Origin of the sequence: Arthrobacter sp. UYEF21, from assembly GCF_040546085.1 — a bacterium.
Lineage (GTDB): Bacteria > Actinomycetota > Actinomycetes > Actinomycetales > Micrococcaceae > Arthrobacter.
In genome coordinates, this window is the sequence record NZ_JBEPNF010000015.1 from 1 (window position 1) to 106430 (window position 106430).

At 65.0% G+C, this 106430-nt stretch carries 102 protein-coding genes, 3 tRNA genes and 9 pseudogenes; 73 read left to right on the top strand and 41 right to left on the bottom strand.

Annotated features, from left to right (window positions below; all coding sequences use genetic code 11):
- Positions 1-203: 203 nt before the first annotated feature.
- A complete protein-coding gene (locus ABIB27_RS14820) occupies positions 204-1043 on the bottom strand; it encodes a DUF1295 domain-containing protein (protein WP_354215253.1) in 840 nt (279 codons plus the stop codon).
- Positions 1040-1804, bottom strand: a complete 765-nt coding sequence (locus tag ABIB27_RS14825) for an alpha/beta hydrolase (RefSeq protein WP_354215254.1) — start codon at positions 1802-1804, stop codon at positions 1040-1042. The genes ABIB27_RS14820 and ABIB27_RS14825 overlap by 4 nt, the downstream gene beginning before the upstream one ends.
- A gap of 81 nt (positions 1805-1885) precedes the next feature.
- Here ABIB27_RS14825 and ABIB27_RS14830 point away from each other — a divergent pair, with 81 nt between their 5' ends.
- The 6 genes from ABIB27_RS14830 to ABIB27_RS14855 all read left to right on the top strand — a co-directional run bounded on the left by ABIB27_RS14830 (position 1886) and on the right by ABIB27_RS14855 (position 8196).
- Positions 1886-3355, top strand: coding sequence for a YibE/F family protein (locus ABIB27_RS14830; protein WP_354215255.1), 1470 nt, complete (start codon positions 1886-1888; stop codon positions 3353-3355).
- 52 nt (positions 3356-3407) lie between these two features.
- Entirely contained in the window at positions 3408-4586 is a 1179-nt protein-coding gene (dusB, locus tag ABIB27_RS14835) for a tRNA dihydrouridine synthase DusB (protein WP_354215256.1), read from the top strand.
- Positions 4570-5868: a deoxyguanosinetriphosphate triphosphohydrolase gene (locus ABIB27_RS14840; RefSeq protein WP_354215257.1), complete on the top strand. Its 1299-nt coding sequence runs from the start codon at positions 4570-4572 to the stop codon at positions 5866-5868. The genes dusB and ABIB27_RS14840 overlap by 17 nt, the downstream gene beginning before the upstream one ends.
- Positions 5869-5920: 52 nt before the next feature.
- Positions 5921-7855 (top strand): DNA primase, encoded by a 1935-nt coding sequence (dnaG, locus tag ABIB27_RS14845; RefSeq protein ID WP_354215258.1) that lies wholly within the window; start codon positions 5921-5923, stop codon positions 7853-7855.
- Positions 7856-7921: 66 nt separating this feature from the next.
- Positions 7922-7994, top strand: a tRNA-Asn gene (locus ABIB27_RS14850).
- A 126-nt stretch (positions 7995-8120) separates the two neighbouring features.
- Positions 8121-8196, top strand: a tRNA-Asn gene (locus ABIB27_RS14855).
- Between the two features lie 88 nt (positions 8197-8284).
- Here the strand turns inward: ABIB27_RS14855 and ABIB27_RS14860 are convergent.
- The 3 genes from ABIB27_RS14860 to ABIB27_RS14870 form a co-directional block, all read right to left on the bottom strand.
- A complete protein-coding gene (locus ABIB27_RS14860) occupies positions 8285-8692 on the bottom strand; it encodes a hypothetical protein (protein ID WP_354215259.1) in 408 nt (135 codons plus the stop codon).
- A gap of 159 nt (positions 8693-8851) precedes the next feature.
- Positions 8852-9031, bottom strand: a complete 180-nt coding sequence (locus ABIB27_RS14865) for a hypothetical protein (protein WP_354215260.1) — start codon at positions 9029-9031, stop codon at positions 8852-8854.
- 133 nt (positions 9032-9164) lie between these two features.
- Positions 9165-10388 carry a multidrug effflux MFS transporter gene (locus ABIB27_RS14870; RefSeq protein ID WP_354215261.1) on the bottom strand — a complete coding sequence of 408 codons (1224 nt, stop codon included), beginning with the start codon at positions 10386-10388 and terminating at the stop codon, positions 9165-9167.
- Between the two features lie 188 nt (positions 10389-10576).
- Here ABIB27_RS14870 and ABIB27_RS14875 point away from each other — a divergent pair, with 188 nt between their 5' ends.
- The 5 genes from ABIB27_RS14875 to ABIB27_RS14895 all read left to right on the top strand — a co-directional run bounded on the left by ABIB27_RS14875 (position 10577) and on the right by ABIB27_RS14895 (position 14607).
- Positions 10577-11431 (top strand): phage holin family protein, encoded by an 855-nt coding sequence (locus tag ABIB27_RS14875; protein WP_354215262.1) that lies wholly within the window; start codon positions 10577-10579, stop codon positions 11429-11431.
- A gap of 42 nt (positions 11432-11473) precedes the next feature.
- Positions 11474-12157, top strand: coding sequence for a CDP-alcohol phosphatidyltransferase family protein (locus ABIB27_RS14880; protein WP_354215263.1), 684 nt, complete (start codon positions 11474-11476; stop codon positions 12155-12157).
- The gene (locus tag ABIB27_RS14885; protein WP_354215264.1) at positions 12157-13065 is read left to right on the top strand and encodes a DMT family transporter; all 909 of its coding nucleotides are present in this window, start codon (positions 12157-12159) and stop codon (positions 13063-13065) included. The genes ABIB27_RS14880 and ABIB27_RS14885 overlap by 1 nt, the downstream gene beginning before the upstream one ends.
- Positions 13066-13192: 127 nt before the next feature.
- The gene (locus tag ABIB27_RS14890; RefSeq protein WP_354215265.1) at positions 13193-14389 is read left to right on the top strand and encodes a glycosyltransferase; all 1197 of its coding nucleotides are present in this window, start codon (positions 13193-13195) and stop codon (positions 14387-14389) included.
- 144 nt (positions 14390-14533) lie between these two features.
- A tRNA-Ile gene (locus ABIB27_RS14895) sits at positions 14534-14607 on the top strand.
- A gap of 92 nt (positions 14608-14699) precedes the next feature.
- On the opposite strand, the gene ABIB27_RS14900 is transcribed toward ABIB27_RS14895, so the two are convergent.
- From ABIB27_RS14900 to ABIB27_RS14925, 7 genes and pseudogenes are all read right to left on the bottom strand, one after another.
- Positions 14700-14978: a tyrosine-type recombinase/integrase gene (locus tag ABIB27_RS14900; RefSeq protein ID WP_354215266.1), complete on the bottom strand. Its 279-nt coding sequence runs from the start codon at positions 14976-14978 to the stop codon at positions 14700-14702.
- Positions 14882-15394, bottom strand: a complete 513-nt coding sequence (locus ABIB27_RS14905; protein WP_354215370.1) for a hypothetical protein — start codon at positions 15392-15394, stop codon at positions 14882-14884. The genes ABIB27_RS14900 and ABIB27_RS14905 overlap by 97 nt, the downstream gene beginning before the upstream one ends.
- Positions 15372-15659, bottom strand: a complete 288-nt coding sequence (locus tag ABIB27_RS14910; RefSeq protein WP_354215267.1) for a hypothetical protein — start codon at positions 15657-15659, stop codon at positions 15372-15374. The genes ABIB27_RS14905 and ABIB27_RS14910 overlap by 23 nt, the downstream gene beginning before the upstream one ends.
- A gap of 111 nt (positions 15660-15770) precedes the next feature.
- A pseudogene (locus tag ABIB27_RS14915) lies at positions 15771-17028 on the bottom strand (IS110 family RNA-guided transposase).
- A 437-nt stretch (positions 17029-17465) separates the two neighbouring features.
- Positions 17466-17600, bottom strand: a pseudogene (locus ABIB27_RS19475) (SCO1664 family protein); the annotation flags it as partial.
- A gap of 24 nt (positions 17601-17624) precedes the next feature.
- Entirely contained in the window at positions 17625-18179 is a 555-nt protein-coding gene (locus ABIB27_RS14920; RefSeq protein ID WP_354254179.1) for a DUF3090 domain-containing protein, read from the bottom strand.
- Positions 18180-18203: 24 nt separating this feature from the next.
- Positions 18204-18583 (bottom strand): annotated as a pseudogene (locus ABIB27_RS14925) (histidine phosphatase family protein); the annotation flags it as partial.
- 116 nt (positions 18584-18699) lie between these two features.
- Here ABIB27_RS14925 and ABIB27_RS14930 point away from each other — a divergent pair.
- The 4 genes and pseudogenes from ABIB27_RS14930 to ABIB27_RS14945 form a co-directional block, all read left to right on the top strand.
- Positions 18700-19448, top strand: a pseudogene (locus tag ABIB27_RS14930) (ISL3 family transposase); the annotation flags it as partial.
- A 350-nt stretch (positions 19449-19798) separates the two neighbouring features.
- Positions 19799-20230 (top strand): annotated as a pseudogene (locus tag ABIB27_RS14935) (glycogen debranching N-terminal domain-containing protein); the annotation flags it as partial.
- A gap of 174 nt (positions 20231-20404) precedes the next feature.
- Positions 20405-21844 carry an amylo-alpha-1,6-glucosidase gene (locus ABIB27_RS14940; protein WP_354215361.1) on the top strand — a complete coding sequence of 480 codons (1440 nt, stop codon included), beginning with the start codon at positions 20405-20407 and terminating at the stop codon, positions 21842-21844.
- Positions 21845-21988: 144 nt separating this feature from the next.
- Positions 21989-22516 (top strand): annotated as a pseudogene (locus ABIB27_RS14945) (recombinase family protein).
- A 132-nt stretch (positions 22517-22648) separates the two neighbouring features.
- Here ABIB27_RS14945 and ABIB27_RS14950 read toward each other — a convergent pair.
- Positions 22649-22900 carry a hypothetical protein gene (locus tag ABIB27_RS14950; protein ID WP_354215269.1) on the bottom strand — a complete coding sequence of 84 codons (252 nt, stop codon included), beginning with the start codon at positions 22898-22900 and terminating at the stop codon, positions 22649-22651.
- Between the two features lie 136 nt (positions 22901-23036).
- On the opposite strand from ABIB27_RS14950, the gene ABIB27_RS14955 reads away from it, so the two are divergent.
- The 6 genes and pseudogenes from ABIB27_RS14955 (at position 23037) to ABIB27_RS14980 (ending at position 28637) form a co-directional block, all read left to right on the top strand.
- Entirely contained in the window at positions 23037-23852 is an 816-nt protein-coding gene (locus ABIB27_RS14955) for an aldehyde dehydrogenase family protein (protein WP_354215270.1), read from the top strand.
- Between the two features lie 30 nt (positions 23853-23882).
- On the top strand, positions 23883-24176 hold the full coding sequence (locus ABIB27_RS14960; protein WP_354215271.1) for an MBL fold metallo-hydrolase: 294 nt from the start codon (positions 23883-23885) through the stop codon (positions 24174-24176).
- A gap of 227 nt (positions 24177-24403) precedes the next feature.
- Positions 24404-24835: pseudogene (locus ABIB27_RS14965) on the top strand (MFS transporter); the annotation flags it as partial.
- Positions 24836-25076: 241 nt separating this feature from the next.
- Positions 25077-25520, top strand: coding sequence for a hypothetical protein (locus ABIB27_RS14970; RefSeq protein WP_354215371.1), 444 nt, complete (start codon positions 25077-25079; stop codon positions 25518-25520).
- A 79-nt stretch (positions 25521-25599) separates the two neighbouring features.
- Positions 25600-27033 carry an MFS transporter gene (locus ABIB27_RS14975; protein ID WP_354215272.1) on the top strand — a complete coding sequence of 478 codons (1434 nt, stop codon included), beginning with the start codon at positions 25600-25602 and terminating at the stop codon, positions 27031-27033.
- Between the two features lie 413 nt (positions 27034-27446).
- Positions 27447-28637: an acyl-CoA dehydrogenase family protein gene (locus tag ABIB27_RS14980; protein WP_354215273.1), complete on the top strand. Its 1191-nt coding sequence runs from the start codon at positions 27447-27449 to the stop codon at positions 28635-28637.
- Here ABIB27_RS14980 and ABIB27_RS14985 read toward each other — a convergent pair.
- Positions 28623-29192: a M23 family metallopeptidase gene (locus ABIB27_RS14985; RefSeq protein WP_354215274.1), complete on the bottom strand. Its 570-nt coding sequence runs from the start codon at positions 29190-29192 to the stop codon at positions 28623-28625. The genes ABIB27_RS14980 and ABIB27_RS14985 overlap by 15 nt on opposite strands.
- Before the next feature lie 224 nt (positions 29193-29416).
- On the opposite strand from ABIB27_RS14985, the pseudogene ABIB27_RS14990 reads away from it, so the two are divergent.
- From ABIB27_RS14990 to ABIB27_RS15000, 3 genes and pseudogenes are all read left to right on the top strand, one after another.
- A pseudogene (locus ABIB27_RS14990) lies at positions 29417-30448 on the top strand (IS110 family RNA-guided transposase).
- 309 nt (positions 30449-30757) lie between these two features.
- Positions 30758-31945 (top strand): FAD-dependent monooxygenase, encoded by a 1188-nt coding sequence (locus ABIB27_RS14995; protein ID WP_354254181.1) that lies wholly within the window; start codon positions 30758-30760, stop codon positions 31943-31945.
- Between the two features lie 221 nt (positions 31946-32166).
- Positions 32167-32469 (top strand): DUF4193 domain-containing protein, encoded by a 303-nt coding sequence (locus ABIB27_RS15000; RefSeq protein ID WP_211882386.1) that lies wholly within the window; start codon positions 32167-32169, stop codon positions 32467-32469.
- A 233-nt stretch (positions 32470-32702) separates the two neighbouring features.
- Here the strand turns inward: ABIB27_RS15000 and ABIB27_RS15005 are convergent, their stop codons facing one another.
- Positions 32703-33215 carry a DUF421 domain-containing protein gene (locus tag ABIB27_RS15005; protein WP_354215277.1) on the bottom strand — a complete coding sequence of 171 codons (513 nt, stop codon included), beginning with the start codon at positions 33213-33215 and terminating at the stop codon, positions 32703-32705.
- A 208-nt stretch (positions 33216-33423) separates the two neighbouring features.
- On the opposite strand from ABIB27_RS15005, the gene ABIB27_RS15010 reads away from it, so the two are divergent.
- From ABIB27_RS15010 to ABIB27_RS15030, 5 genes and pseudogenes are all read left to right on the top strand, one after another.
- Entirely contained in the window at positions 33424-34746 is a 1323-nt protein-coding gene (locus ABIB27_RS15010; protein WP_354215278.1) for a DUF2254 domain-containing protein, read from the top strand.
- A 650-nt stretch (positions 34747-35396) separates the two neighbouring features.
- Positions 35397-35522, top strand: a pseudogene (locus tag ABIB27_RS15015) (four-helix bundle copper-binding protein); the annotation flags it as partial.
- Positions 35513-35641, top strand: coding sequence for a hypothetical protein (locus tag ABIB27_RS15020; protein WP_354254182.1), 129 nt, complete (start codon positions 35513-35515; stop codon positions 35639-35641). The pseudogene ABIB27_RS15015 and the gene ABIB27_RS15020, both read left to right, overlap by 10 nt.
- 18 nt (positions 35642-35659) lie before the next feature.
- On the top strand, positions 35660-36130 hold the full coding sequence (locus ABIB27_RS15025; RefSeq protein ID WP_354215279.1) for a Rossmann-fold NAD(P)-binding domain-containing protein: 471 nt from the start codon (positions 35660-35662) through the stop codon (positions 36128-36130).
- Between the two features lie 283 nt (positions 36131-36413).
- Positions 36414-36716 (top strand): LapA family protein, encoded by a 303-nt coding sequence (locus ABIB27_RS15030; protein ID WP_502909227.1) that lies wholly within the window; start codon positions 36414-36416, stop codon positions 36714-36716.
- Positions 36717-37280: 564 nt separating this feature from the next.
- On the opposite strand, the gene ABIB27_RS15035 is transcribed toward ABIB27_RS15030, so the two are convergent.
- Together ABIB27_RS15035 and ABIB27_RS15040 are read right to left on the bottom strand one after the other, a co-directional pair.
- Complete coding sequence (locus ABIB27_RS15035) at positions 37281-38243, bottom strand: FAD-dependent oxidoreductase (RefSeq protein WP_354215281.1); 963 nt, start codon at positions 38241-38243, stop codon at positions 37281-37283.
- A 6-nt stretch (positions 38244-38249) separates the two neighbouring features.
- Positions 38250-38495 (bottom strand): FAD-dependent oxidoreductase, encoded by a 246-nt coding sequence (locus ABIB27_RS15040; protein ID WP_354215282.1) that lies wholly within the window; start codon positions 38493-38495, stop codon positions 38250-38252.
- 146 nt (positions 38496-38641) lie between these two features.
- On the opposite strand from ABIB27_RS15040, the gene ABIB27_RS15045 reads away from it, so the two are divergent.
- Positions 38642-39493, top strand: a complete 852-nt coding sequence (locus ABIB27_RS15045) for a methyltransferase domain-containing protein (RefSeq protein ID WP_354254221.1) — start codon at positions 38642-38644, stop codon at positions 39491-39493.
- Here the strand turns inward: ABIB27_RS15045 and ABIB27_RS15050 are convergent.
- Positions 39401-40741, bottom strand: coding sequence for an APC family permease (locus tag ABIB27_RS15050; protein WP_354254184.1), 1341 nt, complete (start codon positions 40739-40741; stop codon positions 39401-39403). The two genes, ABIB27_RS15045 and ABIB27_RS15050, sit on opposite strands and share 93 nt — an antisense overlap.
- Before the next feature lie 132 nt (positions 40742-40873).
- Here ABIB27_RS15050 and ABIB27_RS15055 point away from each other — a divergent pair, with 132 nt between their 5' ends.
- The gene (locus ABIB27_RS15055) at positions 40874-41332 is read left to right on the top strand and encodes a universal stress protein (RefSeq protein WP_354215285.1); all 459 of its coding nucleotides are present in this window, start codon (positions 40874-40876) and stop codon (positions 41330-41332) included.
- A 131-nt stretch (positions 41333-41463) separates the two neighbouring features.
- Here ABIB27_RS15055 and ABIB27_RS15060 read toward each other — a convergent pair whose 3' ends face one another.
- The 6 genes from ABIB27_RS15060 to ABIB27_RS15085 all read right to left on the bottom strand — a co-directional run bounded on the left by ABIB27_RS15060 (position 41464) and on the right by ABIB27_RS15085 (position 46602).
- A complete protein-coding gene (locus ABIB27_RS15060; protein WP_354254186.1) occupies positions 41464-42648 on the bottom strand; it encodes a cation:proton antiporter domain-containing protein in 1185 nt (394 codons plus the stop codon).
- 57 nt (positions 42649-42705) lie between these two features.
- Positions 42706-43026, bottom strand: a complete 321-nt coding sequence (locus ABIB27_RS15065) for a universal stress protein (protein WP_354215287.1) — start codon at positions 43024-43026, stop codon at positions 42706-42708.
- A gap of 546 nt (positions 43027-43572) precedes the next feature.
- Positions 43573-43836 (bottom strand): hypothetical protein, encoded by a 264-nt coding sequence (locus tag ABIB27_RS15070; protein ID WP_354215288.1) that lies wholly within the window; start codon positions 43834-43836, stop codon positions 43573-43575.
- 252 nt (positions 43837-44088) lie between these two features.
- Positions 44089-45378, bottom strand: a complete 1290-nt coding sequence (locus ABIB27_RS15075) for an ArsB/NhaD family transporter (RefSeq protein WP_354215289.1) — start codon at positions 45376-45378, stop codon at positions 44089-44091.
- Positions 45375-45863 (bottom strand): CBS domain-containing protein, encoded by a 489-nt coding sequence (locus ABIB27_RS15080; RefSeq protein ID WP_354215290.1) that lies wholly within the window; start codon positions 45861-45863, stop codon positions 45375-45377. The genes ABIB27_RS15075 and ABIB27_RS15080 overlap by 4 nt, the downstream gene beginning before the upstream one ends.
- A gap of 346 nt (positions 45864-46209) precedes the next feature.
- Positions 46210-46602: a hypothetical protein gene (locus tag ABIB27_RS15085; protein ID WP_354215291.1), complete on the bottom strand. Its 393-nt coding sequence runs from the start codon at positions 46600-46602 to the stop codon at positions 46210-46212.
- A gap of 698 nt (positions 46603-47300) precedes the next feature.
- On the opposite strand from ABIB27_RS15085, the gene ABIB27_RS15090 reads away from it, so the two are divergent.
- The 7 genes from ABIB27_RS15090 to ABIB27_RS15120 all read left to right on the top strand — a co-directional run bounded on the left by ABIB27_RS15090 (position 47301) and on the right by ABIB27_RS15120 (position 53056).
- Complete coding sequence (locus ABIB27_RS15090) at positions 47301-47624, top strand: hypothetical protein (RefSeq protein WP_354215292.1); 324 nt, start codon at positions 47301-47303, stop codon at positions 47622-47624.
- Between the two features lie 402 nt (positions 47625-48026).
- Positions 48027-48932 carry a 30S ribosomal protein S2 gene (gene rpsB, locus ABIB27_RS15095; RefSeq protein WP_354215293.1) on the top strand — a complete coding sequence of 302 codons (906 nt, stop codon included), beginning with the start codon at positions 48027-48029 and terminating at the stop codon, positions 48930-48932.
- Between the two features lie 128 nt (positions 48933-49060).
- Positions 49061-49897, top strand: a complete 837-nt coding sequence (gene tsf / locus ABIB27_RS15100; RefSeq protein WP_354215294.1) for a translation elongation factor Ts — start codon at positions 49061-49063, stop codon at positions 49895-49897.
- A 128-nt stretch (positions 49898-50025) separates the two neighbouring features.
- Positions 50026-50763 carry a UMP kinase gene (pyrH, locus tag ABIB27_RS15105; RefSeq protein ID WP_354215295.1) on the top strand — a complete coding sequence of 246 codons (738 nt, stop codon included), beginning with the start codon at positions 50026-50028 and terminating at the stop codon, positions 50761-50763.
- A gap of 128 nt (positions 50764-50891) precedes the next feature.
- Positions 50892-51449 (top strand): ribosome recycling factor, encoded by a 558-nt coding sequence (frr, locus tag ABIB27_RS15110; protein ID WP_354215296.1) that lies wholly within the window; start codon positions 50892-50894, stop codon positions 51447-51449.
- Positions 51449-52372: a phosphatidate cytidylyltransferase gene (locus ABIB27_RS15115; protein ID WP_354215297.1), complete on the top strand. Its 924-nt coding sequence runs from the start codon at positions 51449-51451 to the stop codon at positions 52370-52372. The genes frr and ABIB27_RS15115 overlap by 1 nt, the downstream gene beginning before the upstream one ends.
- A gap of 99 nt (positions 52373-52471) precedes the next feature.
- Positions 52472-53056: a DivIVA domain-containing protein gene (locus tag ABIB27_RS15120; protein WP_354254188.1), complete on the top strand. Its 585-nt coding sequence runs from the start codon at positions 52472-52474 to the stop codon at positions 53054-53056.
- Between the two features lie 273 nt (positions 53057-53329).
- Here the strand turns inward: ABIB27_RS15120 and ABIB27_RS15125 are convergent, their stop codons facing one another.
- The 4 genes from ABIB27_RS15125 to ABIB27_RS15140 are packed head-to-tail and all read right to left on the bottom strand — an operon-like array spanning position 53330 to position 57093.
- Complete coding sequence (locus ABIB27_RS15125; protein WP_354254190.1) at positions 53330-54796, bottom strand: sodium/solute symporter; 1467 nt, start codon at positions 54794-54796, stop codon at positions 53330-53332.
- Positions 54797-54803: 7 nt separating this feature from the next.
- Positions 54804-55154, bottom strand: a complete 351-nt coding sequence (locus ABIB27_RS15130; protein ID WP_354254192.1) for a DUF485 domain-containing protein — start codon at positions 55152-55154, stop codon at positions 54804-54806.
- Entirely contained in the window at positions 55151-55870 is a 720-nt protein-coding gene (locus ABIB27_RS15135) for a LytR/AlgR family response regulator transcription factor (protein WP_354254194.1), read from the bottom strand. Before ABIB27_RS15135 ends, ABIB27_RS15130 begins: the two co-directional genes overlap by 4 nt.
- Before the next feature lie 32 nt (positions 55871-55902).
- On the bottom strand, positions 55903-57093 hold the full coding sequence (locus ABIB27_RS15140; RefSeq protein WP_354215363.1) for a sensor histidine kinase: 1191 nt from the start codon (positions 57091-57093) through the stop codon (positions 55903-55905).
- 183 nt (positions 57094-57276) lie between these two features.
- Here ABIB27_RS15140 and ABIB27_RS15145 point away from each other — a divergent pair, with 183 nt between their 5' ends.
- Positions 57277-57657, top strand: coding sequence for a DUF485 domain-containing protein (locus ABIB27_RS15145; protein WP_354254195.1), 381 nt, complete (start codon positions 57277-57279; stop codon positions 57655-57657).
- A complete protein-coding gene (locus ABIB27_RS15150; protein WP_354215303.1) occupies positions 57654-59270 on the top strand; it encodes a monocarboxylic acid transporter in 1617 nt (538 codons plus the stop codon). Before ABIB27_RS15145 ends, ABIB27_RS15150 begins: the two co-directional genes overlap by 4 nt.
- Positions 59271-59407: 137 nt before the next feature.
- On the opposite strand, the gene ABIB27_RS15155 is transcribed toward ABIB27_RS15150, so the two are convergent.
- A complete protein-coding gene (locus tag ABIB27_RS15155; RefSeq protein ID WP_354215304.1) occupies positions 59408-60013 on the bottom strand; it encodes a hypothetical protein in 606 nt (201 codons plus the stop codon).
- A 148-nt stretch (positions 60014-60161) separates the two neighbouring features.
- Entirely contained in the window at positions 60162-60656 is a 495-nt protein-coding gene (locus ABIB27_RS15160) for an Lrp/AsnC family transcriptional regulator (protein ID WP_354215305.1), read from the bottom strand.
- A gap of 195 nt (positions 60657-60851) precedes the next feature.
- On the opposite strand from ABIB27_RS15160, the gene pdhA reads away from it, so the two are divergent.
- From pdhA to ABIB27_RS15175, 3 genes are read left to right on the top strand one after another with little or no spacing between them, the layout of a single operon-like run.
- A complete protein-coding gene (pdhA, locus tag ABIB27_RS15165; protein ID WP_354215306.1) occupies positions 60852-62030 on the top strand; it encodes a pyruvate dehydrogenase (acetyl-transferring) E1 component subunit alpha in 1179 nt (392 codons plus the stop codon).
- Positions 62030-63040, top strand: coding sequence for an alpha-ketoacid dehydrogenase subunit beta (locus tag ABIB27_RS15170; RefSeq protein WP_354215307.1), 1011 nt, complete (start codon positions 62030-62032; stop codon positions 63038-63040). The genes pdhA and ABIB27_RS15170 overlap by 1 nt, the downstream gene beginning before the upstream one ends.
- A gap of 8 nt (positions 63041-63048) precedes the next feature.
- Complete coding sequence (locus tag ABIB27_RS15175; RefSeq protein WP_354215308.1) at positions 63049-64434, top strand: dihydrolipoamide acetyltransferase family protein; 1386 nt, start codon at positions 63049-63051, stop codon at positions 64432-64434.
- An 83-nt stretch (positions 64435-64517) separates the two neighbouring features.
- Here the strand turns inward: ABIB27_RS15175 and ABIB27_RS15180 are convergent, their stop codons facing one another.
- A complete protein-coding gene (locus ABIB27_RS15180; protein WP_502909230.1) occupies positions 64518-65189 on the bottom strand; it encodes an SACE_7040 family transcriptional regulator in 672 nt (223 codons plus the stop codon).
- A gap of 172 nt (positions 65190-65361) precedes the next feature.
- Between ABIB27_RS15180 and ABIB27_RS15185 the strand changes: the two genes are divergently transcribed.
- From ABIB27_RS15185 to ABIB27_RS15215, 7 genes are read left to right on the top strand one after another with little or no spacing between them, the layout of a single operon-like run.
- Complete coding sequence (locus ABIB27_RS15185) at positions 65362-66969, top strand: carboxyl transferase domain-containing protein (RefSeq protein ID WP_354215309.1); 1608 nt, start codon at positions 65362-65364, stop codon at positions 66967-66969.
- A 13-nt stretch (positions 66970-66982) separates the two neighbouring features.
- Positions 66983-69193 carry an acetyl/propionyl/methylcrotonyl-CoA carboxylase subunit alpha gene (locus tag ABIB27_RS15190; protein WP_354254197.1) on the top strand — a complete coding sequence of 737 codons (2211 nt, stop codon included), beginning with the start codon at positions 66983-66985 and terminating at the stop codon, positions 69191-69193.
- Between the two features lie 2 nt (positions 69194-69195).
- Complete coding sequence (locus tag ABIB27_RS15195) at positions 69196-70359, top strand: acyl-CoA dehydrogenase family protein (RefSeq protein ID WP_354254199.1); 1164 nt, start codon at positions 69196-69198, stop codon at positions 70357-70359.
- A 20-nt stretch (positions 70360-70379) separates the two neighbouring features.
- Positions 70380-71189, top strand: coding sequence for a CoA transferase subunit A (locus tag ABIB27_RS15200; protein ID WP_354215311.1), 810 nt, complete (start codon positions 70380-70382; stop codon positions 71187-71189).
- A gap of 2 nt (positions 71190-71191) precedes the next feature.
- Positions 71192-71959 (top strand): CoA transferase subunit B, encoded by a 768-nt coding sequence (locus ABIB27_RS15205; RefSeq protein ID WP_354215312.1) that lies wholly within the window; start codon positions 71192-71194, stop codon positions 71957-71959.
- On the top strand, positions 71956-72549 hold the full coding sequence (locus tag ABIB27_RS15210; protein ID WP_354215313.1) for a MaoC family dehydratase: 594 nt from the start codon (positions 71956-71958) through the stop codon (positions 72547-72549). The genes ABIB27_RS15205 and ABIB27_RS15210 overlap by 4 nt, the downstream gene beginning before the upstream one ends.
- Positions 72546-73385 (top strand): HpcH/HpaI aldolase/citrate lyase family protein, encoded by an 840-nt coding sequence (locus ABIB27_RS15215; protein WP_354215314.1) that lies wholly within the window; start codon positions 72546-72548, stop codon positions 73383-73385. Before ABIB27_RS15210 ends, ABIB27_RS15215 begins: the two co-directional genes overlap by 4 nt.
- An 83-nt stretch (positions 73386-73468) precedes the next feature.
- Here ABIB27_RS15215 and ABIB27_RS15220 read toward each other — a convergent pair whose 3' ends face one another.
- Positions 73469-74935 (bottom strand): lipase maturation factor family protein, encoded by a 1467-nt coding sequence (locus ABIB27_RS15220; RefSeq protein ID WP_354254201.1) that lies wholly within the window; start codon positions 74933-74935, stop codon positions 73469-73471.
- A gap of 73 nt (positions 74936-75008) precedes the next feature.
- On the opposite strand from ABIB27_RS15220, the gene dxr reads away from it, so the two are divergent.
- From dxr to ABIB27_RS15260, 8 genes are all read left to right on the top strand, one after another.
- A complete protein-coding gene (gene dxr, locus ABIB27_RS15225; RefSeq protein WP_354254203.1) occupies positions 75009-76193 on the top strand; it encodes a 1-deoxy-D-xylulose-5-phosphate reductoisomerase in 1185 nt (394 codons plus the stop codon).
- Positions 76194-76211: 18 nt separating this feature from the next.
- Positions 76212-77543, top strand: a complete 1332-nt coding sequence (locus tag ABIB27_RS15230) for a M50 family metallopeptidase (RefSeq protein WP_354254205.1) — start codon at positions 76212-76214, stop codon at positions 77541-77543.
- A 386-nt stretch (positions 77544-77929) separates the two neighbouring features.
- Entirely contained in the window at positions 77930-78181 is a 252-nt protein-coding gene (locus ABIB27_RS15235) for a hypothetical protein (protein ID WP_354254207.1), read from the top strand.
- A gap of 59 nt (positions 78182-78240) precedes the next feature.
- Entirely contained in the window at positions 78241-78993 is a 753-nt protein-coding gene (locus tag ABIB27_RS15240) for a MarR family transcriptional regulator (RefSeq protein ID WP_354254209.1), read from the top strand.
- A complete protein-coding gene (locus ABIB27_RS15245; protein WP_354254211.1) occupies positions 78990-79619 on the top strand; it encodes a hypothetical protein in 630 nt (209 codons plus the stop codon). The genes ABIB27_RS15240 and ABIB27_RS15245 overlap by 4 nt, the downstream gene beginning before the upstream one ends.
- A gap of 128 nt (positions 79620-79747) precedes the next feature.
- Positions 79748-80041: a YciI family protein gene (locus ABIB27_RS15250; protein ID WP_354215321.1), complete on the top strand. Its 294-nt coding sequence runs from the start codon at positions 79748-79750 to the stop codon at positions 80039-80041.
- A 47-nt stretch (positions 80042-80088) separates the two neighbouring features.
- Positions 80089-81255, top strand: a complete 1167-nt coding sequence (ispG, locus tag ABIB27_RS15255; RefSeq protein WP_354215322.1) for a flavodoxin-dependent (E)-4-hydroxy-3-methylbut-2-enyl-diphosphate synthase — start codon at positions 80089-80091, stop codon at positions 81253-81255.
- Entirely contained in the window at positions 81218-82108 is an 891-nt protein-coding gene (locus ABIB27_RS15260) for a GNAT family N-acetyltransferase (RefSeq protein WP_354215323.1), read from the top strand. Before ispG ends, ABIB27_RS15260 begins: the two co-directional genes overlap by 38 nt.
- Before the next feature lie 46 nt (positions 82109-82154).
- Here ABIB27_RS15260 and ABIB27_RS15265 read toward each other — a convergent pair whose 3' ends face one another.
- Genes ABIB27_RS15265 through ABIB27_RS15275 form a run of 3 tightly spaced genes read right to left on the bottom strand, consistent with a single transcriptional unit; the run spans position 82155 to position 84555 of the window.
- Entirely contained in the window at positions 82155-82997 is an 843-nt protein-coding gene (locus ABIB27_RS15265; protein ID WP_354215324.1) for a TetR/AcrR family transcriptional regulator, read from the bottom strand.
- The gene (locus ABIB27_RS15270; RefSeq protein WP_354215366.1) at positions 82913-83656 is read right to left on the bottom strand and encodes an ABC transporter permease; all 744 of its coding nucleotides are present in this window, start codon (positions 83654-83656) and stop codon (positions 82913-82915) included. The genes ABIB27_RS15265 and ABIB27_RS15270 overlap by 85 nt, the downstream gene beginning before the upstream one ends.
- An 8-nt stretch (positions 83657-83664) precedes the next feature.
- The gene (locus ABIB27_RS15275; protein WP_354215325.1) at positions 83665-84555 is read right to left on the bottom strand and encodes an ABC transporter ATP-binding protein; all 891 of its coding nucleotides are present in this window, start codon (positions 84553-84555) and stop codon (positions 83665-83667) included.
- A gap of 434 nt (positions 84556-84989) precedes the next feature.
- Here ABIB27_RS15275 and ABIB27_RS15280 point away from each other — a divergent pair, with 434 nt between their 5' ends.
- Both ABIB27_RS15280 and ABIB27_RS15285 read left to right on the top strand, forming a co-directional pair.
- Complete coding sequence (locus tag ABIB27_RS15280) at positions 84990-86798, top strand: proline--tRNA ligase (protein ID WP_354215326.1); 1809 nt, start codon at positions 84990-84992, stop codon at positions 86796-86798.
- A 19-nt stretch (positions 86799-86817) separates the two neighbouring features.
- Positions 86818-87612, top strand: coding sequence for a sulfite exporter TauE/SafE family protein (locus ABIB27_RS15285; protein ID WP_354215367.1), 795 nt, complete (start codon positions 86818-86820; stop codon positions 87610-87612).
- A gap of 172 nt (positions 87613-87784) precedes the next feature.
- Here the strand turns inward: ABIB27_RS15285 and ABIB27_RS15290 are convergent, their stop codons facing one another.
- The 3 genes from ABIB27_RS15290 to ABIB27_RS15300 all read right to left on the bottom strand — a co-directional run bounded on the left by ABIB27_RS15290 (position 87785) and on the right by ABIB27_RS15300 (position 90815).
- Entirely contained in the window at positions 87785-88858 is a 1074-nt protein-coding gene (locus ABIB27_RS15290) for an aminoglycoside phosphotransferase family protein (protein ID WP_502909232.1), read from the bottom strand.
- Positions 88859-88872: 14 nt separating this feature from the next.
- A complete protein-coding gene (locus tag ABIB27_RS15295; RefSeq protein ID WP_354215327.1) occupies positions 88873-89601 on the bottom strand; it encodes a VIT1/CCC1 transporter family protein in 729 nt (242 codons plus the stop codon).
- 77 nt (positions 89602-89678) lie between these two features.
- Complete coding sequence (locus ABIB27_RS15300; protein ID WP_354254215.1) at positions 89679-90815, bottom strand: DUF4439 domain-containing protein; 1137 nt, start codon at positions 90813-90815, stop codon at positions 89679-89681.
- A gap of 105 nt (positions 90816-90920) precedes the next feature.
- Here ABIB27_RS15300 and rimP point away from each other — a divergent pair, with 105 nt between their 5' ends.
- From rimP to rbfA, 5 genes are all read left to right on the top strand, one after another.
- Positions 90921-91535 (top strand): ribosome maturation factor RimP, encoded by a 615-nt coding sequence (gene rimP, locus ABIB27_RS15305; RefSeq protein ID WP_354254217.1) that lies wholly within the window; start codon positions 90921-90923, stop codon positions 91533-91535.
- Complete coding sequence (gene nusA / locus ABIB27_RS15310; protein ID WP_354215330.1) at positions 91535-92512, top strand: transcription termination factor NusA; 978 nt, start codon at positions 91535-91537, stop codon at positions 92510-92512. The genes rimP and nusA overlap by 1 nt, the downstream gene beginning before the upstream one ends.
- 190 nt (positions 92513-92702) lie before the next feature.
- Entirely contained in the window at positions 92703-93080 is a 378-nt protein-coding gene (locus tag ABIB27_RS15315) for a YlxR family protein (RefSeq protein WP_354215368.1), read from the top strand.
- Between the two features lie 152 nt (positions 93081-93232).
- Positions 93233-96172 carry a translation initiation factor IF-2 gene (gene infB / locus ABIB27_RS15320; RefSeq protein WP_354215331.1) on the top strand — a complete coding sequence of 980 codons (2940 nt, stop codon included), beginning with the start codon at positions 93233-93235 and terminating at the stop codon, positions 96170-96172.
- Between the two features lie 242 nt (positions 96173-96414).
- Entirely contained in the window at positions 96415-96924 is a 510-nt protein-coding gene (gene rbfA, locus ABIB27_RS15325; protein ID WP_354215332.1) for a 30S ribosome-binding factor RbfA, read from the top strand.
- A gap of 109 nt (positions 96925-97033) precedes the next feature.
- On the opposite strand, the gene ABIB27_RS15330 is transcribed toward rbfA, so the two are convergent.
- Entirely contained in the window at positions 97034-98152 is a 1119-nt protein-coding gene (locus ABIB27_RS15330) for a ScyD/ScyE family protein (protein WP_354215333.1), read from the bottom strand.
- 186 nt (positions 98153-98338) lie between these two features.
- Between ABIB27_RS15330 and ABIB27_RS15335 the strand changes: the two genes are divergently transcribed.
- Both ABIB27_RS15335 and trxA read left to right on the top strand, forming a co-directional pair.
- Positions 98339-98824 carry a nucleoside deaminase gene (locus ABIB27_RS15335; protein WP_354215334.1) on the top strand — a complete coding sequence of 162 codons (486 nt, stop codon included), beginning with the start codon at positions 98339-98341 and terminating at the stop codon, positions 98822-98824.
- Between the two features lie 14 nt (positions 98825-98838).
- Positions 98839-99273 (top strand): thioredoxin, encoded by a 435-nt coding sequence (trxA, locus tag ABIB27_RS15340; RefSeq protein WP_354215335.1) that lies wholly within the window; start codon positions 98839-98841, stop codon positions 99271-99273.
- A 9-nt stretch (positions 99274-99282) separates the two neighbouring features.
- On the opposite strand, the gene ABIB27_RS15345 is transcribed toward trxA, so the two are convergent.
- Complete coding sequence (locus ABIB27_RS15345; protein WP_354215336.1) at positions 99283-100446, bottom strand: pyridoxal phosphate-dependent aminotransferase; 1164 nt, start codon at positions 100444-100446, stop codon at positions 99283-99285.
- Between the two features lie 69 nt (positions 100447-100515).
- Between ABIB27_RS15345 and truB the strand changes: the two genes are divergently transcribed.
- From truB to ABIB27_RS15360, 3 genes are read left to right on the top strand one after another with little or no spacing between them, the layout of a single operon-like run.
- Entirely contained in the window at positions 100516-101454 is a 939-nt protein-coding gene (truB, locus tag ABIB27_RS15350; RefSeq protein WP_354215337.1) for a tRNA pseudouridine(55) synthase TruB, read from the top strand.
- A gap of 2 nt (positions 101455-101456) precedes the next feature.
- On the top strand, positions 101457-101810 hold the full coding sequence (locus ABIB27_RS15355) for a hypothetical protein (RefSeq protein WP_354215338.1): 354 nt from the start codon (positions 101457-101459) through the stop codon (positions 101808-101810).
- Position 101811: 1 nt separating this feature from the next.
- A complete protein-coding gene (locus tag ABIB27_RS15360; RefSeq protein ID WP_354215339.1) occupies positions 101812-102303 on the top strand; it encodes a hypothetical protein in 492 nt (163 codons plus the stop codon).
- Between the two features lie 177 nt (positions 102304-102480).
- Here the strand turns inward: ABIB27_RS15360 and ABIB27_RS15365 are convergent, their stop codons facing one another.
- A complete protein-coding gene (locus ABIB27_RS15365; protein WP_354254220.1) occupies positions 102481-102948 on the bottom strand; it encodes a DUF937 domain-containing protein in 468 nt (155 codons plus the stop codon).
- A gap of 192 nt (positions 102949-103140) precedes the next feature.
- Between ABIB27_RS15365 and ABIB27_RS15370 the strand changes: the two genes are divergently transcribed.
- The 3 genes from ABIB27_RS15370 to kynU are packed head-to-tail and all read left to right on the top strand — an operon-like array spanning position 103141 to position 106287.
- A complete protein-coding gene (locus ABIB27_RS15370; RefSeq protein ID WP_354215341.1) occupies positions 103141-104124 on the top strand; it encodes a bifunctional riboflavin kinase/FAD synthetase in 984 nt (327 codons plus the stop codon).
- 52 nt (positions 104125-104176) lie between these two features.
- Complete coding sequence (gene kynA, locus ABIB27_RS15375) at positions 104177-105031, top strand: tryptophan 2,3-dioxygenase (RefSeq protein WP_354215342.1); 855 nt, start codon at positions 104177-104179, stop codon at positions 105029-105031.
- Between the two features lie 20 nt (positions 105032-105051).
- Positions 105052-106287, top strand: coding sequence for a kynureninase (gene kynU / locus ABIB27_RS15380; RefSeq protein ID WP_354215369.1), 1236 nt, complete (start codon positions 105052-105054; stop codon positions 106285-106287).
- Positions 106288-106430: the final 143 nt, after the last annotated feature.

A 106430-nucleotide genomic window follows, 5' to 3' on the forward strand; every position in this document is an offset into this window, starting at 1 on the left:
GGTCTCGGCAAGCTCATCCGGTTTCATGCCTCGAAAATTAACAGGATCGGTCAGGGATTAAAAGCCGCCACGCCGACCTAACTAAGTACTACTAGGCGCCCGGGAATCTTCGAGGCCGCCGTTTTTCAGGACTGCGTGCCACAGGAATACCTCTCCATTGAGTTGATCAATGCCAGTGGGAGTCTAGCCAGGCGGCGGGCCGGTTATCCGCCGCCTGCTCGCCGCTGCCCGGCTCCGCCGTTGGTGCGCCGGCGTGGTGGCCACGGCAGGAACCCCGACGTCGACTCCAGGTACTCCTGATAGCCGGGCCGGCTGGACATGGCCTTCTCGGCGAGGGGTTTGCCGGTCTTGGCCGCGAGGGTCCAGATCATGAGGGCCGGTGAAAGGATGGTGAGTACACCCGGCCAGGAGTCTGCGGCAATCAGGAACAGACCCGTCCACACGGCGGCGTCGCCGAAGTAGTTGGGGTGCCTGGTGTACCGCCACAAACCGGTATTGAGCACCGTGCCGCGGCGCGAGGGGTCCTTCTTGAACTGCGCCAGCTGCCAGTCGCCCACGGTCTCAAACACGAAACCCAGGACCCAGAGCAGGACTCCAAGGACTGCCACCCATCCCACGGCGCCGGTGGCGAACATTCCCACCTGGACCGTCAGGGACACAAAGAACATCGAGGCGCCCTGCGGCAGGTAGACGCGGCGGAGCGCGTAGGTGTTTCTGGATCCAGGCGCCGATGACAGGAGGTTTTTGTAGCGCGGGTCTTCGTGCCCGTCCCGCGCCCGCCAGCCGATGTGGATTCCGAGCCGCAGCCCCCAGACCGCAGTCAGGAGGACCAGCAGCAGGCGCCGCGTGTCGTCGCCCGATCCGGCGGAAAGGAACCAGCAAACCGCCGCCACGGCGACGAACCCGGGCCCCCAGGCGACGTCCATGACCGAGTGCCTGCCCTGCCTGACGGCCACGGCAAAAGTTACCGCCAGGACCACAACTACAGCCAACGCCGTCCACGGCAGCGAAACAGCGAACTCCGGCGAGGGAAATGGGCTCACAGGTTCACCTGCGTGGCGGATGCCGGCAACAGTTCGTCCAGGGTGTGGGACGCCGGGGAATCAAAGCCGATGCGCTCGGCGAAGGCCTTCATCACAAAGCCTGTGGCCAAAGAGTGCCACAGGCGGACCCGCCGGACCATGAAATGCCCGGCACCGCTGATCGAAACGTACTGCATGGAGGCCGCTGCGTCAGCGGCACGGCGGGCAAACTGCCGCGATTGGGTGGGGCTTGTCATTCGGTCATCGGTGCCATGGACAATGAGGACCTTGCGTCCGGCAACCCGTTCGGCCGGGGTCTCCGGCCCGAGCCATGGCGCCAGGGCAACCACAGCTTCCACATTCGAAGCGTCGGCCGCGCAGACGGCGGTGAGGCCACCCATGGAATGGCCTACCAGGAAGACAGGAACACCGGGGTGCTGTGCGGTGATGTGCTGGAGGGCCCAGCGGGCATCGTGGAGCGCGGACATGTCCTTCCCATTCCAGCCGCGCACGCTGTTCCGCAGTGACCAGACTGCCAGCCCGTGACACCTGCCCGCCTGGTGCAGGTGGCGGGCAAAGGTGACCATCCGCAGCGGGCTCAATTGCAGGGCAGCCACGGGTTCGTAGCTGTGCGCCCTGCCGCCGTGCAGCACCAGGGCCACGCCCTTCGTGGCGCCGGCGGCCGGCAGGACGGTGAGGGCCGCCTGCTGCCTGCTGCCCCGCGCCTTTTCGGCGGCGTTGCCGGGGGTACTCCGGTACTCCTGGGTTTTGCGGTCCGTCATGACTGGTTCCTTCCCGCTTCCTGCCATTTATCAACCTTAAGGTGCCGGACGTAGAGTTCAAGGTATGAGGATTAGCTGCTGATGGGATCCGGTCACTCCCACGCTTCCATAGATCATTCGGAGCCGACAGCAGAAGCGATTGCTGCGCGCCGGAAGGCGAACCGCATCCTTGCCGCGGTGCTGGTTCCGCTGACGCTGCTGACCCTGGCAGGAATGGCCATGCTGTGGCCGTCCGGGTCCAAAGAGGGGATCTCGCTCGCCAGCCCCTACTCGGCCGCGCCCGGTGTCACCTTTGACACCGGCAAGATCCAAAGTGTGGTCGAAGAAAGCTGCATGCAAGGCTCAGTTGCTGGCGGCCCGTCCGCCGATGGCACCGGCCAGCCAGCCCCGCAGGGTTCGGACTGCATGTTTGCCTTCACGCAACCCGACCAGGGCGGCAGCCCCGTCAAAGTGGTGATCAACCCCGATGTCGCAAAATCACACGGGGTGCGGCCGGGGGACCAAATCAGGTACCTGAACCTCTCCAAGGCCCAGGGGGCGGCGGCGTCGCAGGGCTCGCCAGCCTACATTTTTGTTGACTTCGTCCGGACCCTGCCCATCGTGGTGCTGGCGCTCCTGTACGCCTTGGTGGTGATTGTCGTGGCACGGTGGCGGGGACTCCGCGCACTCCTTGGCCTGGTGGGCGCCTACTTTGTCCTTGCCGGGTTTATGCTGCCGGGACTGGTGGAGGGGAAGCCTCCGCTATTGCTGGCGCTGGTGGGATCCACGGTGATTATGATCGGGGTGCTGTATTTTGCCCATGGATTCTCGGCCCGGACCTCGACGGCGCTGCTGGGCACCATGTTTGGGCTGGGCATTACGGCGTTGCTGGCTGCCTGGGCCACGGACGCCGCCAACCTCGCCGGAGTGGGCAGCCACGACGCCACCACCTTGATCAATACCTCGGCCAACATCTCCATTTCTGGGGTGATCCTGTGCGGCCTGATCATCTCGGGGCTGGGTGTGCTGAATGACGTCACCATCACACAGTCCTCCGCTGTCTGGGAACTGTACGAGCTGGCACCCGGCACCAGCGCCCGCAAGCTGTTCACCTCCGCCATGCGGATCGGCCGCGACCACATCGCCTCTACCGTGTACACCATCGCCTTTGCCTACGCGGGCGCAGCCCTGCCCATCCTGATTATTGTGATGCTCTACAACCGTCCGCTGGGGGACACCCTCACCAGCGCCGAGCTGTCCGAGGAAGTCATCCGGACGCTTGTCGGTTCCATTGGGCTGGTGCTGGCCATTCCGGTGACCACCCTGATCGGCGTGCTGGTGGTCAAGGCCACCAGCATCCGGACAGCGGGCCAGCCGGTGCCGGCCAGCAGCGCAGCGGTTCAGGAAATCAACCCGGACGACGTCGGCGATACCGGTGCGCTTGCAGCGGCAGTTGTCAGCGGCCGGTCGCGTGGTACAGCGCTGGATGACGGGGTGCCAGTGGAGGCGGAGAGCGGGGCAAACCTGGGGGCGCCCGAAACCCGGCGAGGCCGCCGCGCGGACCGCGGCTGACCCGAGCGGAAGGTAATCCCGCCGATTTGCCCGCCTTTGCGACAATGGACAGGTGACTGTTACCGCAACGCCTCCTGCCCCCAAGCTGGAACTCCCGCCCCTGAAGCTGGGCAACATCACGGTGGACACCCCCGTGATCCTGGCTCCCATGGCGGGCATCACCAACTCCGCCTTTCGTCGCTTGTGCCGTGAATACGGCGGCGGCCTCTATGTGGCGGAGATGGTCACCTCGCGTGCCCTCGTTGAGCGCACGCCCGAATCGCTGCGCATCATCTCGCACGACGACGACGAAAAAGTACGGTCCGTCCAGCTGTACGGCGTGGATCCCGTGACGGTGGGCGCCGCCGTGCGGATGCTCGTGGACGAGGACCGCGCGGACCACATCGACCTGAACTTCGGCTGCCCCGTCCCCAAGGTGACGCGGCGCGGCGGCGGCTCGGCCCTGCCGTGGAAGATCGACCTGTTCACCTCCATTGTCCAGACGGCGGTCAAAGAGGCCACCAAGGGCAACATCCCGCTCACCATCAAGATGCGCAAAGGCATTGACGAGGACCACCTTACGTACCTCGACGCTGGCCGGATCGCCCGTGATTCCGGTGTTGCCGCCGTCGCACTCCACGGCAGGACAGCCGCGCAGTTCTACTCGGGCCAGGCCGACTGGACGGCCATCGCACGGCTCCGCGAAGCCCTCCCGGATGTCCCCGTCCTGGGCAACGGCGACATCTGGTCTGCCGAGGACGCTGTCCGCATGGTCCGCGAAACCGGGGTGGACGGCGTGGTGGTGGGCCGTGGCTGCCAGGGGCGCCCGTGGCTGTTCGGCGACCTGATGGCTGCTTTCGAGGGAAGCGATGTCCGCCATAAGCCGGACGCCCGGAAGGTGGCCGACAGCGTTTACCGGCACGCCGAACTAATGGTCGAAACCTTCGGCGATGAAGACAAGGCCCTGCGTGAGATCCGCAAGCACATCGCCTGGTACTTCAAGGGCTACGTGGTGGGCGGCGAACTGCGGACTAAGCTGGCGCTCGTGACCAGCCTGGAGATCTTGCGCGAGACCCTGGACCAGCTGGACCTGGATTCGCCCTACCCCGGTGTGGATGCCGAAGGACCGCGCGGCCGGGCGGGATCGGCCAAGAGGCCGGCGCTGCCCAAGGACTGGCTGGAATCCCGCGCCCTGAACGAGGCCCAGTCCAAGGACATCTCAGCCGCGGAGCTGGATGTCTCCGGTGGCTGAAACCCGTACCACGGCACCGGTGCTGCCCGGCTACGAGGCACGGGACTCGGCCCGCTGGGTGGAGGAGCCGCCCAAGAACAACTACCGCTCCGATTTTGAGCGCGACCGTGCACGGGTCTTGCACTCCTCGGCCCTGCGCCGGCTCGGTGCCAAGACGCAGGTAGTGGCGCCGGACACGGACGACTTCGTCCGCACCCGCCTGACCCACAGCCTCGAAGTGGCGCAGGTGGGCCGGGAGCTTGGCCGCGCCCTGGGCTGCGATCCGGACGTTGTGGACACCGCGTGCCTCAGCCATGATCTGGGACACCCGCCCTTCGGGCACAACGGCGAGTCTGCCCTCAACGAGGTGGCACACGCCATCGGCGGGTTCGAAGGGAACGCCCAGACCCTCCGCCTGCTCACGCGCCTCGAACCCAAAGTGCTGGCCGCCGACGGCCGCCCGGCGGGACTGAACCTCACCCGCGCCAGCCTTGACGCGGCGTCGAAATACCCGTGGTCGGCACTGGACGCGCCCGTGATCCACGGTCAGCGCACCAGCAAGTTCGGCGCCTACGAGGACGATCTCCCCATCTTCAACTGGATCCGGGAAGGCGCCCCCGCGCGCCGGTCCTGCCTTGAAGCCCAGGTCATGGACCTGGCCGACGACATTTCCTACTCGGTGCACGACGTCGAGGACGCGATTGTGGCAGGGCACTTCCAGCTGCGCTGGATGGACAACCCGGACCACCGAGCCCGGGTGGTGGGCTACGCCAAGCAGTGGTACCTCCCGCACAATGATCCGGCCGCCATCGACGCCGCCCTGGCCCGGCTCGAGGCCACCGATGTCTGGGTCCGTGAAGCCGACGGCAGCCGCCAATCCATGGCCGCCCTGAAGAACATGACCAGCCAGCTGATCGGCCGGTTCTGCCAGAGCGCCCTGGAGACCACCCGTACCCGTTACGGCCCGGAAAACCTCACCAGGTACAACGCCGAGCTGATGGTCCCGGACGAAACAGTGATGGAGATCGCGGTGATGAAAGGCCTGGCCACCACCTTTGTGATGACCACCGAACACCGCCAGCCCATTTACGAGCGCCAGCGCGAGGTCCTGCACGCCCTGGTCATCGCCCTGAACGCCGCGGGTGACCGCCACCTGGAGCCGATGTTCGCGGCGGACTGGCGGGACGCGGCCGACGACGGCGCACGGCTGAGGGTGGTCATCGACCAGGTGGCGTCGCTCACGGACGGGTCGGCGCTGGCTATGTACGAACGGCTCGTGGGTAGCCTGCCGTCGCTTTGGTGACAGAGGCCATAGGGCGCCTTTCCCTGTCGCACCCCGGGACTAGGATGGCACTGTGGTTGGCCTGATCAAACGTGAAGATATTGACGAAGTACGCCAGCGCACGGACATCAAGGAAGTGGTTGACGGGTACGTCACACTCAAGGGTGCCGGCCTGGGCACGTATAAGGGCCTGTGCCCTTTCCACGACGAGCGCTCGCCGTCGTTCACCGTCCGCCCGCAGGTGGGCCGGTACCACTGCTTCGGCTGCGGCGAAGACGGCGACGTTATTGCCTTTGTGCAGAAACAGGACCACACGTCCTTCCATGAAGCTGTGGAAAAGCTGGCCGCCCGAATCGGCTACGAACTGCGCTACGAAGACGGCGGGACCGGCCCCAGCCGCGAAGAGGTGGGCCGGCGCCAGCGGCTCCTGGATGCCCACAAAATTGCCGATGAGTTCTTCCGCGCCCAGCTGCTGACGCCGGGCGCAGCCGAAGGCCGGAACTTCCTGTACAACCGCGGCTTTGACCGGGCCGTCTCAGAGCAATTCGGCGTGGGCTACGCGCCACAGGGGTGGGACGCGCTGCTGAAGCACCTGCGCGGGCGCGGTTTCACAGATGCTGAGTTGAAATTGACGGGGATGTTTTCTGAAGGCAATCGGGGGATCTACGACCGATTCCGCGGCCGCCTGATCTGGCCCATCCGCGATATCGCCGGCGACACCATCGGCTTCGGCGCACGGAAACTCTACGAGGACGATCAGGGCCCCAAGTACCTCAACACCCCCGAAACCACGCTCTACAAAAAGTCCCAGGTGCTCTACGGGATTGACCTCGCCAAAAAACACGTCGCCAAGGACAGGCAGCTCGTGGTGGTGGAGGGCTACACGGATGTCATGGCCTGCCACCTCGCGGGAATCCCGACGGCGGTGGCCACGTGCGGTACTGCGTTCGGTACCGAGCACATCAAGATCGCCCGGCGGCTGCTGTCCGACGACGGCAGCGGGGGAGAGGTCATCTTTACCTTCGACGGCGACGCCGCCGGCCAGAAGGCCGCGTTGCGGGCCTTCGAGGAGGACCAGCGCTTCGTGGCGCAGAACTATGTGGCTGTGGACCCCACCGGCGCCGATCCCTGCGACCTGCGGCAGACCAAGGGGGACGCCGCCGTCCGGGATCTGATCAACAGCCGGCGCCCACTGTTTGAATTCGCCATCAAAGCAACATTGAAGCGCCACAACCTGGACACCGTTGAGGGCCGTGTGGCCGCGCTGCGGGAATCTGCTCCGGTGGTGGCACAGATCCGCGACGCCGGCATCAGGCCCGCCTACGCCCGTGAACTGGCAGGCTGGCTCGGCATACCGGTGGAAGAGGTTAGCAGGGCCGTGGCGGTAGCCATGAAGCGCGCCAGCGCCGGCCCGCAGGGCGGCACGGGATCCGCCGTTGGCCCGGCAGGGGGCCCGGCTCCCGTGAGGCCTGCACAAGCCGGCGGACCCGGCGTCGCTGCGGGACCGGCGTCGGGCGCTGTTCCCTCTTATCACCGCCCCGATCCCCGCGACCCGGTGGCGTCCATGGAGCGGCAGGCGCTGGAGGTGGCGCTGCAGGAGCCTGCATCCCTGGGCGGCGGCATCTGGGAGCGTTTCTCGGCTGCGCGGTTCGTCACGCCCGCATTCCAGGCCGTTCACGACGCCATGCGGGCCTCGGGACCGGGTTTCATCGGCGAACCTGTGCGCTGGGTGGAGCAGGTGATGAACGAAGTCCCGGAACCCCTGCGTCCGTTGGTGTCTGAACTGGCCGTGGTGCCGCTGCCGGCCAGCACCGCCGAAGCCGTGCAGAAATACTGCAAGGACATCCTGGCGCGCCTGTTCGAGCTCCAGATCACCCGGGTGAAGGCCGACAAGATGGGCCAGTTGCAGCGGCTGGACCCGGCAGCCAATCCCGCGGACTTCCAACGGCTCAACCGGGAACTGATGATGCTGGAAATGGAACGCAGGGCCCTGCGCTCGGACGCTTAAGGGCCCCGATTTCGCTTCCGATTTCACTTCCCCGCGGGGTCTTTGCTAGGCTGGTACCCGCTTCATTCCTCCTTAGCTCAATTGGCAGAGCATTCGACTGTTAATCGAAGGGTTGCTGGTTCAAGTCCAGCAGGAGGAGCGCACAATCCCCGTTCCGGGTCTCCGGAGCGGGGATTTTTTTCTACCCGGGGAGGGTATCCCGGCCCTTTGGTGGCACCGATTTCCCTTTGCCGGGAGACCTTTGCTAAGGTCATACCTGCTTCATTCCTCCTTAGCTCAATTGGCAGAGCATTCGACTGTTAATCGAAGGGTTGCTGGTTCAAGTCCAGCAGGAGGAGCCAACAACAAGAAATCCCCGTCCTCAGGTGAGGGCGGGGATTTCTTGTTGACTGGACCTTGCCCCCTGGATTTGCCCCCTGGATTTGCCCGTTAGACAAAGTCCATTTCCACCTGCAGGAAACGTTCGGCCTCGGCGATGGCTGCGAGGAAGGCTTCCTGCTCAGTGGGGGACTTGCGGGGTTCGCGCGGGTGCCACTCATGCGGTGCTGAGTGCACCCGGGCGAAGCCTGCGGCCGGCGGCGCGTAGAAGATACCGAAACGCTGCACCGGCCACTCGGCGGACGTCTCAGGGGCTACCAGGAGGGCCGCGCTGGAGGCGGGGTTGAACCACTGGGCGATGGGCCGGCGCCGGTCCTCCGTGAACAGGCCGGCAGCGTAGAGGGCCGCCGACTGCTGGCCCGTCTGCGCGCACAACCGATCCCACCACAGTGGCAGGATGCCGGAGTCGCAACGTTGCCAGGTGGCCGGGAGCGGCGAGGAGTACTGCCAGCTGGGCATGGATTTATTTTATCGCGCGACGGTGCGCCACGGCAGGGTCGGCGCCTCCTTTGCCGGCAGCCGCCCTGAGGGCCGGAACCATGGCCGGAATCGCGGGCAGGGCACGCGCCGGTTCACGCGCTGGCGGCTTTCACGGCCAGGGGCGTGCCGGTGGTTCACCTACTTGCGGTTCCAGGGCCCGGGGTTCAGCCGGTACAGCAACGCCGAGCCTGCCAGCGCGCCGAGGATGATCCCGATGGCCGGACTGCCGAACATCCGGCCGGCAAAATAGCCGGCGACGGCGCCCAGCACCGCCCCGAGGAACAGTCCCCTGGGGTTGCGGTGCGGTTTGCGTTTCATCAGGTCACCTTTCGGCTGGCTGCGGGGCTCGGTGTGTGGGTTGGACTCTATGTGTGGATGCGACCCAGCGCGTGGGCGGGGCTCGGCGCGTGGACGGGCTCATGGGCATTGCCGGCTCGCGGAATTTGCCCGCTCACTGGATAGACGGGACGGTGCGCGGCCGCACGATCAGCCAGAGAGCGGCTATCGCCACCAAGATGCATGCGGCCTGAACGGCTCCCATGGGCGTGGAGCTGGTGATCCCCAGCCACCCCACTACCGGTGAGATCAGGCCCGCCATGAGGAAGGTCGCGGCCCCCAGGAGGGAGGCGGCCGTGCCGGCCTGCGCCCCGTGGCTGGACAGCGCCAGGACCTGCACACAAGGGAACATGAATCCTGTGCCCATAATGTAGAGCCAAAGCGGGACGAGGACGCCCCAGAGGCCCAGGCCGGCCTGGTCGAAAATCACGATCAGCAGGGCCATGAGGAACATCCAGGCTGTGGCATAGACCAGGATCCACTGCGGCGGGACCCTCCTGATGAGCCGGGAACTGATTTGGACGCCGGCCACGATGCCCAGCGAATTGATTCCGAAGAGCAGGCCATACTCCTGCGGTGAGAATCCGAAAATGTCCTGGAACAGGAACGGTGAAGCAGACAGGTATGTGAACAGGCCAGCGAAGTTCATGCCGCCCACCACCAGCAGACCAACAAATATCCGGTCCGTAAAGAGGACTTTGTAGCGCTGGCCGGCAGTCAGGCCGGAATGGCCGCGCATCTCCGGCGGCAGGGTTTCCCGGACCAGGAAAAGCGCGCCAATGATCACCAGGGCGCCGTAACAGGCGAGGAACACGAAGATGCCGGGCCACGGCATCACCAGGAGCAGCTGCGATCCGATGACGGGAGCCAGGATCGGTGCGAGACCGTTCACCAGAGCCATCCGTGAGAACATCCGCACCATGGCGTAGCCGGAGTACAAATCGCGCACCATGGCCATGGCCACCACGCCACCGCCGGCCGCGCCCACACCCATCAGCACGCGGAAGAAACCCAGCATGGCGATATCGGTGGACAGGGCCGCCCCCACGGAAGAAGCAATGTGCAGTGCGGTGGCAAGGATCAGCGGCAACCGCCGGCCGAACCTGTCGCTGAGCGGGCCCACCACCAGCTGACCCAAGGCAAAGCCCACCGTGGTACCGGCCAGGGTCAGCTGTACCTGTGCTTCTGAGACACCCAGGCTGGCTTCGAGCGCCGGAAAGGCTGGCAGGTACAGATCGATCGTGAAGGGTCCCAATGCGGTGAGGGCGCCGAGGAGGAGGATGTACAGAAATTTCCGGCGGCGGCTCAGTGAATCGCCCGGATTGAAGGGAGTGGTCACGGAGACCAATCCTAGGCCCGGCAGGTCACTTCCTCATGGTCTTACAGGCGCGCCGTAAGGCCAGCACGGACGGTTGCCTGAAGCTGAATGATAGCTTTGGGGGCGGGACTGTGCTGTCGCACGCTCCTGCAGATCACTGACGACGGATCGACCAAACAGCAGACCAGCAACAATTAAGGCGGGAACCGATGAGCGGACGACACACCGGGCGGACCAGCCAGGGACTGCGTATCACCGCACTCCCCAGGACGCTGAAACTTCTCTTTCGCCTTGCACCCCGCCAACTCAACGACGAAATCGCCTTTGCCAAGGTAGAGCTGAAGCGCAAGGGCATTCAGGTGGGGGTGGCGGCCGCGTTTTTCGCCGTCGCGCTCCTTTTCCTGGCTTTCCTGGTAGTTGGCCTCATTGTGGCCGCCATCATGGGCCTCGCCACCATCATGCCGGCCTGGCTCGCGGCCTTGCTTGTCTGCGCCGCGTTCCTGGTCATTGGGCTCATCGGTGCGCTGATCGGTCTCCGCAAATTCAAGAAGGCTATGCCCCTGTTGCCGGAGGAGACCATCCGGGGGATCAAGTACGATCTGGGGATTGCCAAGGAAGGCTCGGACTTCAACGCTGCAATCCTTGATCCGAACAGCCCGGAGGCCAAAGCCGCCAAGGCCGCCAAGGACGAAGCCGCTGCCAAGGCCAAGGCAGAGAAGGAAGCCAAGGAAGAGGCTCACAGGGTGGAGTTCCCGCACGCGTCCGAGCCCGAGCTTCACCGCAGGCTGGAGCAGCGGCGGCGGCACATCGCCGAAGTCCGAGACGAGCTGGACGCCGAGCTCGACGTTAAGCCCCAGGTCAGTTTCCTGCTGGGTGCGGCCAAGGAAAAGCTGGGGGAGGGCAAAGCCGTTGTTGAGCATGGCAAGGCCACGGCCGGACAAAAATTCGCCGCGTTCTCGGATTCCATTGAGAATGCCGGCGTCCGGTGGAAGCCCTTTGCCGCCCTAGCGGCTTCAGCCACCATCTTCGTGGTGCTGCTGCGCAGGCTGCTCCGGAACCCATAACTGACCGACACATTTACGCTGTGCTGTGAGGAGGGGAGCGGAGTGAAGTTCATCGGCGCTGGCGCGCGTTCCGGCCGCCCCCAGATTGACCACGACCACGTCTTCACCATCCCCAACGTCCTGACTGTGCTGCGCTTTATGGGCGTGCCGTTGTTCATCTGGCTGGTCTTGGCGCAGAAAGAGTACGGCATCGCCGTCGTGGTCCTTGCGGTTATGGCGGGCACCGACTGGATTGACGGGTACGTGGCACGCCGCTTCGATCAGGCGTCCAAACTCGGCCGGGTCATGGATCCGATGGCTGACCGGCTCGCGCTCATCGCGGTGGCTGTCACCCTGGTGATCGCCGGTGTCGTGCATTGGCTCTACCTGGCCGCGCTGCTGGTGCCGGACGCCGTGCTCCTGGTCCTGACCCTGTTCTACTTCCGCGGCCATCCTGACCTGGTTGTGAGCCGGGTGGGCAAGGTCCGCACCGGCTTGCTGCTGCTCGGCACCCCCCTGCTGGTCCTGTCGCGGCTGGATACTCTCGTCAGCGGCGCCCTGTTCGTTGCCGCATGGATGGTGCTGGGACTCGGACTCGCCGGCCATTGGATCGCTGCCTACAACTATTTCTGGGCCATTCTGCGAAAAGGCAAAATGCAGTCACATCAGGCCGGCAAACAGCAGGACGGCAACCAGCACAACGGCAACGAGCACAACGGCGACCAGTACGACGGCGGCACCGCCTGATGGTGTGGGTGGCGGTTCTGCTGGCGGTGCTTGGGGCATTCTGCCTTGCCTTGGGTGCGCAAAAGCAGGGGAGCGCCGTCAAGGCCGACACGGGTGGGCTCGCCCTGAGTTCACACGGCTTCCTCCGTCTGCTTCGCAACCCGCGGTGGATGCTGGGCCTCCTCTTGTTGTGTGTCGGGATGGGCATGAATGCGGTGGCGCTGGTGTCAGCGCCCCTAACGGTGGTGCAGCCGATCGGGGCAATCGCGCTGGTCATTACCACCGTGGTGAACGCACGCGACCAGGACATCACCATCAACCGGGCCACCATGGTGTCCATCGCGGCCTGCGTGACCGGTTCCGCGCTGTTTGTCCTCCTTGCCGTGAACGTGACGCAGGAGAACCACAACGTTGGCCAGGACGAGGAACTCACCATTGTGTTGCTCCTTGCCCTGGCGGTGGGGGTCTTCGGCACCCTGACGGTGATGTTCCGGCACCGGATGAGCGCCTTCGTCTACATCCTCGGTGCCGGCGTCCTGTTCGGCTTTGTGGCGGTGCTGACCCGCATCATCGGCAAGCACCTGCTGGATCCGAACGGACTGGTCCTGCTCAACGTCCAGTGGTACTCGGTGGTGGCCATTGCGGCCGCCGGCGGACTCGGTTCCTGGTTCGTCCAGAGTGCATACTCTGGCGGCCCGCCTGACCTGGTCATTGCCGGGCTGACGGTCATTGATCCGATCGTCGGAATCGCCATCGGCATCGTGATCCTGGGAGAGTTGCGTCCTGACGTCCACGCCGTCATGGCGATTGGCATGGCTACGGCAGCTTCCCTTGCTATCGTGGGGGTGATCGCCCTTTCCAGGCACCACCCCGAGGTCACCAAGCGCAAGAAAGATGCGCGGAAGGCGGCGGGCAGGGCGTCCCACTAGCCTGTCCCACTGACCAGCCGATTCTTGACCTAGCCGATTATCACTAAGAGGCCCCGCGCCACCGTGCCGGCGGCCACCCGGTGCATCCAGCGTCAGCTGCGCATCGTGACCTTCAGGAGCTCTCCACGTGACACCGCCCTCTGACCAGCGCCCTCTGACCATCCTGATCGCCGCGGATACCTATCCGCCCCACATCAACGGGGCCGCCCAGTTCAGCTACCGGCTGGCGAAGGGCATGACCGGCCGCGGCCACAACGTGAACGTGCTGGCCTGTCGGGCGGATAACGGCGCGAGCTTCACCGAGTTCCGTTCCGAGGCAACTGTTCACCGGCTCCGCTCGCATGGCGTGTTCACCCACGAGTACTTCCGCATCTGCTTTCCCTGGGAGATCAAGAAAGAGATCAGCCTCCTGTTCGACCGGGTCAAGCCTGACGTGGTGCACATCCAGAGCCACTATATGATCGGCGAGCACGTCTTGTATGAGGCGGTGAAGCGGGGCATCAGGATTGTGGCCACCAACCACTTCATGCCGGAGAACCTGAACCCCTTCCTGCCCTTCCCGCAGTGGTTCAAGGACATCATCGGCAAGATCTCCTGGAAGGACATGGGCAAGGTCATGGGCCAGGCCGACGTCGTCACCACGCCCACGCCCCTGGCCGCCAAGGCCATGCATCAGCATGCTTTCCTGCGCAAGGTGCTGCCCCTTTCCAACGGGATCGATGCTGCGGCCTATGAGTTGCAGCCCGGTGAGGTCATCGAAGGGCATGCCAGTCCTACGGTGGTGTTTGCGGGCCGGCTGGCGGAGGAGAAGCACGTGGACGTGCTCATCAACGCTGTTGCCAAGACCCCTGCGGAACTGAACGTCCACCTGGAGGTAGTGGGCGGCGGTGAAGTCCGCCAGTCCCTGGAGGCGCAGGCGAAACGGCTTGGGCTCGAGGACAGGGTGCGGTTCCTTGGCCTGGCCAGTGATGAACAGCTCCGGGAGACCTACATCAAGGCGGACCTGTTCTGTATGCCTGGTACTGCCGAACTGCAGTCCCTGGTGACACTGGAAGCAATGTCGGCCTCGACGCCTGTCCTGCTGGCAGACGCCATGGCGCTGCCGCACCTGGTGCGCGACGGCGAGAACGGCTACCTGTTCACTCCTAACGACAGCGACGACCTCGCGGCGAAGATTACCCGCATCCTTCAGCTGCCTGCCGCCGAGCTGGCAGCGATGGGCCAGGCCAGCAGGCGGATGGTGGAACCGCACAGCATCGAGGGCACCCTGCAAACCTTTGAGGACCTCTACCGGGGGGCAAGCTTCGAAGACAAAGTGGTCTGATCGCAGGAAGCTGTCGGCCTGGCAGCCGCCGCCGCCGCGACCTGACCAGCAGCAACGGTGGTCTGAGGAAGCGTCCCGGTTTGCTAGAGTGTTTTTGCCCTGCTGAATCCGAAGTCCTCCATGGATCTCGTAAGCAGAGGGCATGGGGCTATAGCTCAGCTGGTTAGAGCGCGGGACTCATAATCCTAAGGTCCTCGGTTCAAGTCCGAGTAGCCCTACCTGAAAAGAGCCCTTGAACTGCGGAAACGTGGATCAGGGGCTCTTTAATTTTGATGTTCTCAGGTAGTAGTCCACCGCTTGCCCACCGGAATCATTCCCGGCGCTGGCCGAACGGCTCCAGCACAGTCGTGTTGTCCGGCGCCTCGTGGGTCTTTTGGACGTAGTGCTTCCGCGTGACGTTTTCGCTGGAGTGCCCGAGCTGGGCGGACGCGACGGCCATGCCGGAGGAGGCTTCCAGCAGGGTTCCGACGGTCTTTCGGAAGGTGTGCGGGGTCACCCACTGGAAGCCGAGCTCGTCGCGGGCAGAGCGCCACTGCCTGCGGAAATTGTTGGGGTCCCGGAGCGACCCGACGGCAGATGGGAACACCACGTCCCACGGTTGGCCTCCAGCTGCCCAATTTGCCGCCTCAGCAGCATTTCCCCGGCGAAGGCGGGTAGGAAGTACCTTTGACGGGAATGGGCGCTCTTAGGGTGATCCTGGATGGTCAGGCCCTGACCCGGCATGTAGACGATGGTCCCCTTCACGGTGACTGCCGGCTTGGCTGACTTCAGATCGATGTCCTTCCAGCGGATCGCGAGGGCTTCACCAATCCGCGCGCCGGTGGCGAGCATGATGTCGACGACGTCGAGCATGTCCACCGTGGGGTAGCGGCCGGCCTGCTTCTTGTTGGCCTCCCATTGGCGGAGGCCGGCGCGCAGTGCGCCGACCGCGGCGACTGTCAGGGCCCGAACCTCCTTGTGGTTGGTTGGAATCGTGGCAACGTCACGCAGAGGGTTTCCCGTCAAGGGCGCCGTGCCTGGCTGCCAGGCCCGGCATGCCCGACAGGACGGTCTTGCAGAGGTTCGCCGTGGCGTTGCCGTGCTTGGTTCGCATGGTTTTGAGGAACCTGTCCAGGGTGGAGACGGTGGCTTCCCGGATCCGGATCCGGATTCCGCCGATGCCCGGGCTGACGAAGTTGTCCATGATGTCCCGGTACCGGCGCCGGGTGTTCAGCGCCCGGTCAGTGTCCTCAAACTCGGCCCACCAGATGACCGCGAGCTTTGCAGACACCTCGATCCGGAATTGAGTAACATCACCCCCGAAACCACGGGAAGGTTTGCGCACTCAGCTTCTGAAAGTGACCGATCAGTTTCGCCAGGGGCTGCTCCGACGTGTCTACTACTAAGGAAACGAAGGTGACCTATCCTGCAGAAATGGGCGTGAGGGTGGGCTCAAACCGAGCGAGACCATTCGGCGTTGGAGCCGCTTTTTGGCGCGTTCGGGTTCGTTTTGTCGAAATGGTCAACGCCGAGTTCGTCATAGGCGACTCCGTCGTGGAGCATGTTCCAGACGATGACGAGCAGCGTGTGTTGGAGAGCGACTACGGCGCGCAGGGCGCCGGCATGGGATTGAATGCGACGGTATTTCACGGCGAGATAGGTCGTTTTTGATCGGGAAACGGCCAGTGCCGCGATTCCCAATGCGGCTTTGAGGTAATGGTCGCCGGGCCGGGTTTGGGTGGATTTTATTCGTCCAGCGGACTCGTTCCGGCTGGGACACACTCCCGCCCATGATGCGAGATGGCCCGCCGTGTCAAAGACGTTCATGTCGACGCCGGCTTCGGCGATGATGACGTTAGCGACATTCTTCGATATCCCGGGGACGGTCATCAGCAGCTCCCGGGCTAAGGAAAAAGGTTCCATCGCAGTCGATGCGGGCGTCGAGGGCCGTGAGGGTCGCCTCGATTTGGTCGATGCGGTCCAGATGCAAAGGCACCATGAATGCGTGGTGGTCGGTGAAACGGCCCGTGAGGGCTTCGACTAGCGCCGCGGATTTTGCGGCCCATCGAGGCGTGTGCCAGCGAAGCCAAGGTCTGCGGGTTACGTTCTCCGGATATGAGAGAGCATCGAGGATGCGGCGGGCTGATTGGGTGCTCAGCGTGCTGAAGACCGAGGACAACTTGATGTTGGAGTCCCTCCAGCCCTTTTTCCAGTCGTCCCTACTCGCGGGTGCGCTCATGAGTCAGGTTCGACCGCGTGCGGGTTAGATCCCGCAACTGCCGGATCGGCTCCGGCGGCACGAAACTGGCCCGCAGCAGGTTGTGAGCCGCGAGCTCCGCAAGCCATGTCGCGTCTGAGACATCCGACTTCGGCCCCGGGATATTCCGCGCAGCTTTAGCATTGACAAGTTGCACATTCAGCGACTCCGCCAGCAGGAAATAGAACGGTTTCCAGTAGTCGCCGGTGGCCTCCATCACCACCACTGTCACCGCGGCTGCCTCAAGATCACGCCGTAGGCGCACGATCTCATTCGTCGTCGCCCCATATGTGGTCACAGTCCTCCTGAAAGTTCCTACCCGCATTCCCGGTACCCGGATGCAGACCTTCGCATCACGTTTGGAGATATCCATTCCTGCGGCACGCTCGTGCACGATGTCCATCATCTACTCCTCGCATCTGGTCCAACGACACCACCGGCTGGTGGTGCCAGGTGCCGCGGGAAGGGCGGGGAAATTAATCAGGAATCTACTAAACGGGCTCATCAAACCCGATGCTTTTGGGCTTGCGGCACCAATCCACGGTTCCCGTGGAAGCCCTCCACGCCACGCTCATAAACAGGCTCTAAGCACTAAGACACATCGGCGTCGACCGCGGCACCGCCATCATCCGCCGCTACCCAACCCGGCCGCAAGAGCGTTTTCGCAGAACCACAACGCCGCGAAGCGGCTCCACCGCTCATAACTAACGGTGCATACACCGACTCAACCATGAGGTTTCGAAGCATAGTTACGAGAATCGCTGGCCGCTCACGAACTCGCACAATCACGCCAAATTTGGAGCCGTGCGGTCGTGGTGTTCGCCCGGACGGTGAGCCAGGGGTGCCGTGGGGATAATCCCACAGCGGACTTTCGCCTGCTATCGGCTTATAGACGACCACCTCCTCGCCGATGCTGCCAAGGAATGTAGCGTTTGAAGCCGTCGTGATGCGGCCGGTGAGCGTCAGCTCGGCCATCACTAACTAGGTCCGGTGCTGGCATCAGACCTCGGGAAGGGTGCAGATGTGCCCGTCGGCGTCTATGGGGTAACCGCAGAGCAAGCACATCGGACGCCCGGCGCCCACGACCTCACGGGTGCGTTTGGCGAATGCGCGGGCGGTGCCGACCGGCATTCGTACCAGCAGCATCTCGGTCTCGTTAGCGGCGTCCTCATCAAGGGATTCGTCGTTCTCATCAGCATCGACATCGGTGATGGGGTAGGCCTCTATTACGACCTGCGCCGTCGGTGGGTCCCAACCTAAGCTCATGGCGCCGGTCCGAAACTGCTCCTGAACGGCCTCGAGCTTGTCATCGTCGACAAGTTCCATGGGAGTACTCGTGGGAACGCTGAAGGGGTTGCCCTCGACGGTGATGACCTGGTCGAGAATTTCGTCGATCTTCTCGGCGAGCAGAGCCGACTGCTGCTTCTCCAGGGCAATACTCAAGATCTGCGTGCCTGCGCGCACCTGCAGGTAGAACGTGCGCGCCCCCGGAAGGCCGATGGTGCCAACGACGACCCGATCAGGCCAGGCAAACTCATGAACACGTTTAGGCATGTCAGTATTTTAGGCACATGAGGTTCATGGCGCCTTTTGCCCTGCACCGCCGCCCACCGGCGCATCGCCAGAGTGGATGCCGTTCGACAGCCACGACAGATCACCCGCGTCGGTGTTGGTCGCATGGACGCTCGGCCGACTAGCGCCGTAGCGCACGATCGATACGGAGGCGGGGCCCACGTTAATACGCTGGAACAGGTCAAGGTGCATGCCGAGCGCGTCGGCGAGGATTGACTTGATGATGTCACCGTGACTCACCGCCACCCACACGGCCCCTGGCCTGTACTCGGCTTCGAAGGCCGATCGTGGCGTCGAATCGCTGCCACCGACCGAGCCTGCATCGCGGCCATGGATTCACCGCCGGGAAAGATGACGGCGGACGGTTGCGACTGCACAACCGACCACTTCGACCCGGGAGCAGGGTGTCGCAGACTTCAATGGAGCCGCCGCGTCCATTGCTGTCCCTGAGGACCGCGATGCGGTAGGCCGGGGGCGCGGGAGGAGATCCGCTTTGAGTCGTAGCAAACTCCACGACCAGTTCGCCAGCCTGAGGCGGATCGGCATCGACGAGATCTCCTACAAGCGCGGCCACAAGTATCTGGCCGTCGTCGTCGACCACGACAGCGGCTGGCTGGTCTGGGCGGCGCCGGGCCAGGACAAGGCCACCCTGGGCAAGTTCTTCGACGCCCTCGGGGTGGAACGCTGCTCCCGGATCACGCATGTCTCCGCCGACGGGGCCGCGTGGAACGACGCCCGTAAAGCGGCCCGGGCCAGCGAGGCCAGGCGCGGCCGCTGCCGGCCCGCGAAAGACGCGGCGCCCCCCCGGACAGTGCCCGCGCAGCCGGTGTGAAGAACTCCCGTTATGCGCTCTGGACGAACCCGGAGAACCTGACCGAGAAGCAGCAGCTCGCCTGGATCGTGCAGACCGACCCCACCCTCGGCCGGGCCTACTACCTCAAGGAAGGACTCCGGGTCATTTTCAAACTGCCCCACGACGAAGCCGCTGAAGCCCTCGATAAGTGGGTTGCCCGGGCGCGCGGGTGCCGGATCCCCGCGTTCGCGAAGCTCCAACGCAGCATCGTCAACCACCGTGCCGCGATCCTCGCCGCAATAGAGCATGGGCTCTCCAAACGGCGTGTCGAATCGATCAACACGAAGATCAGACTGATCACCCGCATCGCCTTCGGCTTCAAATCACCCGAAGCACTCATCGCCGTCGCGATTTTCAGCCTCGGTGGTCACAAACCGGTGCTCCCAGATCGGAATTGACCTACGGAAGAGTCAGCTCTACACGGCCTCCCGTACCTGCGTACAAGTGAGGCTTCGCTATTGGTCGCTCGCCTGAGCTCCGGAACATCACCGGGGAGGAGCCACCATTCGGGCGTTGGAATTGATGGGGGCTTGTTTCCGCTGGGGCAAGGGACGATAGTTCTGATATGCGGGCCAGCCGGTCGCCCAGCCTTGGTCCGCATCCAGGTCTTTTTTGGTCGATTGCCTGATGCTAGGAGGATCGCGAAATGTCGGGTTGGAACGCCGACAACGCAGCCGGTCCGGCGGGCGCGGGAGCCGTCACAGTTCTTGATGGCTCCTCATTTTGTTTGACTGCGTCCGACGGTGACATGCACTCGGGGAGTCCCCATGGCGCGTTTTTTCACGACACCCGGTACATATCCGAGTGGAACGTTAGCGTTGATGACGTTCCACTCGAGGCGCTTGCCGCGACGGCTGTGGAACCCTTCCGGGCCGTGTTTATAGGCAGGTTAAGCGGCCATTCCGGCAGCGCTGATACGCCGTTGCTGATAGAGCGGGAAAGGATCATTGGTGCCGGTCTTACGGAAACCATCACGATCGAGAATCACTTGGCGGTGCCTAACACTTTACGGCTCGCCCTGAGCGTGAATGCCGATTTCGCCGATCTTTTTGAGGTTAAGGATGGCAGGCCTGCCAGCCCGGGGCAGCAGCAGATCCGGATAGAGGGCGATAGTCTCCTCCTTGAGTGTGAAGGGGAGGGCCGGCGTCATGGGCTTGTTGTCCGCGCACCAGGCGCCGCTGTAGAGGGCCACCGACTCGTGTGTACGGTCACCATTCCTGCCCATGGGAAGTGGGCTCAGACGTTCACTGCCACGCCCTATCTGAACGGGCAGGCGGTGATTTCAACGGCGGCGTATGGCACTGATGAAGTTTCCTCCGAGGCCCGGCATCGTCTCTTTTCGTGGCGGATGTCCATGCCCATCCCTAACTTGGGTGATGCCTCCGTCCGAAATACGATTTTGCGCAGCCAGGAGGATCTCGGCTCACTCCGGATCTTTGATCCGGACCACCCCGACCGCGTCGTAGCTGCGGCAGGCGCTCCATGGTTCATGGCCCTTTTCGGGCGTGACAGCCTGCTCTCGTCCCTTATGTCCCTCCTGCTGGATCCCTCCTTGGCACTAGGCACCCTCCAGACGCTGGCGGACCACCAAGGCAAGGAAGTTAACCCCGACACGGAAGAAGAGCCCGGCCGGATCCTCCATGAAGTGCGTCTGGGTACCAGCACGGAGTCCGTTCTGGGCGGCCGCAGTATCTACTACGGAACCGCGGATGCCACCCCGTTGTTCGTCGGCATCCTTAGCGAGCTGGGACGTTGGGGGCTGGAACCGGAGGCAGTCCACGCCCTGCTGCCGGCCGCAGACCGCGCGCTGGCATGGATCGAGAACTACGGCGACCGTGACGGCGACGGATTCGTCGAATACCAGCGGCAAACTGAACACGGGCTGATAAACCAGGGCTGGAAGGATTCGTGGGACGGCATCAATTTCGCCGACGGCTCACTCGCTCAGGGGCCCATAGCGCTGTGCGAAGTGCAGGCCTACACGTACGGGGCCTATGTCGGGCGTGCCCTGATGGCGCTGGACGACGGCGACACCGAAGCAGCCGATCTCTGGGCGGGCAGGGCGGTCCGGCTGAAAGAGGCGTTCAATGAACGGTTCTGGCTGCCGGACCGGGGATATTTTGCCGTCGCCCTGGATGGGGACAAGAAGCCAGTAGACGCCCTGGCCTCAAATATGGGTCATTGTCTCTGGATGGGCATCGTGGACACCGACAAAGCAGCCCAAGTAGCGGCGCACCTGATGTCCACGGAAATGTTCACCGGCTGGGGTATCCGCACTCTGGCCAGCACGATGGGGGCCTACAACCCTCTCAGTTATCACAATGGTTCCGTCTGGCCGCACGACAGCGCCCTGATAGCGCATGGGCTGATGAGATACGGATTCATCGACGAGGCCCAGAGAATCGCCTACGGACTGTTCGAAGCAGCCGAGCACTTCGGCGGCCGGCTCCCGGAGCTGTTCTGCGGACTGGACCGTGAAAGGTTCCCAAATCCGGTACCCTACCCTGCAGCGTGCTCACCCCAGGCGTGGGCGGCGGCGGCTCCGATCCATCTGATCCGCATGCTGATGCGGTTCGACCCTGCCCTTCCCTGGAACGAGCTCTGGCTCGCACCGGAACTTCCAAAAGGCTTCGGGCAGTTCCGAATCGACAACGTGCCGTTTGCCGGAAACAGGCTCACCATCAACATCACCCAGGACTCCGTTACCGTGGATGGCCTGCCGGAATCCATAAAGCTCCGGCTCGAAGCGCGTCCCGCCCTTCGGGAACTCCTGAATCTGACCCGGACGAAATGAGTGCTGCTCTACTGGGTATGGAGAAGCACGACATTATGCAATTCTCGGGTCCGATGGCTTCTTCCTCGATCGCTTCGTAGTTGTGTCGCGTGGTGTCTACCTTCGAATAAATGCATGGAATCGGAAACGGGGCGGCGGGCGCATATGGTCAGCAGCCTGGGCCAGAACGTTCAACGCCAGCTCGAGGGCGTCCAGCTGGAGGGGGTCTTTACCGACAAGGCCTCTGGCAAAGACACCCAGCGCCCCCAGCTTGATGAGCTGCTGCGCTTCATCCGCGACGGCGACACCCCTCGTGGTGCACAGTATGGACCGGCTCGCCCGGAATCTGGACGATCTCCGGTCCAGGCACTCACGAAGATACGCGTGCGGGTCAAATTCGTTAAGGAGCAGCTGGTCTTCACCGGGGAGGAATCACCCTTGGCGAATCTGATGCTGTCGGTGATGGGTGCTTTTGCCGAATTCGAGCGGGCCCTGATCGGTGAACGCCGGCGCGAAGGCATCACACTGGCAAAGGCGCGCGGTGTCTACCGCGGCCGCAAGAAAGCACTCTCGGCCGAGAAGGCCAGTGAGCTGCGGGAGCGGGCTGCGGCGGGGGAGCAGAAGACGGGCCTGGGCCGGAAATTCGGCATCAGCCGCGAAACCCTCTACCAGTACCTGAAGGTCAGGAGCTAGGTTGCCGGGCTTCGCCTCTGCAGGGTGCCATGCCGGTGTTGGGAACAGGCACAGTGATGGATGAACCGATGTGCTCACGGGGAACGCCCTTGTGCTCCGGGGCCAGGATGTCGGGGCCTTGTGTGCTGAGGGTCAGGCTGTGGGGGAGTGCCGGCAGCGCGCGGCGTGAAGGGTGATGCCCACGCTCACCGCGACGCTGAGGGCGAGTGCCAGTAGGCCGGAGTATGCGGCGAGGGAGTAACTCCCAGGATCAGCTATCGTATCCGCAACAGGTTCCATGTAGTAACAAATCGTCTGCCATGCGGTGACTCCGAGTACCGCGATGAGTGCGGCGACGGTCCACGCGGCTGCCACCAACAGGATCGCCTTCGTACGTCCTTTCATTCGTCCCGTTTCGTTGCGAGTCTAGCGTCAGCGAATTTCGCCCGGCGGAACAAATACGAGCGGAGCCCGTACCCGGACGCCCCGGCAAATCTGACAGGGGTGCAGGGTGCCTGGAAGCTGAAATCGGGTTGGGGCAATGCCTGACGTTGCCCTGGCCACCAGCCCGGGCCTTCGGAAGATCTCCTTCACCGGCTCCACCGACGTGGGGATTTCCATCGCGCAGCAGGCTGCCGCCACGGTCAAGCGCGTCACCATGGAGCTCGGCGGCAACGATCCTGCCATCGTGCTGGACGACGCGGACCTCGCGGTCACGGCCCGCGGGATCGTGGGCAGCGCGTTCCGCAACGCCGGCCAGGTATGCATGGCGGTCAAGCGCGTCTACGTCCCGCGCAGCCGCAGCAGGGAACTGGCCGAGGCCATCGCCGCCGAGGCGTCTCGCCACGTGCTGGGTCACGGCATCGCGGAGGGAACCACCATGGGCCCCATGCACAACGAATCGCAGCTCAAGCTGGTCCACGGCCTGGTCGACTCCGCCGTCGGCAGCGGCGCCCGCATCATCACCGGCGGCCGTCCCGGCTGCGACCTGCACGGCTACTTCCTCGCCCCCACGGTAGTGATCGACGCAGAGCCGGGCATGGACCTGGTGGAGCAGGAACAGTTCGGTGCGGCACTGCCGATCGTTGCCCATGACGATCTCGATGCCACCATCGCCGGGCTCAACGCCGGGGAATTCGGCCTCGGTGCTTCCGTGTGGAGCCCGGACCAGGAGCGCGCGTATTCCATCGCTTCCCGGCTCGAAGCCGGAACCCTATGGATCAACCAGCACACGCTTGTGGAGCCCGATGCCCCGTTCGGTGGCTGGAAATCCTCCGGCGTCGGCCGCGAACGCGGCCGCTGGGGGCTGGAGGAATACCTGGAAACGCGCGTCCGTAATGCCCGCCGCCATTCCTGATCCCGCACCCATACTGCAGAAGTATTCACCTTGAGCGTCGAACTGATCACCCTGGGCACCGCCGCCGGACCGGCCATCCGCGGACCGGAAAACGGCATCTCCAGCGCCCTCGTGGTGGGCGACGCCTTCTACATGGTGGACTTCGGGCTCGGCTGCTCCCGCGCCGCCCATGAAGCAGGGCTCCGGGGCAAGGACTTCAAGGCCGGCTTTGTCACCCACCTGCACTCGGACCATGTAGGGGAAACTGCCCGGCTTCCTGCTGTGGAACTGGGGCAACCCGGTGGACGGCTTCACCGGACCGGTGTCCGTCGTGGGGCCGGTTAAGGACCACACCCGCGAGGGAGGCGCGGGTCTCTCCGGCACCAGCGAACTCGTCTCTCACGCGCTGAAGGCGTTCTCCTACGACATTGACATCAGCGTCCACGACGAAGCCCGGCCCGATCTGGCCTCCCTGCTGCTCACCGTCGACCTCGACACGCCCGCCCACGGCTCGCTGGCGAAAGCTGCCGGCCGCACTGGCCGACATCCAAGCCGATCTGGGCACTACGCTGGTGCAGGCCGGGCTGCTGCTGGGCATCATCCAGGTAGCCAGCATCGTGGGCGGGTTGGCAACTGCCGTGGGCGGGGAGATGGCGGGCCTCCGCCGACCCCTGGTCTCGGGCCTGCTCCTCCTGAGCGCCGCCTCCGCGCTCGGAGCGGCCGCCCCCAGCACGGAACTGCTGATGGCCGCACGGACGCTGGAGGGCGTCGGGTTCCTGCTGGCCGTCGTCGTCGCCCCTGCCCTGATCCGCAAGGTGGCACCGCCGCGACGGCTGAACGTGGCGCTAGCAAGCTGGGCCACGTTCCAGGGCATCGCCGCGCTGATTGGCCTGACCGTGGGAGCGGTGTTCCTCCAGGCCTCCGGCTGGCGGCAGTGGTGGCTGGTAATGGCCGTAGTCACGCTGCTCCCGGTGCCGCTGCTGCTGCGCCGCGTGCCCAGGGATGTGCCACCGGCCCTCGCCGGGCTGCACCCGCGCTCCGCCGGGTGGGCCGCACTGTGGCCACCCGCCGGCCGTGGATCACCGGGGTGGTCTTCGCCTGCTATACGGCCCAGTGGATGGCCGTTCTCGGCTTCCTGCCGTCCATCTACCGGTCAGCCGGGCTGGAAGGCGCGTGGCCCGGCATCCTCAGTGCCGTCGTGGGCGGCGTCAACGCTCTCGGCGCCGTCAGCGCATCCAGCGCGGCGTGCCCGAGCGGAGAATTGTCTTCTGGACCTTCCTGGCGATGTCCGCCGCCTCCGTGGCCACGATCGCCGTCCCCTGGGCGAGCTTCGGGAATGGCTTCCTCATCCAGTTCGGCCTCATTGCTGCGTTTTCCGCCGTCGGAGGCCTGATCCCTGCCGCAATGACCAGCTACTCAGTGCGCATCGCCCCTGCCGACGGATCCGTCACGGCTGTGCTGGGGCTGACGCAGCAGATCTTCAACGTAGGAAATTTCCTGGGCCCCATGCTCTTCGCCCTGCTGGCCACCCGCACCGGTGGCTGGGGCACCACCTGGTGGCTAACCTGTGGACTGAGCGTCCTTGGGATGGGCCTGCTCGCTTTCCTGGGAGAGACCGGCTCCGGGACGATCGCCGGTGTGCCGCGCCCCGGAAAGTGTCTTTCCACCCAACGGAAAGCTAAAATGTAAGGCCCGTCACAGGAGCCTAGAGTCAAGGAAATGCCGCTGCAATCCAGCAAAGGCTCCCTCTTCAACGATTGGGCATACTGTGTCTGCAACTCCTCTTCCCGACGTGGCTCCGGGCTCCGAAAACTCCCGCGATCCCCGGACCTGGTCCCAGGCCAAACGCAACCGCTACGGCTTGATCATCACGGTCTGCCTGCTCTTCCTGATGATGCTCAGCTGGGCGGACAAGGCGGTTCTGGGCATAGCCGCCGTGCCCCTGATGAAGCAGCTGGGCATCACGCCCGAGCAGTTCGGCCTGGTGGGCAGTGCCATGTTCCTGACCTTCGGCGTGGCGCAGATCGTGGCTGCCCCCATCGCCAACAAGGTCTCCAGCAAGTGGATCCTGCTGGTGCTGTGCCTGCTGTGGTCCCTGGCTCAGGCCCCCATCCTGCTGTTCGCGTCGCTGCCCGCCCTCTGGGCCAGCCGCCTGCTGCTGGGCGCCGGCGAGGGCCCGCTGGCACCGGTGCTGATGCACGGCATCTACAAGTGGTTCCCGGAGAAGAAGGGCGCCACACCGGCCGCTCTGGCGTCCGCCGGTGTCACGCTGGGAATCGTGGCCTTCGCCCCGGTCCTGGCCTGGGTGATCGGGCAGTTCGGCTGGCAGACAGCGTTCGCCGTGCTGGCCATCCTGGGCCTCATCTGGTCCCTGTTCTGGATCATCGTGGGCAAGGAAGGCCCGTACACCAGCCGGAAGGCCGAGCAGGAGATTGACGGCATCGCCCCGGAGGAAGCTCCCGTGGTGGTGGAGGCCAAAGTCCGCGACTGGCGCACCATCCTCTCCACCAGCTGGATCTTCGCGGTACTGGCGTCCTTCTTCGGCTACTGGACCTTCACCCTGGCCATGTCCTGGGGCCCGGCCTACTTCCAGAACGTGCTGGGCTTCACCGGGCAGCAGGCCGGCACCATGATCGCGCTGCCGGCCGCCTGGGGTGCCATCGCCACAGTGGGCCTCAGCGCACTGACACAGCGCCTGCACCTCAGGGGCGTCCCCACCCGGAAGGCCCGCGGCTGGGTGCTCAGCATCGCCGCAACCTTCGCCGGCGCCTGCCTGGTGGCGGCCACGCTGACCACCTCCCCCTTCCTGTCCATCACCCTCATGGTCTTCGGCTTCGGCACCGCACCGGCGCTGTTCGCCATCACCTACCTGATCGTCGCAGAACTGACCACCATCGCCCAGCGCGGCGCCAACCTCTCCATCGCCAACGCCGTCCTCACCACCGGCGGTGTTTTCGCCCCGGCAGTCTCCGGCTTCCTGATCGGCGGCGCGGCCACCCCGGCGGAAGGCTACAAGGCAGCCTTCGCCCTGGCCGGCGGCCTTATGCTGACCTTCGGAATCCTGGCCCTGATATTCGTCAACCAGCAGCGCGACCGCCGCAGGCTTGGTCTGGACACACCCGCTGCCCCCGCCACGCCGGCTGTCTCAGCCTCGGCAGCAGGCAACGGATCCACTCCATTGGAGGCAGGCACCAGGGCCTGAACCCGAGCCTGTCGTCGGACACTGTTTAGACAAGGTGACGCCGGCGGCTACTACCACGCTGCTCAGCAACAAGGCAGGTGTCGCAAGCTTCGGCTTTGGAACTGGGTTCGCTTCCATGGATTACTTACTCGACCAGTTTAGAGTTGCCAACCGACATTGATAAGGCTGTCTTCCCAAGTCACATGGTCGTCGAGCGACCCCCAAGCAAAAAGATTGCAACATCCTTGCACCCGACGTTACCGAAGTTCGTCGCACCGTTCATCTGCCGCGACGCCGCCGGTCCAACTGCCTTCCACGGCCGGCGTTGCATCGGGGAAGGCAGTTGCGGTAAGTTACTCACCAGTAACTTCACTTGCTTCGGGGATGGTCATCCTTGGAGCCCTGCGGCCAGCACTGATCCCGAGCGAGGAACCATGTCCAGGAAATCCATTGACATCAACGACCTTCCGTATGCCGACGGTGACTTTTTCGCCTTCGAGCAACTACTCGCGGGCAAGGAGCGGGACCGCCTGGCCGAGATCCGGGGCTTCCTGTCCCGCGAGGTCCGGCCGATTGCCGTGGACTGCTGGAACCGCGGCGAATTCCCCATGGACCTCATCCCCAAGCTGGCCGAAATCGATCTGGTCAGTCCCGTAAGGCGGCAGGGCTACTCGAACCTGTTTGCCGGCCTGGTCCACGCCGAGGCCACGCGTGCCGACGCTTCCATTGCCACTTTCCTCGGCGTCCACGACGGACTCTTCACCGGCTCCATCGAGGCTCTGGCCTCGCAGGAACAGCAGGAAGCCTGGCTCACGGACATTTATTCGCTGAAGAAGATCGGCGCGTTCGGACTCACTGAACCCCTGGGCGGCTCGGACGTGGCAGGCGGTACCCGCACCACGGCGGAGCGCGACGGCGACACCTGGATTCTCAATGGCGCCAAACGGTGGATCGGCAACGCCACCTTCTCTGATTGGGTGGTGATCTACGCCCGCGACCTTGCCGACAACCAAGTCAAGGGCTTCCTCGTTGATACGGCACTGCCCGGCTACAGTGCCACCAAGATTGAAAACAAGATCTCCCTACGGACCGTCCAGAACGCGGACATCGTTCTGGACAACGTAGTGGTTCCCGACTTTTACAAACTCGCGGGCGCCAACAGCTTCCGCGACACCAACAAGGTCCTCAAAGTGACCCGGCTGTCCGTCGCCTGGCAGGCGGTCGGCCAGCAGCTCGCTGCTTTCGATGTGGCCCGCCGCTACGCCGTGGAAAGGCACCAATTCGGCCGTCAGCTGGCATCGTTCCAGCTGGTCCAGAGCCAGCTGGTGCAGATCCTTGGCAACGCAGTCAGCTCCATGGGCATGATGGTCAGGCTTTCGCAGCTGGAGGACGCGGGCGAGGCCAAGGACGAACAGTCTGCGCTGGCCAAGGCATTCACCACCGCGCGCATGCGTGAAAGCGTGGCCATCGGTCGTAGCCTCCTGGGCGGCAACGGGATCGTCACGGACTTCGAAATGGCTAAGATTTTCGCTGATGCTGAAGCCATCTATTCGTACGAAGGAACCCACGAGATCAATACGCTGGTGACCGGGCGCGCCATCACGGGGGTCTCAGCCATCGTCTAAGGCCACTGGCTCCGCCCGGCTGTCGGGGTCCGCCCTGCCCGCTGGCTCGGCGCTCGTGACTGGGTCCGCCTTTCTGACCGGCAGCAGGATGGACGGGAGGAGGTCCGTCACGAATTCCAGCGGATTGACGTAGTCATCTGCCCGCCTGACGCCCCAGTGGACGCAGGCCAGGGCGCCGCAATGACCTGCCTGCAAGGTACCGATGATTTCGCCCTGCGCCACAACGGTTCCGGCCGTTAGTCGGCTCTCAACGGGCTCAAAGCTACTCCGAAGTCCGCCCCCGTGATCGATGGTGATCACTGGGCGGTCCACCACCACGCCTACGAAGCTCACGGTGCCGGACGCTGGCGACGTGACCGGGACGCCGTCGTGGGTTGCCTTAAGGTCCACGCCGCGATGACCGCTCATCCACGGCTTGTCCGGCGGGTCGAAGGCCCGCATAACTGCGGGCCTGGGCGCAAGGGGCCAGTCCCAGGCGGGGCGGGGAGCCGTTGCCTGCGGAGCCGCAGCGGCCGGCAGCAGAAGGACGGCGGCAAGCACAAAAGTTGCTTTCATCTGCCCAGCATTCCCTCTTGGATCGGCCACCGGGAGTGCCCGGTGCTGCCATGTGGAAAACGCCCGCCGGAGGCCCGGATGCTGTCCTTGTGGTGTTGACGGGTGGTTCCGTGGCTGTCGTAGGGTCGTGGCTGCCCGGGGGAGGCGGTTATGGCTTTGGTTGCTGTGGCCCGGCGATTCACGTCGTGACGGCTTCGAAGGATTGGCCGCCCGCACTCTTCGCGATGACCCGACCGCTGATTGAGAGACGCGACATGATCGCGATGCTCGTCGCGCACGGCCAGAACATCCTCTACATCCCGGGCCGGATCGTCCACCACGCCTCCAAGCTCTACCGCGGAGAGGGCAAAACGGATGCGAAGGACGCCGCTGTGATTGCTGACCAGGCACGGATGCGCCGGGATCTGCAGCCCCTGCGGGCGGGGGATGAGATCAGTACCGGGGTGAGGATCCTCACCTCCCGCCGGGCGGACAAGTCCGCGGACCGGGTCCGGGCGATCAACCGGCTGCAGGCCCAGCTGCTCGAGTACTTCCCGGCCCTGGAGCGTGCTTTTGACTACAGCCGCTCCAAAGCCGCCCTCCTGCTGCTGACCTAACACCGGACCCCGGACGGAATCCGCCGCACCGGCCAAGCCAGGCTCCAGGCGTGGTTGAAGAAACACGGCGCCCGCTCCTCCGCCGTTGTCGCTGCCGCTGCGGTCGAGGCCGCGAAGTCCCAGCACACCACCGTTCCGGCCCAGCACCTCGGGGAACTTATCGTCGCGGCCCTGGCCCAGGAGATCGTCACCCTGAACAAAGAACTGGCCGAGCTGGACGCCCTGATCAGCGCGAAGGTCACCGAACACCGGCACACCCGGACCTTGCTCAGCATGCCCGGCTTCGGCCCCGTCCTGGCCGCGGAGTTCCTTGGCGCTACCGGCGGGGACCTGACGGTCTTTGAAACCGCGGACCGGTTCGCCGGCGTCGCCGGACTTGCCCCCGCACCCAGGGATTCCGGCCGCATCAGCGGCAACCACCACCGCCCCAGACGCTACGACCGCAGGCTCCTGCGCGTCTTCTACCTCTCTGGCCTCTCGGCGCTTAAATCCTGCCCGGCATCACGGACCTACTACGACCGCAAACGAGGCGAAGGCAAAACCCACATCCAGGCCATGCTTTCACTGGCCCGGCGCCGCCTCAACGTCCTCTGGGCCATGCTCCGCGACGGCACCACCTACACCCGGTTCTCCGCACCGGCGCCACCATTGGTCGTCTGACCGAGTCCGTCCCGCCCCGAAATCCGCGCCGCAGACTCAAGCGGCACCGTTTTTCTCCACGATTTCCGAGGTATGGCCCCCTCGAGGCGGTATTGCCGGCCTGGGTTGCTATCCCGTCCGACAAACCCGGGGTCGGACCCGTGGCGAAGCGTTATCTATGTGACCGATAGATGACACCCCTGCGGAATCCTGCGCGCTGGACATCCCGCGAGGAATGAGTCAAGAATGAGCCGGCGGGTGTCGGCGAAACTCCCTGTGCTCCCGGCCGGGCTCGTTCAGCCCGGCGGATCTGACCCTTGGAGGCGGGACATGAAGGCTGTGGTTGTCGGGGCGGGCATTGCGGGCCTCGTGGCGGCCCGCCAGCTCGGTTTGGCCGGCTGGGACGTCGAGGTCCTCGAGAAATCGGCCGCTCCGCGCCCCGATGGCTACATGATGGACTTCTTTGGTCCGGGCGTGGAGGCGGCGGAGCGGATCGGCCTCTACCCGCGGCTCGCCGCGGTGGCCTACCACGTCGAGGCCGCCGAATATGTCGATGCAACAGGACACCCCACCTCCAGCCTCGATTACGACCAGTTCGCCCGGCTTGCCGGCGGGAAGGTCCTGAGCCTGCTGCGCCCCGACATGGAACGCGCCGCCCTCGCTGCGCTCGACGACGTGGCCTCCGGCCGGGTGCGAATCCGTTACGGGGCGCCGGTTTCCCAGGTATGGAGCGGTGAGGACGGCGTGGAGGTCGCCGTCGGTGACCCGCCGGACGTGACGCTCGGCGCGGACGTCCTCGTCGGCGCCGATGGCATCCATTCCGGTGTACGAGCCCAGGTCTTCGGCCCCGAAGAGGAATACCTGCGCCCCCTGGGCATGCGGGCCGCCGCGTTCATTGTGACCGAGCCGGTCCTGAATGCCCGCTTCCGGAACCGGTTCGTCCTCACCGACAGCATCGACCGGATGGCCGGGCTCTATAGCCTCCGCTCAGACGAGGTGGCGGCATTCATGGTCTACCGGGATGCCACAGACGCGCCAGGGCACCAGCGCTCCGGGAGTCCGCGGGAGCGGCTGCGCCGCGAGTTCGCCGGCCTCGGCCACGCCGTCGACCGGCTGCTGGAGCTGTGCCCCGAGCATCCGTACGACGACGTCGTCGCACAGGTTGTCATGCCGGGCTGGCAGAGGGGGCGGACCGTTCTCGTGGGGGACGCCTGCGGGGCCGTGTCGCTGCTCGCGGGTCAGGGCGGCTCACTCGCCATCGCCGGTGCCGCGTTGCTGGGGGACTTCCTGGGACCCGTGGCTTCACCTGACGGGATCAGCGCAGCCCTCGCCGAATTCGAGCGACGCTGGCAACCGGTAGTCGAGGAGGCGCAGGCCGCCGGGAGGCGCACCGCGTCATCGTTCCTCCCCTCCAATCGGACCCAGCGCCTCCTGCGCCGCTGGATCATACGGGCCACCCATCTGCCAGGAATCGACCGGCTCGTGGCCCGCCAGATCGTGGGCAGAATCGCCAAATAGGCCGCGCGACCGGCATCGGTCGTCCAGAAGAGCGGCGGGAATCGGCCGAGAGCTGCCCTAGTTTCGACGCGGAGCTGGAATGCTCCGCGTCGCGGTGGTGGCCAGCATCGTGCCTCAGCACAACCCGCCCTGCCGTTACTGCTCCGGAACCAAGTTGGGGAACAAGCGCCACTGCGGATTCGTTGCACTCGGGACGACAACCAGGGAACGAGGAACGGATCATGACCGCTGATTACGATGAACTGCGCGCCGACGTTAAGGAAACGCAGGATAAGTCCCTTGAGGCACTAAAGTCCGCCAACGCCCCTGACGCGCTCAGCGTGGTACGGGAACTCGACGCACCCGATGATGCTGACGCTCTCGGCGTTCCGGGCGGCGAAATCGTAGCTGAGGAACTCACCGTTCAGGTCGTCCCCCAAGCCGCGGACGAGTTTACGTGCCACTCCTGCTTCCTGGTCCGGCACCGCTCCCAAATGGCCCGTGAACACGACGGTCACCAATATTGCCAGGAATGCGAAGGCTAACCGCCCCGTTTGGCGTTCGAGCACCAAACCTGACACCACGCCGGAGCCCGCCGATGGTGAAGGCGCTGACCATTGCCGGTTCTGTTGCTACCAGATAGCCGAGCACCACGAAGAAAGGATGACATTCAGGACCTTCTTCGGCCCGTCCAGCCGCCGGGCCAGTGCGTCAGCTCGGCGAAGCCGGCCGCTTCCCGCAGATGCGCCCGGGGCCTCGGCACTGGGCCCTTGTTCTGTCATGAATGTCCGGACCACGGAGCATGGTGGACACCATAGAGAGCAGACCCATCGCCGAGTTTGCTCTTGGGAATGACGCTGATTTCAAGCACCACCGCTGTAGTGTCGGCGAGGTCGCCGGATCCGGTGCCACGCACCGCCTGCAGCACCTCAGATTCGCTGAGGCGGTTTCTGCGCAGTTGGGCATGCTGAAGTTCTCCAAAAAAACGAGTGCCACGGGCTTGGACGTCACTGCAGATCTGGCCCCGGGCACATGCGAGGACGCCCACGCGACGACGAACTGCAGGCCCGCGAGCAGCGCCAACGCCGTCACCCCTCAAAAAGGCAACGTCAGAACTGAGTAGGATCCTCGCGAGCGTGGATCCCAAGGCGACCGTCACAATGAAATCGAACGCGTTGAGCTGCCCCAACGTCCTCTTGCCCGAAACCCGCAGGACCACCACCAGGGCAGCATACAAAACTGAACCGATGATCAGGACACGGAGAATATCCGCCCAGGAATCAAACCACATACTCTTCATGCTCCTTCGATACGGTAGTCGGCCGATATCAGGGACAGGGGAACGTCACTGACAGTACGCTGGGTATTTCCGGTTCGGTTAGCTGCAAACCAAAGGACAGTAGGCAGTGAAGCTGAATCGCCCGTCGAAAGCTGGCCTTCGGGTAGGAAGAGCAGGACCTTATGACTGAAGTGCCTTCACTACAGGCGGACCGCTGCTGATGAACGGCCGTGCCGCGCACTGGCTGGACGCGCTGCGGAGCCAGTTATGGCCTCTCCCGGCGTTGTCAGTTGCCCTCGCCGTGGTGCTGGGTGTGGCGGTGCCTGCTCTGGATTCCGCTGTCGACGGCCAACTGCCCGGGAATGTCGGTGTTTTTCTCTTCAGCGGAGGCCCGGGAGCGGCCAGGTCGGTCCTGCAGGCCATCTCAGGGTCCCTGATCACGGTGACGTCCCTGACCTTCTCGCTCACCGTGGTCACGCTGCAGCTGGCCAGCAGCCAATTCTCGCCGCGGCTGTTGCGGACTTTCACTTCCGACCGGTTTGTGCACGTAACGCTGGCCCTCTTTCTGGCATCTTTCGCCTTCGCGCTGACGGTCCTGCGCAGCGTCCGCGACGAAAGCAACGGAAACACCGCCTTCGTACCGGAAATTTCGGTCACCCTCTCGTTCGCGCTTGCCATAGCCAGCGTCGTGGGGCTGGTGCTCTTCCTGGCGCATCTCACCCGGGAAATCCGTGTGGAAACCATGATGCGCAACGTCAACGTGGAAACCCGGGAAACCATCGACCGGGTCTTTCCCGAGGACCGGCCCGCACGCGGGCCCGAACCCGTCCCGGCGTCCGGCGCCTTCCACATCAAATCCAGCTCCTCAGGCTTCCTGACGTCGCTGGATAAAGGCGCACTCCTGCAGGCCGCGAGAGATTCCGGTGCCGTGGTGCGGATAGACCGGGAACCGGGCAGCTCCCTCGTGGAGGACGTTCCCTTCGCTACCGCCTGGGCGGCCGAACCGGGAAGAATATTAGGACACGAGGCCCGCGAGAAGCTGGCCAAAGATGTCAATGCCGCTGTGGCAACAGGGTATGAACGCACCAACGTCCAGGACGTCGGGTTCGGGTTCCGGCAACTGGTTGATGTCGCCGCGCGGGCACTCTCGCCGGGCATCAACGACCCCACCACGGCAGTGCACGTCATCGGGCACCTCTCGGCCCTGCTGTGCCGGCTGGCGGGAAGGAACCCCGGCCCGGAGCACGTGACCGACGAGGACGCGCGCGTCAGGGTGGTGCTGTCACTTCCCACGCTCCGGGACCTGCTCGACATGGCGATGAACCAGCCCCGGCAATACGGCGCCGCGGACGCGGCCGTCGCGCGCCGCCTCCTGGGGCTCCTTCACGAACTTGCATGGTGCGATGCGAAGGGCCAGTACCGGATGGAGATCCTGGACCACCTGGGCCGCATGCGCAACGCCATCGGCGCCGGGGATTACTCAGGCCCCGAACGAAAAAACCTGCTGGACAAGGCCGACTCCATAGGAACCCAGCAGACATAGAACCGGCAACCCAACGGGGTTCAGCTGTGGCAAAAGTAATACACGTGTGACCAACCGGATGGAGATCCGAAGATAGGCTCGCAGACGTGTCCAACAGGAAGTGGGGATGGCCGCGCTGAGTTGGCCTTCGCTTGGGATGCTTCGCTACGAAGCGCTTTCTTGTGTTTCCTCGCGGCTCTTCTCCTCACGGGGGCCGCCTCGCACACCCACGGCAGCCGGTACGCCATCGTTGGACACAACCCCTTTCAGTCAGTGGTGACCCCATCACCCGGCCCTGAAGGAGTTGAGGCAGGGGCTCCTCCGGCGGCAACTTCACCCGGCCCGGGTGAGGCACGGTCGTCGGCTTCTCAGGCTGTCCGCGTGGTCCATCAGGCCGGCCCGTGTAGTGACCCCGAGCCGATGGAGCGGGACTGCTGCGAACGGAGGCAGGCTCCGCGCGGCGAACCGGCCCCGCTGAAGACAGGGGCGGTGGACCCGCCCGCTTTGCTCCAGCGGCAGCCCGGTGACGGACTTCTTTCCAGCGCTGTCCCCCCGGAGCCGGATCTTCCGGCGCTCACGGTGGTTCAGCTTTCCATCAGCAGGACGTAAAAAACGGTCTCGCCGTTGCAATGCACCACGACCTGTTGAATAGACCTGGAAAAGAGAAACCAATGACACATGTACAGTCCATGCTGGACGCCCACCCTCTGGGCACGGGAAGCATCGACAAGGCCAAACTAGTCGAATGCATCCAAGCATGCTTTGAGTGCGCCCAAACGTGCACTGCGTGCGCCGACGGTCGCTGACCATCCATCCCGTCCGCGGAACCGCCGGGGCCGGCTTCATCTTCCGCGGCCCACCCGGCCTGGACTACCGCCAGATCCAGGCCCAGCAACGGATCCTTTTCGACGCCTAAACCCCGCATGAGTGGCCGGTGCCTGAACTGCCCGACCTACGCGGCCAGGTGTGCGCCGCCGACGACCTGTACTTCGACGCCGTCAGCCAGGTCCGGCTGCCTGGCTGGTCCCGGGGACGGGTAACCCTGCTCGGCGACGCCGCGTCCTGCGTATCGTTGGTCGGAGACGGGTCCAGCCTCGCCATGACCGGGGCCACCACCCTCGCCGGAGCCCTGGCCGGCACCCCCGGTGACCCCACCACCGCGCTGCGCGGTTACGAATCGCACCACCGCAAGCTGGCCAACTCCGGCCAGCGCGGCCACGTCCTGGCCGCCGCGCTGCTCGTTCCCGCGACCCGAACCGGCCTCACCGCCGCAACCTCACCGCCCACCTACTGCCTCACTGAGCCCCGAAACCAGCGCGGGCCGCCACCAACTGGAAAACTCCCGCAAAGGCGCCCCGGCTGGCCGCTTGAGAAAGTTGTCCGCGCCGAGGCGATCAGGGACTGAATTCGTCGCCCGGACGTGACCCAGCCACAGCCTTCCGCGCGGCGCCAGCGCTGGGACTTACCCGGCAGAGGACGCGGGCTTGCGGGAGGAGTACCCTGTGAATATCCGTCCGGCACGGACGGACGCCTTCGGTGTTAGGGGATGAAAAAACGTGGCTGCTGATCCAGCGCCGGCTCCATCAACGGGGCCGCACCCCGCCTCGCGGCCGGTCAACAAACCTGCCCCTTCCAAGCCAAAACGCCCTCCAGGGAAACCGTCCCAGCACAGGGATGGGACCACGGACGTGACGCGGGCCGGGATGATCTGGGTTGCGGTCAGTGCGGGTCTCGTTCTTCTGGTGTTGCTCATCATCTTCATCCTGCAGAACCAGGATCGCGTGACCGTGTACTATTTCGGCGCCGCGGGCGAGCTTTCCCTGGGCATGGCGCTGTTTATCGCGGCAGTGGCGGGCGGGATCCTGGTCGCGATCGCCGGGGCAGCGCGGATCCTCCAGCTGAGAAGCCAACGCCGTCACCCGCCCGCCGTGCCTCCGGCCCCGTCGGGGCCCGCCGCCACCGGCCGGCCAGGCCCCACGCCCGGGCCGTGAGTCCGCGGCGCTAGTCGGGACGGCGCCCAACTTCCTGAGCCGCCGAGCGGGCCCTGGTCAGCAAGAACGCGAAGGGCCTCGCTGCGCTCGGACAGCACAAGCATTTCTTGACCTTTTTTGCTGCTGTCCGTTGGATCGTACGTGCCCGCTCCACCGGCTCAACCGTGCTGCGGCCGGCCGCGCAGCCGACGTTTCGTGTTCGGCGTTGCGCTTATTTCCTCACACAACCCGCCCGCTGGTTGCCCTTCGGGTTGCCCCGGTTCCGTCGGGCACAGCTACGCGATGCTCCGCCAGCAGGCAAAAACATGGTGGGGGAGAAGGGGTAGCCGGTACGCCAGGCGCCCCGCCCCGCCCGAGCGAAACGGAGCATCACCTCGTGAGCACAACAACCATGACCCACGCCGTCAGCGGCGACACCACAGAGCCGGTGGACGACCGGTCCTCCCCGCCGACAACCGGGCAGGAGACGGGTACGGCTGGATGGACACCCTCGAAGGCACCGCCTGGTCCGTTTCCGCTCAGGCCCCTCTAACGTGAAATCGGGTCTGCCCTTGGTCTTCCCGGTTATCGTCGTTTGCGCCGGGTGTTCAGGTCGGTCCGCCACCGGCGTAGGAACAGCAGTGTTTTGATAAGGGCTGCCGCGGCTGGTGCGCGCAGGCGGGCACGGGTGTCGGCGATAGCGGCGTGCCATACCCCGTCCGAGTAGGTGGGGTAGGGGTGTGTGACCGCGGCGATGTCGGAGGTCTTCAGCCGGCGTTCCATGGCCAGGACGACCTCGGCCAGGGATTCCCCTGCGCGGGGCCCGACGATGGTGGCGCCCAGGATCCGGCCGGCCCGGTCTACGTGCAGCCGGGTGAAGCCCGCGGTGGTGTTGTCGGTGACGGTCCGGTCCACGTGGGTGTGGGGGGTGGTCAGGACATGGGCGTCCGTCCCCGTGACGCCAGTTGTGCCGACGGCGGCGAGTTCGGGAGATGTGTAGGTGACCCGGGGCACGATGGGACTGATTTTGCTGGTCAGGCCAAGAACAGCGTTACGTGCAGCGATACTGGCGTGCACCCCGGCAACATGAGTGAACCTGGGATGGGAGGTGACATCCCCCGTGGCCCAGAAGGACGGATTAGTGGTGCGCATCCCGGGATCGGTGATGATCTGGCCGTGGGCGTCCGTGGAGATGTCCAGTTGTTCGAGTCCGTGCCCGACGGTTCGCGCCGTCCGTCCGGCCGCCAGCAGGACGGTGTCGGCGGTGAGGGCTGTGCCCTCGTCCAGTTCCAGACGGGAACCGGATCCGGTCGGGCTGATCCGTTCCACACGGGTGTGTTCCAGGATCCGGATGCCGTCCGCTTCCAGGCTGGTCTTGACTAGTGCGGCTGCTTCGCGGTCTTCTCTGGGCAGGATCGTTGACCGGATGATCAGCGTGACCTCGGATCCGCGCCGGGAGCGGAGAACCTTGCAGCGCCCCTGATGAACCGCACCCCGGCAGCCTCCAGGGCCTGAGGGGAATCCACCGGTTCGATGGCGCGATGGCATCCCGGATCATGGTGCGCACGAGGGAAAAGTCCGGGGCCTGCCCGGTGAGCATTGCCCTTGTGCGGGTCGTGGTGGCGGCGGCAGGGAGTGTCTTGGACGGGACACAGCCGGTCCACGCCAATCACCGCCCGTCCGGTCGCGTTCGACCAGCACCGTCCGGGCGCCGACGTCGGCGGCCGTCATCGCGCCGACAAGCCCGGCGGTGCCGCCGCCGAGGACCAGCAAATCGACAATCCCGTCCCTGTCCACCATGTCCGTGCCCTCCGTCGTCGGGTAAGTTTGGCACCCAATCCTGCCCCATCGTCAGCGTGCGTGGCCAACTGGAACGGGAGGGCACCGTCAAAAACAAGTACAACATCTATGCGCCGGCCTACGACGTGCTCTCCGGCGAGTTCGCCGTGTACCGGGCAGGACGTATCCTGGGCATCGATGCACTCGACCCGAGGCCCGGGGATCAGATCCTGGATATCGGCTGCGGGACCGGCCTGAACTTCCCGCTCCTGCAGGACAGGATCGGACCCGCTGGGACAATCATCGGCATCGACCGCAGCCCCGGAATGCTCCGCCAGGCACAACTCCGGGGCCACGCACCACGGCTGGGTCAACGTCATCCTGGTCCAGGCCGACATGACCAGCCTCGACGCCCGGACCGTCACGGCCCGGATCCGGGACCAGGGCGGGGCAGCCGCCTCGGACGGCGCCCTCGCCACCTAATCCCTCTCCCTGATGCCGGCCTGGCGGTGCGCCTGGACAAATATCCCCGGCCTCCTCCGCGCGGAGGCACGCGTCTGCGTCGTGGACATGCAGGCGCCGGCCGGACGGGCACCCTGGCTGGCGCCGCTCGCCCGCCTTGCCTGCAGGATTGGCGGAGCCGATATCCTAGCCCACCCCTTCCAGGCCGTGGAGGAGGACTGTGCGGGCGTCCTCAGCCGGTCTGCCCGGGGCGGGCATCTCCAAATCCGGGCCGGGACCCTGCAGCCCCGCCACGACTAGCGCGGCCGGGCTCAGGGCCCGGCGCACGTTCGGGCCGTTCGGCGGTCGCGGATCTCTGGCGTCCCGGTGACGGCGGGACCCCGGCGGGGGCGGGCAGCCTGAGTGTCCCACGAGCTGGTCACCCGTGTGGGCAGGGCCGGGCGTTCCTCAGGCGCTGGTTTGGTTCACACTGCACCGCTTGCCGGGCCGCGTTTCTGGTGCCAGACAAAGGCGAGTCGCAGGCTGGTGACGGATGCGAGGGATACGCCGATGAGTAGCAGGGTGGCCTGGTCGTGGAGGATGAGCTGGATCACCAGGACGATCAGGGCGCCGAGGCAGGCCAGAAACCCGGTACCGCTGACCAGCCGTGGCCAGAACCCCGCCAGGACCCGGGCTGCGAGAAGGTTCGTGGCTCCGAAGACGGCCAGGAAGACCGCCGATCCGAAGGTCAGCAGGGCAGTGATGTCCGGCAGCATGGCGAAGGCCGCACCGAACACTGCCAGGAACACGAGCGCGGTGACGGGCAGACCGGCCCTGCTTCTTGCGAACGCCGCCGGTAGCTCGTTTGCCAACGCTATCTCGTGCATCTGGCGTGCCGTGGAGAACAGGGTGGCGTTGATCGCAGAACTCGCCGCCAGAAGCGCCCCGAGGCTCGCGATCCAGTACCCCGCCGGCCCCAGGGCCACCTGGCCGGCCGCGGCAAACGCGACTTCCTTCTGGGCCACGATGACCTCGTCGCTGACCAGCATCTGAGAGCCGATCGTCACAGTGACGTAGATCAAGGTGACGAGCGCGACCGAGAGGTAGAGTGCCCGTGGCAGTGTCCAGCGTGGCCTGACGAGGTCATCGTAATCGTAGGAAAGCAGTTCGAACCCCTCGTAGGCGACGAAGATCGATGCCGATGCCACGATGGCCCCGGCCAGACCCTTTTCATCCAGCGGGGCAAGCCGTTCCGGGGAAAAGTGCGCGAACCCGATGACGGAGATCAGGGCCAGAACCCCGACCTTGATCAGGACCACGAGGTCCTCAGACAGCGCCGATGCCCCAACCCCGCGAAGGTTGATCCCCAAAAACACCAGCAGGATCAGGACAGCGAAAACGTTCGCGAATGCCCCCGGCAAACCAAAAGCGTGCGCCGCGTAGTGGCCGAAGGTGAACCCATAGACTCCTACGGCGATCAGATAACCGAACATCAGCAGCCACGAGATGTAGGAGCCGGTGCGCGGGAACCCGGCATTGTGCAGGTAGACGAAGAGGCCGCCGGAGCGACCGGCCCTGGCCGAGAGCGCCGCGAAGGAATGCGCGGTCACCATGGCGATCGCCCCGCCGATCACGAAGCTTCCGACAGCGAGATGTCCGGCAAGTGCGACGGTGACACCCAGGACGCTGAAGATGCCCCCGCCGATCATGCCCCCGACCGCCATCGCCACCGCATCACGCAGGCGGAGCCTGCCCACTCCCTTGTCCCGGCGCGCGGCCGTCCTGGGATGAAACGCCGCCTTGGGTGTCGGAGGTCCGCTATCCATATGCTGCGCCCAATCTGTACGACAGTGACGGCCGGATTCCGTGCCTGTGCCGACCGTAGCACTACCGACTCTGAACGGCGCGGGAACGCGGGGTCTAGGATGCTCATTGAGGCCGGTGAAAGGAAAAGACAAATGACCAGTAACAGCTCATTCACGATTGTGGTTGGTTTTGACGGTTCCGAACATTCTCAGACAGCACTGAACTGGGCGGTGGCCGAGGCCCGCCAGCGCAACGGCCAGCTCCGCCTGATCACGGCCTGGAGCAAGCCGCCGATGGCGTGGTACCCGGCGGTGCTGGAAACGGCGGCGGGTGAGATTGCCGCTGAAGAGTCTCCAGAGACAATCGCAGGGACGCTGCAGGCTGAGGCGCTGAAGTCCGCTGCAGATGAGGGCGTGGCCGCCACCGGGCAGGTTGTTCGCAGTGATTCACCGGCGTCAGCGATACTCGACGCCGCCCAGGACGCGGATCTCGTCGTCGTCGGCTCACGGGGTCACGGCGGATTTCCCGGGCTGCATCTGGGCTCGGTCTCGACCCAGGTAATCCACCACGCACCATGTCCTGTCCTGGTCGTCCGGCCCAAGGCCTCTTGAGGGATGACCGTGGCAATTGTCCTCGGATTGGTATGTTGCCAAGACCCCGGCACGGCGTGTGCCGGGCCGTCAACAGCATGACTGCCTGACTTCCACTGAACGGGCGTGCTGCGGTTCTAATCGGGGGAGTATTACGGTGTTGGGGGAGGGTGATTCTCGAATTGCCTGGCGACGATGACGTCGGTCGAGGAATGGGCGAGGATGGACAGCACAATGACCAGCGCCACGAGATGAAAGAGCTCATCGGAGCGCTGCACACCTGATTCGAGGACGAGAAGCCCATACACCACAGAGGCGAACCCTTTGGGGCCGAACCACATCGCCGCCAGTTGCTCTTTGGCCGGCAGCCGTGTGCCGAGGAACGAAACCAGCAGAGCCAGCGGGCGGGCCGCGACGATAGCCAGGATTGCGAATACCCACCCTGTCCACGCGATCTCTCCGAACAGGAACGTTGGGGTGATCAGCGCACCAAAGACCAGGATGGCGGCCAGCTTAAGCAGTTCCGACACCAGTTCCCCGAACTGTTCGAATTCCTCCCGGAAACCCGGGCCTGCGGTGGCCACGGTGATGCCGGCCGAGAACGCTGCGAGGAAGAGGTTGGCTCCGGTCACCAGGCAGATGGCAAGTACGAGCAGGCCGATGGATACCGCCACCAGCGGTTGCAGTCCTTTCGTTGCCAGCAAAAAGGGAAGCCGCTCCAGCCAAATGACTATCAGCGGCACGAGAACTCCGATAAGCAGGCCCAGAGCTATTTCTTCGGCCAGGACCCCGATCCCGACGTCCGTTCCGCCACCGAGGGCCAGCAGCACAAGGACTACGGGCAGGGCCAGCCCGTCATTGAGTCCTGACTCGACGTTGAGGAGGTGGCGTAAGCGCCCCGGAACTTCCTTGCGCCCCACAATGGCGGCCGCGAACACCGGATCGGTCGGTGCCAGCACTGCACCGAGCAAGAAGCACGGAAGCCAGGGAAGACCTGCAATGTAATGGGCCAGCAGTGCGGTGACAAGAAGTGTCAGTGGCAGCCCGAGCAGCAGTGCCCGGCCAGGCAAACGCCAGGCGCTTCGAAGGTCCGACAGTCCCACTTTCATTCCGTCGGTAAACAGGACGGAAAACAGGGCCAGCTGGGCCAGAACCCCCACCACCGGATCCCCGGGCTGTATGGGAACGAAGCCAAGCATGCCCTGGCCCAGGACAAAGCCGCCGAGAAGAAACAGTACCGCCGTGGAAAGCACCGTTCGGCTGGCGCGTTCGGAAATGAGAACGCCGAGTACCAGCAGCACCGCGAAAGCGAGCGTGAGCATCGGGATCATCCGCATCCCCCGTCTGCTTGCGTGCGCCAGAATTCAGGAGCGAAACTGCTTTGGCGCCAGGAATCAGGTGGCGCTCCTGGGCCGGACGATCAGGACGGGGCAGGGCGCATGGTGGGAGACCTGGCCGGAGATTGATCCGATCAGGAGCCCGGCGAAACCTCCGTGGCCGCGGGATCCCACGATGAGAAGGTCCGCGTCTTTCGCCGCATCCAGCAACGCAATCGCGGGGGAATCCCGAACTACTTTTCCGGCGATGTCCAGGACACGTTCAGCGGCGTGAAAGGAGTCGTCGATACCGCTGTCTTCTACCCTGGATGGCACAGGAGGATAGTGCCAGGCGGTGATGACCCGGACCTTTCCGTGGCGCAGGCGCGCTTCGTCCACGGCCAGTGAAGTGCGGCCAGCGACTGTTCGGAACCGTCGACACCGACCACGATCAGGAATGTACCGGTCCCGTTCATTCTTCTGTCCTTTCGCGTCCCAGCAGCCGACGGCCCTGGGCAGTGTCAGTCTGTGCCCGTCGTTGGCGAGTGGTCAAGGCTGTCTTCTGGGCCGCCCCTTGCAGGCCGCGGCTGAAGGCCGCTCATTCGAAGCAGCCGGACCGAGGTCCGTGCGAGTGACTCGTTCAGCCGGCGTCCACAACGCTGCAGCCTCACGGTGCCAGGCATCGCCGGGATCATGGCTGCCCCGGCAGGGATCCGGGCCGGGGGAGGGTGAAGTTCCGGGGATGGCGTCACGCACTCATGTGGTCCACCGATCCGGACTCGGAGTAAACCCATGGCCGTATAGTCTTGATCCGGCTCTTCCACCGCTCTCCACGACCAGCCCGACGGCGAGTGCGTGCCGCGAAAAGGAGTCGATCACCCTCCAAGTCCGCAGACAGGGGCTATGGGCTGGTGCTGCAACTGATGCATCTGTTGGAGTGCTTCGCTAGCTAGCCTGCCGTGACCGGGCGGCGGTTTGGTCTGTCAGTTCCTGGACGTGGAGTAGTTGGGATTGGGCGTCCGTCCGGTCGATCTGGTCCCCGAGCAGTTCGGAAATGAGTTGGCGATGCTTGCGTATCGCGTGGCGGAGCCGCTGGTCTTCGTGGCGCAGGAGCTCGCGTTCGACGCTGAGCGAGCCGCCGGTTGAGTCCGTCGCCTTGGGATGTACTCCGCTGGTCAGTCGGGCTCTGGCGTTCCTGACTTCGCGCATGAGCGGTTCCTGCCGGACGAGCCCTGGGGCTGACGCTGGCGCGTCGGGCAACCTCCGCGACCGTGATGGGCACGCGGCTGCGTTCCATGGCCTGGATAGTTGCAAGCACAGCTGGTCGTTTGCTCTTGCTCTCTCTTTTCCGCTGCCGGACCATGGAGGAGGGACGCAACCTCGCATCACTGCGACAGGCGGACCTGTCCTTATTGGGCTGGCGATAATCGTTGGCTATGCGGCCGCGGCCATAGTCATCCGTCAGAACAGGTAGTACCGCAGGAGCAGGTAGGGCACGCAGAGCCCTATGGTGACGGCGGTGACCACCAGCCCGTATTTGGTGAAGGTCCAGAACGAAATGGGGTGGTCGTAGCGCTTCGCTATCCCGATGACGACGACGTTTGCACTGGCTCCGACGGCGGTGGCGTTGCCGCCGAGGTCCGCCCCGAGGGCCAGCGCCCACCAGAGGGGCTTGGCTGCGGCGCCGCCTGCCTCCACAAGGTCATGCGTTATCGGCGCTAGTGTGGCCACGTAGGGGATGTTGTCAATAATGCCGGACGCGAAAGCCGAGCCTGCGAGCATTGCGACGGCGGCGACGTCGTAGTTGTCCCCGATGAGAGAGGCGACGGCCTCGCCCACCGCGTCGATGACTCCAAGGTTGACCAGGGAACCGATCATGATGAACAGGCCTGCAAAGAACAGCAGCGTCTCCCATTCGACGTCTCCGAACACTTTTCGCGGTTCAAGCCGGGCGAGCAGGATGAGGAGGCCTGCGCCGAGCATCGCGACCAGGGACGGTGCGAGCCCCAGCACCGGGCGGGCAACGAAACCGATCAGCACCAGGCCCACCACCACGAGCGATTTGATCAACAATGACTTCTCCCCCAGCGCCTCCTTCTCGTTCAGGGCCATGACGCGCGCGGCCCGGTCCGGATGGAAACGGAAGGCGGAGCGGAACATCCAGCGGCACAGTCCGATGAAGACGACGAGGAGCACCGCGACGATCGGCGCGAGGTTGATGATGAAGTCGTTGAAGGTCAGGCCCCCGCGGCTGGCGATGATGATGTTGGGAGGGTCGCCAATCAGAGTGGCCGTGCCGCCGATGTTGCTGGCCATCACTTCCGCGATCAGGAAGGGAACGGGCGGTGCCGCGAGCCGCTCACACACCAGGAGCGTGACGGGGGCGGTGAGCAGCACCGTGGTGACGTTGTCCAGAAGTGACGAGAGCACGGCGGTGATGACCACCAGGATCACCATGATCCGGAACGGATAACCCCGGGCCTTCTTCGCCGCCCAGATCGCGAGGAACTCGAAGAGGCCGGTCTGCCGGAGGATGCCGACAATAATCATCATGGCCAGCAGCAGGAAGATGACATTCCAGTCGATCCCGCTCTCGGCCGAAAAAAACATCCCCGTGTCATTGGTGGCACCGATCAGGACCATCGCAGCTGCGCCGCCCAGCGCGGTGGTCGTCCGCGGCAGTTTTTCGGTAGCGATCAGAACATACGCTGTGAGAAAGACACCAAGAGCAAGAATGACCTGGACCGTCACTGCTCCTCGCTCCGTGAGCCAGGGCCGCCGGCGCTGGCCAGGACGGCCTTGATGACGGCGGGAAGAGTGATAAACATCGGGGCATCCCGAGGCGAGTCGCGGACCAGGGCAATCTGGGTGCGGGCATCCACCATGCGCGCCGCGATCTCGACCAGGGTCGCGTCGGACTCGATAGTCAGGATCTTGCGGACGGCAACGCCCTCATCGTCAAGCATCTCCCCGACGGTCCGTTCTGCGAGGTATTCCCACAACTCGGCGGCCCCGGCCTCGTCGAACACGGCGGCCAGCGACACATCATCGAGAAGGTAACCGGGCACCATGAGCCGCAGAACGTCCACGGCTGAGACTATGGCTGTGGGAACTCCCAGCTTGTTTGCAATCACCAGCCCCACCAGGCCGCTATCGGCGATCAGGCGTCCGGCTTCCACCGCATTGGTCTCGCGGCGCACAACGGGTAAAGCAACTTGCAGGTCGGCTGCGCGCACAACGGCTCCTCATGCCTCGGGGGACAGAACGTAGTCCCATCCAACCACCGGTTTCCTGCGCTTGGCAGGGGTTGTCGGCGTGTTCAGCGATCCGGCCATCTGCCGCATTCCATTGTTCTGTAGGCACAGCATCTGGATGTGGTGTTGTCGCTGCCCTTCCAGAACTACTCGCAGGCCGAACAGGGACTGCGCCGCCTGCTCAAGATGGGTGGCGCATGGCCGGATAACGACCCGGGAGCGGACGCCACGGCGCGGTTTTCGGATGGTGAGGATCTCGCTTGTTGTAGCGGTTTCGCGCCGGGGATTCGAGAGAGATTTCTGTGAGTTTCCGCAGCTCACCTGCCGTTCAGAACAGGAAAGGTTCCGGGTGGTGACGGTCGAGGCTGGGGTTTCGGTGGTCAGCGAGGGAGTAGGCGGGCGGTGAGGTTGCGGGCGGTGAGGCCGGTTCGGGTCGCGGGGACGAGCAGCGCGGCGGCCAGGACGTGGCTGCGCTGGCGGGAGTTGGCCAGCTTGCGGTGGTGGGGTCACCAGGGGTGCCGGCCAGGGCTCCGGCGAGGGTGGTGGCCCCGGTCATGGCGAGGCTGGACCCGTCTCCGACCAACGATACGCAGGACGCGGCGTCGCCGAGCAGGGTTACCCGTCCCCGGGACCGGCCCGGCAGCCGGACCTGGCTGACGGCGTCGAAGTACAGGTCGTCGGCGGCGCACACCTGGCCGCGTAGGTCGGGCAGTTCAGGCACCGGCCACTCATGCGGGGTTTAGGCGTCGAGAATGATCCGTTGCTGGGCCTGGCGGTCGCGATAGTCGAGGCCGGGTGGGCCGCGGAAGATGAAGCCGGCCCCGGCTGTTCCGCGTACGGGATGGACGGTCAACGACCGGCCCGGCTGGTTGTACATCACCACCGTTCCGGCCGGGGCCCGCCGCCATCGGCCGGCCAGGCCCCACGCCCGGGCCGTGAGTCCGCGGCGCTAGTCGGGACGGCGCCCAACCCCCCGAGCCGCCGAGCGGGGCCCTGGTCAGCAACAACGCGAAGGGCCTCGCTGCGCTCGGACAGCACAAGCATTTCTTGACCTTTTTTGCTGCTGTCCGTTGGATCCTACGTGCCCGCTCCACCGGCTCAACCGTGCTGCGGCCGGCCGCGCAGCCGACGTTTCGTGTTCGGCGTTGCGCTTATTTCCTCACACAACCCGCCCGCTGTTTGCCCTTCGGGTTGCCCCGGTTCCGTCGGGCACAGCTACGCGATGCTCCGCCAGCAGGCAAAAAACATGGTGGGGGAGAAGGGGTAGCCGGTACGCCAGGCGCCCGCCCCGCCCGAGCGAAACGGAGCATCCCTCATGAGCACAACAACCATGCCCCACGCCGTCAGCGGCGACACCACAGAGCCGGTGGCCGACCGGTCCTCCCCGCCGACAACCGGGCAGGTGACGGGTACGACTGGATGGACACCATCGAAGGCACCGCCTGGTCGGTCTTGCCGAACTGGGGCAGCGAGGGATGGGACGCCGGATCCTGGCCCTACATCATCCTCGCCGTCGCCCGCACCCGCGACCGAACCGGGGAACTGTTCGGCTACGGCACCTACGTCGAAGGCGACACGTCCACGTACTGGTTCCGGGCCCAGGCGGCCTGCTACGAAGCGATCACCGCCGAGGTGTTCTTCCACTGGGCCTCCGGCCAGTCCGACGGACCGGACAGCCTCCCCGCCGCGGCGGCGGAACTCCCGGACCGGGACCGGAAGCCCTACCCCGGCTGGACCGACTAACCACCGGCCCCGTGCCCCGGCCGCCGACGGGCCGGGGCACGGGCACGGCACCGCAAAACATCCGTTGACAACATCATTGAGTGTCCTCGAATATTGGCGCCTGTAGTACACTTGGTGGAGCAGTTTGCTGTGCCCTCAACGCATTGCGTCAGCACGCCTCATTCAGGAATGCGGGGGAGCAGCAGCTGACTACGCGCATCCAGACCTCCACTTCCGAAGCCCCGGCTTTGATTGCGGAGGATTGCGTCTCTTGCGGTCAGTTCCTTCGCGGTCCTGATGAGAGTCGCAATGGATGCCAGGAGCACGGCCCGCCTTGGGCCACGCTAACCAACCGTCAACTATTGGCAGGGTAAGAGGGCTGTAAGGCTTTCTCATGAATGACCTGCCGGAAGGAGCGTCGGCATGCCCGTCGTAACTATGCGCCAGCTGCTTGACAGCGGCGTCCACTTTGGACACCAGACCCGCCGTTGGAACCCGAAGATGAAGCGATTCATCTTCACGGAGCGCAACGGCATCTACATCATCGACCTTCAGCAGTCGCTGTCCTACATCGACCGCGCCTTCGAGTTCGTGAAGGCCACCGTTGCACACGGCGGCACCGTTCTCTTCGTCGGCACCAAGAAGCAGGCCCAGGAAGCAATTGCTGAGCAGGCTACCCGCGTTGGACAGCCGTACGTGAACCAGCGCTGGCTCGGCGGTATGCTGACCAACTTCCAGACCGTTTCCAAGCGCATCCAGCGCATGAAGGAACTGGAAGAGATCGACTTCGACGACGTCGCCGGTTCCGCGTACACCAAGAAGGAACTGCTGCTCCTTCGCCGTGAACTCACCAAGCTGGAAACCAACCTTGGCGGTATCCGCAACCTGACCAAGGCACCTTCCGTGCTCTGGATCGTGGACACCAAGAAGGAACACCTGGCTGTCGACGAAGCCAAGAAGCTGAACATCCCGGTTGTGGCCATCCTGGACACCAACTGCGATCCCGACGAAGTCGACTTCCCGATCCCGGGCAACGACGACGCCATCCGCTCCGTAAACCTGCTGACCCGCGTTGTCGCCGACGCCGTCGCTGAGGGCCTCATTGCCCGCAACCAGCGTGCAACCGGCACCACCGAGGCTCCGGAAGAGCCGCTCGCTGAATGGGAGCGCGAACTCCTCGAAGGCAGCAAGACCGAAGAGGCTGCAGCCGCTGTAGCTGCTCCGGCAGCAGAAGAAGCCGCAGCTCCGGCTGCTGAAGAAGCTGCTGCTCCGGTTGACGAGGAAGCTCCGGCCGCTGCCGAGGCTCCCGCCGCCGACGCCGACAAGTAAGACAAGTAAATCCGGATTTTCCGGCGCTGCCCGCAACGCCGGAGCACTGACAGGATGGCGGCTCACCCAGTGAGCCGCTGTCCTGTCGGTCCGTACACCACATACATTTTCTAGACAGAGGGGTTCACATGGCGAACTACACTGCCGCTGACATCAAGGCTCTGCGCGAGCGCACCGGCGCCGGCATGATGGATGTCAAGAAGGCTCTCGACGAAGCCAACGGCGACGCCGAGAAGGCCATTGAGATCATCCGCATCAAGGGCCTCAAGGGCGCTACCAAGCGCGAGGGCCGCTCCACCGCTGAAGGTCTGGTGGCCGCCAAGGTCAGCAACGGCGTCGGCGTCATGATCGAGGTCAACTGCGAGACCGACTTCGTTGCCAAGGCTGACAAGTTCATCCAGCTCGCTGACAAGGTCCTGGCCGTTGCTGTGGAGTCCGGCGCTGCCGATCTCGAAGCCCTCCTGGCCACCGAGGTTGACGGCAAGCCGCTGTCCGAGGTCGTTGTCGAAGAGGGCGCAATCCTGGGCGAGAAGGTTGTTGTCCGCAGGATCTCCCGCATCGAAGGCGGCACTGTTGACGCTTACCTGCACAAGACCTCCAAGGATCTCCCGGCTCAGGTCGGCGTCCTGTTCGCTGTCGACGGTGAAGGCGAAGCCGCTGCCACCGCTGCACACGACGTTGCAGTTCACATCGCAGCGATGTCCCCGAACTACCTGACCCGCGAAGACGTTCCGTCGGACCTGGTCGAGTCTGAGCGCCGTATCGCTGAAGAGACTGCCAAGGCTGAAGGCAAGCCCGAGGCAGCCCTCACCAAGATTGTGGAAGGCCGCGTCACGGGCTTCTACAAGGGCGAAGTCCTGGTTGACCAGGCGTTCGCGAAGGACGCCAAGAAGTCTGTGGCACAGGTCCTCGAAGAGGCCGGCGTCAAGGGCACGTCCTTCGCACGCTTCCGCGTAGGCTCCTAGTCGAATCCGCAATAGGGGTGGCCACTTCGGTGGCCGCCCCTTTTGCATGCACCCGGCAAGGGCCAGATGAGACCTTTGGCCACCCAGCACGATAACCTTTTTCAGAGTTCACCAACGGGAAGGCACCCATGAAAGCCGTCAATACTTCAAGCCAGCCAGAAAAGAGCCGGCGCCGCGTCCTCCTGAAGCTCTCAGGTGAGGTCTTCGGGGGCGGAAAGCTGGGCGTTGACCCTGACACGGTCCGCGGTGTGGCCAAGCAGATCGCCGCCGCAGTTCCCGACGTCGAAGTCGCCATCGTTGTGGGTGGCGGAAACTTCTTTCGCGGGGCCGAACTGTCCCAGAGCGGCATGGACCGCTCGCGGGCAGACTACATGGGCATGCTCGGTACGGTCATGAACTGCCTGGCCCTGCAGGACTTCCTGGAGCAGGCCGGGGTTGAAACCCGCGTCCAGAGCGCCATCACCATGGGTCAGGTTGCCGAGGCCTACATCCCGCGGCGCGCCATCCGCCACATGGAAAAGGGCCGCGTGGTCATTTTCGGCGCAGGCGCCGGACTGCCGTACTTCTCCACCGACACGGTCGCCGCCCAGCGTGCCCTGGAAGTCCATGCAGACGTTGTCCTGATGGCCAAGAGCGGCGTGGACGCCGTCTACACCGCCGACCCGAAGAAGGACCCCGCTGCCGAGCGCCTCGACACCCTGAGCTACGACGACGCACTGCGCCGCGACATCCGGGTCATGGACCAGACCGCCATGACCATGTGCAAGGACAACAACCTGTCCATGGTGGTGTTCGGGATGGAAGGTGAAGGGAACGTTACCCGCGCCATCCTGGGCGAAAAGCTGGGTACCCTGGTGACGCCCTAGCTGCGGCTAGGATGATTTCAGCACGGTTCCATCCCCCGCTGGCGGGGACATTGCTGGAACCAGGAACACTGAACCAAGATTGTGCATGGAACCGGTAGCCGGACTGCACTGATTTCTGAGGAGAGACCGTGATCGAAGAAACCTTGCTCGAAGCCGAAGAGAAGATGGACAAGGCAGTAGAGGTAGCCAAGGAAGACTTCGCGTCGATCCGCACCGGCCGGGCAAACCCGGGCCTCTACAACAAGGTGCTGGTGGATTACTACGGTTCACCCACCCCGCTGCAGCAGCTCGCGTCCTTCGCTATCCCGGATGCCCGCACCATCCTCATCACGCCGTTCGACAAGACCGCCCTGCGCGACATCGAACGCGCCCTGAGCGACTCCGAGGTGGGCGCCAACCCCTCCAACGACGGCAACGTCATCAGGATCACCATCCCGGACCTGACCCAGGAACGCCGCAGGGAATACGTCAAGATCGTCAAGACCAAGGGTGAGGACGCCAAGATTTCCATCCGGAACATCCGGCGCAAGGCAAAGGAAACGCTGGACAAGCTGGTCAAGGACGGCGAAGCCGGCGAAGACGAAGGTAACCGCGCCGAAAAGGAACTCGATGCGCTCACCAAGTCCCGTGTGGACGGCATCGACGAGCTGCTCAAGCGCAAGGAAGCAGAGCTGCTCGAAGTCTGATGAGCCAGGCAGAGCAGGCCCCCGCACAGCGGGCGCGCACTAAGGGGAAGCAGCCGCGGAGCAACCCGACCCCCAAAGCCGGCCGGAATCTTCCGGCAGCCATCGTGGTGGGCCTGGCTATGCTCATCGGTGTGCTGGGTGGGCTGCTCTTCCTGCCGCTTGGATTCGTTGCTGTCACCACGGGTTTCGCCGTTTTTGGCGTTTGGGAAATTTACCGCGCCCTCGAGGCAAACGGGACCAGGATGCCTATTGTCCCGGTCATGGTGGGAACCATCGCCATGCCGTTCGCGGCGTATTTCGGCGGTCTGGAAAGCCTGCTGTTTGCCATGCTCCTGAGCTGCGTGGCGGTGCTGCTGTGGCGATCGGTGGAAAGCCCTGCCGGCTCAGCGAACAGCATTTTTGCCGGGGTGTTCGCGCTCGGCTGGGTGCCTTTTTTCATCAGCTTCGCTGCGCTGCCGCTGCACGCTCCCGGCGTTGCCACACCGGTGGGACTTTGGCCGGGCGGGACGATTCCGCCCGGGGCTTGGCAGGTGGCCGTGATGCTCCTGCTGGTGGTCTCTAACGATACCTTTGGGTACCTTGTGGGGGCTTCCTTGGGCAAGCATCCCATGGCACCCAAGATCAGCCCCAAGAAATCCTGGGAAGGGTTTGGCGGCTCAATCGCCGGGGCCATGCTGATCGGAATCCTGGCCTGCATTTTCATCCTGGACAAGCCCTGGTGGGTGGGCGTGATCCTGGCCGTGGGACTCGTCGCAGCGTCCACTGCGGGCGACCTTGCCGAGTCGATGGTCAAACGTGAACTCGGCATCAAGGACATGAGCAGCGTCCTGCCGGGTCACGGCGGTGTGATGGACCGGCTGGACTCCATCGTTTTTGCCTCACCCGTGGCGTTTGTCCTCTTCGCGATGGTCTCGGGGGTCTGAGCCCGACCACCCCTGCCTGACCACTTCGCCGGACACCGGCAGCGCCAAATAGACTGGTGCACAAACCTGACCCAGCTGAAGAGCAACAAAGGAACAACAGTGGCATTGGATTTTCAACGGAAAATTCCCGCGTCGTTTGAACGCGTGCGGGGCAACGAGTTTGGTTACAACGCCAAGCAGGTGGACCAGTTCCTCCAGCGGGCCAAGGTGGCGCTCGAGACGCCGAAGGCCGCCATCCACGCCGTCAGCAGCGCAGATGTCCGCGCCGTCTCCTTTGATCCGGTCAAGGGCGGTTACTCCGCCGCCGTGGTGGACGCAGCACTGGACCGCCTTGAAGACGCCTTTGCGCGCCGCGAACGGGATGAACTGATTGCTGCCCGCGGCGAAAATGCCTGGTTGCGGGAGATCGGCAATCTTTCCGGTATTCTCCGGGGCCGCCTCCACCGGCCTGATGGCGACCGGTTCCGGCGCCCCACCAAGAAGAAGGTCCGCAGTTACAACATCCTGGACGTGGACAATCTCTGCTGTGACCTGATCGGCTACCTGGAGGAGGACAAGCCGCTCAGCGTGGACAGTGTCCGCCGGGCCATCTTCCGCCCTGTGGTGGGCGAGGATGGGTACGAGGAAACCCAGGTTGACGCCTTCCTGGACCGCGTGGTCGAACTTATGGCTGCCATCGACTGAGCAAGCTCATTCGCCGTCCCGCGGCGTGGGGGAGATTGTCTGATGGCGGCCCCAAAGGGCCGGATACGACTTGGCGCCGTACACCGCCGTCGCAAGGAAAAGGTGAGGCCGCAAAAAGCCCCTACCGCGACGGACCCCGACATTCCGGTGACGGCCGCCGTCGTGGGCCCTTCCCGGATCGCCGCCACTCACATCGGACATGCCGCTCGTGGGCACCCTACTGAGGCAAGGCGCGAGGGCAGCGGCGCCGCCCATTGCAGCCGCGCCGGACCGTCACCGTTCGGTGACCAGCGGCCGTTCCGGCGTGTGCAGCCGCGTCATGACCCGTGGCATGGTCCTGGGGATCCTGTCTTTCGTCGCACGGGAGACCAACACCATCACTGCGAACGCGGCAGGGACTGTCCACGCCGCCGGCTGGGCCAGCCAGAACGGAATTCCCCCGGCGCCCAGGACAGCCCCGCACACCATGGCGCCCCCACAGAGCACGGCGCCTGTCACCATCCCGGCTATGGCGCCGGTGTCGGTAAGGCCGCGCCACCAGATGCCCAGCAGGAGGACGGGGCAGACGGTGGAAGCGGTGAACGCGAACACCAGGCCCACGCTGCCGGCCAAAGCCAGGGAATCGGTGGTCACGGCGAAGCCCAGGGGGACCACAGCGGAGATGACGGCCGCGAGCCGGAAGCCGCGGACGCCGCCGCCCAGGACGTCCTGGCTGATGACACCGGCCAGAGACACCACCAGACCGGAGGTGGTGGACAGGAACGCGGCAAAGGCGCCGGCCACCACCAGCGCCGAAAGCAGGTCTCCCGCAGTTCCCCCAATGAGGTGCCCCGGCAGGAGCAGGACCACCGCGTCCGCTTGTCCTGACCGGGCAAGTTCAGGCGCGAACATCCTGCCCGCCAGCCCGTAAACGGTCGGAAATAGGTAGAACACTGAGAGCAGGCCGAGCACGATCAAGGTGGTCCGCCGTGCCGAACTGCCGTCCGGGTTCGTGTAGAACCGCACCAGGACATGGGGGAGTCCCAAGGTGCCAAATAGCAGCGCCACCAACAAGGAGATGTTCTGGTAGGCGCCGGCTGGAGCCATTCCGGTGGGGTTCACGGCTGCCGGAGCCACGGCCGCCGTGCCGCTGCCGGTAAGCGTGAACACGATGAACAGGACCGGTACTGCCAGGGCAGTGAGTTTCAGCCAGAACTGGAACGCCTGGACAAAGGTAATGGATCGCATGCCGCCCGCAACCACGGTCAGGCAGACCACAATGACCACCGCCAGCGAGCCCACCCAGGCCGGAAGCCCCGTGGTGATCCGGATGGTCAGGGCCGCACCGTGGAGCTGGGGAACGATGTACAGCCAGCCCACCACCACCACCACCAGGCTGGTCACGCGGCGGACCGCACGCGAATCCAGCCTCGCCTCTGTAAAGTCCGGGATGGTGTAGGCCCCTGACCTGCGCAGCGGGGCGGCCACAAACAACAGCAACATCAGGTAGCCCGCTGTGTAGCCGACAGGGAACCACAAGGCATCAGTACCTGAGAGCAGGACCAGCCCGGCCACCCCCAGGAAACTGGCCGCGGACAGGTACTCGCCGCCAATGGCTGAGGCATTCCACCACGGCCGGACTGTGCGGGACGCTACATAGAAATCCCCGGTGGTGCGGGAAATCCGCAGGCCGTAGAAACCGATCACCGCCGTTGCTACGGAGACCACAACGACAGCCACCACAGCGACAGCGGGATTCATCGGGAAATCACTTCTCCCCGGCCAGGTCACGGTAGCGGGCCTCATTCCGGGCGGCCGTCCGGATGAACAACCAGGCGCTGAGGCCGATCACCGGGTAGATCCCGGCGCCCAGCAGCAGCCAGTCGAACGGGATGCCGGCAACTCTGGTCTCGGCAAGGCCGGGCACGGCTGCCAGCAACACCGGGAACGCGCCCAGAATCAACATGAACCCGACGGCCACCACCAGGGCAAGCCGCAGCTGGGAACGGATCAGGGACCTCACGAAGAGCTGTCCCACGTCTGATTCCTCGGCTGCTTCGCGTGTTTCGCCGGCAGGCCGGAGTGCGGAACGGGGTGCCGTGACGCGGACGCGCGTCATGGCTGCGGCCGGATGCGGGTAACCTGCAGCTTTTCCCGCACCGTGGGCAGGTGGCGGCGGCTGATGGGGAGGCTGGCGCCGGCAACGGAGACGCTGGGCTTATCCGCCGCCAGCTTCATGGAGGTGACATGCTTCAGGGCGACAAGGTAGGAGCGGTGCGTACGGATGAAACCGGCCTCTGCCCATTGCTGCTCCAGATCGGCCAGTGGCACCCGGATGAGGTAGCTCGCGTCCGCGGTATGCAGCCGGGCGTAGTCTCCTTGCGCCTGGACGTAGGTGACGTCGTCGCGCCGGATCATCCTGGTGGTGCCGCCCTGGTCCACGGTGATCATCTCAGGCGCCGCGCCGCCGTCGTGCATTAGCTCACTGATCCTGCCCACTGCACGGGCCAGCCGGTCGGCCCGGATGGGCTTGAGCAGGTAGTCCACGGCGGCCAGTTCGAAGGCTTCCAGGGCGCAGTCCTCATCGGCGGTGACAAACACCACCGCCGGAGGTTTGCTGCTGCGGGAGATGGCACGGGCAACGTCAAGGCCGGACACGGCCGGCATGTGGATGTCCAGGAAAACAGCGTCCACTGATTCGCTGGTGAGCGCCCGGAGTGCTTCGGAGCCGGAGGACGCGCGGTGGATGGTTCCGATACGGTCGTCCCTGCGCAGCAGGTACGCCAGTTCCTCTACGGCGGGCAACTCGTCGTCGGCGACGAGGACATTAATCATGGTTCTACACTAGCCGCCCGGGGAAGCCGGTCTCAGGCGTCGTGGCCGGGTTGGGACTTGGGGACGCGCATGGTGATCAGCGTCCCTTCACCCAAGGCGGTCTCAATCACCAGGCCGTGCTGCTCACCGTAGACCTGGCGAAGCCGGGCGTCAACGTTGCGCAGTCCCACGTGGTCCCCGTCCCGGTGGCCTGCCAGCATGGACTGGAGTTCGGCAGGATCCATCCCCACACCGTCGTCCTCGATGGTGACTTCCGCAAAGGCGCCCGAATCGTTGGCAGTGATGGTGATGTGGCCTGCACCTTCCTTGGCCTCCAGACCGTGCCTCACTGCGTTCTCCACCAGCGGCTGGAGGCTCAGGAAAGGAATGACCGTGCTGAGCACTTCCGGCGCGACCCGCAGGCTGACCTGCACCCGCTCCCCGAAGCGGGCCCGTTCCAGCAGGAGGTACCGGTCGATGCAGCGCAGTTCCTCCGCCAGCGTGGTGAAGTCACCGTGGCGCCGGAACGAGTACCTCGTGAAATCCGCAAACTCCACCACGAGTTCGCGGGCGCGTTGCGGGTCCGTGTTGATGAACGATGCGATGGCGTTCAGTGAGTTGTAGATAAAATGCGGGCTGATCTGTGCCCGCAAGGCCCGCACTTCAGCTTCCATCAGCAGCGTCCGGGATGCGTCCAGTTCCGCAAGTTCCACTTGGACGGCTACCCAGTCGGCCACTTCTCCGGTGGCGCGGACAAGCCCGGCACCCGCCGACGGCGCAAACGCCGCGACCACGCCCACCACCCGTGACCCGGCGCGTACCGGTGCGATGACGGCCTCGAGATTGGCGAACCTACGGTCTGCACCCAGATCCCGGGCCTGGAGTACTGCCGTGCGGCCTCCGGTCAGGACGCCGGCGGCGAGCTCCATCAGCAGCGGTTTCAGTTCCTCTGCGGCACCATCCCAGGCGAGGACCCCCGCGGTATCGGTAATCGCCAGGGCGTCACAGCCGAGAAGGTTGCGCAACTGGCGGCTTGCCTTCGCTGCCCCCGCAGGGTTCAGCCCCGTGCGCAGGTGCTGTCCTGCGCGGGATGCGGCGTGCAGCGTTTTGTATGTGGCGCGCTCGGCATCGGTGCCCAGATCTCGGAAAGACCGCAGCACCTTGATGCCCACGCCGACGACGACGGCGATCGCCAGTACGATCAGGGCGATGGCTGCTGCGGTCAGGAGCGGGGAGTCCGGCATGGTGCCCAGCGTAGCGGCGGGTGCCGTTTGCCGCAGCATCGCGACCGTTGAGCGACCACTGCGCCAGCGCCTCTGGAATGTAGCGCCCGTCACGGCGCAAAGTGATTGCAGTCACATTGACGGCATCCTGCCCCCAAGGCCGCGGCCGGTGTGAACCAGGCAAGTTCTCAATGAGGAGGAACGATGGGTAAAGAACCCCGGACTCCGGGCGCAGCGGCGTCCGTGGACTTTGAAGAGGTCCAGTCGACAGTGCGGTTCCAGGAACTGCGCAAACGCCACCGCAGCTTTGTTTTCCCCATGGCGGTAGCCTTCCTGCTGTGGTACTTCGCATACGTCCTGCTGGCTGACTATGCGGTCGGTTTTATGTCCACCAAGGTGTGGGGGAACATCAACATCGGGCTGATCCTGGGCCTGCTGCAGTTCGTCACCACGTTCGCCATCACCGGCTGGTACGTCAGCTACTCCAACCGCAAGCTGGACCCGATCGCCGCGGAAATCCGCAACGAAATCGAAGGCCATGAATTTGATACGGACGGCAACACCGTGACCGGAGTGAACAAATGATCGGGATTGCCGCGGCGGTTAACGTCGCCGACCTCAAGGAAACCACGCTCCTCAACATGGGGATCTTCGGCCTGTTCGTCGCCGTGACCATGGTGATCGTGTTGCGTGCGAGCCGGAACAACAAGACCGCGGCCGACTACTACGCAGCCGGGCGCTCCTTCACCGGGTCCCAGAACGGCACGGCCATCGCCGGCGACTACCTCTCGGCGGCCTCGTTCCTGGGCATTACCGGCGCCATTGCCATCAACGGCTACGACGGCTTTATGTACTCCATTGGGTTCCTGGTGGCGTGGCTTGTGGCACTGCTGCTGGTGGCCGAACTGCTGCGGAACACAGGCAAGTTCACCATGGCCGATGTCCTCTCCTTCCGGCTGAAGCAGCGTCCGGTCCGCATTTCCGCGGCCATCTCCACCCTTGCCGTCTGCTTCTTCTACCTGCTGGCCCAGATGGCAGGAGCCGGCAGCCTGATCTCCCTGCTTCTGGGCATCAGTGACTGGGGCGGACAGGCGCTGGTGATTATCGTCGTCGGCGGACTCATGATCACGTACGTCCTGATCGGCGGGATGAAGGGCACCACATGGGTCCAGATCATCAAGGCGATCCTGCTGATTGCCGGCGCGGCAGTCATGACCCTCTGGGTTCTGGCCATCTACGGTTTCAACCTCTCCAGCCTCCTCGGTGCGGCCGTTGAGACCTCCAACAACCCTGCGGTGCTGAACCCCGGCCTGCAGTACGGCAAGAGCGAAACCTCCAAGCTGGACTTCATGTCCCTGGGCCTCGCACTGGTCCTGGGCACGGCCGCGCTGCCCCACGTGCTGATGCGCTTCTACACCGTGCCTACGGCCAAGGAAGCCCGGAAATCCGTGGTTTGGTCCATCTGGCTGATTGGGCTCTTCTACCTCTTTACCCTGGTCCTTGGTTACGGTGCAGCAGCCCTCGTTGGCGCAGAAACCATCAAGGGCGCACCGGGCGGCGTCAATTCCGCGGCACCCCTGCTCGCGTTCTACCTCGGCGGACCGCTGCTGTTGGGCTTCATCTCTGCTGTGGCCTTCGCCACCATCCTGGCGGTGGTGGCCGGCTTGACCATCACGGCTGCGGCATCGTTCGCCCATGACATTTACGCGAACGTCATTGCCAAGGGCAAGGCCGACGCCGACACTGAGGTGAAGGTGGCGCGCCGCACCGTAGTGGTGATCGGCATCCTGGCCATCCTGGGCGGCATCTTCGCCAACGGCCAGAACGTGGCCTTCCTGGTGGCCCTGGCCTTCGCCGTGGCGGCTTCGGCCAACCTGCCCACCATTATCTACTCCCTGTTCTGGCGGCGTTTCACCACCCAAGGTGCCGTGTGGAGCATGTACGGCGGCCTGGGCTCGGCCATCATCCTGATCATCTTCTCGCCGGTGGTATCCGGCGGAGCGACCTCCATGATCAAGGACGCCCACTTCGCCCTCTTCCCGCTCAGCAACCCGGGGATCGTGTCAATCCCGCTGGCCTTCGTGCTCGGCTGGCTCGGTACAGTGCTGGACAAGAACCGCGAGGACACCGCCAAGCAGGCCGAGATGGAAGTTCGGTCGCTCACCGGCGTTGGTGCGGAGAAGGCCGTGGACCACTAACTCCTGGAAACGGACGACGGCGGCCCGCAGCCGCCGTCGTTCATTCAGGCTCGTAGTCCCGGCCCAAGGCCCGCGTCCCCTTTCGGGGCCGCGGGCCTAATCCTTGCCCCGGGGCCCTTCCCTTATACTCGGGGTCCCTAAGCCTTGGGCTTGATCTTGATGTTCATCATTTTGAGGTCATGGGTGCCCTCGAAGCGGTAGACGAGGTCGATGTTCCTGGCTCCGTCGCAGGTGATGAGACCCAACACATCGGCTGTCTTGGTACCGTTCTCCGTGTCGGCACTGACCGCACTGTAAGTGGGCTTGCAGGAGTTGTCCATCTCCAGTGTCTTGATGCCGGCGATGAACGCTTCCTTGGTCACCTGTTCCTGGAGCGCCGGGTCGAGGTATTTGTCGTATGCCGTGGAGGAGTCGCCGTCGATCACCAGTTTGGTGAAGTCGTCGGCGAGGCCCTTGGCATGGTTGGTGGGTCCAGCCACAACATTGAACAGGATGACCACACCAAGGATGACCAGCAGCAGGACGCCGCCCACTACGCCCAGGATTGTCCACAGCCGCCGGCGGCCCCGCGCAGGGGGCTCTTCCCCGGGCAGCCCGAACGGCCCGTCGGCCGGTGGTTGGCCGGGCACGCCGTACTGGCCTGGAGCACCACCGTACAGGCCTGGCGGGCCGGATTGAGTCGGCTGTTCCCGTGGCTGCGGGGGCGAGACTGCGGGCTGGTACGGTTCCTGGGGGTTGCTCACATGGAGCCTTTCCGGCAACGCGGTGGCACTGCCTTTTTGATGGGAGCCGCTGGACGGTCCCCATGGATTCACCTTCGAACAGCCTATAACCCAGTCCGCCGGCATAGGCCATGGTCAGATCACGCGGGTAACACTAATTTGCGTCAGGTTACCGGTCGGGTTCCGGATCCTGGCCGTCGCCGGAGCCCCGGTCCAGGAGTGGCTGGATGCGGAAGGGAATGAGTTCGCCCATGGCCAAAGCGGTGTCCGTCCGCTCCACGCCGTCGCAGGCCAGGATTTTCCCGTTGATCCGGAAGAGGTCTTCCGCATCCAACGCAACCACGCGCAGGAGGAGGTCGGCCGAGCCGGTCAGGCCATATCCTTCCAGGATTTCCGGAATGCCGGCGAGGTCATGGGCCAGTTGCCCCAGCTTCTGCTGCTGGACGTGGACCGAGATGAAGGCCATGAGGGGATACCCGAGCGACGCCGGGTTGATCCGCCGCTCGAAGGACAGGAAGACGTGCTTCTTCTCGAGCTGGGCCATGCGCGCCTGAACAGTGTTCCGGGACAATCCCAGCTTCTGGGCAAGCGCCACTACTGTGCGCCGGGGGTCACGGGCCAGCGCTGAGAGCAGTCGGGTATCGGTGCCATCCAAAGCGTGCATAATGCGCAAGGTTAGCACGGTGGCGGTTGTGCAAACAGGGCATGTTGCTCAGTATTTGTGGTGGTAGTTGTACCCCTTGAGCATTGTGAGTAGTGTCACAATTATCCGGGGCAACGGCGCCCGGGCGGCTGGCGGCTGGAGGGACCACAAGTCTCCAGGCCTCGGTCAAACGACGTGAGAAGGTTGCGTGCCATCGTGTCCACAGACGAAGCGGGCCAAGGCGGGACAAGGGCAGGTTCCTCTGCTGGCAGTGCAGGAAACCATGGCGGATCTGGCAGGGATCTGATCCAACTGATTACCCCGGAGGGCGAGCGGGTTAGCCATCCGGAATTCGACCCCTGGGTCAAAGACATCGGCGATCAACAGCTGTGCTCCCTGTTTGAGGACCTGACGGTCATCCGGCGCATCGACGTCGAGGCAACCGCCCTGCAGCGCCAGGGGGAGCTCGGACTCTGGCCGCCGTTGCTGGGTCAGGAAGCAGCACAGGTCGGTTCCGCCAAGGCACTGCGCCACGACGACTTTGTCTTCTCCAGCTACCGTGAAAACGGCGTGGCCTACTGCCGCGGAGTGGACCTTGCGGACATCCTGCGTGTCTGGCGCGGAAACGCCTCCTCCGGCTGGGACCCCTACACCGTCAATATGGCCACGCCACAGATCATCATTGGCGCACAGACGCTGCACGCCACCGGTTATGCGATGGGCATCCAGAACGACGGCGCCGACTCTGTGGCGGTGACCTATTTCGGCGACGGTGCCACGAGCGAAGGCGATGTTAATGAGGCACTGGTGTTTGCCGCCAGCTTTCAGGTGCCGCTGGTCTTCTTCTGCTCCAATAACCATTGGGCCATCTCGGAGCCGGTGCGGCTGCAGTCCCACGTGCAGCTCGCCGACAGGGCTGCAGGCTTTGGAATTCCGGGCCTCAGGGTGGACGGAAACGACGTTCTGGCTGTCATGGCGGCGACGCGCGTAGCCCTGGACCGTGCCCGGCACGGCGGCGGGCCGACGTTCATCGAGGCCGTTACCTACCGCATGGGGCCGCACACCACCGCGGACGATCCCACCCGCTACCGTGACGCCAACGAACTCGAAGACTGGGCCGCTAAGGACCCCATCGACCGCGTCCAGGCACTCCTGGACCGCAAAGGCCTCCTCACGGATCAGCTCCAGCAGCAGGTCAGGGACAAGGCAGACGCCGTGGCCCGCGAGCTCCGTGCAGGCTGCAGTGGCACGCCGGAGCCGGAGCCTCTGGATGTGTTCAAACATGTATACAGCGCACCCAACTCCTGGCTGGACCGGCAGCAGGACCACTACGCCCGATACCTTGCTACTTTCGGCGATCCCGCAGGAGCCACTTCCCAGGAAGGTGCACGCTGATGACCCACATGACCTTTGCCCGTGCCATCAATTCCGGCCTGCGCAAATCCCTCGAAAACGATCCCAAAGTCATCCTCATGGGCGAGGACATCGGCGCCCTCGGCGGTGTGTTCAGGGTGACCGACGGCCTGCAGAAGGACTTTGGCACCCACCGCGTGGTGGATACGCCGCTGGCCGAGTCGGCCATCATTGGAGCCGCCGTCGGCCTTGCCTACCGCGGTTACCGTCCCGTGGTGGAGATCCAGTTCGACGGCTTCATCTACCCTGCCTTTGACCAGATCGTCAGCCAGGTGGCCAAACTGCACTACCGGACGCAGGGTGCCGTAAAGATGCCCATCACCATCCGGGTCCCCTTCGGTGGTGGCATTGGTTCACCCGAGCATCACTCCGAGTCACCCGAGGCGTACTTCACCCACACCTCCGGGCTGCGGGTGGTGACCGTTTCCAATCCGCAGGACGCCTTCACTGTGATCCAACAGGCCATTCTGTCCGATGACCCCGTCCTCTACTTCGAACCCAAGCGCCGTTATCACGACAAAGGTGAGGTGGATGAAGGCACCGACGTCCGCACTTCGCTGCCTATGGATACAGCCCGTGTGCTCACCGAAGGGACGAACGTGACGCTTGTGGCATACGGACCGCTGGTGAAAACAGCCCGGGACGCCGCCACCGCAGCCGCCGACGAAGGTATCTCCATCGAGGTCATCGACCTGCGCTCGCTGGCGCCGGTGGATTACGCCACCGTTGAAGCTTCGGTGCGGAAGACGGGCCGGTTGGTGATCACCCATGAGGCCGGCCAGTCAGGGGGCCTGGGTGCCGAAGTCGCTGCCAGTATCACGGAACGGTGCTTCTACCACCTTGAGGCGGCGCCCGTCCGGGTCACCGGGTTCGATATTCCCTACCCATACTCGAAGGTGGAAATGCACCATCTGCCCAGCCTGGACAGGATCCTCGACGGCGTGGATCGTGCACTGGGGCGGCCAAACTCACTCAGCGGGCTGGAAGGTTGAGCGCCGCCATGATCAAGGAATTCAGGCTTCCGGACCTTGGTGAGGGCCTCACGGAGTCCGAAATCGTGAGCTGGAAAGTCGGCGTGGGCGATACGGTCACCCTGAACCAGGTTATTGCGGAGGTGGAAACGGCCAAAGCCGTGGTGGAGTTGCCCGCTCCGTTCGCCGGCGTGATTACCGCGCTTCACGAACAGCCCGGCACCGTGGTTGCAGTCGGCAAGCCGATCGTCTCGTTTGAAGTACCGGACGACGGCGGTGGGTCGCCGGCCGGTACCGCCCCCGCAAGGGCCGCGCAGGCTGAGGCGGCGGCACCCAAGCGGCAACCCAACCTCGTGGGGTACGGCGCCGTCGTCGAAAGTTCCGGCCGTCCGGTGCGCCGCCAGCGGAACTTTGGTGCGTCGGTGGCTGAGCCTGCCGAAACCGAGCCTGCCGCAACCGGGCCTGCCGCAACCGCGGTGGTTGAGCCTGCTCAAACCAAGCCTGTCGAGACCTACGACCGTCCCCGCTCCACGCCTCCTGTTCGGAAGCTCGCCAAGGACCTGGGTGTCGAGTTGGCCGCAGTCCCGGGCACCGGAGACCATGGACTGATCACGCGGGACGATGTCCGGAACTTCGTCGGACGTGCGGACGTCACAGCGGCGGCGCGGCATCTGTCTGCTGTGTCGGACGCCGCTGCCCCGGCTGCGCAGGGTGGGCGCGAAGTCCGCTCTCCCATCAAGGGTGTCCGGAAGTTCACGGCGGCCGCTATGGTGGCGAGCGCTTTCACGGCGCCGCATGCCACGGAGTTCCTCACGGTGGATGTCACGCCCACCATGGATCTGCTTGCCAAACTGAAGACCAGTGGGGCCTTCCGGGATCATAAGCTCACTCCGCTGACCCTCGTGGCCAAGGCTGTGCTCATCGCGCTCCGGCGGAACCCGTCACTGAACTCACGGTGGGACGACGCCAACCAGGAGATTGTGCAGTTCAATTACGTGAACCTCGGCATCGCTGCAGCCACGCCCCGCGGGCTCACCGTACCGAACGTCAAGGACGCGGACACCCTGTCCCTGCTGGCACTTTCTGAAGCCCTGACGGATCTGACGGAGACCGCCAGGGCCGGGAAGACTGCTCCGGCTGAGCTGGCTGAGGGCACCATCTCCATCACCAACATCGGGGTCTTTGGGATCGACGCCGGCACGCCCATCCTTAACCCGGGTGAAGCGGCCATCCTGGCTGTGGGCGCGGTGCGGAAGAAGCCGTGGGAGTTCCAGGATGAGGTGGCGCTGCGTCAGGTCATGACCTTGAGCCTCTCCTTTGACCATAGGCTGGTGGACGGGGCGCAGGGCTCGCGGTTCCTTGCGGACGTCGGCGCCATCCTGGCCGACCCCGGCATGGCGCTCACGATGGTCTGACCCGCGAGTTTTTGTCCAGATACTGCGACTTAGGAGCGGTTCATCTCGCAGTATCTGGACAAAAACTCCTATTCGAGGGAGGGCTAATGAGCGTCCACTGTGAGGGCCGCCAGGGCCATGCTCTCCAGCAGCGGGCGGGCCGTTCTCGGAGCGATCTTGCGGCCATGGTTCCGCACCGAGTGCGGCGTGGAGTTGATCAGGCCGAAGGTCGCGTGGGCCCGCATCCGCAGTTCTGCAGCGTCGACGGCGGGGAGCAGCCGGGCCAGGACCCCTACCCAGAGCTCCACATAGTTTCGCTGCAGGGTCCGGACCTCCGCCTGGTCCTGCTTGGAGAGATTGCTGAAGTCCCTGTCCTGTACCCGGATCACGTCGGGCTTGCCAAGCGCAAAATCCACCTGGAACCCCACCAGCCGCCGGAGGGCCGCGAGCGGATCCGAGGTTTCCGCCACCACGCGTTGTCCGCCCTCCAAAAGGTCCCGGCTGACCGTCAGCAGCAGATCACCCAGCACTGCCTGCTTTCCCGGGAAATGGCGGTACACGGCCGGGCCGCTGACGCCCGCCGCGGCCCCCAAGTCCTCCAGTGACACGCGGTTGAAGCCGTTCACTGCAAACAGCGATGCGGCGGCGGTCAGTAATGCCTGGCGCCGAATCTCTTTGGCCTGGCTGCGCTGCGTTCCCGTAGAAGGCTGGGTTTCCGGAGCGGGCCGGTCTGATGGCGCCGGCTCGGATGGCTGTGCAGGTCGCGTGATGGGCACGTTTTCCTCCTCGGACCTGCAAATTCTAGCAATGGGTCGACGTGTTGGACATCACAGTTATTAGAGACTAACCTAAATCTCAGTTACAAGGCACTAACCGAGTTCGAAGCCGAGGCTCCACACGAAAACTTGTAGCTGAAGGCTCGCAATAGAACAGGAACGGACCGCGTCGATGGAGACCCTCACCAGCCGGCTTGACGCCGCAAGTGACCTGTTTGCGGCCAACCACACCGCGCAGTCCACGCTCGCCAGGGCACTGCGCGCCAGGCTGGCCGAGACTGCCCTCGGGGGACCGGTGAAATCCCGCGAACGCCATGTGACCCGTGGAAAGCTCCTGCCGCGCGAACGCATCAACCAGCTGCTGGACAACGGCAGCCCGTTCCTGGAAATAGCACCGCTCGCTGCCGACGGCATGTACAACAACGAGTCGCCCGGTGCCGGGGTGATCGCCGGGATCGGTCTGGTGCACGGCCGTCAGGTGCTGGTGATCTCCAACGACGCCACGGTCAAGGGCGGCACCTATTACCCCATGACGGTGAAGAAGCACCTCCGGGCCCAGGAGATCGCCCTGGAGAACCGTTTGCCGTGCATCTACCTGGTGGACTCCGGGGGAGCGTTCCTCCCGAAGCAGGACGAAGTCTTCCCGGACAAGGAACATTTCGGTCGGATCTTCTACAACCAGGCCAGGCTGTCTGCGGCCAAGATCCCGCAGATCGCCTCGGTGATGGGCTCCTGCACCGCCGGTGGCGCCTATGTTCCGGCGATGAGTGATGAGACCGTGATTGTGCGGAACCAGGGCACCATCTTCCTGGGCGGCCCGCCGCTGGTGAAGGCCGCGATCGGCGAGATTGTCACCGCAGAGGAACTCGGCGGCGGCGGCGTCCACTCGAGGATCTCCGGCGTCACCGACCACCTGGCCGAGAACGATGAGCACGCCCTGCAGATCATCCGCGACATCGTCCAAACGCTCCCCAGGCCGGCAGCCCCCGTGTGGGACGTGGATGCCGCCGTCGAACCTGTCGCGGACCCGGCCGAACTTTATGGCGCAGTGCCCACGGACGTCAACGCGCAGTACGACGTCCACGAGGTCATTGCCCGGCTGGTGGACGGCAGCAGATTCCACGAGTTCAAGAGGGAGTATGGCACTACGCTCGTCACGGGTTTCGCCAGGCTGCACGGCCACCCGGTGGGGATCGTGGCCAACAACGGCGTGCTGTTCAGCGAGTCCTCGCTCAAGGGCGCGCATTTCATCGAACTGTGCGATCAGCGCGGAATCCCCCTGGTCTTCCTGCAGAACATCTCCGGCTTTATGGTGGGCAAGGATTCCGAGCAGGGCGGCATCGCCAAAAACGGCGCCAAGATGGTCACCGCGGTGGCCACCGCCAGGGTGCCCAAGCTGACCGTGGTGATCGGCGGGTCCTTCGGGGCCGGCAATTACTCCATGTGCGGGCGTGCGTACTCGCCGCGTTTCCTGTGGATGTGGCCGGCGAGCAGGATCTCCGTCATGGGCGGCAACCAGGCGTCCAGCGTCCTGGCCACCGTCAAGAGGGACCAGTACGAGGCCCGCGGGGAGGACTGGTCCGCCGCTGACGAGGACGCGTTCAAGGCCCCCATCAAGCAGCAGTATGAGGACCAGGGCAGCCCGTATTACTCCACCGCCCGGCTCTGGGACGACGGCGTGATCGATCCCGCGGACACCCGCACCGTGCTGGGACTGGCGCTCGACGTCGTTTCCCGCACCCCGCTGCCGGAGACCTCCTTCGGCCTTTTCCGGATGTGAGCCCGCTGTGACTATGTATTCCCCGGCCAGTACCTCAACACCCGAAACGCCCCTCTTCGGGACAGTCCTCGTGGCCAACCGTGGGGAGATCGCCTGCCGCGTGATCCGCACCCTGCGCGTCCTCGGGATCCGTTCCGTGGCCGTCTACAGCGATGCCGACGCCGACGCCCGGCACGTGCGTGAAGCTGACCGTTCCGTGCGGATCGGCCCCGCTGCCGCTGCGGAGAGCTACCTGAACATCGTGGCCATCGTCCAGGCCTGCCGCGACACGGGCGCCGAGGCGGTCCACCCCGGCTACGGCTTCCTCAGCGAGAACGTCGATTTCGCCCGGGCCCTGGAAGCAGCCGGCATCACCTTCATCGGCCCCGGCGTCGAATCCCTGAACGTCATGGGGGACAAGATCCGGTCCAAGAACCACGTGGCGGGCTACGGCGTTCCCGTGGTGCCCGGCGTCGCCGAGCCTGGTATGACCGACGCGCAACTGATGGAGGCCGCGGCCGCCGTCGGATTCCCGTTGCTCATTAAACCGTCCGCCGGCGGCGGCGGGAAGGGCATGCACATCGTGGAACGCCCCGGCGAACTCGAGGCCGCACTGGCAACCGCCCGGCGCGTCGCGGCGAGCGCCTTTGGTGACGACACGCTCTTCCTGGAGCGGCTGGTCCGCACGCCGCGGCATATCGAAGTCCAGGTCCTGGCTGACAACCACGGCAACGTAATTCATCTCGGTGAGCGCGAGTGCTCCCTGCAGCGCCGCCACCAGAAGGTCATCGAGGAAGCGCCATCACCGCTGCTGGAAGGACTGAACGACGGCGGCGCCACCCGTGCCCGGATTGGTGAGGCGGCCTGCCAGGCGGCCCGGAGCGTCCACTACAGTGGTGCCGGCACCGTAGAGTTCCTTGTCTCTGACGAGGCCCCGGATGAGTTCTTCTTTATGGAGATGAACACGCGCCTCCAGGTGGAGCACCCGGTCACTGAAATGGTCACCGGCGTCGACCTGGTCGATTGGCAGGTGCGGATCGCCGCCGGCGGGGAACTGACCGTCCGACAGGCCGACGTCGAACTTAACGGGCACGCCGTCGAAGCCCGCGTCTACGCGGAAATCCCGGAACGGAACTTCATGCCGTCAGGCGGTGAGGTAGTGCTCCTGGATGAGCGCGGCGCTACGTTCACCCCCACGGAAAATTTCAGCCCGCCCGCCCCTGCAGCCGAGGACCCGGACATCCGCATCGATTCCGCGTTGTTGCAGGGGCTGGAAATTTCCAGCGATTACGACCCCATGGTGGCCAAGGTGATCGCCTGGGGCGCCGACCGTAAAGCCGCGCTCGCACGGCTCGATGCTGCGCTCGCCGGCTACACGGTCCTGGGGATCGACACGAACGTGGAGTACCTTCGCCTGCTGATCAACGACGACGACGTCCAGGCCGGGCGCCTGGACACCGGCCTGATCGAGCGCAGGATGCCGCACTTCACCTTCCGCCACGTCGGGGAGGCCGAGCTCATCGCCGCCGCGGTTCCGGAGTGGGCGGTAGCCCATAAAGCGGCGAACGCCGGATCCCCCTGGGCCGGCACCACCGGCTGGCGGCTGGGAAGCCCGGCGGCCTGGACCCGGACCTTTGGTGTCCCCGGCGGCGACACGGCCACAGTAGCGCTGACTTGGGTAAGCAACGTGGACCTTGGCCATGCCACGGCCCGGGTCGACGATGGCGCGGAACACGAGGTGACTGTCCTGGGACTGACCGGACATGTCGTGTTTCTGGCGATCGACGGCCAGCAGATGCGGTTCGCGCGGGGTTCTTCGTGGGAGGAGGACCGGGCAATGGGGGGTGCGCAGACTCTCTACGTTGGCAACGGCGGCTGGTCTTGCCGGCTGGAAGTACTGACCCGGGAGTCGCGGCTCGCCCGATTGCTCGCGGGCATCCAGCGCGAGGAGGGTATGGCAGACCCGGAGGTCCGCTCGCCCATGCCGGGCACGGTGGTCTCGGTTGCCGTCGCCAACGGAGACGCCGTGGCGGCTGGCCAGGTCCTCCTGTCTGTCGAAGCCATGAAAATGGAACATCAGCTCGTGGCCGAGGTAGCAGGCACGGTACACATCAGCGTCAGGACCGGCGACCTGGTGAAGGCGGACCAGATGCTGGCCACCATCCACGCAGCGGCCACTGATTTACTCACGGACCCCATCCCGGGCGCACTTACGGACCCGGACAACACAGGCAAGGGAGCCTAGCCATGGCAGATTTCGAACTCAGCGAGGAGTACCAGGATCTCAGCGATACCGTCCGGGATTTCGCGGACAACGTGGTGGCACCGGTCTCCGCGAAGCACGATGAGGAACACAGCTTCCCCTACGAAATCGTGAAGCAGATGGCAGGCATGGGTCTCTTTGGGCTGCCGTTCCCGGAGGAATACGGCGGGATGGGCGGAGACTACTTCGCCCTCGCGCTCGCCCTCGAACAGCTGGGCAGGGTGGACCAGTCCGTGGCAATCACCCTGGAAGCCGGCGTCTCCCTCGGCGCCATGCCCGTCTACCGGTTCGGCACTGAAGCCCAGAAAGACGAGTGGTTGCCGGTGCTGGCCTCGGGTGAGGCGCTCGCGGGCTTTGGTCTCACGGAGCCCGAAGCAGGGTCTGACGCCGGGGGCACCAAGACCAATGCGAAGCTCGACGGCGGGAACTGGGTGATCAATGGCAACAAGGAGTTCATCACCAACTCCGGGACGGACATCACCCGCCTGGTCACTGTCACAGCGGTCACGGGCCAGACGGAGCGCAAGGACGGCAGCGTCAAGAAGGAAATCTCCACCATCCTGGTGCCCACCGACACACCGGGGTTCAAAGCGGAGAAGCCCTATAACAAGGTGGGCTGGAACGCATCAGACACCCACCCGCTGACGTTGAAGGACGTCCGCGTGCCGGAGGAAAACCTGCTCGGTGAGGAAGGGCGCGGCTACGCTAACTTCCTCTCCGTCCTGGATGAAGGCAGGATCGCCATCGCCGCGCTGGCCACAGGGGCAGCGCAGGGCTGCGTGGACCTTTCGGTGAAATACGCCAAGGAACGCAACGCGTTCGGCCAGAACATCGGCAAGCACCAGGCCATCGCGTTCAAGATCGCCCGCATGCAGGCAAGGGCCCACACTGCCCGTTTGGCCTACTACGACGCCGCCGCCAGGATGCTCGCAGGAAAGCCATTCAAGACGCAGGCCGCCATCGCTAAGATGGTCGCAGGCGAGGCAGCCATGGACAACGCGCGGGATGCCACCCAGGTGTTCGGCGGCTATGGCTTCATCAACGAATTCACCGTGGCACGCCACTACCGCGACTCCAAGATCCTTGAAGTGGGGGAGGGCACCACGGAGGTCCAGCTGATGCTGATCGCCCGCGAGCTCGGACTGTAGCCGGCACGAGAGGATCACTGATGATTAACAAGGTTGTTGCCAGCGCAGAGCAAGCCATAGCGGACATCCCGGACGGCGCGTCGCTCGCGGTGGGAGGGTTCGGCCTGTGCGGGATCCCGGTGGCACTGATCGACGCCCTGCACCGGCACGGCACCAGGGACCTGGAGACGGTGAGCAACAACTGCGGCGTGGACGGCTGGGGCCTGGGCGTCCTGCTCCGTGACGGCCGGATCCGGCGGACCGTCAGTTCCTACGTCGGCGAAAACAAGGAGTTCGCGCGCCAGTATCTTTCCGGTGAACTCGAAGTGGTGCTGACCCCGCAGGGGACACTCGCGGAGAAACTCCGGGCCGGCGGCGCGGGGATCCCGGCTTTCTTCACCAAAGCGGGCGTGGGCACCCAGGTGTCCGAGGGCGGACTCCCGCAGAAGTACAACGCCGACGGCGGGGTTGCGATCGCTTCCGCATCGAAGGAAGTGCGCACCTTTAACGGGGTTGACTACGTCTTGGAAGAGTCACTGACGCCCGATTTCGGCCTGGTGCATGCGTGGAAAGGCGACCGCCATGGCAACCTTGTCTTCCATGCCACCGCCATGAACTTCAACCCCCTCTGTGCCATGGCCGGCAGGATCACCATCGCCGAAGTGGAGGAGTTGGTGGAACCCGGCGAACTGGATCCGGAGCACGTCCACGTGCCCGGCATCTTCGTCCAGCGGGTGGTGGTGGTGCCCGACGGGGAGAAACGCATCGAAAAGCGGACTGTGAGCCTGGCAACGGCGTCAAGCTCTGGGCAACAGGCAACCCGGCAGGTAACCCCACAGGCAGGAGCGTAGCCATGGAGTCGAACAACAGGCAGGGAGCCCCTCCCCGTCCGGAAGCCGTCCGGCCCGAGTACCGGCGGGCCGCCGTCGGCCATCCGGAGGGCGCCAATCAGGACACCAAAGGGTGGACCCGCAACGAGCTCGCCGCCAGGGTGGCCCGTGAGCTCAGCAATGGCCAATACGTCAACCTGGGCATCGGCATGCCCACCCTGATCCCCAACTACATTCCGGCCGGGATCGAGGTGGTCCTCCACTCGGAGAACGGCATCCTGGGCGTGGGCCCCTACCCGGCCGAGGACGCCGTGGACCCGGACCTGATCAATGCCGGCAAGGAGACCGTCACGGTCAACAAGGGCGCCGCGTTTTTCGATTCCGCTGCATCGTTCGGCATGATCCGGGGCGGCCACGTGGATGTGGCCGTGCTGGGTGCCATGGAGGTGGCGCAGAACGGCGACCTGGCCAACTGGATGATTCCCGGGAAGATGGTCAAGGGTATGGGTGGTGCCATGGACCTGGTTTTCGGTGCCAAAAAGGTGATTGTGATGATGGAGCACGTTGACCGGAACGGCCGGCCCAAAATCGTGGAGCAGTGCACGCTTCCGCTCACCGGCAAAGCCTGCGTGGACCGGATCATCACCGACCTCGCCGTGATCGACGTTGTCACCGAAGGCGGGCGGTCCCGGCTGGTGCTCCGCGAACTGGCGCCCAACGTGTCCGTCGAGGACGTCGCGGCGGCCACCGGGGCGGAACTCTTCGAAGAGGACCAGGAACTCACCGTATGACGGACGGGGTTTCGGCAGGCTCAACCGCCGGCGGATCAGGCCCAGCCGCCGGCCCGCGGGTAATTGAACAGCGCGGCCTGTATTTCGAGGAGCTCGAGGAGGATGTTGTCTACGCGCACCGGCCTGGACGCACCGCGACAGAGGCGGACAACGTCCTGTTCACCACGCTCACCATGAACACACAGGCTCTGCACCTGGACGCCGCCTGGAGCGCCGGCCAGCCCTTCGGCCAGCGTCTTGTCAATTCGATGTTCACGCTGTCCACCGTGGTGGGCCAGTCCGTGTCACAGCTGACCCAGGGCACCATCATCGCCCAGCTTGGCCTGACCGATGTGTCCTTTCCGCACCCGCTGTACCACGGCGACACGCTCTACACAGAGACCGTCGTTACGCAGAAGCGGCTTTCAGCATCGCGGCCCGGCCAAGGGATCGTGACCATGCAACACACCGGCAGGAACCAGGACGGCACCGTGGTGGCGCTGGCCACCCGGAGCTGCCTGATGTGGACACGTGCCGCCCACAGCGGGCGCCCGGCGGAACAGGAACAGGGGAGCGGAGAGGGCGTCGAAAAGGGGACAATGTCCGTATGACATTTGTGATGGGACCCGCACTGTTGTTCTGCCCCGCCGACCGGCCGGAGCGTTACCAGAAGGCCGCCGAGCGCGCCGATGCCGTCATCCTGGACCTGGAAGACGCCGTGGCACCCGCGGACAAACAGCGGGCCCGCGGCGCGATCCTCGCCCAGCTCGGTGCGGCCGGCGACGGACCCGAGCTGGACCCCAGCCGGACCATCGTGCGCATCAATCCGGGGGGCACCGAAGAGTTCGAGAAGGACCTTCACTGCCTGGCGCACACGCCATACCGGACGGTGATGCTGGCTAAGGCAGAGAACGCTAACCAGCTGGAAGCACTCAAGGACTTCCACGTCATAGCACTGTGCGAAACAGCCAAGGGAATCCTGAATGCGCCTGCCATCGCGGCGGTGCCTAATGTGGTTGCCCTGATGTGGGGCGCCGAGGACCTGCTCGCGTCCCTGGGCGGCACCTCCTCCAGAATGGACGACGGCGGCTACCGCGCCGTGGCGCTGCACGCCCGGTCCGCGGTACTTGTCGCCGCCCGCGCCTTCGGGAAGGAAGCCGTGGACGCTGTCTACGTCAACATTCCTGACCTCGACGGGCTGGCCATGGAGTCTGGCGATGCGGTGGCGTCCGGCTTCAGCTCCAAGGCGTGCATCCACCCCAGCCAAGCGAACGTCGTCAGGGGCGCCTACGCGCCGTCAGACGCTGACGTCGCCGCCGCTAAGGAGTTGCTGCAGACCGCCGCTTCCGCCGGGTCGGGCGTCTTCCAGTTCAACGGCAAAATGATCGACGGGCCCATTCTCAAACATGCGGAGGCCACGCTCCGCAGGGCCGGACTGCGCGCCTGACTCACTGAACCTGGTGGATCTGCGGCGGCCCGTTGGTCGCCGCGGCTTGACGCTCCGGCGCCTGGATCGCAGGCGGCGCCTGATCACAGCCGCCGCCCGCTCGATCCGCGCCGGGACAACGGCGGAATGGCCTCATACAGCGGTGTCCTTACCCACCGCGCTCCGGTTTCCCGAAACTCACTGCGGGTGGCGAAACGATACAGGTAGCTGTTGACCCGCACCCAACGCGGCGGTTCGCCGTCGAACGGGTCATGGCGCAGAAGCCGCAGCGTCTGCCGATCAGCCTCGAGGAGCTTCCCGAGGAAGGCATAAAACCACTGCACGTGGACGGTGCGCAGCGGAAGGAACCACATCAGCCAGTCCAGCCGCAGGTGGTAGGGCGCCCACTGCCGCGGCAGGCGGCGCAGGTCTCCGGGCTTGCCCTTGAATCCGTACTCGCGCCAGTCAGCCGCCGCGTCCGGTTCCGCGTCCAGGGTGCCTTCCACCACGATCTCTACGCGCTGCGTGGTCACGGTGCCGAACGCGCCGTAGGTGTTGACCAGCTGCCAGCGGTTGAAGCTGGCATTCATCAGCTGTCCCTTGGAGATGAGGTTGCGCAGCGGCCAATAGCTCAGCACCACCAGCAGGAGCGACGCGGCGAGGATGATTGCAAGCCAGTACGGCGGATTCCCGCGGGTGCCCGCCCCGGAATCCCAGTCCGGGGGCAGGACCGGAAACACGGCAAGGACAACGGGGTCGCTGACAGCGGCGAATGCCAGCACGATGGCGATCCAGTTCAGCCACGCAAAGTTGCCGCTCGCCACCAGCCACAGCTGCGTGAAGATCACCATGCCCGCGGCCATGCTGGCCAGGGGCTGCGGGAAAAAGAGGAAGAACGGCACAATCAGTTGGGCGAAGTGGTTCCCCAGCACCTCCAGCCGGTGGAAGGGATTGGGCAGCAGGTGCGCCTGCCGGCTCAAGGGACCGGGCATCGGCTGCGTCTCGTGGTGGTAGTACAGTGCTGTCAGGTCACGCCACTCCGGGCCGCCGCGGATCTTGATCATCCCTGCACCAAACTCCAGCCGGAACACCAGCCAGGCCGCCAGGAGCAGAATGGTGCGGGGCGGTTCAGTCTGCTCTGAGCCGAGGAACGCGACCGTGAAGCCGGCTTCCAGGATCAGCATTTCCCAGCCGAAGCCGTAAAACGTCTGGCCAACGTTCACGATCGACATGTACAGCAGCCACAGGGCCAGGAACGCGATCAGCGGCACCCATGGTGGCCCGAGCTGGGGGAGGCCGGCCACCAGCAGCGCCGAAATGGCCAGGCCTGCTGCGCAGACCCAACGCAGCAGCTTGTCCGAGTAACGCCACCTGAAGAGGGTGGGCCGCCGCCGGGCGCTGTAGCTCTCCAGATAACGGGGAGCGGGAAGCAGCCCGCGTTCACCCAGGAGTGCCGGGAACTGGTTCAGGGAGGACAGGAACGCCACAAAGTACAGCGTTGCCACACCACGCTGGAGCACTTGCCGCGCGAATTCGTAGTCCGGAGCATCGAACCAGGAAACCCAGTCCACGCAGTCAACGTTACGCCTGGCCGTTCCCGGCTCCCAGCTCGGCACCATGCCCGCCGTGCGGGATACTTAAGCCATGCAGCCTCGCAGAATCGTCCTCCTCGGATCCACCGGCTCCATCGGCACCCAGGCGATCGACGTCGTCGACGGCGCCCCGCACCTTTTTGAGGTAGTGGCGCTCAGTGCCGGCGGCGGGAACCTTGAGCTCCTCGCCCGCCAGGCGGTTCACACCGGCGCTGCCGCCGTCGGCATCGCCTCCGGTGATCACCGGCAACTGCAGGACTTGATCGCCGAGGCTGCCCGTCTTGCCGGCCGGCAGGACTACCGCCCCGAGATCATCGCCGGCCCGGACGCCTCGGCACGCATCGCAGCCATGGAGTCCGACGTGGTGCTCAACGGCATTACCGGCTCCATCGGGCTCGCACCCACCCTCGCCGCGCTGAAGTCAGGCGCCACGCTGGCGCTGGCCAACAAGGAATCGCTGATCGTAGGCGGGGCGTTGGTCAAGGCTGCGGCCCGCGAGGGCCAGATCGTACCGGTGGACTCCGAGCATTCGGCCATTGCCCAGTGCCTGCGCGCCGGAACAGCCGCCGAAGTGGAGAAACTCATTCTGACCGCATCCGGCGGCCCGTTCCGCGGCCGGACCCTGGACCAGCTCCACGATGTTTCCCCGCAGGAAGCCCTGGCGCACCCCACGTGGGATATGGGCCTGATGGTCACCACCAACTCGGCCACCTTGGTCAACAAGGGCCTTGAACTTATTGAGGCCCATCTGCTGTTCGACGTACCGCTGGACCGGATCGAGGTTGTGGTCCACCCGCAGTCCGTGGTTCATTCCATGGTCCAGTTCGTTGACGGGTCCGTCATAGCCCAGGCGTCCCCGCCGGACATGCGCCTGCCCATCGCCCTGGGCATGGGCTGGCCGGACAGGGTGCCCAAAGCGGCCACTCCCTGTGACTGGACCAAGGCCACCAGCTGGACTTTCGAGCCGCTGGACACTGCAGCGTTCCCGGCCGTGGACCTGGCCAAGGACGCCGCAAGGCTGGGGAGCACCTATCCGGCCGTCTTTAATGCGGCAAATGAGGAAGCCGTCATGGCTTTCCACGCCGGCCGCATCCGCTTCACCGAAATCGTGGACACCATCGACGCTGTCCTCAGTGAACACCCAGGATCCTCGGAGCTGACCCTTGAGTCAGTGCTGGATGCTGAAGACTGGGCACGAACACGCGCCCACGAACGTTTGGCAGTAAGCAGTCTCTAGGAAGCAGCAGATCCACGCATGAGTCCCATCCTCCTTTTTATCCTCGGCGTCGTCTTTGTGGCGATCGGCATTGCCGTGTCCATTGCATTGCACGAGGTGGGGCATCTGGTGCCCGCCAAGCTGTTCAAAGTACGCGTCAGCAAGTACATGATCGGCTTCGGCCCCACCCTGTGGTCCAAGCGGAAAGGCGAGACAGAATACGGCGTGAAGGCCTTCCCGCTGGGAGGCTACGTGTCCATGATCGGCATGTACCCGCCCAACAAGGCCGACGGCACGGTACGGCCCTCCAGCACCGGCATGTTCCAGACCCTGGCCACCGAAGCCCGCTCCATGGCCCATGAGGAAGTGGGCCCGGACGACGGGAACCGCGTGTTCTACAAGTTGCCGGTGTGGAAGAAAGTCGTGGTGATGCTGGGCGGTCCGGCCATGAACCTGCTGATCGGCGTGGTGCTGACCGCCGTGCTGCTGATGGGGTTCGGTGTGGCCACGGCCACCACCACCATTTCCGATGTGTCCAAATGCCAGGTTACTGTTGGCCAGACGGTGGATCCCGATTCCCCCGGCTGCCAGCCGACCCCCGCTGCGGCCGCCGGGCTCCTGCCGAATGATGTGGTCACCTCCTTTGACGGCAAAGCAGTCTCCGGCTGGGAACAGCTGACTGAATGGATTCGTGCCTCCGCGGGCAGGGAAGTCGCGATCACTGTGGAGCGCGACGGCGGACCGGTCACCACCACGGTGACGCCGGTACTGTCCGCCCGCCCCGTAGTGGGCGTCGATGGGCGCCAGGCCAAGGACGACGCCGGCAACCTGCTGTACCAGGACGTGGGCTTCCTCGGTATTGGCGCGCAGACAGAACTGGTGTCCCAGCCGGCGTCGACCGTCCTGCCCATGGCGGGGGAGAACATCAGGCAGGTGGCCGGAGTTGTCTTCAATCTGCCCGCGAGAGTGGTGGGCGTGGCCAAGGCGGCCTTTAGCGAGGAAGAGCGCGATCCGAACGGCCCCATCAGCGTGGTGGGCGTCGGACGCGTGGCCGGCGAAGTCGCTGCCATGGAAAAGGTCCCGCTCCAGTCCAGGCTGGGTGCGCTGGTGGGGCTGCTTGCCGGACTCAATTTTGCGCTCGCGGTCTTCAACCTGATCCCGCTGCTTCCGCTGGACGGCGGGCATGTGGCCGGGGCGCTGTACGAGGGGGTTCGGCGCCGGGTGGCCAAGCTGTTCGGCAAGCCGGACCCGGGAGCTTTCGATATCGCCAAATTGCTTCCTGTGACCTATGTGGTGGCCGCCCTGCTGATGGGGATGAGCGCCCTGCTGATCTACGCCGACATCGTTAAGCCGGTGAACCTCTTCGGCTGAGCTGTCTCCCGCTGCCTGATGCTTTCGTGCAGAACGGCGAACAAAAACGAACCCGCAGAACACCCGCCGCTGGATCCGGGCAGGACTGTGGGCGCTGGCGGTCGCCTGGCTGGTCTCGGACCCGTCCATCTTGGAGCCGCAGCCGGACCAGACCAAGGACCCGGCGCCTGGGCCCGTTTTGTCAGCTCTGACTCCACCATGTCAGCCATCTGTTGGGCAGCACCGGAGGCACCATCCTGGCCTTCTTCGGTGTCCTCGCCCGGGGGTGCTGCCTGGCCGGCGGCAGGGACGTGATGCAGCTGGAGTTTCCGGGGGGTCCATGACCGGGGGCGTTCCTGCTGTGCCTGCTGCTCGCCTTCGCAGGCAACGTCCTCCTGGGGATTGCAGTGTGGCGTTCCCACCTGCCGCGGTGGTCAGGGGCGCTCTGGGCGGCCGGCGCGGTGCTGTTCTATCTCCTGGGCGTGGTCTTGGGGCAGGCCACAACGGGAAGCAGCCTGCCGACCCAGACCGCCGGCGCCCTGCTGATGGGAGGTTCCGCGGTATGGATCGCCTGGAAGGTGAGCTGGCAGGTTAGGGTAGCGCCGAACCCGGGCGCGGGAGAACCGGTTGATTTCGTCTTCTCAGCCTATTTTGACTGATATTCGAAAATCAGCTAATTACGATTGATTATCCACGGTCACCTGCGTACGGTTAAGGCATGTACGTCATGACCATTGACCAACGCGGCAGTACCACCGATGTGGACCGGGTTCCGGAGCTGATCTCCGGGTTGGGCGGCCTCACTTCGGCCCCGTTCGAGCGTTCCGTAGGCGATGAACTCCAAGGCGTCGTGGAAAATGCCGCAGACGTGGTGGACATCGCACTCCATGCTCTCCGGGACGGCCACTGGTATGTCGGGATCGGGATCGGCGAGGTGCAGGTGGCTCCCGGCGGAAGCCCGAGGGAGGGCACCGGCAGTGGCTTTGTGGCAGCACGCAAGGCGGTGGAACTGGCCAAGGGCGCCGCGGCCCAGGTTCCTTTGTCAGTGGTGTCCGGCAGTATGGGACGTGGCCGGGACATACCTCCCGATGCCAAGGAAGGGGCCATGAGCAGTGCAAATGCCCAAGCGGTGCTCCGCCTGATGGGACGCGTGGTGCAGCAGCGCACCCCGGCGCAGTGGCGTGTAGTGGACCGGCTGCGGGCCCTCCAGGGCGGCGACGGACGTTACGGCGGAGGAACTCACGGTAGCCAGAAGAACGTGGCCCAGGAGTTGGGGATAACCGAACAATCGGTGAGTCGTGCGGTGCTCCGGTCCGGCTGGCCGGAAGAATTGGCTGCCAGACCTGCGGCTGCCATGCTCCTGGAGTTCACCCACGCCCAGATCCTTCCCTCCGAAATCCTGGTGCCTTCCCGGGCCCAGCCGCCTCGGCCTGTTCCGGTGCGGGAGACTCCAACCAAAGGACACCTGTGAACGCACTCTGGATCGCAGTGGCCCTGCTGGTGGCCGGACTTGCAGGCTGGCCTGTGACGTCGCTGGTGTTCCGGCTGGCCAGGAACATCGATGACAAAGCCGATGCGGCCGGGAAGCCAAGCCGCGCTGCCGATGATCCGTCCGGTCAGGACCCGTCCGCGGATGTCACCGTGGATACGCTGCCAGCCATACCTCCGTTGCCGGCCCGACCACCGCTGCCGCCAGCACCGCCGGCCGGCGCGGATGATCACGCACGCGGGCAATTCGTTGACGGCGAGCTGACAGCGGGGGGCGGCCAACCGTCGTCGGATGTCACTCATCTGGTGCCCGGAGGGCCGGCACCCCAGATTTCGCCACCCGGAGTCCCGGGGTATGCCGTTCCCGGCCAGCGGATACTGCGCGGCGGGGCGATCATCGGAGTCCTCGAACGCCTGGGCGTTGGCGTGGCCATCCTGACGGGACAGCCGGTGGCCATTGCCTACATTGTGGCCGTCAAGGGCCTGGGCAGGTTTGCCGAGCTGAAGGAGACACCGGTGGCGGCAGAACGGTTCATCATTGGAACGCTCACATCGATGCTGTGGGCTGCAGGCACGGCAGCGATCGTCAAAGTGGTCTTCCTGCAGTAGATGGCCCCGTCAGCCGTTTGCCGGCACTTACTGTCGGAATTCCGGACACCATCGAACCGGTGTGCAAGGTGAGCTTGAGGTGCCAGTCCGGATCGGCGCAGGGCCGCCCCGGGGGATAGGGTGTCCTTATGACTGTTTTTGCCGTTGAGTATGTGTACGCCGCCGATTCCTCCGCCGCCCGTGATGACAGCCGACCCGCGCACCGCAGCTGGCTGGTGGGCCTGGCGGAAGAGGGCCAGCTGCTGACCAGCGGACCATACGGTGACGGGGCAGGCGCCCTGCTGATCTTCAAGGTTCAGGACGAAACCCAGCTGAATGACCTGCTCAAGCAGGACCCCTTCGCCATTGCCGGGACCATCGCCGGTATCCGAACCACCGAATGGACTCCAGTGATCGGCCTCCTGGCCCCGCACACGTCCTGATTTAACGGACCTCTTTCCCTTCCGAAACACCTACCCAAGGAGTCCATGTGACCTCGGTCAGCCTGGGAATGCCGTCAGCACCACCGCCAGTACTTGCCCCACGCCGCAAGACGCGCCAGATCAAGGTGGGCTCGGTGGGAGTCGGCTCGGACTCGCCCATCAGTGTGCAGTCTATGACCACCACCCCCACCACGGACATCAACGCCACGCTGCAGCAGATTGCGGAACTGACCGCGTCCGGCTGCGACATTGTGCGCGTCGCCTGCCCGTCCGCCGATGATGCGGAGGCTTTGCCCATCATCGCGCGCAAGTCCCAGATTCCGGTGATCGCGGACATCCACTTCCAGCCGAAGTATGTCTTTGCCGCGATTGAAGCCGGCTGCGCGGCAGTGCGCGTGAACCCGGGCAATATCCGCAAGTTCGACGACCAGGTCAAAGAAATCGCCCGCGCCGCCAAGGACCACGGCACGTCCATCCGCATCGGCGTGAACGCCGGTTCCCTGGAACCTGGCATCCTCAAAAAATACGGCAAGGCCACCCCTGAGGCGCTCGTTGAGTCGGCAGTCTGGGAAGCGTCGCTGTTCGAGGAGCACGGTTTCCACGATTTCAAGATCTCCGTCAAGCACAATGACCCCGTGATCATGGTGGCTGCCTACGAGATGCTGGCCGAAAAAGGCGACTGGCCCCTGCACCTGGGGGTCACTGAAGCCGGGCCGGCCTTCCAGGGAACCATCAAATCAGCTACCGCCTTCGGTGCGCTGCTGTCGAAGGGAATCGGCGACACCATCCGGGTTTCCCTCTCCGCGCCGCCGGTGGACGAAATCAAGGTGGGCAACCAGATCCTGCAGTCCCTGAACCTGCGCCCGCGCAAGCTGGAAATCGTCTCCTGCCCGTCCTGCGGCCGCGCCCAGGTGGACGTCTACACTCTCGCCGAGCAGGTCACCGCCGGCCTGGAAGGCATGGAGATCCCGCTGCGCGTCGCCGTGATGGGTTGCGTGGTGAACGGACCCGGGGAAGCCCGTGAAGCCGACCTCGGCGTGGCCTCCGGCAACGGCAAGGGCCAGATCTTTGTGAAGGGCGAAGTCATCAAGACTGTGCCTGAGAGCCAGATTGTTGAGACACTGATCGAAGAGGCCATGCGCATTGCTGAGGAGATGGGGGAGGCCGATCGCGAAGATGCTGTCAAAGGTAGCCCCGTGGTTAGCGTCTCATAAACAGGGCGCCGCGCCGGAGGGGGTCACTGTCCGTGCGCTTTCCGGCGCTGACACCCCTGCCCTCCGGCGCCTCGCACTGCAGGACCCGGTAGCCAATGTCTTTATCCTCGCCCATCTCAGGGCGGTGGGGTCGGCAGCGGCCACCACCGGCGGCGCCGGAGTATTGGGCGTGTTCGACGACGGGACTCTGCTGGGTGCGTGCTGGGCGGGAGCCAACCTGGTCCCGGTCCAGCTGGACCCCGGATTTGCCGGGCTGGTGGCAGAAGCGGCCAGCGCGTCCGGCCGCCGATTTGCCTCGGCCTTCGGTCCGGCAGATTCGGTACTGGCACTCCATGCGGAGCTGGCCGAGCGCGGTCACGCTGCCCACGAGGTGCGGGACGAGCAGCCGCTGATGACTCTCTGCGGGCCACCGTCGGTGGAGCCGAACGCGGATCTGGCGTTGGGCCGGCTGGCCGATTTTGACCGCATCCTGCCTGCCTGTGCAGCCATGTTCGAAGAGGAGGTGGGCTACTCACCGTTCCTCGGTGGCAAAGAGTTCTACAGCCGCCGCGTGGAGGGCCTGATCCGGCAAGGCCATTCGCTGGCACACGTCAATGAGTCCGGTGACGTGGTGTTTAAGGCCGAGCTCGGAGCCGTTACCGCCGAAGTCACGCAGATCCAGGGCGTCTGGATGAACCCCGGCTACCGCGGGCAGGGGCTGAGCGCAGGTTACATGGCAGCAGTGGTGGAAAAGGCCCGTGCCTTTGCTCCGGTGACCAGCCTCTACGTCAACGGCTTTAACCTCCGCGCGCGGTCCACCTACGAGCGGGTGGGCTTCCGCCAGGTGGGCACGTTCGCCACAGTCCTGTTCTAGCTTCCGGGGCCCGGCGCTATCCGATTGGCCCTGGCAGTTCACCCCGTCAGGCCTGCTCTGTCAGCTCGCCTGTCAGGTAGTGCTGGACGTTCGGGGCCACGAGCCGGACAACGTCGTCGGGGGATGCGGACGCGAGTGGTTCGAGCCGCATGACATACCGGACCAGCATGACACCCACCATCTGGGTAGCCACGAGGTTGCCGCGCATGGCTACCTCCCCGGGCGGCCCTGGTACTCCTGCCATGACCCGGCTGAGGATGGCGCGCTGCACCAGTTCCCTTAGCAGCATGGTTTTGGCCTTCGAACCAATGGTTCCGCGCAGGAACGCCACCAGGCTGTGCTGCGCCGGGCTCTCCCACAGCCGAAGCACCGCCCGGACAATCGCCTCAGCCCGCTGTTCCGGAGGATGGCCGTTAACGCCCGCCAGGACCTCGTCCGGGTCGGCCGGCAGTGCCACGCTCAGCGCAAACAGCTCGTCCTTGCCCCTGAAGAAATGATGGACCATGGCGGGATCAACCCCGGCATCCCGAGCGATCTGGCGGAGGCTGGTCCCTTCAAACCCGTGCTCAGCGAAAAGCCGCTGAGCTGTGTCCAGAATCTGTGCCCGCGACTCCGTTGCCCCGCCGCGCCGGCCCCGTCTGCCGGGGCCAGTTGCGCTGCCTGGATCGGCAGGTCCGTTGCCCCGCCGCGCCGGTGCGCTCCCACTCGCGGGCTGCCCGTTCACAAGCGCGGGCTGCCCGCCGACCTGTTCTGGCCGGCCGCTCCCAAGCGCAGGCTGCCCGCCGACCTGTTCTGGCCGGCCGTTCACGCGCTCCGCCGCCGAAGCGTCAATGACGCGAGCACCAGGACCAGCAGGACTATCGCCGCGATGATTCCCGCGTCCATCCACAGCTGTTCAGTGGGCTCCGTGTTAGTAGCGATCTCCTGCAGCGCATCCACCGAGAACGTCAACGGCAGGACATTCGAGATTGCCTCCAGGACCTCATTCATCCTCTCGCGGGCCACAAAGAGGCCACACAGCAGAATCTGGGGCACCACTACCACCGGCATGAACTGCACGGCCTGGAATTCGGTCCTCGCGAACGCCGAACAGAGCAGGCCCAGGGCCACGCCCAAAACCGCGTTGATAACGGCAATCATCACCACCAATCCCGGGCTGCCTTGGATGTCCAGGCCGAAAACCCAATACGCAACCGCCGTGGCCACCAGCGACTGCAGGGCCGCCATGATGGAGAACGCCAGCCCGTAGCCGAACAGCAGGTCCGCCTTGTGGATGGGGGTGGTCAACAGCCGCTCCAGGGTGCCGGAGGTACGTTCGCGCAGCATCGTGATTGAGGTGACCAGGAACATCACCACAAACGGGAAGATCGCCAGCATCATCAGGCCCACACGATCGAACGTCCTGGGAACTCCGGGCGGCAGCGTCTCATTCTCGTAGAGGAAGTACACCGCTGTCAGCAGCAGGGCAGGAACCACCAGGATCAGCGCGATGCTTCGGCGGTCGTGCCGGAGCTGGTCCAGGACCCGACGGTTGGTGGCCAGCATCATCATCAGGTTCATGATCGCACGATCCGTTCAGTGGAGGTGCCAGGCTGTTCGGTGGCGGCGCGCGGCTGTTCTGGTGAACCACTCGGTCTTCCGGGGGCACCGGTTGGCCCTTCTCGTGAACCGGCATGCCTTCCAGGAGGGCCCGCCGGCGCTTCACCAGCATCCTGGATCATGTGCAGGAAGGCCTCTTCCAGATCGGCGCTGCGCCCGCGCACGCTCAATTCGGCCGGCGTCAGCTGCGCCAGGAGCTTCCCCTCCCGCAGTAGTAGGAGCGAATGGCAGTGGCTTGCTTCCTCCATCACATGACTGGAGACCAGCAGGGTTGTCCCGGACTCGGCCATGGACCTGAACCGGTCCCACAAATCGGCGCGGAGGACCGGATCAAGGCCCACTGTTGGCTCATCGAGCACCAGCAGGCTTGGCTGGGCCACCAGGGCGCAGGCCAGCGATACCCGGCTGAGCTGTCCGCCGGAGAGGTCTGCGGTCTTCTGCCGGGCCTGCGGTTCAAGCCCGACGGCGGCGATTGCCTCCGCTGCCTGGGCGCGGCCTTTGCGGTGCATGGCCCCGAAGTAGCGGACGTTGGCTTCCACGGTCAGGTCGGGGTACACGCTGGGGGACTGCGTTACATAACCCACCCGGTGCCGCAGGTCAGGATGCCCGGCGGGAAGCCCCAGAACCTGGACGGACCCTGAAGTGAGCGCCTGGACGCCCATGATGGCCCGCATGAGGGTGGTCTTGCCGCTGCCGGACGGGCCCAGCAGTCCGGTGATCCGGGCCGCCGGGATGCCAAAGTCCAGGCCGAGCAGGACGGGAAGCTTTCCTCGCGTGACGCGGAGGGACTTGGCGGCCACTGCCTGGACTGGTTCCAGGCCCGGCGCTGTTGCTGCAACGTGGGACATTAATGCCTCCGAATGCCGGTAATTACTTTAATTCATCAGATGATGAATTAAAGCTAAACCCGCGGGGAGGGGCCGTCAATAAACTTCGAATGGAGAAACCCTTGTCATCGTGTCCGCTCTCACTTAGGTTCGACCTGGCTGCGCTGGAGTGGGTGGGCTGTCGTACCAGTCCTCACCAGTACCCAGGCGTCAACGGCCGTGGAGCCACTCCCGGATGCAACGACCAGCCGTTTACGGCCAGGGGCTTGGGCCGCCAGGCGTGGCTCTATTGCGTCCGCCCCGGTCCTGCCGCACCGTAGGTCATCGGCCCTCTGTGGCCCCTGCACCACGTTCCGCCTCCGGTTGCGGTCTGGATTGCCGGTAGATTAGTACCCAGACGAATTGCCCGGCTCTGCTTTTTGAGCAGCCATTCCCCCAGAAACGGATACCGACCCGTGGTCACAAGAATGTCCCAGCTTTTCCTGCGCACCCTGCGTGAAGATCCCGCCGATGCCGAGGTGGCCAGCCACCGGCTCCTGGTCCGGGCCGGCTACATCCGGCGTGCGGCGCCCGGCATCTATACGTGGCTGCCGCTCGGGCTCAGCGTCCTGCGCAAGGTGGAGCAGGTCATCCGCGAGGAAATGACGGCCATTGGCGCCCAGGAAGTCCACTTCCCGGCGCTCCTGCCCAAGGAACCCTACGAGGCCACCAACCGCTGGACGGAATACGGCGAGGGTATCTTCCGCCTCAAGGACCGGAAGGGCAACGACTACCTGCTGGCGCCCACGCACGAGGAAATGTTCACCCTGCTGGTCAAGGACCTGTACTCCTCGTACAAGGACCTGCCGCTGAGCATTTACCAGATCCAGAACAAGTACCGCGATGAGGCACGCCCGCGCGCTGGCCTGCTGCGCGGCCGCGAATTCATCATGAAGGATTCCTACTCCTTTGACGTTGACGACGCCGGCATGGACGCCAGTTACGCCGCCCACCGGGGCGCTTACCTGAAGATTTTTGCGCGCCTGGGCCTGGAAGTTGTTCCGGTAACCGCCACCGCCGGCGCGATGGGCGGCTCCAAGAGCGAAGAGTTCCTGCACCCCACTGAGGTTGGCGAAGACACCTTTGTGCGCTCGGCCGGTGGCTATGCCGCCAACGTCGAGGCTGTCACCACGGTGGTTCCCGCGGACATCGACTTCAGCGGCGCGCCCGCCGCAGAGGTCCTGGATACCCCGGACACGCCCACCATTGAGACGCTTGTGGCGGCCGCCAACCAGCTCGCTCCGCGGGCAGAGGCCGACGGCGGCGCCTGGACTGGTGCTGACACTCTCAAGAACGTGGTCCTCGCCGTCACCCTGCCCACCGGTGAGCGCCAGATTGTGGTCATCGGTGTGCCGGGAGACCGCGGTGTGGACCTGAAGCGCGTAGAAGCCAACATCGGTTCCTTCCTGCCCATCGGAGGCGAGATCGGACTGGAAGCTGCTAACGAAGAGGACCTCAAGAAGCAGCCCCTTATCGTCAAGGGTTACCTTGGGCCTGGCTTGTCCCTGGGCGCGCCACTGCTGGGCACCGAAGGTTTGGCCAAGCTTTTGTACCTTGTCGATCCCCGTGTTGTCAGCGGGTCCACCTGGATCACCGGGGCCAACGAAGCCGGTAAGCACGTCTTCGGCCTCGTGGCCGGGCGCGACTTCGGCTGGGACGGCGTTATTGAGGCTACCGAGGTGCGCGCGGGCGATCCCGCCCCGGACGGCTCCGGTCCCCTGGAAACCGCGCGTGGAATCGAAATGGGCCACATCTTCCAGCTGGGACGCAAGTACGCCGCAGCCCTCGACCTGAAGGTCCTGGACCAGAATGGCAAGCAGGTGGTGGTCACCATGGGTTCCTACGGTGTTGGTGTCACGCGCGCTGTTGCTGCCCTGGCTGAATCCAACCACGATGACAAGGGCCTGGTCTGGCCGCGCGCTGTCGCCCCCGCCGATGTCCACGTGGTGGCTGTGGGCCGTGGCGAGGAAATCTTCGCGGCCGCAGAGAAGCTCGCCCTCGAACTCGAAGCCGCCGGGCTCGACGTTATTTACGATGACCGCCCCAAGGTGTCCCCGGGCGTCAAGTTCGGTGACGCCGAACTGGTAGGCGTCCCCACCATCCTGGCCGTCGGCCGCGGACTGGTGGACGGCGTCGTCGAGATCAAGGACCGCCGCAGCGGCGAAGCGGAGAACGTAGCCGTGGACAAGGCCGTTGACTACGTGGTCACTTCAGTCCGCAGCTGATGCTGCGCCTTTCTCGGTAATGGTTTCCGGGTTCGAGTCGATCCAGCTCACCACGATCATCCTGCTCGTGGTGGCTGGATTCGCCGCTGGCTGGGTGGACGCTGTGGTGGGCGGCGGCGGCCTGCTCCAGTTGCCCGCCCTTCTGCTGGTCCCCGGAATCACTCCAGTCCAGGCGCTGGCCACCAACAAGATGGGGTCGATTCTCGGCACCACCACAAGTGCGGTGACCTACTACGGGCGGGTTAAACCGGACCTTCGGACAGCCATCCCCATGGCGGTGATCGCCCTGGCCGGCAGCTTCGGCGGCGCTGTGCTGGCGGCTACCCTCCCGGCGAGTGTGTTCAAGCCGATCATCGTGGCCGCGCTGGTCGCCGTCGCACTTTTCACCGCACTCAAACCCGACGTCGGTGACGTAACCCTGTTGCGCCATGACGGCCGCACCCACTACGTCGTGGCGTGTCTGATCGGCGCGGTGATCGGTTTTTATGACGGCCTGATCGGCCCGGGCACCGGCTCGTTCCTCATCATCGCGCTCGTCTCGGCCATGGGGTACGCCTTCCTCGAAGCCAGCGCCAAGGCCAAGATCGTGAACATGGCCACCAACGGAGGGGCCCTGCTGTTCTTCCTGCCCCACGGCTCACTCCTGTGGGGCGTGGGCCTGGTGCTGGGCCTGTCCAACATGGCAGGTGGCTACCTTGGCGCGAGGACCGCCGTGAAGCAGGGGAGCGGGTTTATTCGGATCGTTTTCCTGCTGGTGGTGGGCGCCCTCATCATGAAGCTCGGCTTCGATGTCTGGCAGGAAAACTTCGCCTGACAGGGGGTAGGGCGAACCCTCGCGGCCCCGGCAGGCCGGGCGTACCATGCAGGTAACTGGAGCACTGACACGGACGATATTGGCACTGTAGTGGAGGCGGTCAGCTCTGCTTTTTGCAGCGGTCCGGCCCCCTGATCAGGTTCCCAGCCCGACCCGCCACGGAAAGCTTCCGTCAGCGGTCCGCCTGCCCCGGTTCGGGCAGGTAATGGACGGCGGGGAGGCCTTTGAGGGTCCGGCCGGCTAGCGTGCTGGCCACCCAGAGCGACCTCGCCAGATCACCTTGATGGCCTGGCCGGGACGCGTACCAGAGGGCGTTTTCCACTTCCCGGAGCACCGCCCACTGGCGTGCAGCCTCAGCGTCAAGGCCCGCGGCGGCGCTGAAGTCCCTGCAGCGCTGGCGCAGCCCTGCGGCGGGATCGCTCCGCGGAAGATCGCCGAGGCGGTTCCACAACAACGGTGCCACCGCGAATTCGGGTTCACCGATCATGGGTTGCGGGTCGATGGCCACGAAGTTCATGCCGTCGGCGCCGGCCCGGGCGCCTTGATCGGCTGCGCCCCGTGCAACGGCGCCCCGTGCAACTGCGCCCGGTGCACCGCTCGCCTGCGGCCGGGCCAGGATATTCAGAAAGTGGAAATCCGTGTGCACCAGGACGTCACGGCCGGAGCGGCGGCCTACGGCGCCGCGGGTCTGGCAGACTTCCAGGGCAGCTTCGAGCAGCCACCGCGGGAAGGGCCTGCCCTGCTGTTCCCAGTCGGAGGGCAGGTCATCGCTCCACTGTTCTGCGCGTCCGGCGATATGGTCGAACTCCTGCCATGCTGGCCGTTCATCGGGTACGAGGCTTAGCTGCCGCATGAGGCTGCCCCAGACTGCCGCCGCCTCATCCAGCGGAACAGCCTGAAGCGAGGAGCCCGGATCCAGCCGCTCGAGGAGCATGGCGCACGTTCCGCCGTCGGACTCCAACAAACGGACGGCGCCGGCCCCGCCCCACAAAGCCAGGGCGTGGCGTTCGGCCTTGGCCCCGTCGTGCGGAAAGGCGACCTTGAGGGCCGCAGGTGTCCCGTCCGACAGGCGGACGGGGACCACCACGGCGCCGTGGCCACACCAAGGCGATGCACCTGCTGCCAGGTCAACAGCCAACTCCCAATGCTCCAGCCGCCCTTGGATCAGTCCGGGCAGCGACGAAAGCCATGCCCGTCCTGTGCTGTCGCGGCTGTACCGCACGCTGAGGGCAGGCGGGATCGGCACAGCGCCCGGAAGGCTCACACGATCCCGCTTGCACCCAGCAGGTTGCCGATGGAGAACGTAGCAATCAGGGCAATGGCTCCGCCCACCACCACCCTGGCGCCCGCCCTCCACTGCGAACCGCCGCCGATCCAGGCGCCGAGCGCCCCGGTGGCGGCGAGAGCAACCAGCACCGCCACAAAGGTGAGGGGAACCCGGATGCCCTCCGGTGGCAGCAGGATGGCGAGCATGGGCAGGATGGCGCCCACCACAAAGGCAACTGCGGAAGCAAGGGCAGCATGCCAGGGGCTCACAATATCGGTCTCGTCGATGTGCAGTTCAGCAGACAGGTGTGCTCCGAGTGCGTCGTGGGCTGTCAGCTCCCTGGCCACCGTTCTGGCGGTGTCAGCGCTCAGGCCCTTGCCCTGGTAGATCGCAGCGAGTTCCTCCAGCTCTTCCTCTGGCTGCTCCTGCAGTTCCCGGCGTTCCTTTTCGATCAGGGCTTCCTGGCTGTCCTTCTGGCTGCTGACCGACACGTATTCGCCCAGGGCCATGGAGATCGCACCGCCCACCAGTCCGGCGGTTCCGGCCACCAGGATGGGTCCAGACTCGGTGGTGACGCCGGCCACGCCCACTACTATCGCGGCGACGGAAACGATGCCGTCGTTGGCACCCAAAACACCGGCGCGGAGCCAATTCAGGCGCTGCGCAATGTCGTTGTGGTGGGGTTCATCTTCATGGAAGGAGGGGGCGGCCGCAGTGTTCATTCCTCCAGCAAATCACTAGTGCCGGTGACTGGCCACTAGATGGTGGCCGGGCAGGGCTAACAGGCCCCGGGCGCCGGTCAGGACTGAGCTGCACTGGTTGCCGCTGGACCGGGTGCCTGCGCCGACTCCGGTAGCAGCGGGAGCCGTGATTCGTCCAGGACCGCACCGGGAACCGGGCCGGGTGAGCCACCCCAGTGAGTTGTCCTGCGGACTGCCGATTGAAGGGCCGACAATGCCCACGCCCGGTCGGCCCCGTCACTCAGGGCAATGAGATCACCGTAGGCCGGAAGCGTGCCAGCCTCCAGCGATCCCAGGGCGCGTGCCGGGTCTGCCAGGAACGCTTCGTCCAGCGCGTAGCCGGCGGGCGTGGGACGCATGGCGGCGCAATGGGCAACGCCCATGGCCGCTGCCTCGCGGCGGAGGTCTTCATGCTCGGCGAGAAAGCCCGACGCCGGCGCAACTGTCGCGGGGTTAAGGCGGTTTAGTGCGGCCTGGTAGGCGTACACCAGTTCCTGCTCGGCCTCGAGGACAGCTGAGAAGGATGAGGCAAGGTCAGCACCGGTGCTGCCGGAACCCGAGCTGCCGGTCCCAGCGCTGCCGGCCGTCGCCGTCGCGGTACAGCCTGTGGGAGGCGTCGGGGCGCCAGAGGGCAGGGGAGTGCTGACCGGAGCGTCCACCTCAACACCAGCGGCCGCCGCGAGCTCCCCTGCGGCCAAGAGTTGGGCAATACCGGCGCCGGCGAGCAGGCGGGCCATGCCGCCGTCGGTCGTTTCCGCGTCATTGAGCCGTTGGACACCACTTGAGTGAAGGGCGGCGGCGAGGTCCGCCGGAGTGGACGGCCGGGGGGCCGGCGCAGAAGACGGCGCCAGGGCGGGGGTGCTAAGGGACGGATAGGCTGGCAGCATCAAGGCCCGGGCATGCACAGTCAGCAAAGTCACAGCGCGGCTTACGGCAGCGGATACTTCAACGGAATCGGCTGCCGGCAACATGCCGCCGGCCCGGCCCTCAAGGTCACTGCCCGCGGCCCTGAGATCCACGGCGTCGGAGAACGCAGCAGCCCTTGCCTGCTCGGAAAAAGGCGGCGGTGCGGGAGCAGCCGGTTCGCGGGGGATCAGGACAAATCCCAGGCTCACCACCAGGAGTGCGGCCAGCGTGAAAACGGCGTACCGGAAATAGCGTCCACGGTGGCCAGCTTCCTGAGTGTCGTCTTTCACAACAGACCATGTTGTCACGGCTGGGGGCATCTCCGTGCACCACTGCGGCCGGAAAATCGCTATTCTAGTAGTCACAACATCATCTATTGGAAGGCGGCCGGCATCGTGAGTAATGCAGAAGCCACGGCTTCATCAGACCCGACCGGATCGGGTACCGCTGTTGCTGCGCCCGCCTATAATCCTGAAGCCGCCCGGCTCAGGGCCCTCCTGGAACCCTCGGTCCAGGCCAACCGGCTCTACCTCGAGGATGTCTCCATCGTCCCGGGCTCGCACCGGGTGGTCCACGTGGTGGTGGACCTGCCGCAGGAGGAAACCGGCGGCGTGAATCTGGATGTCATTGCGGATATCTCGAGAGTCCTTTCGGACGTCCTGGACAATGATCCTGCCGACGACGGACGGCCCTACGACCTCGAAGTGTCCTCCCCGGGCGTCGGGCGTCCGCTGACCGAATCGAGGCACTGGCACCGGGCCAAGGGCCGCCTGGTCAAGATAAACGTCATCCAGGGCGAAAACGTCACCGGCAGGGTCCAGTCAGTGGACGAATCCGGCGTGACAATCGTCCCCGAGATCGCCGTCAAGAAGGGCATGAAGCCCAAGCAGGGCGAGCCCCTGAAACTTCCCTTCGACAGGATCCGCAACGGAAAAGTCGAGATCGAATTCAGCCACCTTGAAGAAGCTGGTCTGGAACCTGAACACAATGGACCTTCTGAGGAGGCCTGATGGATATTGACATGAGCGCGCTGAGACTTCTGGAGCGTGAGCGCGAAATCCCGCTGGACCTTCTGATTCCCACCATCGAGCAGGCGCTTCTGGTGGCCTACCACAAGTCGCCCGGCGCCTTTGAGAAGGCCCGGGCGGAGCTGGACCGCAAGAGCGGCCACGTGACCATCTGGGCCGTGGAAATCGACGACGACGGCGCCCCCATCGGCGAGTTCGAGGACACGCCCTCAGGTTTTGGCCGGATCGCTGCAAGCACCGCCCGCCAGATCATCCTGCAGCGCCTGCGCGACGTCGAGGACGACAACATCCTCGGTGAGTTCAAGGGCCGTGAGGGTGAACTCGTGGCCGGCCTGATCCAGCAGGGCAACAACCCGCACATGATCCAGGTCAACCTTGGCACCGTCGAGGCCCTGCTGCCGCCGCCCGAACAGGTGCCGGGGGAGAAGTACACCCACGGCAACCGGCTGCGTGCCCTGGTCATCGATGTTCACCGCGGCACCAAGGGCCCGTCCGTCACGCTGTCCCGGTCACACCCGGGCCTTGTGCGGAAGCTCTTCGAGCTGGAGGTCCCGGAGATTGCGGACCGCTCGGTCGAGATAGTCGCTTTGGCCCGCGAGGCCGGTCACCGGACCAAGATCGCTGTGAAGGCCAACACTCCGGGCATCAACGCCAAGGGTGCCTGCATCGGCGAAATGGGTTCACGCGTCCGCGCCGTCATGACGGAACTGAACGACGAGAAGATCGATATCGTGGACTTCAGTGAGGATCCGGCAACGTTCATCGCCAGCGCACTGTCGCCGTCGCGCGTGAATTCCGTCACGGTCATCGACGAAGCCACCCGCTCCGCCCGTGTGGTGGTTCCGGACTACCAGCTGTCCCTGGCCATCGGCAAGGAAGGCCAGAACGCCCGTCTGGCTGCCAAGCTCACCGGATGGCGCATCGATATCGTCTCGGACGCCGCCGCGCCGCGAAGCTGAGCCGTGTCCGGCGCGTCGGCCAACGGCCCCATACCTTGGGTCGACGCACCGGTTTCGGGTAGAACGGCCCCGAGGGGCTAGAATAGACCTTGACCGCGCCTAACGGCCGGTATTCGTGTGCCCCGAGTGTTCCCGCTCCGCTTACTTGCGGTTGGGGGCCTTGAGGCCGGCAGTCTTGAACGTCAGGAAGATGCTCACCGTGGCAGAAGTGCTTCACAGCGCCAATCAGCACAGCGAGAATCAACCGCAGCGTACCTGCATCGGATGCCGGAAAAAGGCTTCGCGGTCAGAGTTACTCCGGCTCGTCGCCGAAGGCAGCGGTTCCACCGCAGTGCTGGTAGACGAACGACGCCGGATGGCTGGCAGGGGTGCATGGCTGCATCCCAGCGAAACGTGCCTGGCCCTTGCGGTCAAACGGCGAGCATTCGGAAGGGCCCTCCACGGCGCAACCGGGGCCACCGCCGTCGAACGCTGGATCCTGGCAGGTGAGCAGGCCGCCGGCCCGCTGCAGATGCCTCCGGTAGCTGCGGCAACAACCGTCCAACCTGAAAGCGGGTCAGAAAACTGATGGAAACCCGATGAGTTCCCAGCGATGAGTGCGCAACGATGACAACTTTGTTGCGCTCTGCAATGGGCCCTTCAGCTGCAACCGCGGCTGGGGCCCGCAGTAAGAAGTAGACGGTTCGTGCCTGGCTCGGTGCGGACCGAGACAGGAGAAATGTGGCCAAGGTCCGCGTACATGAGCTCGCTAAAGAGCTCGGTATTACTTCCAAAGATGCAGTGACAAAACTGCAGGAACTGGGCGAATTCGTTCGCTCTGCCTCTTCCACCATTGAGGCCCCGGTGGTGCGGAAACTCCGCAACGCCTACCCCGACGCCGCGGCGAAGGCCGCAGCTCCGGCAGCCGCGCCCAAGACGGCTGCCCCGTCGGCAGAATCACGTCCGCAAGCACCTGCCCCGGGTCCGGCAGCCCCCAAGGCGCCGGCAGCACCAGCCGCGGCAGCGGCCGGTGCCGCAGCTCCGGCAGCGCCTGCTGCGCCAGCTCCGGCTGCACCCGCAGCTCCCGCCGCCGCAGCCCCGGCAGCCGCAGCGCCTGCTGCTTCAGCTCCGGCCGCAAGTGCCCCGTCCACCGGCGCCAAGCCGGGTGCCCGTCCGGCACCCAGGGCTGAAACCCCGGCTGCGCCGTCCCGCTCGGGCGGATCAACGCAGGGTGGCTCTGCACCGCGTCCCGGCGGTCCCCGTCCGGGTAACAACCCGTTCGCCACGTCCCAGGGCATGCCCCGAGGTCGCGGTGGCGACGGAGAACGTGCCCCGCGTCCGGGTAACAACCCGTTCGCTCCCTCGCAGGGTATGCCCCGCGCCGGTGGAAGCCGTCCCGACGGCGACCGTCCCGGTGGTCCGCGTCCCGCAGCCGGTGCAGGTGGCCCCCGTCCCGGTGGTCCGCGTCCCGCAGCTGGTGCAGGTGGGCCCCGTCCCGCTGCCGGTGCAGGTGGACCCCGCCCGGGTGCACCACGTCCCGCTGGTGCCGGTGGAAACCGTCCGACTCCGGGCATGATGCCCAACCGCACTGAGCGTCCCGCACCGGCTGGTGCTGGACGTCCCGGTGGCGGAGCCCGTGGACCCGGACGTCCGGGTGGCGCTCCAGGTACAGGCGGCGCTCCCGGTGCCGGTGGCGGTGCTCCGGCCGGCGGCGGTTTCGGCAAGGGTGGCCGCGGTCGCGGTGGCACCCAGGGTGCCTTCGGTAAGGGCGGCGCAGGCCGTGGCAAGCAGCGCAAGTCGAAGCGCGCCAAGCGCCAGGAACTTGAGCAGATGAGTGCCCCGTCGCTGGGTGGCGTGAGCGTACCTCGCGGCGACGGCAACACTGTAGTGCGGCTCCGCCGCGGTTCGTCCATCACGGACTTTGCCGACAAGATCGAGGCCAACCCCGCAGCACTGGTCACCGTCCTGTTCCACCTGGGCGAAATGGCCACAGCCACCCAGTCACTGGATGAGGAAACCTTCGCACTGCTCGGCGAGGAGCTTGGCTACAAGCTCCAGGTCGTGTCGCCGGAGGACGAGGAGCGCGAGCTGCTCTCCACCTTCGACATCGACTTCGAAGCAGAACTCGAAGCCGAAGGCGACGAAGACCTCGAGGCACGTCCTCCGGTTGTCACCGTCATGGGCCACGTCGACCACGGTAAGACACGCCTGCTCGATGCCATCCGCAAGTCCGACGTCATGGCGGGCGAGCACGGCGGCATCACGCAGCACATCGGTGCTTACCAGGTCACGCACACCCACGAAGGCCAGGACCGCAAGATCACCTTCATCGATACTCCGGGCCACGAGGCGTTCACCGCCATGCGTGCCCGTGGCGCGAAGGTCACCGACATCGCCATCCTGGTGGTCGCAGCGGACGACGGCGTTATGCCGCAGACCGTTGAGGCCCTTAACCACGCGCAGGCAGCAAATGTGCCGATCGTGGTGGCCGTAAATAAGATCGACAAGGAAGGCGCCAACCCGGACAAGGTCCGCGGCCAGCTGACCGAGTACGGCCTGGTTCCCGAAGAATACGGTGGCGACACCATGTTCGTGGAGGTCTCTGCCCGCCAGAACCTCAACATTGACGAGCTGCTCGAGGCCGTCCTGCTCACCGCAGACGCCGCCCTGGACATGCGCGCCAACCCGAACAAGGACGCCCGCGGTATCGCGATCGAAGCCAACCTGGATAAGGGCCGCGGTTCCGTGGCCACCGTCCTGGTGCAGTCCGGTTCGCTGCGGGTCGGTGACACGATCGTGGCCGGTACGGCCCACGGCCGCGTCCGCGCCATGTTCGATGACGACGGCAGCGCACTGACCGAGGCCGGCCCGTCCCGCCCCGTGCAGGTTCTGGGTCTGTCCAACGTGCCGCGCGCCGGTGACACCTTCTTCGTGACCGGTGACGAGCGCACCGCCCGCCAGATCGCCGAGAAGCGTGAAGCAGCCGACCGCAACGCCGCCCTGGCCAAGCGCCGCAAGCGCATCAGCCTGGAAGACTTCGACCAGGCCGTGGCCGATGGCAAGATCGACACCCTCAACCTCATCCTCAAGGGTGACGTGTCCGGTGCCGTGGAAGCCCTCGAAGACGCGCTGATCAAGATCGACGTGGGCGATGGCGTGCAGCTGCGCGTCATCCACCGCGGCGTTGGTGCCATCACGCAGAACGACGTCAACCTGGCGACGGTCGACAGCGCCGTCATCATCGGCTTCAACGTCAAGCCTGCCGAGCGGGTTGCCGAACTGGCAGACCGCGAAGGCGTGGACATGCGCTTCTACTCCGTCATCTACGCAGCAATTGATGACATCGAGATGGCCCTCAAGGGCATGCTCAAGCCGGAGTACGAAGAGGTCCAGCTGGGCACCGCCGAGGTCCGCGAAGTGTTCCGTTCCTCCAAGTTCGGCAACATTGCAGGCTCCATCGTCCGCTCGGGCATCATCCGACGCAACACGAAGGCCCGCATCAGCCGCGACGGCAAGATCATCGGTGACAACCTCACCGTTGAGACGCTCAAGCGCTTCAAGGACGACGCCACTGAGGTCCGCACGGACTTCGAGTGTGGTATCGGTCTTGGTTCGTTCAACGACATCACCGAAGGCGACATCATCGAGACCTTCGAGATGCGCGAGAAGCCGCGCGCCTAAGGTTCGTTGCTTCGCTTTGTGTGGAGCCTCCGAGTTTTGGGGGCGCCCCGCCCCTACGCTGGGCGGCACGGGATCTGCGATCCTGTGCCGCCCAGCTCCGGTAGGCCCGATGCCACTCCCGGGCGCCCCCAAAACTCTCCGGCATCGTCGTAAACTCACCAGAGGCGCGTGGCACCTCAGGGGCTCATTAACTGCCCAACTGCCGCGCCGCCGTCGTACATCCCAAATATTTAGGAGTGGAAATGGCTGATCCCGCACGGGCTGCCAAATTGGCGCAGCGGATCAAGGTTGTTGTTGCAGAGGCTCTTGGCCGGAAGGTTAAGGACCCTCGGCTGGAGGGCATCACTGTTACGGATGCCCGCGTGACCAATGATCTGCAGCACGCCACGATCTACTACACCGTACTCGGAGACCAGACTGTCCAGGCGGAGGCCGCCAAGGGACTGGAGAAGGCCAAGGGTGTGCTCCGCCAGGAGGTGGGGCGCAACGTTACCGTCCGCCTGACGCCGACGCTGGAGTTTGTGGCAGACCAGATCCCGGTTACCGCGTCAAACCTCGAGGAACTTCTCCGGGCAGCCAAGAAGCGCGACGCTGAGGTGGCCGCGCTGGCTGAGAATGCCAAGCACGCTGGCGACGTTGACCCGTACAAGAGCGACGTCCCAGCCGATGTGGAGATCGACGAGGACGACTTCGACGAAGAGGACATCGACCTCAGCGACGACGAAGACCTCGACGAAGACGCCAACAAGTAACCGTCTGAGCACTGGCCTTCTGCAAACGTTGGCCTTCAGCAGTGGGAAAGCCCGGACCGCACTTGCGGTCCGGGCTTCCTTGGTCTGCCGGGCTTGCGGCCCGCAGGACCTAGCGGATGCTGACCTTCAGGACCGTTCCAGCCGGGGCGGGGCTTGTGAAGCTGAAGCCCGCCGTGGCGTAGAGGGTGTCGCCCCTCAGCTCCACGGCAGCCGGACCGTCTACGGCCAGGAACTGCGACTGCTCACGGGTCCAAGCATCGATTTTGACAATCTCGTTGCCGAACATCGACGCTGCATAGACGTCCCCGCTCTCGGATACCGCGATGCCGGTGGGGCTCAGGATGTCCTCCGCCCACAGCAGTGTCTGTCCGGTCCATGGATTTACGCGGAAAATCGCGCCGCGGGCGCCGAGGGACGGATCCTCGGGGCCGCCGGGAAGCGTTGAGACGTACAGCCAGCCGTCAGGGCCAAACTCCACATCGGTGGGAACGGGTTCAAAGGCGTACTCAAGGCCCACCACGCAGGCAGGGACCTCCACGGTTCCACCGGCCATGTCTGTCGGGATTTTGGTACCGGCAGGAATCACCGCAGGCTGTGGCGGCAGGACAGCGACCGTCGAGATGTCACCGCTTTCCGTGTCGACCTTGAGGATGGCATTCATACCGGCGTCAGCAACATAGACATCCGAGCCGTTGACCGCTGTGGCATAGGGATGCGAATCGACGAGTCCCGTGTACCGGGCCGGCGGGAAGGCGGGCCACTGCTGCAGGCAGTCGGCCGGAACGTCCGAACCAAAGCCATACTCCTGGCCGCCATCGGGGTTGTGGGTGCGTTCATAGGCGGCGAAATCCGCAATGGTATGTACGTTTCCGGACTTGTCGATGGACTTCAGATAGCCCTCCAGCGCACCAGGATTACCGCCGCCGGCGCCCACGCTCTCCACGAAATACGTAGTCCCGCGTCGCGTTTCTACGCCCGAAATGTCCCAGTTGGCCTTCGTGTAAACGTTGGCCAGTTGGCCATCGTTCTCCACGCGGTCCAATCGGCCCGCAAAGTTCTGGGTGACCAGAACGGTGTCATCCCTGCTGACGGCCAGGCTCAGAGGCGAAAGCAGCCCGGAGGCGAGGATCTCAGGTTCTGGTGCTGAAGAGCCCGCCGCGGCCGGCCCGATAGGAATGACTAACGCCGCTGCGGCCAGGCACGCGACGATGGGAAACTTCTTCTTCATTGCGTCCTCCGGAATTGAGGTGCACCACCCCGCGGACGGGTTGGGCAATGAGACCAAAGTAATAATGGATTCATACAACCCCCGGGCGCCAGACTAGTCCTCTGGATGCGCACCGTCGATGGAAATTCCTTTTCTGACCCCCCTATTTTGACGCCGCACTCCGCGAGTCATGGCTAGGATCTAGCTATGACTCAGGCGCGCAATAGTAACGATGCCACCCGTTACCTGGAACAGGCCGTTGAGCTGGCCATCCGCAATGTTGCAGACGGAGGTGGTCCTTTCGGCGCGCTGGTGGTGACCCCGGATGGCCGCGTCCACGCAGGGACAAACCGGGTCACCCGGGACAACGATCCAACCGCCCATGCAGAAGTGGTGGCCATCCGGGCAGCGGCCGCCGCCACCTCAAACTTCGACCTGAGCGGCGCCGTGCTCTTTACCAGCTGTGAGCCGTGCCCGCTCTGCCTGTCGGCCGCGTTGTGGGCGAGGATTTCCCGCGTCTACTTCGCAGCAGACCGCCATGGCGCCGCTGCTGCCGGTTTCGACGACGCCGTGTTTTATGAGTACTTCAACGGCACCAGACCTGAGCTGCTGCCGGTGGCACACGAGGCAATTCCGACGTCGGACGCCCCGTTCGACGCGTGGCGCACCTATACGGAACGCACAGCATACTGACCCCGGAGGCACCCGTGGAACCCGCCCTGATTAAATGCCCAAGCTGCGGCAAGACCAACCGCGTCCCGGCAGCGGCTACCGGCCGTCCCCGCTGCGGAAACTGCAAGCTGGGGCTGCCGTGGATCACGGCTGCCGGGGACGACGACTTCGCCGCCGTCGCCGAGCAATCCCCAGTACCTGTGCTGGTTGATTTCTGGGCGGCCTGGTGTGGGCCCTGCCGGATGGTCAGTCCGGTCCTGGACAAGCTGGCGACCGTACGGGCCGGAGCGATCAAGCTCGTCAAGATTGATGTTGACCGGGCACCGCGGCTTTCCGGCCGGTTCGATGTACAGGCCATTCCCACCTTGATGGTCATGGATGGCGGCAAGGTGCTGGCCAAGCAGGCAGGGGCAGCACCAGCCGAGGCCCTGCGGTCCTGGCTCGATTCGGCGCTGGCGGGCCGAGTCTAAAAGCGGGTTCTAATTTCGCTGCGGCAAACAGCCGATGCCTTCGACGAGCTCCGGCCGGCTACCACACAGCGCAATCCGCACCCAGCCCTCCCCGATGGAGCCGAAGGCCGTGCCCGGCGCCAGCGCCACGCCGGAGTCAGCCAGGAACCTGCGGGTCCAGGCCCGTACGTCGCCGTCGCTGGCGTGGGACACATCGGCCCAGAGATAAAACGCACCTTGAGCACTCAAAAATGGAATACCTTTGGCTGCCAGGACAGCGGCAGCCGCGTCCCTGTTGGCCCGATAGTGTTCATGCGCCTCCCGGACGTAGTCCTGCGGACCGGTCAGGGCCGCGAGGGCCGCATACTGCGAGGGCGAGGCCACGCAGGAGACGATCGCTTCCATGACGTTGTTCATGGTCCGCTCCAAGCCCGGCGGGCAGACCAGCGCGCCGATCCTCAGGCCGGTCAAGCCATACGTCTTGGACAAGGTCAGGGAGGTGAAGACGCGTGCCTCGCCGGGGACATTGCTGTCGAAGCGTGCCGGGCTGACGTGCGGCACATCGTATGTGAACGCCTCGTAGCATTCGTCGGAAATGATCCAGAGGTCGTGCCGGCGGGCCAGATCCACCAGTTCCCGGGTCAGGTTCTCACCCAGGACGGCGCCCAGCGGGTTGGAGGGCGAGTTCAGGATCAGCACGCGGGTCCGGTCCGTGATGAGCGCCTCGATGTCCTGGATCCGGGGCTGGAAGTCCTGGTCCGGATAGAGCGGGTAGCCCACCGGCACGGCGCTCAGGAGCCGACTGGTCATGGCGAAGGTGGGATAGCCCGGATTCGGGATCAGCACCTCATCACCCGGGGAGAGCAGGAGGCTCATGGCAAAGTGCAATCCCTGCTGGGCGCCGTCCACCACGTAGACGCGGTCGGCGCCAATGCTGTCCTGGTCCAGTCCGGCGCGTTCACGGAACCGGGCTGCAAAGGCCTCGCGAAGCGCCGGGATACCGGCGTTGGGTGTGTAGTTGGTCTCGTCCCGGTCCAGGCAGGCCATGCCGGCGTCCAGGACGTGGCGGGGCAGCGGGAAAGCGGGTTCGCCGATGCTGAGGATAATGGCGCCAGGAGTACACCAGGCAGCCTCGGTGATTTCGCGGATCTGGTTGACGGGGACGTCGGGCACGTGCGCGGCAAGCTCAGGCATGCATGCCATCCTAACCGCCGCCCACGCACCTGGGCTGGTCCCGGCGTCGGCGCCGATATACTGGGGAGCGTGCTTTCTGGACTGGTGATAGTGGACAAACCGCAGGGATGGACCAGCCACGATGTGGTTGGTCGGATGCGGCGCATCGCCGGAACCCGGAAAGTGGGGCATGCCGGAACCCTCGACCCCATGGCAACAGGTGTCTTGGTGGTTGGCATCAACAAGGCCACGCGCCTGCTCACCTACATCGTGGGCACCTCCAAAACGTATACGGCCACCATCCGCTTGGGCGAGTCCACCATCACGGACGACGCCGAAGGCGACGTAATTGCCGCCGTCAGCGCCGCCGCCGTCGCGGACGGAGCAATCCACGACGGCGTCGCTGCCCTGACGGGTGAGATCCAGCAGGTGCCCAGCAGCGTAAGCGCCATCAAGGTCAACGGTGAACGCGCCTATGCCCGGGTCCGCTCCGGTGAAGAAGTGAAGCTCGCGGCCCGCCCTGTCACCATCCACCGCTTTGAAGTGCATGCGATCAGGCGCGGGCACGGCAGCGATGTTCTAGACCTCGACGTCACGGTGGAGTGTTCCTCCGGGACGTATATCCGGGCCCTGGCCCGCGACCTCGGCGACGGGCTGGGGGTGGGTGGACACCTGACGGCACTCCGGCGCACCCACGTGGGTCCTTATTCCCTGGACCAGGCCCGGACTCTCGAGCAGTTGGCCGAAGAGCTTGAGGTCCTGGAAATGTCCCAGGCCGCGCGGGCACTGATGCCAAACCGTGAACTCACGGCCGAGGAAACCACCGAGATTTCGTTTGGCCGTCGAATCGCTGCGGGCGCGGCCACGGGCAGCCCAGCGGCGGCCACCGTGGAACATCCTGCTGCGGCGTTTGCGCCGGACGGCAACCTGGTGGCGCTCTTGGCTGATGTGGGCACCTTCGCCAAGCCGGTGCTGGTGTTCGCGCCCGGCAACACTGGGACGGCACTACCCGCCGCCGGGGACGTCTAGGCATGGATGCTTTTTTTTACCTCATTCTTGTGGTCGGCCTGCTCTCAAGTGGAATTTGCCTGGTTGCCGGCATCCTCAGGAAGGCTCCCAACGACATCACCATCCTGTCGGTGGCCGCCGTCGAACTGGCACTCATCGTCTACTTGGTGGGTTCCATTGTGCGGGTCATCGCCGGCGAGCCGATCGCGGGAGAAGCCTGGGAGTTCTGGGGCTACCTGGCTACGGCAATGCTCCTGCCGCCGGCCGCAGTCTACTGGTCCATCCTTGAACGGACCCGCTGGAGCAACTTTGTCCTCGCAGCCGTCGGTGTCACCGCCCTGGTGATGGCCGCCCGAATGAACCAGATCTGGTACTGAAATGGAAGAAGCCCGCAACGTGAAAGCCCCTCGTCCCGAAACGTCTCCGGACAACTCATCCGTCTCCTCGAAGGACACGCGCAACACCGGGCCGGGCAGGCTCCTGATTGCCTTCTACGCGGTGTTCGCCATCTCAGCCACCGCCCGGGCCGGCTACCAGATCCTGACCAAGTTTTCCGACGCTCCACTGGCGTACCTGCTGTCCGCCTTCGCGGCGGTTGTCTATCTTGTGGCCACCGTTTCCCTGGCCAAGGCCGGCCGCACCTCGTTCCAGGTTTCGCTGGTCGCGGTGCTGGTGGAACTCGTGGGAGTCATCGTGGTGGGGGCGCTGAGTGTCGTCGATCCGGTCGCCTTCCCGCACGAAACAGTCTGGTCGCTTTTCGGCCGCGGATATGCATTTATTCCTTTGCTGCTGCCCATCTTGGGGCTCGTCTGGCTGTACCGCCGCCGGCCGGGCCAGCGCCCGACCGGCACGGCCAGCGTCCAGCCCTAGCCCTTACTTCTTACCGAACAGACAGCCGAGCAGTTTGCCCAGGCCGCCATCCTTGTCGGGTTCCCGCTGTGCAGGTTCCCTTCGGGCAGATCAATCTGGATGGCCTCATCGGGCTGGACTGAGCGCTGCCCGGGCGGGCGCTGAAGTCCGGGCTGCTGAGCCCCGTCCGGGCCCTGGCTAACCGGCGAGGCGGCCGGTGAGTCTACCGGTGCGCCTGCCCCCGTCCCGCCACCGAACTGCCCGCCAGACTGCCCAGCATACTGTCCAACACCGAACCCTGCTGGCCGGCTCCGGCATTTCCACCAGCACCAGCACCAGCACCGGCACCGGCCCCGGCACCTGCGCCGAGGATTCCGCCCAGAATGCTGCCGAGGTCGATGCCGCCAGCCTGCCCGCCGCCAACTCCGCCGGCCTGCCCTGCCCCGCCGGCGCCTTGCCCGCCCTGGCCGAAGATCTTTTGGCAAGGTAGGACATGACGATCGGCGCCAGGATGGGCAGGGCCTTGCGGATCAGGTCCCCGCCGACGCCACCGAGGCCGGAGGTACCTGCCAGTTGCGCTGCCACGTAGTCCTGCTGGCCGCCGAATACGTGGCCGACTATTTTTTCGCCGTCGGCGGTGTCAACCTGCGCCGCGCACACGGGCATGCCGCGGGAGGTCTGCCCTTGAATCGTAGTCTGGCGCCCTGCCCAACACTAGGGACGCTCTGGGGAGATTTGCCGCTGGCGTCCGCTCTCTCCGTGCCGTCCGGCAGCGACGCCGAATGCGGGTAATCTTAGAGAGTTCCGGCGCCGGCGCGTTCGGAGCGATGTCATTGCAGGCAGTAAAAGGCGAGGTTGATGGTCTACATCTGGAACGATCCCTCCGAGGTCCCGGCGGACTTTGGTCCCTCCGTCGTCACGTTCGGCAACTTTGACGGCGTCCATCGGGGCCATCAGCAAGTGCTCTCCGAGCTCATCCGCTCCGCCCGCCTTAACGGGACTAAAACCGTGGCTGTGACCTTTGATCCGCACCCCGCCTTGGTTCACCGGCCGGAGTCCGCGCCCGAGATGATCATGGGCCTGGCGGACAAGCTGGTGGCGCTGGGCGAGCTGGGCCTGGACGCCGTTCTGGTGATGAAGTATACGCTCAACCTCGCCAGCTTGACCCCCGAGGAATTCGTGGGCCAGGTTCTCGTGGACAGCCTCCACGCCAGCCATGTCGTGATCGGCCATGATGCCCGGTTTGGCCGCGGAAACTCCGGTGACCTTGACACGATGAAGCGGTTGGGCGAAAAGTTCAATTTCGACGTCCAGGTCATCAGCGAGTTCGGCTCGGAAGGCTACCCGCTGCATCACGACGACGGTACAGACCGCCGCTGTTCCTCCACTTGGGTGCGGGAAGCGCTGCAGGCAGGCGACGTCGTCACAGCTGCTTCAGTGCTGGGCCGTCCGCACCGCATGCGCGGCGAAGTAGTGCATGGGGCGGCCCGCGGCCGTGACCTCGGCTTCCCCACGGCCAACCTCGCCCACGACGCCAGCGGGTACATCCCCGCAGACGGAATTTACGCGGGCTGGCTGGTTGACCAGGCGGGTACCCGCTGGCCTGCTGCCATCTCGGTGGGCTCGAATCCGACGTTCGACGGCGTCAGCCGACAGGTCGAAGCCCACGTGATCGACCGCCCGCACGAAGACGTGGAGGACTTCGATCTGTACGGCCAGACAGTAGTTGTGGAATTTGTGGCGCGGCTACGCGGCATGGTGGCCTACCGTGGGCCTGAGGCCCTTATTGACCAGATGCGCCTGGACGTCATCCAGGCCCACGATCTCCTGGCGAGGCGCTGACCCGGCCCACCGGCAATCAACGGCGGCCCTCGAGCATAAGAAAGGCAGCGCAGTGACCGTTGAAAAGAACACCCGGAAGCTTGACAAAGGAATCGTCCGCGACTTCAGTTCCCGGATGAGCTACGCGTCCTACCTCCAGTTGCCCGTTCTTCTCAACGCACAGCAGCCGGTCAGCAATCCCGAGCACCACGACGAAATGCTGTTCATCATCCAGCACCAGACCACCGAACTGTGGCTGAAGCTGGTGCTGCATGAGCTCCGCAGCGCAGCTGCCTGGCTCCGGGCCGACGATCTCGGCTCAGCCCTCAAGGGCATAGCCCGGGTCAAACACATCCAGAAGACACTCACGGAACAATGGTCAGTCCTGGCCACCTTGACGCCCACGGAGTACTCCCAGTTCCGTGGCTTCTTGGGCAATTCCTCCGGTTTCCAGTCCAGCCAGTACCGTGCGATGGAATTTGTCCTCGGCAACAAGAACCGCAAGATGCTCCCCGTGTTCGAATCCGATCCGGCCGCCCACGCCATGCTGGACGAATTGCTGAACGCACCCAGCATCTACGACGAGTTCCTTTCCTACCTGGCGCGGCAGGGCTATGACGTGCCGCAGTCCGTCCTGGCACGGGACGTTACCCGTGCGCACGAGTTCTGCCCGGAGCTGGTACCGCTGTTCAAGCACATCTACGAAGACGCGGCCAATAACTGGGGAGCGTACGAGGCCTGCGAGGAACTGGTTGACCTTGAAGACAACTTCCAGCTGTGGAGGTTCCGGCACCTGCGGACCGTCCAGCGCACCATCGGCATGAAGCCGGGAACCGGCGGATCCAGCGGCGCCGCGTTCCTGCAGAAGGCCCTTGAACTCACCTTTTTCCCGGAATTATTCGCGGTACGGACGGAGATCGGCCAGTGAACAACCCTACCGGGGCGGCGATGGAAACTCACGACGGCGCCGCCCTCCTGCGGCAGGCAGCGCACCTTGACGCCGTTGACCCGCTGGCACGCTCCCGGGACCTCTTCATCGGCACGGACACTGACCTTTCCTACCTTGATGGAAACTCCCTGGGCCGGCCGCTCAAACGAACCGTGACGGACATCAGCACCTTCATCCAGGACGGCTGGGGCGGGCGGCTGATCCGCGGCTGGGACGAGGAGTGGCTGGACCTGCCGCAGGCCATCGGCGACCAGCTGGGCCGTGCTGTCCTCGGTGCAGCCCCCGGCCAGACCATCATCGCGGACTCCACCACTGTGGTGCTTTACAAACTGATCCGTGCCGCCCTGGCCGCCGTGGCGGATCCTGCCCGCACCGAGATTGTCCTCGACACTGACAACTTCCCGACCGACCGCTACCTTGTGGAAGGAATCGCCCGCGAGGAGGGCCTGACCCTCACCTGGATCGAAGCAGATCCGGCAACGGGGGTGACCCCCGACCAGGTGCGGGAGGCAACCGGCCCGGCCACCGCCGTCGTACTTTTGAGCCACGTGGCGTACCGCTCGGGGTTCCTGGCCGATCTGCCGGCCATCACGGAGGTTGCGCACAGCGCGGGGGCACTGGTGGTCTGGGACCTCTGCCATTCCGCTGGGTCCGTGGAGCTGGACCTGGACGGCGCCGGCGTGGATTTTGCCGCGGGCTGCACGTACAAGTACCTCAACGGGGGACCGGGTTCGCCGGCGTTCGCCTACGTCAACGGCCGCCACCTGTCCGGCCTCAAACAGCCGATCTGGGGCTGGATGGGGCGCAAGGACGCTTTTGAGATGGCTGCAGGCTACGAGCCGGCGCCCGGCATCCGTGGTTTCCTTAGCGGCACGCCGGCCATCTTCGCAATGCTGGCCATGCGCGGGACCCTTGACCTCATCGAAGAAACCGGCATGGCGGCCATCCGGCAGAAATCCCTGGCACTGACCGCCTACGCCGTGGCCGTCTACGAGGCTTGGCTCGCCCCGTTGGGTGTGGAGCTGGCTTCGCCGCGCGACCCGGCGTTTCGGGGGGGCCACATCACCCTGGACCATCCGGCATTCCGGAACGTGACCGCGGCACTCTGGGAACAGGACGTTATTCCGGACTTCCGGGCACCACAGGGCATCCGGATCGGCCTCTCGCCGCTAAGCACCAGCTTCGGGGAGGTGCACCGGGGAATGGCTGCCATCCGGGAGCTCCTGCAGCGCTGACTCTCGGCGTACGGTGTTGGCGCCCGCGCCGCCGGAGCAGCTGTTTCGCAGGGCTATTTCAAAGTCGGCGGCCCCTTGACTCCCTGAAACCGGCTGTTCCACCGCCCCGCGTGGCGGCTTTTAATCACGAAGAACTCCTGTTA

Coding starts and splice junctions, on each gene's coding strand:
- ABIB27_RS15125 (WP_354254190.1), bottom strand. CDS start 54,796: ATGAATCCCGCTGTCGCTGTGGTGGCTGTCGTTGTGGTCTCCGTAGCA.
- ABIB27_RS15250 (WP_354215321.1), top strand. CDS start 79,748: ATGACTGTTTTTGCCGTTGAGTATGTGTACGCCGCCGATTCCTCCGCC.
- ABIB27_RS15195 (WP_354254199.1), top strand. CDS start 69,196: ATGGCAGATTTCGAACTCAGCGAGGAGTACCAGGATCTCAGCGATACC.
- ABIB27_RS15365 (WP_354254220.1), bottom strand. CDS start 102,948: ATGCCCGTGTGCGCGGCGCAGGTTGACACCGCCGACGGCGAAAAAATA.
- rbfA (WP_354215332.1), top strand. CDS start 96,415: ATGGCTGATCCCGCACGGGCTGCCAAATTGGCGCAGCGGATCAAGGTT.
- ABIB27_RS15175 (WP_354215308.1), top strand. CDS start 63,049: ATGATCAAGGAATTCAGGCTTCCGGACCTTGGTGAGGGCCTCACGGAG.
- pyrH (WP_354215295.1), top strand. CDS start 50,026: ATGAAAGCCGTCAATACTTCAAGCCAGCCAGAAAAGAGCCGGCGCCGC.
- ABIB27_RS15275 (WP_354215325.1), bottom strand. CDS start 84,555: ATGTCCCACGTTGCAGCAACAGCGCCGGGCCTGGAACCAGTCCAGGCA.
- ABIB27_RS15040 (WP_354215282.1), bottom strand. CDS start 38,495: ATGGTGGACAGGGACGGGATTGTCGATTTGCTGGTCCTCGGCGGCGGC.
- ABIB27_RS15135 (WP_354254194.1), bottom strand. CDS start 55,870: ATGATTAATGTCCTCGTCGCCGACGACGAGTTGCCCGCCGTAGAGGAA.
- ABIB27_RS15010 (WP_354215278.1), top strand. CDS start 33,424: ATGAACGGCCGTGCCGCGCACTGGCTGGACGCGCTGCGGAGCCAGTTA.
- ABIB27_RS15260 (WP_354215323.1), top strand. CDS start 81,218: ATGCTGTCAAAGGTAGCCCCGTGGTTAGCGTCTCATAAACAGGGCGCC.
- ABIB27_RS14940 (WP_354215361.1), top strand. CDS start 20,405: ATGCCCATCCCTAACTTGGGTGATGCCTCCGTCCGAAATACGATTTTG.
- ABIB27_RS15355 (WP_354215338.1), top strand. CDS start 101,457: ATGGATGCTTTTTTTTACCTCATTCTTGTGGTCGGCCTGCTCTCAAGT.
- ABIB27_RS14875 (WP_354215262.1), top strand. CDS start 10,577: ATGAGCGGACGACACACCGGGCGGACCAGCCAGGGACTGCGTATCACC.
- ABIB27_RS15145 (WP_354254195.1), top strand. CDS start 57,277: ATGGGTAAAGAACCCCGGACTCCGGGCGCAGCGGCGTCCGTGGACTTT.
- ABIB27_RS15190 (WP_354254197.1), top strand. CDS start 66,983: ATGTATTCCCCGGCCAGTACCTCAACACCCGAAACGCCCCTCTTCGGG.
- ABIB27_RS15295 (WP_354215327.1), bottom strand. CDS start 89,601: ATGAACACTGCGGCCGCCCCCTCCTTCCATGAAGATGAACCCCACCAC.
- ABIB27_RS15090 (WP_354215292.1), top strand. CDS start 47,301: ATGGACACCATCGAAGGCACCGCCTGGTCGGTCTTGCCGAACTGGGGC.
- ABIB27_RS15005 (WP_354215277.1), bottom strand. CDS start 33,215: ATGTGGTTTGATTCCTGGGCGGATATTCTCCGTGTCCTGATCATCGGT.
- ABIB27_RS15230 (WP_354254205.1), top strand. CDS start 76,212: ATGAGTCCCATCCTCCTTTTTATCCTCGGCGTCGTCTTTGTGGCGATC.
- ABIB27_RS15035 (WP_354215281.1), bottom strand. CDS start 38,243: ATGCCATCGCGCCATCGAACCGGTGGATTCCCCTCAGGCCCTGGAGGC.
- ABIB27_RS14995 (WP_354254181.1), top strand. CDS start 30,758: ATGAAGGCTGTGGTTGTCGGGGCGGGCATTGCGGGCCTCGTGGCGGCC.
- ABIB27_RS15170 (WP_354215307.1), top strand. CDS start 62,030: ATGACCCACATGACCTTTGCCCGTGCCATCAATTCCGGCCTGCGCAAA.
- ABIB27_RS15370 (WP_354215341.1), top strand. CDS start 103,141: ATGGTCTACATCTGGAACGATCCCTCCGAGGTCCCGGCGGACTTTGGT.
- ABIB27_RS15070 (WP_354215288.1), bottom strand. CDS start 43,836: ATGCGCGAAGTCAGGAACGCCAGAGCCCGACTGACCAGCGGAGTACAT.
- ABIB27_RS15055 (WP_354215285.1), top strand. CDS start 40,874: ATGACCAGTAACAGCTCATTCACGATTGTGGTTGGTTTTGACGGTTCC.
- ABIB27_RS15150 (WP_354215303.1), top strand. CDS start 57,654: ATGATCGGGATTGCCGCGGCGGTTAACGTCGCCGACCTCAAGGAAACC.
- ABIB27_RS15335 (WP_354215334.1), top strand. CDS start 98,339: ATGACTCAGGCGCGCAATAGTAACGATGCCACCCGTTACCTGGAACAG.
- ABIB27_RS14980 (WP_354215273.1), top strand. CDS start 27,447: ATGTCCAGGAAATCCATTGACATCAACGACCTTCCGTATGCCGACGGT.
- ABIB27_RS15000 (WP_211882386.1), top strand. CDS start 32,167: ATGACCGCTGATTACGATGAACTGCGCGCCGACGTTAAGGAAACGCAG.
- ABIB27_RS15315 (WP_354215368.1), top strand. CDS start 92,703: ATGCTCACCGTGGCAGAAGTGCTTCACAGCGCCAATCAGCACAGCGAG.
- ABIB27_RS15060 (WP_354254186.1), bottom strand. CDS start 42,648: ATGCGGATGATCCCGATGCTCACGCTCGCTTTCGCGGTGCTGCTGGTA.
- ABIB27_RS14860 (WP_354215259.1), bottom strand. CDS start 8,692: ATGCCCAGCTGGCAGTACTCCTCGCCGCTCCCGGCCACCTGGCAACGT.
- tsf (WP_354215294.1), top strand. CDS start 49,061: ATGGCGAACTACACTGCCGCTGACATCAAGGCTCTGCGCGAGCGCACC.
- ABIB27_RS14955 (WP_354215270.1), top strand. CDS start 23,037: ATGCCTGACGTTGCCCTGGCCACCAGCCCGGGCCTTCGGAAGATCTCC.
- ABIB27_RS15205 (WP_354215312.1), top strand. CDS start 71,192: ATGGAGTCGAACAACAGGCAGGGAGCCCCTCCCCGTCCGGAAGCCGTC.
- ABIB27_RS15130 (WP_354254192.1), bottom strand. CDS start 55,154: ATGACGCGCGTCCGCGTCACGGCACCCCGTTCCGCACTCCGGCCTGCC.
- ABIB27_RS14885 (WP_354215264.1), top strand. CDS start 12,157: ATGGTGTGGGTGGCGGTTCTGCTGGCGGTGCTTGGGGCATTCTGCCTT.
- kynU (WP_354215369.1), top strand. CDS start 105,052: ATGGAAACTCACGACGGCGCCGCCCTCCTGCGGCAGGCAGCGCACCTT.
- ABIB27_RS15360 (WP_354215339.1), top strand. CDS start 101,812: ATGGAAGAAGCCCGCAACGTGAAAGCCCCTCGTCCCGAAACGTCTCCG.
- rpsB (WP_354215293.1), top strand. CDS start 48,027: ATGCCCGTCGTAACTATGCGCCAGCTGCTTGACAGCGGCGTCCACTTT.
- ABIB27_RS14920 (WP_354254179.1), bottom strand. CDS start 18,179: ATGCCTAAACGTGTTCATGAGTTTGCCTGGCCTGATCGGGTCGTCGTT.
- ABIB27_RS15345 (WP_354215336.1), bottom strand. CDS start 100,446: ATGCCTGAGCTTGCCGCGCACGTGCCCGACGTCCCCGTCAACCAGATC.
- ABIB27_RS15140 (WP_354215363.1), bottom strand. CDS start 57,093: ATGCCGGACTCCCCGCTCCTGACCGCAGCAGCCATCGCCCTGATCGTA.
- ABIB27_RS15330 (WP_354215333.1), bottom strand. CDS start 98,152: ATGAAGAAGAAGTTTCCCATCGTCGCGTGCCTGGCCGCAGCGGCGTTA.
- ABIB27_RS15285 (WP_354215367.1), top strand. CDS start 86,818: ATGGTTTCCGGGTTCGAGTCGATCCAGCTCACCACGATCATCCTGCTC.
- dxr (WP_354254203.1), top strand. CDS start 75,009: ATGCAGCCTCGCAGAATCGTCCTCCTCGGATCCACCGGCTCCATCGGC.
- ABIB27_RS15240 (WP_354254209.1), top strand. CDS start 78,241: ATGTACGTCATGACCATTGACCAACGCGGCAGTACCACCGATGTGGAC.
- ABIB27_RS14840 (WP_354215257.1), top strand. CDS start 4,570: ATGTCTCCGGTGGCTGAAACCCGTACCACGGCACCGGTGCTGCCCGGC.
- ABIB27_RS15160 (WP_354215305.1), bottom strand. CDS start 60,656: ATGCACGCTTTGGATGGCACCGATACCCGACTGCTCTCAGCGCTGGCC.
- ABIB27_RS15050 (WP_354254184.1), bottom strand. CDS start 40,741: ATGGATAGCGGACCTCCGACACCCAAGGCGGCGTTTCATCCCAGGACG.
- ABIB27_RS15115 (WP_354215297.1), top strand. CDS start 51,449: ATGAGCCAGGCAGAGCAGGCCCCCGCACAGCGGGCGCGCACTAAGGGG.
- ABIB27_RS14830 (WP_354215255.1), top strand. CDS start 1,886: ATGGGATCCGGTCACTCCCACGCTTCCATAGATCATTCGGAGCCGACA.
- ABIB27_RS14950 (WP_354215269.1), bottom strand. CDS start 22,900: ATGAAAGGACGTACGAAGGCGATCCTGTTGGTGGCAGCCGCGTGGACC.
- ABIB27_RS14825 (WP_354215254.1), bottom strand. CDS start 1,804: ATGACGGACCGCAAAACCCAGGAGTACCGGAGTACCCCCGGCAACGCC.
- ABIB27_RS15270 (WP_354215366.1), bottom strand. CDS start 83,656: ATGATGCTGGCCACCAACCGTCGGGTCCTGGACCAGCTCCGGCACGAC.
- ABIB27_RS14985 (WP_354215274.1), bottom strand. CDS start 29,192: ATGAAAGCAACTTTTGTGCTTGCCGCCGTCCTTCTGCTGCCGGCCGCT.
- ABIB27_RS15215 (WP_354215314.1), top strand. CDS start 72,546: ATGACATTTGTGATGGGACCCGCACTGTTGTTCTGCCCCGCCGACCGG.
- nusA (WP_354215330.1), top strand. CDS start 91,535: ATGGATATTGACATGAGCGCGCTGAGACTTCTGGAGCGTGAGCGCGAA.
- ABIB27_RS14865 (WP_354215260.1), bottom strand. CDS start 9,031: ATGAAACGCAAACCGCACCGCAACCCCAGGGGACTGTTCCTCGGGGCG.
- ABIB27_RS15185 (WP_354215309.1), top strand. CDS start 65,362: ATGGAGACCCTCACCAGCCGGCTTGACGCCGCAAGTGACCTGTTTGCG.
- ABIB27_RS15210 (WP_354215313.1), top strand. CDS start 71,956: ATGACGGACGGGGTTTCGGCAGGCTCAACCGCCGGCGGATCAGGCCCA.
- ABIB27_RS15200 (WP_354215311.1), top strand. CDS start 70,380: ATGATTAACAAGGTTGTTGCCAGCGCAGAGCAAGCCATAGCGGACATC.